The following is a 112,966-nucleotide window of genomic DNA, read 5'->3' as shown; positions in this document are numbered from 1 at the left end:
TCTCGTAGTTGCTTCGAATTCGAAGCGCTTGTCGGAGACGCTAGCACTGCTTCGAACTCGAAGCAACAGGTACGATGGCTGCATGAGCGACGCCCCCACCGCACTGACCCCGACGCAGCTCGGCGCCTACTTCGCGCTGACCGAGGTGAGTGCGCTCCTGCGCCCCGCGGTCGAGAAGCAGCTCCGCGACGTCGGCGGGTTGAGCACCGTGCAGTTCCAGCTCCTGGCGCGGCTGGGGGATGCTCCGGACGGGCACCTGCGTATGACGGACCTGGCCGACGGTGTCGTGTACAGCCGCAGCGGGCTGACCTACCAGGCGCAACTGCTCGAACAGCGCGGGCTCGTCACGAGGTCCCCGTCGCCGGACGACGAACGCAGCACCGTTGTCGCGATCACCGACGCGGGGCGCGAGGTCCTCGCCGACGTGTTCCCCGGCCACATCGGCACCGTGCACGGACTCCTGTTCGCACCGATCACGGACGACGACGCGACCGACCTCGGCCGGATCCTCGGACGCATCAGCGAACACCTGCGAGCGAACCCACCGCGGTCGGCGTCGCGACGATCCGTGAAGGGGGCGTCCGCGTGACCGTCGGAGCGCGCGCTGCTCGGTGGATCATCGTCGGCTCGGTCGTCGTCGGACTGGCGCTGACCGTCTACGCGACGTCCTACTGGCTGTTCCCGACGTCGTTCCAACTCCAGGAGCGGTTGCCCGACGGATCGATCAACCCGCGCGCATGGGCCGACCTGCTCGTCTCGTACGTCCTCGCGCTCGGGTGCTTCGCGGTCGCCGGATGGGTTGGCGTGCAGCGGCTCCGCGCTCGCCGCCGCTGAGGGGTCAGCTGTGCGTGCGTGACCGTCGCCGCGACACGGTGTCGACGACGAGTGTGGCGACCCCGAGCGCGATCCCGATCAGGCCGAGCAGGTAACCGAACAGCATCAGGATGCCGCCGCCGATGTTCGCACCGCCCCCGGTGTCGTTCGCGAGCGACCACCCACCGATCCCGACCGACAGGAAGGCGCCCAACAGGAACACCGTGCACATCACGTGCAGGACCCTCGTGCTCTGGGAGGTCATGGCGGCTCGCTTCCGTGGGTGGACCGGTACCGGATGGTAGCGCGACCTGCGAGGGTGGAGCGATGACCCTCGAGATGCTCTGGGAACGTGCCGATCCCGCCCAGGTGCTGCGGAGCCGCTTCGGGTTCACGGACGTCGCCGCTGCCGAGGACTGGGTCGTCCGGACGCTCGACCGGTGGTGGAACGTGCACGTCGTCGTGTGCGAGCGCATCGTGATGAGTGACCACAACGCGCTCGCCTGGGTGTCGACCGCCGAGGGACGGATGCTCCTGAAGTGGTCCATCGCACCGGAGGGGTTCGAGCGCTTGGCGTTCGCGGCGGACCTCACGACGTGGCTCGCGGAGCGCGGCCTGCCCGTTTCCGCCCCGGTGCCGACGCCCGACGGACGGGTGCAGGTCGAGGACGACGGGGTCTCGATGGGGCTCCAGCGCGTCATCGACGGAACACTGCTGGACGTCCGTGAACCGGCAGAGGTCCGCGCCGCCGGTGCGACGCTCGCCCGCTTCCACGACGCCCTGCGCGACAGCCCCGATCGGGCGCGCGCGGCCGGTGTACGCCCGCCGCCGACCCCGCTCGTGCAGCAGGTCGAGGACTGGCTCGACGGTGCGACGACGCACGTGCCGGACCGTGCCCGGGTGGCGCTGCGACGGTTGCTGACGGCCGCGCCGTCCGACGACCTGCCGGTCCAGATCGTGCACGGGGACTACCGGGCGGCGAACGTCCTGTGCGCTGACGCGGACGTCGTCGCCGTCATCGACTTCGAGGACCTGCGCCGCGACCACCGCATCGTCGAACTGGCGCGGTCGGCCGTCCTGCTCGGGACGCTCTTCCACGAATGGGGGCCGGTCCCCGAAGCCGTCCATCGGCAGCTGCTCGACGGCTACCGCTCGGTGAGCGCGCTCACTGCCGACGAGCTCGTGTGGTGGGACGTCCTGGTGCTCTGGAACACGATGCTGTTCATCCCGCCGGGGGACGACCCCACCGGGTGGGGTGCTGCTGCCGAGGCGCTCGCCGGTTAGCGGCCGAAGCGCTTCGCCGCCCGGGCGACGGCCACGAGCGCTGCGATCCCGAGTGCGATCCCGACGACGCCGACGGCCATGCCGCCCATGTACATGAACCCCGCGGCGAAGTTCACGCCGGTGCCGTCCGGGGTGAGGATCGTCCAGACCGAACCACCGGTGGTGAGCAGGAAGCCCAGACCGAGGAAGACGATCGCGAGGGTGACGATCGGGCGGATGTGGTGCATGGTCCGAACCCACCGAGTGAGCCCGCCGGGGTGACCGACGGCCCGCCGACGTCACGATCCCGTCACGACGGGCGCATTCCCAGCGGACACGGCGGTGTTCCGCGGCGAAGTCCCGGCGACCGCCCGAGATCGGCTGGGACGCTCCCGAACTACCGCACCAGATCGGTGCGGTGATGCACCACGGGGGATCCAGAGCGATGACGATGAGACGTGCAGGGGGAGCCGCGCTCGGCTTCGTGGGCGGCAGTGTGCTCGCCGGGTTGATGGTCGGGGTCGGCGTGACGCCGATGATCGCGGTCGCCGGAGTGAGCACGACGTCGGCGATCGGGGTGTTCGAGTCGCTGCCGGAGCACATCGAGATCGGGGACCTGCCGCAGCGCAACCAGGTCTGGGCGTACCGCGGTGGCGAACCGGTGCACCTGGCGAACGTGTGGGCGCAGGACCGGCAGGAGCTGTCGTTCGACCAGATCAGCGACCAGCTGAAGCACGCTGCGGTCGACGGCGAGGACAAGCGGTTCTACGAGACCGGTGGTGTGGACGCGACATCGATGGTCCGCTCCCTGGTGAGCGTCGCCGCGTCGCAGGGCGAGGGCGGATCGGGTGGCTCGACGCTCACGATGCAGCTCGTGCGCAACATCAAGATCCAGCGGGCGAGCGAGCTGCCGACGCTCGAGGAGCAGCGGGCCGGCTACAAGGAGGCGACGAAGCGGTCGCCCCAGCGGAAGCTCGCCGAGATGAAGCTCGCGATCGGCCTTGCGAAGAAGTACACCAAGGAGCAGATCCTGACGGCGTACCTGAACATCGCCTACTTCGGCGACCAGACCTACGGCGTGCAGTCGGCCGCGCAGCACTACTACGGCAAGTCCGCCACCGACCTGACCCCGGCCGAGGCGGCATCGCTCATCGCGATCGTGCAGTGGCCGGAGCGCCGCGACCTGTCCACGCCGGACCACTACCGCGACAACGCTGCGCGGCGGAACGTGATCCTCCGCTCGATGCACGAGCAGGGGCACCTGACGACCGACGAGTACCGCACGGCACGGTTGTCGCGGCTGGCCGACTACGTCCGGATCACCGCGCCGCAGCAGGGGTGCGAGGCCGTCGAGAACGGGGCGGAGTTCTTCTGCGACTACGCCAAGCGCGTCGCCGCACGTCTGCCGCAGCTCGGCGCGACGAAGCAGCAGCGCGCCGATGCTTGGCGGACGGGTGGGTACCGCATCCAGACGACGCTCGACCTCGACCTGAACGCGAAGCAGAAGGAACTGCTCGACCGGTACGACCCGAAGACCGAGACTCGTCTCGCGCTGGGCGCGACGCTGAACACCGTCGAGGCGGGCACCGGCCGGGTGCTCACGATGGCGCAGAACACCGACTACGACCGGTCGGAGCAGGCGCCACCGACGGCGACGTCGCTGAACTACGCGGTCGACCAGGCCGACGGAGATTCGACGGGCTTCCAGACCGGCTCGACGTACAAGATGTTCACGCTGCTGGCGTGGCTCGAGGCCGGCCGCAGCCCGGACACGGTCGTGAACGGCACCCCGCACCCGCAGAGCACGTGGACGGCGTGCGGCGAGCAGACGACGGCCTTCTGGCAGCCGAAGAACGATTCGCCGGGCCAGAAGGGGCCGTACTCGGTCCGCTCGGCCACGGCCCAGTCCGTGAACGCCGCCTACCAGTCGATGGCCGCGCAGCTCGACCTGTGCGACATCCGCGACGTCGCGAAGCGCCTCGGTGTGCACCTGGCCGCCGGCGGCGAGCTGCCGTGGAACCCCGCGTCGCTGCTCGGTACCGAGAGCATCGCGCCGCTGACGATGGCGGCGGCGTACGCGGGCGTCGCGAACGGTGGTCGGTACTGCGCGCCGGTCGTCATCGACCAGGTGACCGCACCGGACGGCACGGAGCTCGGCGGGCAGCCGCGCACCTGCTCGCAGGCCGTCTCGCCGCAGACTGCGGCGACGGCGTTCGAGGTCATGCAGGGCGCGTTCCGAGGCGGCACGGCGAGCGGCGGCCAGACCCCGGACGGCGCGACGCTCTTCGGCAAGACCGGGACGGCCGACGCCGCCGACCAGGTGTGGTTGGTCGGCGGGAGCTCGCGTGCTGTGACCGCGTACTGGCAGGGCAACACCGACGGCGGGAAGCACAACCTGCGGTACTACTCGAACGGTCAGGGCGGCACCTACGCGGGGTCCCGCGCAGCGGTCTGGCGCGATGCGCAGACCGCTGTGAACGCCGCCTTGCCGGCGGGCTGACGACAGCAGCGGGTCACATGCCCGAGACGCACCATAGGACAGACGGGAGGCCCGTTGCCAGCTGGCAACGGGCCTCCCGTCTGCTTTCTGATTGCGTCCTAGGACAGCTTCTTGCTGTCCTCGAGCCAGCCCGCCAGCTCCGTCATGTAGCCGGCCTGCGAGGCGTAGTCGAGCGCCGGGAACGTGAAGCTGTGCACCTGGCCGGCCTCGAGCGCCGCGTTGTCGGCGAAGGTCGGCTGCTTCTCGAGGTCCGCGACCTGGTAGCCCTGCTGCGACAGCAGCAGGACGTCGGCCTTGATCTGGCCCGCGTTCTCCCACGAGTAGATGCCCCAGTAGAAGCCCTTCGGCTTCGGGTTCACGAAGTCGACGCCGAACGACGAGTACATCTGCAGCAGCGGCTCGTCGGTCGGGCGCGTGACGTAGGCGCCGTCACCGTCGGCGTACATGGAGACGACCGACAGGTCCTGCTCCTTCGCGACCTTCTCGAGCTCGTCGCCGGCGGTGTCGAAGCGCTTCTCGGCGGCCTCGATCGTCGACTCCTTGGCACCGAGGGACTCGCTCAGGTCAGCGATCTTCTCGATGACGTCCTCGCCCTTGCCGCCCCACTTGACCTGGACGACCGGCGCGATGGCCTCGATCTGCTTCTCCTGCTCGTTGTCCTTGAAGCCGTAGCCGGGCTGCGTGTCGTCGAGCGTGCCCTTCTCGTCGGTCGGGTAGACCGAGGTCACGACCAGGTCGGGCTTCAGCGCGGCGAGCTTCTCGAGGTCGATGTCGCCGTACCCGGTGCCGAGCTGCGTGATGCCGTCGGTGTCCAGGTCATCGAAGCGGGCGTCCTTCGCCATGGTCAGCTGGCCGAAGGTGCCGACCGGCTTCAGGCCGTACTCGATGAACGAGATCGCGATGTCGTTCAGCACGACGACGCGCTTCGGCGTGTGGTCGACCTTGACGGTCGTGCCGGTGGCGTCCTCGTAGGACCAGGCCTTCGACGCCGCGGTGTCACCGTCGGAGTCGTTCGAGTCGGTGCTCGAGCAGCCGGCGAGGAGGAGGGCCGAGACGGCCACGGAGGTCAGGAGAGTGGCTCGGAGGGAGCCGCGTCGGGAGAGCTTCACGTTAGGAGAGGCTAACCTAAGTCTGCCGCCGTCGCCAGCGCGATGTCGCGTTCGAGGTGCAGCGACGTGTCGTGCTCGTCGGCCTCGGGCACGATCATCGGGGCGCCGGTCACGGGGTCCGGGAACACGCGCGCGTGCAGCCCGAAGGCGTGCTCGAGCAACGCGGGGGTCAGTACCTCGTGCGGTGCGCCGTCGGCAGCGACCCCGCCGTCGTGCAGCACGACGAGCCGGTCGGAGAACCGGGCCGCGAGCGACAGGTCGTGCAGGACCATCACGATGGTGGAACCCTGCTCGCGGTTGAGTCGGCGCACCAGGCGCAGGACCTCGAGCTGGTGCGCGAGGTCCAGGTAGGTCGTCGGTTCGTCGAGCAGCAACGTGTCGGCCTGCTGCGCCACCACCAGGGCGATCCATGCACGCTGTCGCTGGCCACCCGACAGGCTCGCGACGTCGCGGTGGGCGACGTCGGTCAGGCCGGTCGCCGCGATGGCCTGCTCGGCGACGTCGGCGTCGTCCGCGGTCCACGGCTTCGCCCACGACTGGTGCGGGTTGCGGCCGCGCATCACCAGGTCGAGCACGCTCGTGCCGGCGGGGGCGACGGGGGACTGCGGCAGGATCGCGAGCTTCCGGGCGACCTGGCGGTTCGGTTCCTTGCGGATCGGGGCGCCGTCGAGCAGGACCTCGCCGGACTGCGGCTTCAGCACTCGCCCGAAGGCCTTGAGCAGGGTCGACTTGCCGCAGCCGTTCGCGCCGAGGAACGTCGTCACGGTGCCGCGCTCGACGCGCAGGTCGAGATCGGTCAGCACGGGGTGCCGGTCGTAGCCGACGGACAGGCTGCGGGCTTCGAGGACCGGGGTGGACGGGGGTGTCATCATCGGGACATCTCCTTGCGGTGACGGATGAGGAGCCAGATCAGGTACGGGGCGCCGATCACGGTCGTGATGATGCCGACGGGCACCTGCCACGGGAACGCCGATCGGGACAGCAGGTCCGCCGCGAGGACCAGCGCGGCGCCGAGCAGACCGGCGAGCAGCAGCGGTGGCCGGTTCGTCCCGGCCAGCCGGAGTCCGACCTGCGGCACCACGAACGCGACGAAGCCGACCGGTCCAGCGGCGGCGACGGCGGCGGCGGTGAGCACGACGGCCAGGGCGATCACGAGCAGGCGGTGTCGTTGGACGGCGAGCCCCACCCCGGTCGCGACCTCGTCACCGAGCTGTCCGATGCCGAGCGCCGCACTCGTCGCCAGGGCGATCGGCACCGCGACCGCGGCGACGATCAGCAGTGGCCAGACGCTCGACCACGAGGTGCTCGACAGGCTGCCGACGAGCCACTGCGACGCGGCGGTCGCGATGGTGATCTTGGCGCGGACGAGCAGGTAGCTCGTCACGGCGTCGAGGGTCGCGCTCACACCGATGCCGACCAGGATGAGCCGGTAGCTCTGCACCCCGCCGCGCCAACCGAGCCCGTACACGACGGCGGCGGCGACGAGCGCACCGATCGTCGCGGCCACCGGGATCCCGCCGCTGAGCACGATCGAGGACACCGAGTACGTGCCCCCGCCGAGCACGATGGCCGCCACGGCGCCGACGCTCGCGCCCGACGTCACGCCGATGATGTCCGGGGTGCCGAGGGGGTTCCGCGTGAAGGTCTGGGTCAGTGCGCCGGCGATGCCGAGGGTCAGCCCGACGAGCGCTCCGGTGAGGACACGGGGCAGTCGGAGCGTGGTGATGATGAAGCCGTCCGGGCCGGTCTCGAGCCCGACCAGGGAGCGGAGCACGATGCCCGGGGCGATCCAGGTCGAGCCGATCGCGACACCGAGGACGACGAGCACCAGGACCAGACCGAGCGAGGCGGCCGTGTACCAGAACACGCGCGGGCGCCAGGCGAGGCCGATCGGACCGATGCGGACCCCGGTCCGGCCGGGCGCACGGACCGCTGCGCCCGTCACAGGGACACCAGCGATCGGCGACGGGCGACGGCGACGAAGACGGGGCCGCCGATGACGGCCAGGACGATGCCGACCTCGACCTCCGAGAACCCGCCGATCAGGCGTCCGACGACGTCGGCGAGCAGCACGAGCGCCGCTCCGACGAGCCCGGAGACCGGCAGCGTCCACCGGTGCCCGGTGCCGACGAGGGCCCGGGCGACGTGCGGCACCGTCAGGCCGACGAACCCGATCGGCCCGGCGGCGGCGGTCGCTCCGGCTGCGAGCAACGTGATGGCCCCGAGCCCGACGAGCCGCGCGACGAGCACGTTCTCGCCCAGGCCCTTGGCCAGGTCCGAGCCGACCCCGAGTGCGTCGAGGGCACGGACGTTCAGGATCGCGAGCACCAGCCCGGCGACCAGGAACGGCCACACTGCCCCGAGGATGTCGAGCTGCCGTGCGGCGAGGGAGCCGACGACCCACAGCCGGTACGCGTCGAGCGAGTCCTGGTCGGTCAGGACGACGAACGAGGTCAGCGCGCCCAGCAGGGCCGAGACGGCGGCACCCGCGAGCGCGAGGGGGACCGGGCTGGCCGTCCCGCTGCCCGCGATGGTCACCGAGAACACCACGACGCTCGCGACCAGCGCGCCGCCGAGTGCGAACCAGACCGTCGCGCCGGTGCTCGTGACCCCGAACACGTAGACGCCGAGGACGACGGCGAGCCCGGCGCCCGACGAGACCCCGAACAGTCCGGGGTCGGCGAGCGGGTTGCGCGTGTGCCCCTGCATCAGGAGCCCCGCGATCCCCAGGGCCGCACCGACCGCGGCACCGATGAGCGTGCGCGGGACCCGGGAGCCCCAGACGATCGCCTCATCGGTGGTCGACCCGGTCCGGAACAGGCCGTCGAGCACCCGGTCGACGCCGATCCGGTTGCTGCCGAGGAGCATGCTCGCGACCGCCACCAGGACCAGCACGACGACCAGTCCGGCGATCACCAGGACGCGGCGACGGACGGCGGTGCGGTGGACGCCGAGTGCGGCGGACGCATCGGTGACGCGGGCCTCCGAGACGGAAGCCAGGGCGGGGGAGGGGGCTGGCACGGAGAACATCTTAGGTTAGCCTTGCCTCATGGCGAAGACTCCGCGGCTCCTGCCCGAGAATCCCCGGCTCTTCCGTGCCCGGGTCCTGCGCACCGAGCGCACGACGCCGTCGATGCAGCGTGTCACCGTCACCGGCGACGACCTGCACGAGTTCCCGTTCCTCGGCTTCGACCATTGGTTCCGCCTGTTCACCGGGCGGCCGGACCAGGACGCGTTCCGGATGCCGGACCTCGACGGCAAGAAGTGGTGGCCGACGTTCCTGGCCATCCCCGAGGACGTCCGCCCGCACTGCGCGAACTACACCGTCGCCGCGTTCCGCCCGATGCCCGACGGCACCGCCGAGATGGACATCGACTTCGTCGTGCACACCGACGCCGACGGCGAGCCCGAGGGCCGTGCCGCGATCTGGGCCTGCGGTGCACGCCCCGGCGACCAGCTGGCGATGCTCGACCAGGGCTGCATCTTTGACTGCCCGGACGACACCAGCGAGATCGTGATCGCGGCCGAGGAGACCGGCCTGCCCGGTGTGCTCGGCATCGCCGCGTCGCTGCCCCGGAACGCGGTCGGACGCATCATCCAAGAGGTCCCCACCGCCGGCGACGTCCGCGAGATCGACGCACCGGCCGGGGTCACGGTCACGTGGATCGTCCGCGACGAGGTCGACCACCACGCCGTCCCGGGCCGCGCCGCGCTCGCCGAACTGCAGCGGCACGTGCCCGTCGACGACCGCGGGTACGCCTTCGTGGTCGGCGAGTCGACCCTCGCCACCGAGGGCCGCCGGCACCTGCACCGTGCGGGTCTGCCGAAGGCGCGCATCACGTTCTCCGGCTTCTGGAAGCACGAGGCCAAGGAGTCCGTCTCCGCCTGAGCGGCGCCCGTTTCTTCCCCTGGCGCCTGCGATGCCTGGTACGCCCGAGACGCGACCGACCGACGGACGGGAGGCCCGGTGCCAGCTGGCACCGGGCCTCCCGTCCGTCGTGGGGTGGCGTCAGCCCTTGAGGCCGGAACCCGTCACGCCCTCCACGATCTGCCGCTGGAAGATCAGGTAGAGGATGATCAGCGGCAACGCCGCCAGGATCGCTCCGGCCTGGATGTCCGCGTAGCGCTGACCGAAGCTGCCCTGGACCGTGGCGAGCCCGACCGGGATCGTCATGAGGTCCGGGTTCGACAGCACGAACAGCGGCAGCAGCAGGTTGTTCCAGACACCGACGAAGGTCAGGATCGTCACCGCGGCGATCACCGGACGCGACAGCGGCAGGATGACCGACCAGTAGATCTTCCAGATGTTGGCACCGTCGATGCGTGCCGCTTCCTCCAGCTCCTTCGGGATCCCGTCGAAGAACTGCTTGAAGATGAACACCGCGATCACGGCGGGCACCTGCGGGAAGATGACCGACCAGTAGGTGTTCAGCAGGCCGACGGCGTTGAGCTCCTGGAAGATCGGGATGATCAGGACCTGTGTCGGGATCATGATGCCGAGGATGATGAGCAGGAACGCGATGTTCCGACCGCGGAACACCAGGCGGGACAGCGCGAACGCCGCCATCGAGGCGAACATGACCGTCAGGACGGCCGTGATGACGCTCGTGATGGCGCTGGCGAGGTACCAGTTCCAGATGTCGCCAGCCTGGAACAGCGACGCGTACGAGTGCAGCGTCGGGTTCCAGTTCGACAGGATCGAGTTCGCGCCGAGGGCGGCGACGCCGTTGTCGGACAGCGACGTCTTCAGGGCGAACAGGCTGGGGATGAGCCAGATGATCGCGAAGACGATCAGGATGATCCCGGCGACCAGGTTGAAGCCCTTGCCGGAGACGCCGATCTTGGCGGCGTTCGCGGGGGCGGCGGCCGAGACGCCGGTGCGGAGCTTGGCGCGGCCGGTGGTGATGCTCTCGGTGGCGGTCATGTCAGGCCCCGATCTCTCGCTTGGCGGCAGCGCGCTCGACGAGCTGCCGGATGACCGCGATCGCGACGATCACGATGAACAGGAGCACCGACGCTGCCGAGGCGGCACCGAGTCGGTTGTCGGTGAAGCCGACACCCGTGATGAGCTGCAGCGAGACCTGGGTGGAGATGCCCGGTCCGCCGTTCGTCATCAGGTACACCTGGTCGAAGATCTTCAGGCTCGCGATGATCTGCAACAGGATGACCAGCGTCGTGGTGCGGCCGAGCAGCGGCAGCGTGATCGACTTGATCTGCTGCCAGTTCGACGCACCGTCGACGGCGGCCGCCTCGTACAGTTCGCGCGGGATCTCCTGCAGGCCGGCCAGGTAGAGCACGAAGTTGAAGCCGAGGGTCCACCAGACGGTGGCGATCGCGACACCGATCATCGCGGTGTTCGGGCTGGACAGCATGCCGGAGCCCGGGGTGAGGCCGATGGCCGACTGCATGCTCGCCCACAGGCCGGTCGCCGGCGTGAAGATGAACACCCAGATGAGCGAGATCGTCGCGGACGGCAGGATGAACGGCAGGAAGAACGCCAGTCGGAAGAACCACTGGCCGCGGTTCATCCGGTTCGTCAGCACGGCGAAGACGAACGCCAGGATGACGAGCGGCGGCGTCGTGTACAGCGTGAACTGCAGCGTGTGCCAGAGCGACGACCAGAAGTCGGAGCGTCCGAGCATCTCGGCGTAGTTCGCGAACCCGGCGAAGCTGCCGAGGCCCGTGCGGACGGTCGAGGTGTTGAAGAAGCTCGAGACGATCATCCAGACCGTCGGGCCGAGCAGGAAGGCCGCGTAGAACAGGCCGAACGGGGCGAGGAAGAGCCAGCCACTGCGGCCCTGGCCACGGGTGAGGCTGGTGCCGTAGGTGCGGTTCCGGCGCGGACGCGACGCGGTGGCAGCGTCCGTGGGCCGGTCGAGGACAGGTGCTGTGGTCACGTCATCGTGCCTTTCGCGCGGTGTTCACGGCGTTCACGTGCCGGGCAGGTGCATGCCCGGTGGTCGCGTGCCCGGTCACAGGGGGCTCGGGGTGTTCAGGTAGGTCGCGAGCTGCGACTTGATGGCACTGAGCGCCTGTGCGGGCGACGAGCTGCCCTGCTGCACGAGTGCCAGCTGGGCGCCGACGGTGCCCTCGAAGGTCGAGCCGGAGCCGCCGTACCAGGCGGGGTCGTCGAACACGGCGGTCTCGGCTGCGGCCGCGTAGTTCGACTGGGGCTTGAGCTCCTTGTAGGCGCTGCTGTCGAAGGTCGGGATGTAGGCGGGGACGTGCCCGCCCTCGGCCCAGGTCAGGCTCTGCTCGAGCATCTGCTTGATGAAGAGCATGTGCTGCTTGCGCTGCTCCGGCGTGCGGTCCTTCTTCGGCAGCACGAAGGTGTGCGAGTCCGCCTGCGTCGCGGGCTTGTCGTACAGCTGCGGGATCGGGGCCATGCCGAACTTCAGTCCCTTGATGGACTGCGCCGTGCTGATCTCCCACTCGCCCTGCATGAAGAAGCCGGCCTTGCCGTCGAACATCAGGGACTGCGCCGTGGCGTAGTCGAGCGCCTTGTTCATCCAGCCCTGCTTGACCCACTTCTGGGTGCGGCTGGTGACCTCGTTGTAGGCGTCCTCGTTGACGGTGAGCTTCGCGCCGCCGTCGCTGATGAAGGGGGTCGCGTCGTTGATCTGGTTGTACATCGTCCAGAAGAAGCGCCAGGGGGTGGCGGTCTCCGGCACGACGTTGGCGACGTTGAGCGCGGTGCCGCCGGTGACCTTCGCGACCGCGGCGAGGGCACTCTCGAACGTGTCCATGCCGGACAGGTCCTTGAGGTTGCCGTCGCTGTCGAGCAGGCCCGCCTTCTTGCACACGTCAACGTTGTAGAAGAGCACGAAGGGGTGGGTGTCGAGCGGGATGGCGATGTTGTTGCCGTCGGTCTTCTGCGCCGTCCACGCTTTCTGGTTGAAGTCGGCGGCGCTGAGGCCGACGCTCGCCAGGTCCTCGGACGTGATCGGGTCGAGCAGGTCGCCGTCCCACAGCGGCTTCGCCCGGGTCAGGTGGGCGACCGCGACGTCCGGCGGCTTGTTCCCGACGGTGGCCAGTGTCAGCTTCGAGTAGTACGGGTTGCCCCACGCGAACGTGGTGGCCTGCAGCGAGCTCGATCCGCCGTGCTGCTTCGCGTAGCCGTCCTCCATCGCCTGCATGCGGAGGCCGTCACCGCCGCCGAAGAGGTTCCAGAAGACGAGCGTCTCGGGGTTGAGGGCACTGCCGGCCAGGCCGGCTGCGATCGGGCTCGAGCACGCGGCGAGCGGCAGGACCGTCGCGGCCGCCGCTCCTGCGGCGAGGAAGCCGCGGCGCGAGAGGCGCGACGCGGGTGTTGCTGGGCGGTTCGGCATGGCATCACTCCATCGGGATGGGCCGGGCTCGGGAGCAGGGTCGGTGCTCCCGCCGGAGCATCGCTGCTCCGTTCGCGGAACACTGCTGCTCCGTGCACGAGAGCCGTGGGTCGGTGCTCCGTGAGCGCTCACATTAGCGCTCGCGAAGATCATCCGCCACCCCTTTCGCGTCGCCGTGGAACCCGGTAGCGTTTCGGTCAGGTGAGCGCTCACTTTCGTGACGGTCCGCTTCGCTACCCCTGGCGCCGGACCGAGTACGCGCACCGCACGACCCGCAGTACCCGCTCTCGCACGATCGAAGGAGATCCATGCCCCGCACACACCTCGTCCTCGACGCCGCGTTCACCGTGGGGCCGGTGCGACGTCGCCTGTTCGGCGGGTTCGTCGAGCACCTCGGCCGCCACGTCTACGACGGCATCCACGAGCCCGCGCACGAGACCGCCGACGAGCACGGTTTCCGGAAGGACGTCGTCGAGCTCGTCAAGGAACTCGGCGTCTCCGCCATCCGCTACCCCGGCGGCAACTTCGTCTCCGGCTACAAGTGGGAGGACGGCGTCGGCCCCGTCGAGCAGCGTCCGAAGCGCCTCGACCTGGCCTGGCACTCGACCGAGACGAACGAGGTCGGCCTGCACGAGTTCCAGCACTGGCTCGACCAGGTCGGTTCGGAGCTCATGCTCGCCGTGAACCTCGGCACACGTGGCACCGCCGAGGCGATCGAGCTGCTCGAGTACGCGAACATCGACGCCGGCACCGCACTGTCCGAGTACCGCAAGTCCAACGGGCGCCAGGAGCCCTTCGCCATCAAGATGTGGTGCCTCGGCAACGAGATGGACGGCCCGTGGCAGCTCGGCCACAAGAACGCCGAGGACTACGGCAAGCTCGCCGCGATGACCGCGAAGGCCATGCGCCAGATCCAGCCCGACCTCGAGCTGGTCGCCTGCGGTTCGTCCGGAGCGTCGATGCCGACGTTCGGCGAGTGGGAGCGCACCGTCCTCGAGCACACCTACGACGACGTGGACTACATCTCCGCGCACGCCTACTACGAAGAGGGCGACGACCTGCCGTCGTTCCTCGCCGCCGGCGTCAACATGGACCACTTCATCAAGACGGTCACCACCGCCGCCGACCACGTGCAGGCACAGAAGAAGTCCGACAAGCGCATCGACATCTCGTTCGACGAGTGGAACGTCTGGTCCATCACCAAGTGGAACGAGATGCAGAAGGAGTTCACGCTCCAGGACTGGCCGGTCGCCCCGCGCCTGCTCGAGGACGTCTACACCGTCGCCGACGCCGTCGTCGTGGGTGGACTCCTCATCTCGCTGCTCCGCCACGCGGACCGCGTCGCCTCGGCCTCGCTCGCGCAGCTCGTCAACGTCATCGGCCCGATCATGACCGAGCCCGGCGGCCCGGCCTGGCGCCAGACGACGTTCTTCCCGTTCTCGGTGACGTCGCGCCTGGCGAACGGCACATCGCTGCAGGTCAAGTCCTCGGGTGACACCGTCGACGGCGGCAAGTACGGCGAGGTGCCGGTCGTGGACTCGGCCGCCACCGTGACCGAGGACGGCAAGGCAGCGGTCTTCCTGATCAACCGCCACCCGTCCGAGTCGACCACCGTCACGATCGACCTCGCGGGCCTGGCGGCCTCGGGCGACGTCCGTGCCGAGGGCGTCTGGGACGACGACATCCACGCCGTCAACGACCTCTCGTCCACCGAGCGCGTCGGGCTCCGCACGAACGAGACGGTCAGCCGCGACGGCGACACCATCACGATCGAGCTGCCGCCCGTGTCCTGGACCGCCGTGTCGATCGGCTGAGACGCCTCGGCGTGCGCTGCGGCGGGCGTCGAGTGAGCACAGAGGACGTCGGGCGCTCGCGCCCGACGTCCTCTGCTCGTTCGTGCGCTGGCGCGCGGCGGGGCCGAGTCTCGGCCTGGGCGACACTTCTCGCGCCCGCGGCCGCGAGATCGGTCGCTCACCCCGAGTCTCGGCGTGGCGTGCCCGAGACTCGGCCGTCCGCCGGACGGGAGGCCCGTGGCGAGCTGGCACCGTGCCTCCCGTCCGGTGGGTCCAGGGATTGCGGGCCGAGTCTCGGCCTGGGCGACACTTCTCGCGCCCGCGGTCGCAAGATCGGTCGCTCACCGCGAGTCTCGGGGCGCGGCCAGCGACCCGCGGCCGGGCCGCGTCAGCGCGCGGCGGGCGGGGGCGCAGCGCGTCAGCGCGCGGCGGGCGGGGGCGCGGTGCTCGACCGCTCGACCAGGCGCACGGGCACCAGGTCGGGGGCGGAGGACACGGACTCGCCGCCGATCTGGGCGAGCAGGTTCGCGACGGCTCGGCGCCCGACCTCGTCGAAGGACTGGTGCACGGTGGTGAGCGGCGGCCAGAAGGAGTCGGACTCGGGGGAGTCGTCGAACCCCACCACGCTGAGCGACGACGGCACGGGTCGCCCGAACTCGTGCGCGGCGCGGAGCACCCCGAGCGCGGTCTGGTCGTTGGCGGCGAAGACGGCGGTGATGTCCGGGCGTGCGGCGATGGTGAGGCCGGCACGGTAGCCGGAGTCGGTGCTCCACCCGCCGTGGAACACCGGCGGGACGTGTCGACCGGCGCGCTCGAGGGTGTCCTGCCACGCGGCCAACCGGCGTGCGGCGGAGTACGACGAGGTCGGTCCGGCGACGTGCCAGACCGTCTCGTGGCCGAGGTCGAGCAGGTGCTGGGTGGCCTGGCGCGCGCCGTCGGTCTGGTCGGTGTCGATCGCGGGGTGGTCGGTGCTGCCGGTGGAGTCGATGATGACCATGGGCACACCGTCGGGCAGCACCACCTCGGCCGTGTCGATGATGTGCGACTCGATGATGATCACGACGCCGTCGACGGCCTGTTCGTGCAGGCGGGAGAACGCGGAGCGCACGCCCTCTTCGGTGCGCGAGGCCATCGGCAGCAGGGTGATCGTGAAGTCGGCGGTACCGGCGGCGTCGGCGATCGCCTCGAGCGTGCGCATGTTGCCGAAGGACGCGAGCGTGAACATGATCACGCCGATGGTGCGGAAGCGTCCGGATCGCAGGGCCCGTGCGGCACGGTTGGGCCGGTAGCCCAGGGTGTCCATCGCGCGCTGCACGCGGTCGCGGGTGTCCGGGCTGACGTTGTCGAACCCGCGGGCGACGCGCGAGACGGTCTGCATCGAGACCCCGGCGGCGTCGGCGACGGCGGCCATCGAGGGGGAGCGGCGGGTGCCGGCGGGGGACTCGGTCGTCATCGGCTCGAGCTCCTTCCGTTGCGGGATCACGCAGTCTGCGTTCCCGGACGCTAGCGCATGTTGACGTTGCCATGCTATCGTCCTGACGTTCGATGTTGACGTCAACATCTGCGACCGCCAGAGCGCCCGTCACCGGGCCCGGGCCGCGACCGAGACACCGGACACCCGAACGCAGCAGACGAAGGAGTCACATGAGCACGCTCGCAGCGCGGCCCGGCGAGGCAGCCGCAGCGCAGCCGGCAGCCCCCCGCCCGGCCGGTCGCCGGACCAAGGCGCGGGGGCGCTACACCGGCTGGCTGTTCGTCGGCCCCTTCGTGGTCGTCCTGATCGCCATGCTCATCGTCCCGATCGGCTACGCCCTGTGGCTCAGCCTGTTCCGCGACCAGCTCATCGGCGGCAACCAGTTCGTCTGGTTCGCCAACTACGTCCAGCTCTTCCAGGACGCCAAGTTCTGGTCCGGCTTCGGTCGGGTCGCGATCTTCCTGGTCGTCCAGGTGCCGATCATGCTCGGGCTCGCACTCGTGGCCGCCCTGGCCCTCGACAGTGCACGGCTCTGGGGCACGAGCTTCTTCCGCATCGCGGTGTTCCTGCCCTACGCCGTCCCCGGTGTCGTCGCGGCCCTGATCTGGGGCTTCATCTACGGCAACCAGTTCGGCCTGACCGGTGCGGCGAACGACGCGCTCGGCATCGACCTGCTGCAGCCGTTCAGCCCCAGCTGGGTGCTGACCTCCATCGGCAACGTGGTCACGTGGGAGTTCCTCGGCTACAACATGCTGATCTTCTACGCCGCACTCCGCACGGTCCCCGGTGAGCTGTACGAGGCCGCCGAGCTCGACGGCGCCGGCCCCCTGCGCACGGTCTTCTCGATCAAGCTCCCGGCCCTGCGCGGCCCGATGGTCATCGCCACGATCTTCTCGATCATCGGCAGCTTCCAGCTCTTCAACGAGCCGAACCTGCTGAAGACCCTGGCCCCGAACGTCATCGGCAGCGCCTTCACCCCGAACATGTACGCCTACTCGCTGTCCTTCAGTGGCCAGCAGTTCAACTACTCGGCCACCGTCGCGATCGTGATGGGCGTGATCACCGCGGTGATCGCCTACGTCGTCCAGGTCCGCGGAACCCGCCAGGAGAACCGATGAGCACCATCCAGCACCCCGCGACCGGCGCCGCCGGGCCGGCCACGGTCACCGAGGCGACCACGACGCAGCGCGACCCGCGCACCCGCTCGACCCGGGCCTCCAGGAAGGCCGAACGGAAGGCCGAGCAGCACGTCGACGGACGCAAGCCGAAGCGTTCCGGCCTGCTGACCGCCGTCATGGTCGTCTTCGTCGTCTACTCGTTCGCGCCGCTGTTCTACCTGCTCGTGAACAGCACGAAGACGCAGGCGTCGCTGCTCTCCACGTTCGGGCTCTGGTTCGGCGGGGACTTCAACCTCTGGCAGAACATCGTCGACACCGTCACGTACAACGACGGCATCTTCCTGCAGTGGTTCGGCAACACGCTGCTCTACGTGGTCGTCGGTGCCGGTGGCGCCACGCTGCTCGCGACCGTCGCCGGCTACGGCATGGCGAAGTTCCAGTTCCCCGGACGCCGCGCGGTGTTCGCCATCGTGCTCGGTGCCATCGCGGTCCCCGGCACGGCCCTGGCGGTCCCGACCTTCCTGCTCTTCTCGCAGGTCGGCCTGACCAACACCCCGTGGTCGATCATCCTGCCGTCGCTCATCAGCCCGTTCGGCATGTACCTGATCTGGACCTACGCGGTCGACGCGATCCCTGCCGAGCTCCTCGAGGCCGCCCGCATGGACGGCGCCGGCGAGTTCCGGATCTTCTTCACCATCGCGCTCCGCCTGCTCGCTCCCGGTGTCGTCACCGTCCTGCTCTTCGCGGTCGTCGCCACCTGGAACAACTACTTCCTGCCGCTCATCATGCTGAGCGACCCGAAGTGGTACCCCCTGACGGTCGGCCTGAACCAGTGGAACGCCCAGGCCACCGGGTCCGGCGCGCAGCCGATCTACAACCTCGTCGTCACGGGATCGCTCCTCACGATCATCCCGATCGTGGTCGCGTTCCTCTTCCTCCAGCGCTTCTGGCAGTCCGGCCTCGCGGCCGGGTCCGTCAAGGCCTGATCCGTCGGACGGGAGGCCCGTGGCGAGCCCGCCACGCGCCCTCCGGTCCGGAACACAGCAGCCCTACCCCCTCTCCACGAAGAAGTGAAAGGCACCCCCATGAACAAGCGTCTCCGGCGCGGGCTCAGCGCCCTCGCCATCGGCGTCACCGCCACGATCGCCCTCGCCGCCTGCGCGTCCGGCGGCTCGTCCTCCGGTGGCTCGTCCGACGACATCACCAAGGCGCTGAAGGACGGTGGCACCCTGACCTACTGGTCGTGGACCCCCTCCGCCAAGGCCCAGGTCGCCGCGTTCGAGAAGCAGTACCCCAAGGTGAAGGTCAAGCTCGTCAACGCCGGCACCGGCGCCGACCAGTACACCAAGCTGCAGAACACCGTGAAGGCCGGCTCGGGCGCCCCCGACGTCGCCCAGGTCGAGTACTTCGCCCTGCCGCAGTTCGCCCTGTCCGACTCGCTCCTCGACCTGTCCGGCTACGGCTTCGACTCGCTCGAGGACAAGTTCGCGAAGAGCACCTGGAGCTCGGTGTCGATCGACGACAAGGTCTACGGCCTGCCCCAGGACTCCGGCCCCATGGCGCTGTTCTACAACAAGACGGTCTTCGACAAGCACGACATCGCCGTGCCGAAGACCTGGGACGAGTACGTCGCCGCCGCGAAGAAGCTGCACGAGGCCGACCCGAACGCCTACATCGCGGCCGACTCCGGCGACGCCGGCTTCACCACGAGCATGATCGCCCAGGCCGGTGGCACCCCGTTCACCACCGACGGCGACAAGGTCACGATCAACCTGCAGGACGCCGGCAGCAAGAAGTGGACGAGCACCTGGAACGAGCTCGTCGAGCAGGGCCTGCTGTCGAAGACGGTCGGCTGGACCGACGACTGGTACAAGCAGCTCGGCAACGGTGAGATCGCCACGATGATCACCGGCGCCTGGATGCCCGGCAACCTGGAGTCCGGCGTCGCCCAGGCCTCGGGTGACTGGCGCGTCGCCCCGATGCCGACCTACGACGGCGGCACCGCCCAGACCGCGAACAACGGCGGCAGCGCCGAGGTCGTCATGAAGCAGTCGAAGAACCCGGCCCTCGCCGCGGGCTTCCTGAAGTGGCTGAACTCGTCGAAGGAGTCGACCGGCGTCTTCATGAAGTCCGGTGGGTTCCCCTCGACGACCGCTGACCTCGACTCGTCGGCCTTCCTCGACGAGAAGCCGTCCTACTTCGGTGGGCAGCAGATCAACAAGGTGCTCGTCGACGCGTCGAAGTCCTCGGACAACGACTTCACCTACCTGCCGTACCAGGTGTACGCGAACAGCGTCTACGCCGACACCGTCGGTCAGGCGTACGAGAACGGCACCTCGCTCGACGCCGGCCTCGAAGCCTGGCAGAAGGCCCTCGCCAAGTACGGCAAGGACCAGGGCTTCACGGTCTCGACCAAGTAGCACCGGCACCAACTCCCCGGGGTCGTGCGGACATCGTCCGCACGACCCCGCTGTCTGAAAGAGTCATCTCATGCGATTCGCCATCGGCGACACCGACTTCCTGCTCGACGGCGAGCCGCACCGCGTGCTGTCCGGTGCGATCCACTACTTCCGCGTGCACCCCGACCTGTGGGCCGACCGGATCCGCAAGGCGAAGCTGATGGGCCTCAACACCATCGAGACCTACGTCGCCTGGAACGCGCATGCGCCGTCGCCCGACGTCTTCGACCTGACCGGCGGGCTCGATCTCGGCCGGTTCCTCGACCTGGTCGCCGCCGAGGGCATGCACGCCATCGTCCGACCCGGCCCCTACATCTGCGCGGAGTGGACCAACGGCGGCCTGCCGTACTGGCTCTTCGCCGACGGCACCGTCGGGGTCCGCCGCGACGAGCCGGGGTTCCTCGCAGCAGTTTCCTCGTACTTGCAGGCGTTGGCGCCGGTGCTGGTCCCGCGGCAGATCGACAACGGCGGACCCATCGTGCTCGTGCAGGTCGAGAACGAGTACGGCGCGTACGGCTCCGACCCCGTGTACCTGCAGAAGCTCGAGCAGATGCACCGGGCGATCGGGCTGACCGTTCCCTTCACGAGCGTCGACCAGCCGATGGGCACGATGCTCGAGGACGGTTCGCTGCCGTCGCTGCACAAGACGGGCTCGTTCGGCTCGCGGTCCGCCGCGCGCCTCGAACGCCTGCGGCAGGCCCAGCCCACCGGCCCCCTGATGTGCTCGGAGTTCTGGGACGGCTGGTTCGACAGCTGGGGCGAGCACCACCACACCACACCGGCGTCCGCCAGTGCCGATGACCTCGACGTCCTGCTCGCCGCCGGCGGCTCAGTGAACATCTACATGTTCCACGGCGGCACGAACTTCGGCTTCACCAACGGCGCGAACGACAAGGGCGTGTACCGGCCGATCGCGACGTCGTACGACTACGACGCCCCGCTCGACGAGGCGGGTCGGCCGACGTCGAAGTTCCACGCCTTCCGCGCGGTCATCGAGCGCTACGCGCCCGTGCCGCCGTTGCCGGCGTCGATGGAGCCGGGTGGGTCGGGTCGCCTCGGATCCCACGACCGTTCGGGCGACCGGGAGGCCCGGATCGCCCCCGCCACGGACCTCGCCGTCCGCCTCGACCGCGTCGCGTCGCTCCGCTCCCTGCTGCCCACGCTGACGACGTGGTCGGCGCACGACGAGCCGCCGACGTTCGACGCCCTCTGTGCAGCCAGCGGCTTCGTCCTGTACCGGGCCGAGGTCGACCTGCCCACCGGCGGAGTGCTCACCATCGGGGAAGAGGTCCGCGACCGCGCGATCGTGTCCGTCGACGGTGTCGTCGTCGGCGTCCTGGAGCGCGAGCACCACGACCGCGCCGTCGTCCTGCCGCCGGTGACCGGCACGCTCGAACTGCTCGTCGAGGACCAGGGCCGGGTCGACTACGGCGTCCGCATCGGCGAACCGAAGGGCCTGATCGGCGGGGTCGCCGTCGACGGTGTCCCGCTGTCGCGCTGGACCGCGGCACCGTTGGCGCTCGACCCGATCGCCCCGTCCGCCCTCGATGCGCTGTCCGCCGTGGAACCGGCCGACGGCGAGGTGCTCGCCGGACCGACGTTCGCCACGGGGTCGTTCGACCTCGACGCGGTGGACGACCGCTACCTGTCGCTCGACGGCTTCCGCAAGGGTGTCGCGTGGGTGAACGGGTTCTGCCTCGGTCGGTACTGGTCGCGCGGCCCGCAGCAGACCCTGGCGATCCCCGGCCCGGTCCTGCGCCAGGGCCGGAACGACCTCGTCGTCCTCGAGCTGCACGCGTCGGCATCCCGCACGGCCCACTTGCTCCTCGAGCCGAACTTGGGCCACACCGAGGGCTGACGCAGCCCCCGGCGTACCTGGTCGAATCGGGCGTACCTGGTCGGAACTCCCGATCAGGTATGCCCGACTCCGCTTTCCACCGCGGGCGTCATGGGAGCAATCAGTCGGCGTCGAGCGCGTCCAGGTCGGCGATGGCGCGCTCGGCGTCGGCGATCCGATCGGCCTCAGGGCGCGTCCACCACTCCGGGCCGCGTTCGCCCAGACCGTGCTTCGCGAGCCCGTTCCGGTGCCGAGCCGCGGCCAGCGCAGCGTCGTCGCCGGCGCGCTTCGCGGTCTTCACCGCGTTGCGCCCGCGCCCCAGGTGGGAGCGGAGCGCGGCCGCGAGTTCCTCGGGCAGGGCCGGGTCGGTGCGGCGCCAGCGTCGGCCGTTCACCACGAAGTAATGGTCGTCGGCTTCGGCGGTCATGCCTTCATCGTGCCAGTTACCAGTTACCAGTTACCAGTGGCGGAAGCGAGATGTGCGTGTGAAGATCTACATAAGTGAAATTGACTAGTTGGCCTGGCGAACAAGAGAGAAACGAAGATGCAAGATCTGAGCCAAGTTGTGTACGCTATCGGCCGATCTACTCCATCCGGTGTTCAGATCCTCGGCACGGCTTTCGCGGTCGCATTCAACCGGATAGCGACGGCCTTCCATGTTGTCGGAGGGGACGACAGCAATCTCGTCCTGATTCTGCCTCGCATGAGTAGTTTCGATGATTACCAGGACACCACCGACGGAGTCCTCAAACTTTATCCAGTGACGATCGCTGCGGCAGACCCTCTGCATGACCTCTGCGTGCTGGGACTCGCTGATGGATTTGTTTCGTTCGGCTATTCTCTCGGTGGGGCTGATGACGTGAGGGTGGGCGAGAGTCTTGTTACGCTGGGTTTTCCTCATGCAAATATGGGAAGGCTGGTACTTACGCAGCAGCAAGCCGCCGTCGGAGCTCGTGTTCTGATCGACAATCGTGGCGAGAAAAACAAGCACATTGTTATGAACGTGCAAGCACGCGAGGGTCAGTCCGGCGGTCCCGTTTTCGATTCCGCCATGAAAAAAGTGGTAGCGGTTCTCTTGGGGAGCTATGCTCCGGCGGGAGGCGGCGGAATCTCTCTAGGTGGTGTCGATCCTCATACTCTTCATCAGACAACTCATGCGATTTCCGCTGAGTACCTGAAGGCGATGCTATGAGCGATGTCAACGAACTTCTCTCTGGATCGCCCGATGAGTGGCTACTGGCTCTACCTGGTTACCAGGCTCAGGGGGTTGCCCAGCTGCTCAGGCATCGCAGCCCCGAAGAGGCTGCAATCTCGTGGATGTCGGGAGCTGGTTCCAATGACACCGCGCCGTTTGGCGGCCTGAAAAATGCCGCTAGCTTGCTTTATCGAAATGTTCTAGTTGAGATCCGAAAACTCCTCTGTGGGGATCGGTCTTACCAGGAAGAGCGACAACAAGTGCTATCGCTCGCTGGCGCAGGGAAAACTGCGATCGTTGCTGCGATCTCCGTAGCGATCGGGCCGCATCTTGGCACAGCTGCCGTGTTCATCGCTCCGGTTGTGGCGATTATCCTTTCTATCGTCGCACGCGCGAGTACTTCCACCGTCTGTGAAGCGATGGCGGACCTAATTGATGGCCAAGGAGATAGTTGAAGGCCTCGGGCAGTCTTGGTCCGAGTCTGCACCGTCAGTGGTCCCCGGTAGACAGGAGTCGATGAGCAACGACCGCGCCCGCCCGATGCTCGACGTCCGTCGGATCTACGCCGAGCCCGCTGCCCTCGAACTGCAGCGCGGGCAAGAGGTGATCGGGCGCTGGCCGGACGCCGAGATCGTGCCGGTGGAGTCCCACTGGAACATCCCCGAGGTGCACGGCGATGAGCGCAACGTGCAGCGGTGGGTCCGGATCAAGACCGAGGCGCTGGTGCTCGGCGTGAAGAAGTCGTTGATCACGCGACCGAACGGCCGCTCCGCCGACTTCATCGCGCCCTCGACGGCGAACGGCTGTGCGATGGCGTGTGCGTACTGCTACGTCCCGCGGCGCAAGGGCTACAGCAACCCCGTCACGGTGTTCGCCAACATCGACCAGATCACGAAGCACGTCGCTCGCAACATCGCGAAGCAGGGGCCGAAGACCGAGCCGAACCAGTGCGATCCCGAGTCGTGGGTGTACGACATCGGCGAGAACAGCGACTGCTCGGTCGACGCGATGATCAGCGACAACGTCCGCGACCTGTGCGACCTGTTCCGGATGACCCCGACGGCGAAGGCGTCCTTCGCGACGAAGTACGTCAACCGCGAGTTGCTCGACTGGGACCCGATGGGCCGCACGCGCATCCGGTTCTCGCTCATGCCGCACGACACCGCGAAGGTCACCGACATCCGGACGAGTCCCGTCGCCGATCGGATCGCTGCGGTGAACGAGTTCGTCGACGCCGGCTACGAGGTCCACCTGAACTTCTCGCCCGTCATCGTCACCCCGACGTGGGAGTCCGACTGGACCGAGCTGCTGCGGCAGGTCGACGACGTACTGTCACCGGCCGCCAAGGCGCAGATCGCGGCCGAGGTGATCTTCCTCACGCACAACCAACCCCTGCACGAGGTCAACCTCGGCTGGCACCCGAAGGCCGAGGACCTGCTCTGGCGCCCCGACCTGCAGGAGCAGAAGGTGTCGCAGAACGGCGCGGTGAACGTCCGCTACCGGTCCGGGATGAAGGGGCAGCTCGTCGAGCGCTTCCGCGAGCTCGTCGCCGAGCACCTGCCGTCCTGTCGGATCCGCTACGCCTTCTGACGGCCGGCGGGCTGGTGGCGCTCCGCCAGGGCCCGACGGACCTGGTCGCCGCGCAGGGGGCGTCCGGCCAGCACGCCGCGCGGGACGTCCGCCGCCCGGAACCCGTCGAGCACCAGGTCCACCCAGCGTCGGTACGCCTCGGGTGCGACCCGGCCGAAGGTGCGGATCGTCTCCGCGATCGACAGCTGCAGGAGTGCAACGTCGGCCAGGGTGGCGTCGGCGCGGATGACCGCGGCCGCCTGTCCGGCTGTGAAGAGGGCGTCGATCCCGTCCTGCACGGCGATGCGGAGCCGGAGGAGTTCCGGAGCGTCGCGGTAGTCGGTGGTCATGAGTTCGCTGAACCCGGTGCGGCGCGCCTCGATCGCCGCCGTCTCGCGGACGAAGGTCGCGAAGCCCTCCCACGGGTCCGAGGCGGACAACTCGCGGCAGTGCTCGACGAGGTCGAGCACCTCGTGCATCGGCTCGACCAGCACGGCTTCCCACAGCGCCGCGCGGGTCGGGAAGTGCCGGTACAGGGTCGCGTTGCCGAGTCCCGCTGCGACCGCGATCGGTTCCAGTGCAGCCTGGAGGCCGTGGTCGGTGAACGCGGACCGGGCCGCGTCGACGAGCGCCTGACGGTTCCGGGCGACGTCTCGGCGGGTCATGCACCGAGCCTAGATCGCGTGGCCGGGAATACGGGGAGCAGTCTCCGGTTTGAAACGGGGACAACCATCCGTTTCACCACCTGGAGTTCCCCGTGCACATCGCTGCCGTCGTCCTGTCCCTCGTCCTCGCCGTGGCCCTGCTCGGGTCGGGCGTCATGAAACTCGTCCGCAACCCGAAGATCGTCGCTTCGATGCAGGCCGTCCACGTCACCCCCGCGCAGATGACGGTCCTCGGAGTGCTCGAGGTCGCCGCTGCCGCCGGGCTCGTCATCGGCGTCTGGTGGGTCCCGCTCGCCATTGCCGCGGCCGTCGGCGCGGTGGTCTACTTCGTCGGTGCCGTGGTGGCGCACCTCCGAGCGCACGACCGCGACCTGCAGGGCGCCGTCGTCCTGCTGGTGCTGTCGGTCGCGACGCTCGAGGTGCTCCTGCTCGCGCTGTAGCCCGCTGTTCCGGGCCGACGGCTCAGGGGATGAGTCGATCGGCCCGGTAGTGCGCGAACAGGTCGGCGAACGCGCGTTCGGTCCGGCGGAAGGCCGTGAACCCGGCCTCGCGGCTCTTCCCCATGTCGGTGACGACCTCCATCGCGCGGCCGAGGTCGGCGTCGGTGTGCCACCACGAGGCGAGCCGCGTGATGTCCGCCTCCGCCAGACCGTGTCGCTCGGCGATGCCGGCCCACTCCGACTCGTACGGTGCCATCTGCTGCTCGAGCGGTCGCGGCTCGTCCTGGTACCCGACCACACGCGCCGGGTCGACGCCGAGGTGTGCAGCCAGGCGCGGCCACATCCAGCGCCACCGGAAGACGTCGCCGTTCACGATGTTGAAGGCCTCGTCGGCACCCTCGGGTGCGGTCGCTGCCCAGACCATCTGCTCGGCGAGGATCCCCGCCTCGGTCATGTCGGTCAGGCCGTTCCACTGCGCCTCGCTGCCCGGGAACACGAAGTCCAGGTCGAGCTCCTTCGCGAGGGTCGCCTGCACCGCGATCGTCAGGCCCATGTTCATCGCGTTGCCGACGGCGTGCCCGATCACGGTGTGCGAGCGGTGCACCGACCACGTGAAGCCTTGGCGCTCGGCGGCGGCGAACAGCTCGTCCTCCTGCGCGTAGTAGAAGTTCGGCGTGTCCAGGCGGGGTTCTTCCTCGTGGAAGGGCGTGTCCGGCATCTCGCCGGCGGCGTAGGCCTCGAACGGGCCGAGGTAGTGCTTCAGCCCGGTCACGAGCGCGACGTGCGCCAGCGGAGCATGCGCGAGTGCAGCGAGCAGGTCGCGGACCATGCCGCCGTTCACACGGATGTTCTCGGCTTCGGTCTCCTGCCGCTGCCACGCGGTGAAGAACACGTGCGTGGGGCGTTCGTCTGCCAGCGCGGCGCCGAGGCTGTCAGGATCGCGGAGGTCCGCGGCGACGGTCCGGACGTCCTGCAGGGGGAGCGGTCGGCGGGACAGCGCGGTCACGTCCCAGCCGAGGTCGAGCAGGTGGCCCACCAGGGCGGACCCGGTGATGCCACTCGCTCCCACGACGAGGGCACGAGGCTGGACGGGGGTCGGTTCGGTCGATCCGGTTGCAGTCATCCCCGTCCCCAACCGACGGTGCACGACAGGTGTTCCCTCACCGCGGGCGGCAACCGGGCGGTGTACACGAATCCGCCCCATGTGGACTCAAAATCGGTACACTGCTTCCGGAGGCCAGCATGCAACTCGTGAAACCACTCGCCACACTCCTCGGTGCCACCCAGGCAGACGCACTCCGAGTGCTCGCCCGGACCGATTCCGGCATGACCGGCCGCCAGGTGGCGCGAGTCGCCGGCGCCGCACAGCACACCGGCATCAAGCGGGCACTCGACAAGCTGGAGCAAGCGGGCCTCGTCTGCGTGGAACGTGGCCTGCAGCACTCGGCGTACCGGGTGAACCGCGAGCACCTGCTCTGGCCAGCGGTCGAACTCGGCCTCGATGCTGGTGACGAACTCGAGCGTCGGATCGCAGCGTTCGTCGAGTCTGCAGGTGCGGGGGTGCTCTCGGTGTCGATCTTCGGCTCCGTCGCTCGCGGCACCGCCACCCCCGCATCCGACCTCGATCTGCTCGTCGTGTTCGCTGACACCGTCGACACCGAAGTGGTCGTCCGCCTCGGCGATCTGATTCGGCGATGGACCGGGAACGAGTGTCAGGTCTTCGACGTCACCCGTGCAGACCTCCGCCGATTCGTCGCCGAGGGCGACCCGCTGGTCGGCTCGTGGCGTGACGAGGCCCGGACCGTCTTCGGCGAGGAGATCAGGACGCTCATCTGATGGCCCGTCGAGTGCGGGCAGTTGACCGGCGAGCCGTCGAGATGCGACGAGACGAGGCGGCGTCCTACCTCGAAGTCGCCCAGATGTACGCCGAGTCGGCCAGCCACGCTGACTGGAAAACCGCCGGCGCGAATGCCGTGCTGGGAGGCATCGCAGCATCCGATGCGATCTACGGCGCCGTGCTCGGGTACCACCACATCGGGGACGACCACGCGGCGGCGCGGCGGCTGCTCGACGAAGCCTGCGCCCCGGACACCCGGCCGGGGTTGCACTTCAAGCGTCTGACCGACGAGAAGACCCACTTCCAGTACTCGTCGTCACGAGTGACGCAGGAGAAGACCCGTGCACTCGTCACGGCACTCGAACGGCTCGTTCGGACGCTGCACGAGCGCCTCTGAGGGCCCGCGGCTCACCGCGGTCGACGGATGCGGATCGGACCCTTCGCAGTCGACGGGTCCACGACGGAGCCGCCCTGGGTGATCTCGACCTCGCCGCGCGCCATCATGCGCTGGGCTGCTCGGCGGGCGGGTTCCATGAGCGGGCGCCAGTCGTCCGGTTCGAGCGACCGCGCGACTTCGGACGGGCAGATGCTCGAGGTGCGTGCCCGTGCGGCGAGCAACTCGTCGATGCGCTGTTCGAGTGCCAGGTCCGTCCGGTCCACTCCGTGGCGGCGGCAGGCACGGGAGCACCACTTGGCCTCGTGAGCCGCCGACGACGGCATCCGACGGCCGCACGACGCACAGGTCCGATCGGCCTGTTCCGACTCCGACGCCGCAGCGTCCGCTTCCGTCCTGATCGCACGTCCCATGCCCACATCCTCGTCCCGCCGCCCCTGTCCGTTCCCAGCACCGGCGCACCCGGCTCAGGTCCGGCTGGCAGCATCGGAGCGGTGAGCACCGACACCGCACCGATCCGTCCGCCCGAGCCCGCGTGGGTCCCGCACGTCATGTGGTGGCACGTGTACCCGCTCGGGTTCGTCGGGGCGGACGTCCGCCCGGGGGCGCCGGTCGAGGAGCGTGCCGTCGAGCACCGTCTCGGCCGCATCGAACCCTGGCTCGACCACGTGCTGGACCTCGGCTTGAACGGCCTGGTGCTCGGGCCGGTGTTCGCGAGCTCCACCCATGGCTACGACACGGTGGACCACTTCCGGATCGATCCCCGACTCGGCGACGACGCCGACTTCGACCGCCTGGTGTCGGCGGCGCACGAGCGGGGGGTCCGGGTCCTGCTCGACGGTGTCTTCAACCACGTCGGCCGTGAGCACCCGGCGTTCCGGGCGCTCGAAGAAGCAGGACCGGACGCGGCCACTGCCGGCCTGTTCGCGATCGACTGGTCGGGGTGGACGCCGGGCCAGCCGGTGCCCGTCGGGCTGTTCGAGGGACACGACATCCTCGTGGCGCTGGACCACGGCAGCCGAGCGACCGAGGACCTCGTCGTCCAGATCATGACGCACTGGCTGGAGCGCGGGATCGACGGCTGGCGCCTCGACGCGGCGTACGCGGTGCCACCGGCCTTCTGGTCCAGGGTGCTGCCGCGGGTGCGCGAGCGGTTCCCGGACGCGTGGTTCAGCGGCGAGGTGATCCACGGCGACGCGGCGGCGATCGCGCGGGAGTCGACCATGGACTCGTTGACGCAGTACGAACTGTGGCAGGGCATCTGGCACGGCATCGCGGACGGCAACGGCCACGAACTGGCGCACGCGATCGAGCGGCACGACGCCCTGCTCGCGACGTTCGCCCCGACGACCTTCATCGGCAACCACGACGTCACCCGCATCGCGAGCGCGGTGGGGGAGGAGTTCGCCGGGCACGCGGCAGCGGTGCTGTTCACCGTCGCCGGCACCCCGATCGTCTACGCGGGCGACGAGTACGGCTGGACCGGGGTGAAGGAGGAACGCGAGGGTGGCGACGACGCGGTCCGACCGGAGTTCCCGGACGCACCACCCGCAGCGGGCGATCTGACGCACGCGTACGAGGCCCTGATCGCCCTGCGCCGCCGCAACCCGTGGTTGCACCGGGCGCACACCGACGTGGTGCACCTGACGAACACGGTGGTCGTCCTGCGGACCGCGACGTCGGACGCGGCCGTGGTGACCGCCCTGAACCTGTCGGCCGATCCCGTCGAGGTGCCCGCGGCGGATGCGACGCAGGTGGAGGCGGGCGGCGCGGATCTCGGGGACGGAACCCTGCGCCTCCCGGCCAGGGGGTGGGCGGTCCTGTCCCGCTGACGCAACGAGACTCGGGCTGGGCGACAGTCCTCGCGCCTGGTGACGCGAGTCGTGTCGCTCAGCCCGAGTCTCGGGGGGAGCGGCGGACGCCCTACTTGCGCGCGGCAGCCGCCCGACGCTTGTTGAACACGTCGAACGCGACGGCGGCGAGCAGGACCAAGCCCTTGATGAGCGACTGGTACTCGGTGCCGACGCCGAGGATCGACATGCCGTTGTTGAGCAGACCGATGATGAGACCACCGACGATGGCACCCGGCACGGTGCCGATGCCGCCGGTGACCGCTGCGCCACCGATGAACACCGCGGCGATGGCGTCGAGCTCGAAGCCGTTGCCCGCACCGGGTGCCGCCAGGTTGAGCTGGCCGGTGAAGACCACGCCGGCCAGGGCCGAGATGACACCCATGTTGACGAACAGCATGAACGTGACGCGCTTCGTCTTCACGCCGGACAGCTGCGCGGCCAGGGCGTTGCCGCCGATGGCGTAGACGTGGCGACCGAACACCGCGCTCCGCATGATGACCGAGTAGATCACCACGAGCGCGCCGAGGATGACGAGCACGATCGGGGTGCCGTTGTAGCTCGCGAGCAGCAGGGCCACGTAGACGACCAGCACGACGCCGAAGACGAGCTTCACGATGAACCAGGCGAACGGTTCGCTCTCGAGCTGGTACTTGCGGCGGGTGGCTCGGCCGCGGAACGCCGTGACGGCCATGACGGCCGCGGCGGCGAATCCGAGGATCATCGTGAGCGGCTCGTACCCGGTGGTTCCGAACGACGGCAGGAAGCCGGAGCCGAGGGCACGGAACCCGTCCGGGAACGGCGAGATCTGCTGGTTGTGCAGCACGATCTGCGCCGCACCGCGGAAGGCGAGCATGCCGGCCAGGGTGACGATGAACGCCGGGATCCCGAAGTAGGCGATCCAGAACCCCTGCCAGGCGCCCACGAGCGCACCGACGACCAGGCAGAGCACGACGGCGATCGGCCACGGGATGTGCCACTGCGTGATCATCACGCCGGCCATGGCGCCGGTGAAGGCGACGACCGACCCGACGGACAGGTCGATGTGCCCGGCGATGATGACCATCACCATGCCGATGGCGAGGATGAGGATGTAGCTGTTCTGGACGATCAGGTTCGAGACGTTGATCGGGGCCAGGGTGATGCCGTTGGTCGTCACCTGGAAGAAGACGACGATGACGATCAGCGCGATGAACAGGCCGATCTGTCGGAGCTGCCCGGTGAGGTAGCCGGCGGCGGACTTAAGCGCGTTCATTGACAGGGGTCTCCCGTTCCTGGGTCATGTACTGCATGAGGACCTCTGGGGTGGCCTCGGAGCGGGGCACATCGGCGGTGATGGTGCCCTCGGAGAGTGTGTAGATGCGGTCGCAGATGCCGAGGAGCTCCGGGAGCTCCGAGGAGATCACGATGACCCCCTTGCCCTGGTCCGCGAGGCTGTTGATGATCGTGTAGATCTCGTACTTCGCACCGACGTCGATGCCGCGGGTCGGCTCGTCGAGGATGAGCACGTCCGGGTCGGTGTACATCCACTTCGACAGGACGACCTTCTGCTGGTTGCCGCCGGAGAGCTTGCCCGTGATGACGTCGACGTTCGGTGCCTTGATGTTGAGGTTCTTCAGGAACTGCCCGGCGACCGTGGTCTCCTCCGATGCGTTCACGAAGCCCCAGCTGGCGAGCTTGCCGAGCGCCGACCCGGAGATGTTCCGTTTGATGTCGTCGATCAGGTTCAGGCCGTAGCGCTTGCGGTCCTCGGTGACGTACGCGATGCCGTGGTCGATCGCCTGCGACACCGTGTGGGTCTTGATCGGCTCGCCGCGCTTGTAGACGGTCCCGCTGATGCCGGATCCGTACGACCGGCCGAACACGCTCATCGCGAGTTCGGTCCGCCCGGCGCCCATGAGCCCGGCGATGCCGACGATCTCGCCGGCGCGCACGTTCAGGTCGACCTGGTGGATGATCTCGCGCGACCCGTCGAGCGGGTGGTGGACCGTCCAGTCCTCGATCCGCAGGAGCTCCTCGCCGATCTTCGGCTCGTGCTCGGGGTACCGGTTCGACAGGTCGCGGCCGACCATCCCGCGGATGATGCGGTCCTCGGAGACGTCGTCGGCGTGCATGTCGAGCGTCTCGATGGTCTTGCCGTCGCGGATGATCGTGACCTTGTCGGCGATCGCCTTGATCTCGTTGAGCTTGTGGCTGATGATGATCGCCGTCATGCCCTCGGCCTGCAGCGAGCGGATGAGCTCGAGCAGGTGCGCGGAGTCGTCGTCGTTCAGGGCGGCGGTGGGCTCGTCGAGGATGAGGAGCTTGACCTTCTTCGACAGCGCCTTCGCGATCTCGACGAGCTGCTGCTTGCCGACACCGATGTCCACGATCTTCGTGACCGGGTTGTCCTTGAGGCCGACGCGCTGCAGGAGCTCGGCGGCTGCCAGGTTCGTCTTGTTCCAGTCGATGAAGCCGCCCTTGGACCGCTCGTTGCCGAGGAAGATGTTCTCGGCGATCGACAGGAACGGGCTCAGCGCGAGCTCCTGGTGGATGATGACGACGCCAGCGGCTTCGGAGTCGTTGATGTCCGCGAACGAGACAGGTGCGCCGTCGAGCAGGATCTCGCCCTCGAAGGAGCCGTGCGGGTAGACGCCCGACAACACCTTCATGAGGGTCGACTTGCCGGCGCCGTTCTCGCCGCAGATGGCGTGGACCTGTCCACGCTCGACCTCGATCGAGACGCCCTGCAGGGCCTTCACGCCGGGGAACGTCTTGGTGATGTCACGCATCTCGAGGATCGTGTCCGTCACGTCGACCGCCTTCCGTGGTGCGCGCCGTGGCGCGCGGATGGGGCGGACGGGAGGCACGGGGCGGGGTCGACCCGTGCCTCCTGTCCGACAGGTGGGTTGCGACTACTTCAGGTCGGCTTCGGTGTAGTAGCCGGAGTCGACGAGGACTTCCTTGTAGTTGTCCTTCGTGACGACCGTCGGCTGGAACAGGAAGGTCGGGACGACCTTGACCTTGTTGTCGTAGCTCTTCGTGTCGTTGACCTCGGGCTTGTCACCGGTGAGCAGGTCCTCGGCCATGGTGACCGACTGCTTGGCGAGCTTGCGGGTGTCCTTGTAGATGGTCGAGTACTGCTGACCGGCGATGATCGACTTGACCGAGGCCGCCTCGGCGTCCTGGCCCGTCACGATCGGCAGCGGACGGTCGCTGGTGCCGTAGCCGGCACCCTGCAGCGCCGAGATGATGCCGATCGAGATGCCGTCGTACGGCGAGAGCACGCCGTCGAGCGTGGTGCCACCCGAGTACGACTTCGCGACCAGGTTCTGCATGCGGGCCTTGGCGGTCGCCGGGTCCCACTGCTGCGTGGCGGCCTGCGAGAGCTGGTCCTGACCCGACTGGATCTTCAGCGTGCCGTCCTCGAGGTACGGCTTGAGGGTCTTCATGGCGCCGTTGAAGAAGAAGCTCGCGTTGTTGTCGTCGAGCGAGCCGGCGAAGACCTCGATGTTGAACGGGCCCTTCTCGCCGGTCTTCTCGCCCTTGTCGTCGAGGACGCCGAGGCCGGTGAGCAGGCTCGTCGCCTGGTCGACGCCGACCTTCTCGTTGTCGAACGACACGTAGTAGTCGACGTTCTTGTTGCCCGTCAGCAGACGGTCGTAGGAGATCACCTTGATGCCGGCCTTGGCGGCGGCGTCGAGCTGGTCGGAGAGTGCTCCGCCGTCGATCGACGCGATGATGAGGACCTTCGCACCCTTCGTGATCATGTTGCTGACCTGCTGGGCCTGCTGCTGGACCTTGTTGTCGCCGTACTCGAGGTCGACCTTGTAGCCGGCCTTCTCGAGGTCGCTCTTGACGGCGTCGCCGTCCTTGATCCAGCGTTCCGAGACCTTGGTCGGCATGGCGACGCCGACGAGGGCGCCCTTGTTGTCGTTGCTGCTGCCGCCGCCGTCGGTGGACGCGCGGCCACCGGCCGAGCAGCCGGCGAGTGCGATCGCGATGCCGAGGGCTGCAACGCCCGCGATGATCCTGCGCTTCGTCATCGAAGTACCTCTGTTCCTCTCGCGTCGTCCTCGACGCGCTCAGGTGCCGGGGCTGCTGTGCCCCGAGGGATGTGCTCGTGTGAGCGCTCACATACTGGGGCTTTCGTAACGGGGTGTCAACTCGACCTGACCGTTTCGCGATCTTGCCGCGCGGGCCGGACTGCGCGGTACGGTTGGCCTCGTGACGACCACGACCGCCCCAGGGGGCACGGGCGGCAAACGCCGGAAGGCTCCGACGATCTTCGACGTCGCCGAGCGCGCGGGCGTCTCCCACCAGACCGTCTCGCGCGTGATCAACGGCGACCCGACGGTCCGCGACGCCTTCCGCACGCAGGTCACCGACGCCGTCCACGACCTCGGCTACCGGCCCCGTGCCGCCGCCCGCGCACTCGCCGGGGGGCGGAGCCGCGCGCTCGGCATCATCACCGCCGGCGACGCGCTGTACGGTCCGTCGAGCACCGCGATCGGCTTCGAACGCGCGGCCCGGTCGGCCGGGTACCACGTGCTGCTCTCCACCCTGCCCGAGGACCCGACGCCGTCCGACCTGTCCGGCGCGCTCACGACGCTGCTCGCGCAGGACGTCGCCGCGATCGTCCTCGTCGCCGCCGACAACCGGGTGCTCGACGCCCTCGGGTCGCTCACCGTGCCGGTCACCGTGCCGGTCGTCGTGTCCAACGCCGTGCAGCGCGACGCCGTCCGGACCCCCGCGGCATCGACCGTCGCCGCGGTCGCGATCGACCAGGCCGCCGGGACGTCGCTCGTGATGGAACACCTGTTCGCGCGCGGACACCGGCGGATCGTGCACATCGCCGGCCCGCCCGTCTCGCAGGAGTCCGAGGTTCGTCGCGCCACGTACGTCCGGATCATGCAGGACGCCGGCCTCGAACCCGTCGTGCTCGACGGCGACTGGACCCCGGGGAGCGGGTTCGCGGCCGCACGGCACATCGACGTGACGGCCGTCGACGCGGTGTTCGCCGGCAACGACCAGATGGCGCTCGGGGTGCTCCACGCCTTCGCCGACGAGGGCCTGCGCGTGCCAGATGACATCGCGGTGGTCGGGTTCGACGACGTCCCGGAGGCCGCGCACTTCACACCCCCGCTGACCACCGTGCGGCAGGACTTCCGGGCGATGGGGGAGCGGGTGCTCGACACCGTGCGGGCCCTGGTCGAGGGCGAGCCGCGCGACGAGACGCTGCTGGCCCCCGAGCTCGTGGTGCGCCGCAGCACGTAGCTCGGCGGACCTCGCACGGTGCGAGGGGTGGTGTCGAACGGTGCGAGGTTCCGTGCTCCGTGCGAGCCATCGGGCCTTGCACGGAGTACGGAACCTCGCACCGGAGCGGGCCCTCGCACGGTGCGGGGCAGGCGCGGGCCGCCGGGCCGACCCGACCGTCAGCCCTTCAGCGCACCCGACGACAGGCCCGCGACGTAGAACCGCTGCAGCCCGACGTAGAGCGCGATGCACGGGATCATCGCCACGACCGACCCGGCGACGAGGTTGCCGTACGACACCTGCCCGTACGCCCCGGTCTGCAGGTTGAGCAGCGCCACCGGCAGCGTGTAGAGCGAGTCCTTCGTCAGGAACGTCAGCGCCCCGAGGAACTCGGTCCACGACGCCAGGAACGCGTACAGCGCAGCGGTGGCCGCGCCGGGCAGCAGGAGCGGGCGGAGCACCGACACGACGACCCGGAAGCGGGAGGCCCCGTCGACGAACGCCGAGTCCTCGAGCTCGGTCGGGATCGACTCGAACGCGTTCCGCATCACGAACACCCCGAACGGCAGGTTCACCGTCGTGTAGAACAGCACGAGCCCGAGCAGCGAGTTCGTGAGCTTCATGGCGTTCATCTCGAGGTACAGCGGGGTGAGGATCGCCTGGAACGGCACCATCATCGTCAGCAGCACCAGGCCGAACACGATGCCCGACCCGCGGAACCGGAAGCGGGCGAACCCGTACCCGGCCATCGTCGCGATCACGGCGGTCAGCACCGCCGTGGCGATCGACACGATCAACGAGTTGAACACGCCGGTCAGCAGGTGCGACGAGGAGCTGAAGACGGCCGCGAAGTTCTGCCAGCCGAGCTGGAAGAACGTCGCGGGGTCGGCGGCCTGCGTGATGACGGCCTCGGACTGGAACGCCCGCAGGATCGACCACAGCAGCGGGACGCCGAAGACGAGCACCGACCCGACCCCGGCGATCACGTACAGGGTGCGCTTGACGGCGGTGTCGCGGGGGTGCCGGACGCTGCCCTGGTGGTGGCGTCGACGGCGTCCGTCGCCGGTGGTGGTCAGCGCGCGGGTGGACAGGTCCGGCGCCGCGAGGCCGGCACGGGAGGTCGTGGTGCTCATGGCTCAGTCCTTCTCTCGCAGTGCCCAGAACTGGAACACCGTGACGGCGGCGATGACGACGACCAGGGCGATCGACTCGGCGGTCGCGGCGCCGAGCTGCAGGTTGACGAAGCCACGGTTGTAGATCGCGTTGACGATCGTCGTGGTCTCGGTCCCCGGCCCGCCCTGGGTCAGGATGTAGAACTGGTTGAACGCGAGCAGCGAGCCGATCACCGAGATGATGGCGCTGAGGGCGATGGTCGACCGGATCATCGGCAGGGTGATGAGCCGTTCGGTCTGCCACCAGGACGCGCCCTCGAGCTGCGCCGACTCGTACACCTCGTCGGGGATGCCCTGCATGGCCGACATCAGGAGCACCATCGTCAGGCCGGACACCGCCCAGACCACGAGCACGCAGATGAGCAGCGTGGCGAGCGGGCCGTTGACGAGCCAGGCGGTGCTGCCGTCGGTGATGCCGAGCCAGCGGAGCACCATGTTGACGGCTCCGGAGTTCGGCTGCGCCTCGAGCACGAGCATGAACGACAGCGTGGTCAGGCCGACGACGTACGGCAGGAAGAACACCGTCCGCAGCAGGGTGCTGCCCCGTCGCCGTGCCCGGATGAGCACCGCCAGGAAGTAGCCGAGCACCAGGATCGGCACCGTCACGATCGCGGTGTACAGCAGCGTGTACCCGATGGCGTGCACGAACGTCGGGTCCTGGAACAGCGTCAGGTAGTTCTGCAGCCCGATGAACCGGTACGGACCGATCAGAGGCCAGTTCGTGAACGAGATGTAGAGCGCGAACACGAGCGGGGCGAGGACGAACACCGCGACGAAGACGATCGCCGGGGTGACGAGCACGGCGCCGGCGCGCGGCGGGTGCGTGAGCGACCCGCGGGACGGACCGGGGCGGCCCGAGCGAACCGGGCGGCCGGCGCCGCGGCCGACGGTGGGGCGGCCGGCGCCGGTCCGTCGGTTGGAGATGGTGGTCATGTCTGCACCTCTCTGTGCAACGAGCGAGCGAACGAGCGAGCGAACGAACGAGCGAACAGGCGAGCGAACGACGGTCAGGCCTGGACCTGGTCGAGGATGCGGGTGTAGTCCGCCTGCGCCGTCTTCATCGCGGCAGCGGTGCCCGAGCCGAACACGGCCTCGCGGAACATCGCGAAGTACGGTGACGACGGCTGGTTGACGAGCAGGTTGTACGCCAGGGTCTGCGGCGCGTAGCCTTTGTCGATGGCGTCGAGCGGACCGAACGCCAACGGGAACCGCTTCCGGTACTCGGGCGTCGCGGCGTCGGATCGGGTGGGGAAGTACCCGCCGTCGGGCAGGGCCTGTTGCTGCTGCAGACCGTTCGCGTACTGCATGAACGCCCAGCCGCCGGACGGGTTCGCCGCCCCGTTCGGGATGCACATGTTGTCGCCACCGTCGAAGAACGACCGCTGGCCGTCCCACGACGGGATGAGCACCGTCTGCATCTTCGCCCGCATCGCCTTGGTGGCCGCGGGCACGGTGGCGCCGTACGAGGTCGGGAAGATCCCCACCTTGCCGGCCCGGAAGTCCGCGCCCCAGGTCGTGCCGGCGTCCGAGTACGTCGCCTTCGACAGCGCGCCGTCCTTCCAGAGCTGCCGGTAGAACTCGAGCATCCGTTCCAGCGCCTCGTTGCCGGTGATGTTCGCCGTCTGCTTGCCGACCTCGCCGGACATCATGTCGACGCCGGTCGCCCAGACGTGCGGCTGGGTGACGAAGCCGATGATGCCGGCGGCGTTGCCGGAGATCGACCACCCGTAGACGTCGTCGCCGGTCTTCCGGATGGCCTTCGCCGCCGCCAGCAGGGAGTCGAGGTCCTTCGTGGAGTCCTCGACGTCGAGCCCGGCCCGGTCGAACAGTTCGGTGTTGACGAACAGCTGCGAGTTGTCCGCCAGGTAGGGCAGCCCGTAGTACCGGTCGCGGTACTCGAGCAGCCGCAGGTGCCCCGGCGAGATCGCGTCGAAGTAGTCGAGGCCCGTGACGACGTCGGTCAGGTCGGCGAACGCCTCGCGGAAGATGAACAGCTGCGAGTTGATGTCGTCGATGTCCACGACGTCCGGCGGCTCACCACCGCGGATGGCCGTCGCGAGCTTCGTCACGTACTGCCCGTCCGGCACCGGGGTCAGCTCGACCTGCAGCTTCGGGTTCGCCTTGTTGAACCCGGCCACGGCCGAGGTCAGTCCGGCCTGGGTCGCGGACCGGCACCAGACGTGCACCGTGCCGGTCGCGTCCTTCCCGAAGCTCGCCACCTTCGCGTCGACCTTCGGCAGGGTGCCGGAGCACCCCGCCAGGGCGAGTGCTGCGCCGCCGGCGACACCGCCGACCAGGAACGCTCTGCGGTCCATCACGTCACCGCGCCAGCGGGAGCCACACGCGCATCGGCGCAGCCCCGCGGTTCGCCCAGGCGTAGTAGGGAACCGCGGTCGCGGTGACCGACGGGAGGCCCGTGGTGGCGCCCTGCGAGCCGGCCGCGTCGCCGACGCTGGTCGCGTCGAGAGCGTTCGTCGCGCCTCCCGGCCCGTCCAGCCGCTGGTACGGCCACGATGCCTGCTCGTGTCCGGCAGGGGCGTGTCCGGGCACGCGCAGCGTGACGATGCCGTCGAGCAGGTCGTCGCGACGTTCCTCGGTGATCGGGGCGACCGCGTCGACCGTCAGGTCGTCGACCGTGAAGCCCTGCTGGTCCGCCTGTTCCACGGCGTACACGAGGGGGCCGCGCTCGATGGCGACCTGACCGCGGGCGGCGTCGATGCGGGTGTCGGCCACGTACCGGTGCGGCGTCGTGTCGAAGACGAGCTCGACCGTGTCGCCGGCGGTCCAGTGCCGGTCGACGACGTGCAGCGTGCCCGGCTCCGGGTGCGCCGGACCGTCCGGTCCCTGCACCGTCGTCGTGTCCGACCAGACCGGGATCCGCAGGCCGAGGGCGAGCGGGCCGTCCTCGGTGACGGTGACGACCACGCGGCCGTCGTGCGGGTAGCCGGTCTCGACCGACACCGGGCCGAGGTCCGCGGTCGCGTACTGGTGGATCTGCAGGCCGCCGTCGGTCGCCGTCGCCAGGTAGCCGTCCAGGCTCGCGAACGTGCGCATGATGTTCGGCGGGCAGCAGGCGCAGTCGAACCAGCCCCGGCGCCCGTGGGCGGGGGAGCGGTTCTCGTCCTGGTGCGCGTGGTCCCGCTGCTGCAGGGGGTTCACGTAGAAGTACTCGGTGCCCGCCAGGCTCACGCCGGCCAGGAACGCGTTGTACAGCAGGCGCTCGATCGCGTCGGCGTAGACCGGCTTGCCGGTGGCGAGCAGCAGGCGCCACGCCCACTGGACACCGCCGATGGCCGCGCAGGTCTCGGCGTAGCCACGGTCGGTCGGCAGCTCGTAGGGGTCTCCGAATGCCTCCCAGTCCCAGCGCGCCCCGAGGCCGCCGGTGATGAACGCCTTCGTCGCCATCATGTCCGCGAACTGCGTCTCGCTCGCGGTCAGCAGCTCGGTGTCGCCGGTCTCGATCGCGACGTCGACGGCTCCGGCTGCCAGGTACACGGCGCGGACGGCGTGGCCCTCGACGGTCGTGGCCTGCCGGCTCGGCACCCGGTCGGAGAAGTACGTCGGCTCGCCGCCGGCGCGCTCGATGATGCCCGTGCCGCGGGCGTCGACGAACCAGTGCGCCAGGTCGAGGTAGTCGCGGTTGCCGGTCTCGCGGTACAGCTCGACCAGGCCCATCTCGACGACGGGGTGGCCGTCGACGTCGCGGGTCTTCGGCGTGCCGTCCGGTGCGGTCCCGTCGCCGAACGTGCGGACCAGGTGGTCGGCGTTCTTGATCGCGACCTCGAGCAAGCCGGTGTCGCCCGTCGCGCGGTGCTGCGCCACGGCCGCCTGGTACAGGTGCCCGGCGCAGTACATCTCGTGGCTCCACTTGAGGTCCGTGTACCGCTCGCCCTTCCCACGGATCTGCTGCACGGAGTCGAGGTAGCCGTCGTCGGCCTGCGCCTGGGCGTACAGGGCCGTGACCTCGCGCTGCAGTTCGAGCAGGTCCTCGGACGGGGCGCGGCCGTACTCCCACGCCACCGCCTCGAGCCACTTCGTCACGTCGGAGTCCATGAAGATCGGGCCGGTGGCCTCGCCCTCCTCGAGCCCCGCGGCGATGCGCAGGTTCCGGAAGTTGCCAGCGGTCTCGAGCAGGGCGTACCCGCCGCGCACCGCGTCACGGCCGTTGCGCTCCTGCCGGAGTGCCCAGAAGCCGCCGGTGATCCGGGCGTCGCCCGTCGGCAGGGGCCGGAGCGTGAGGTGCGCGTCGGCGGTCGGGAGGACCGGGGTCGCGGTGTGCGCACGGCTGTCGGTCGCGAGCGTGGTGGTCATGTCGCCTCCTTGCGATGTGACGTGATCCGTTTCGGAAAACGGTTTCTGGCGGGGACGCTACGACATCGATCCGCCGCACGCAAGTGTTGGGATCGGTTTTCTGCGTATGCTCATCGTCACGTCCTGCGATCCGGAAAGGAACTTGCCGTGACCCTCGAGCGCACCGGTGTCGACCGCGGCACGCAGCCCGTCCGGATCACCGACGTCGCCGCGCTCGCCGGGGTGTCGATCGGCACGGCGTCGAAGGCACTCAACGGCACCGGGCAGCTCCGTGACTCCACGCGGGCACGGGTCAAGGACGCCGCCGAGAAGCTGGGGTTCGTCGGTGACGCCCGGGCCCGCGCGTTGTCCTCCGGCCGGACCTACACCGTCGGCATGATCACCACCGACTCCTTCGGTCGGTTCTCGATCCCGGTGCTCCTCGGCGCCGAGGACGCCCTGTCCGCCGGGCAGATGGCGGTCCTGCTCTGCGACACCCGCGACGACCACGTCCGCGAGGCCCACTACCTCCGCTCCCTCGCAGCCCGCGGGGTCGACGGCATCATCGTGACCGGACGGTCCGCCGACCCGCGACCGCCGATCGACGTGGCGATCCCGGTCGTGTACGCGTTCACCCCGTCGACCTCGGCCGACGACGTGTCGATCACCCTCGACGACTCCGCCGGGTCCGCCCTCGTCGCCTCGCACGTGCTGACGCTCGGGCGCTCACAGGTCGCCATCGTGACCGGGCCGGCGCGCCACCAGTCGGCGGTTCGTCGTGTGTCCGGCGCGACGTCGGTGCTCGGTTCGAAGCTGGTGACCCCGCCACTGTTCGGCGAGTGGTCGGAGCGGTGGGGGCGCCAGGCCGTCGACGTGCTCGCGCGGCAGTCGCCCGACGTCGACGCGATCGTGTGCGGCAGCGACCAGATCGCCCGTGGCGTGTGCGATCGGCTCCGGGAGCTCGGGCGATCGGTCCCCGGGGACGTCGCCGTCACCGGGTACGACGACTGGGACGTGATGGCGCTCGCCTCGAGGCCACCGCTGACGACGGTGGACCTGCGGCTCGAGGAGCTCGGGCGCGTGGCCGGGCAGGCGTTGCTCGGCCTGATCGACGGCGGCGCGGCGGCCTCGGCGACGGTCACCCCGGCCCTCGTCGTCCGCGAGAGCACCGCCGGCGCGTAGCCGCCGCGTGCCCGCCCGCCCGCGCCCGCGCCGTCCGCCCCGAGGTTCCGAAATCTCGGCATCTGGGCGGGGATCCGAGCCGTTCGTGGAACCTCGGCGCACTGTCGGCGGCGTGTTGTGGCACCTCGGCGGGAGGGGGCGGGCGCGTCCTCGGCGCGGAGGAGTTCGACGGACCGCGCCGAAGGCCGCCGCCCGGGGTTGCCGCTCGGCGCCCGGGGTTCCGAGATTTCGGAATCTGGGTGAGGGGAGCGAGCCGTTCGTGGAACCGGGGCTCTGCGCGGGCGGCGTGTTGTGGAACCTCGGGGGACGTGAGCGGGGTGTCGTGGTCGGCCTCGAGGTCAGCCGCGCGGGCGAGGGCGAGCGGGCGAGGGTGGCGGCGCCGAGGGATCGGGCCGCGGGGCCGAGCGGGGCGGCGCGCCCGGACGTTGCGAGAGTGAGCGCTCACGTGCCAGGATGTGAGCGCTCACGGAGGACGACGGAGTTCTGGAGGAACGCATGGGCGACGACCCCACCCAGCAGGTCGCGAACGGCCGAACGACACTCGGGATCGAGCTCGGCTCCACCCGCATCAAGGCATGCCTGGTGGACGAGGACCTCGTGCCCATCGCCGCCGGCTCCCACGAGTGGGAGAACGAGTTCGTCGACGGCCGCTGGACCTACTCGCTCGACGCCGTCGAGACCGGCCTCCGGGCCGCGTACGCCGCGCTCGTCGCCGACGTCGAAGCGCAGTTCGGCGTGCGTCCGACCACCTTCCGCGCGGTCGGCGTGAGCGCGATGATGCACGGCTACCTGGCGTTCGACGCAGCAGGCGACCTGCTCGTGCCGTTCCGGACCTGGCGGAACACCTCGACCGGACCCGCAGCCGAACGGCTCAGCGAGGCGCTCTCGTTCAACATCCCGCTCCGCTGGTCGATCGCACACCTGTACCAGGCGGTCCTCGACGAGGAGCCGCACGTAGCCGAGGTCGCGGGCATCACGACGCTCGCGGGCTACGTGCACCGACGACTCACCGGACGGAACGTGCTCGGTGTCGGGGACGCCTCCGGCGTGTTCCCGATCGAGGGCGGCCCCGTCGACAGCGGCCCCGGCGAACCCGGCTCCCGCGACTGGGACGGGCACATGCTCGCCACGACGCAGGGCCTGCTCGGCGAGCACGTCCCCGACCTCCGCGCCGTCCTGCCCGAGGTGCTCGTCGCGGGCGAGGAAGCCGGAGCCCTCACCCCCGAGGGCGCTGCGTGGCTCGACCCCACCGGCACACTCGAACCCGGCGCGCCGCTCTGCCCGCCCGAGGGTGACGCCGGTACCGGCATGGTCGCGACGAACGCCGTCGCACCACGGACCGGCAACGTCAGCGTCGGCACGAGCATCTTCGCGATGGTGGTCCTCGAGCACCCGCTCAGCACGCCGCACGAGGAGCTCGACGTCGTGACCACCCCGGCGGGCGACGCCGTCGCGATGGTGCACTGCAACAACGGGGCGAGCGAGATCGCGAGCTGGGCGAAGGTCTTCGGACGGTTCGCCGAAGCGGCCGGGCAGCCCCTCGACGTCGACACCGTCTACGCGACACTGCTCACCGAATCGATCGCGGACAGCACCGACCCCGACGCCGGCGGCCTGCTCTCGTTCAACTACCTGGCCGGTGAACCCGTCACCCACGTCGAGGACGGCCGGCCCCTGCTGCTCCGCACTCCCGACGCCCGTTTCACCCTGGGCAACCTGGTCCGCTCCGAGGTGCACGGCGCGTTCGCCACCCTGGCGATCGGCATGGACGTGCTGCACGGCGAGCAGGTGCAGGTCGACCGGATGACCGCGCACGGGGGGCTCTTCCGCACGCCCGGTGCCCCACAGCGACTGCTCGCCGCCGCACTGCGGGTGCCGATCGCCCTCGAGGAGACCGCCGGCGAGGGCGGGGCCTGGGGCATCGCCGTCCTGGCCGCCTACCTCGAGCACACCGACCAGCAGCTCGCCGACTTCCTGTCGGACACCGTGTTCGGCGGGGACGCCGTGCACGTGGCCGAGCCCGAGCCGGCCGACGTCGACGGCTTCCAGACCTACCTGGGCCGCTACCGGGCCGCACTGCCCGTGCAGGACGTGGCGGCGGCGGCGACCCGCCCCAGCGTGACCACGCGGCCGACCGAGCAGACCGACGGCGCCGACCCGCGCCTCCAGACAGAGGAAGTGACCCGATGACGGACGCGATCGACGAGACCACGCGCCAGGCGGTGGCGGCGACCCGCGAACGCGTCGCCCGCCTGCACGGCGAACTCGTCCGCTACGGCCTGGTGATCTGGACCGGCGGCAACGTCTCCGAGCGCGTCCCCGGCACCGACCTGTTCGTCATCAAGCCGAGCGGGGTGTCGAGCGACGACCTGACCCCCGAGAACCAGGTCGTCTGCACCCTCGACGGCGAGCCGGCCGACGGCTGGGAGAACAGCCACGGGCCGAGCTCCGACACCGCCGCGCACGCCCACGTGTACCGGAACATGCCCGAGGTCGGCGGTGTCGTGCACACCCACTCGACGTACGCGACGGCGTGGGCCGCACGAGCGGAACCCATCCCGTGCGTGATCACCGCGATGGCGGACGAGTTCGGTGGGCCGATCCCGCTCGGGCCGTTCGCGATCATCGGCGACGACTCCATCGGCCACGGCATCGTCGAGACGCTGACCGGCCACCGATCCCGCGCGGTCCTCATGCAGAACCACGGCGTCTTCACCATCGGCAAGGACGCGAAGGACGCCGTCAAGGCCGCCGTGATGTGCGAGGACGTCGCCCGGACGGTGCACATCGCGAAGCAGGGCGGGGACGTGGTCCCGATCGCCGAAGCAGACATCGATCGACTCTTCGATCGCTACCAGAACGTCTACGGACAGAACCCCGAAGGAGCCATGCGATGACGCAGGACACCCCGACGCACGACACCACGACGCAGGACACCACGACGCCGGACACCACGACGCCGGACACCACCGTCGACCCCCAGGCCACGCTCGACGGCTACGAGGTCTGGTTCCTCACCGGCTCCCAGGGGCTGTACGGCGAGGAGACGCTGCGCCAGGTCGAGGAGCAGAGCAAGGCCGTGCACGCCGAGCTGGCCGGCGCCCTGCCGGTCAAGCTCGTCTGGAAGCCGGTCCTGAAGGACGCCGACGGCATCCGGCGCGCCCTGATCGAGGCCAGCGCCGACGACAAGGTCATCGGCGTCACCACCTGGATGCACACCTTCAGCCCCGCGAAGATGTGGATCGGTGGCCTGCAGGCGCTGACGAAGCCGCTGCTGCACCTGCACACGCAGGCGAACGTCACCCTGCCGTGGGCGGACATCGACTTCGACTTCATGAACCTCAACCAGGCCGCGCACGGCGACCGTGAGTTCGGCTACGCCCTCGCGCGCCTCGGCGTCCGGCACGCGACCGCCGTCGGCCACGTCTCGGACCCCCGCGTCCAGCAGCGGGTGTCGAACTGGACCCGTGCCGCAGCCGGTGCCGCAGCCGTCCGCGAGCTCAAGCTCACCCGCTTCGGCGACAACATGCGCTACGTCGCCGTCACCGAGGGCGACAAGACCGAGGCCGAGATCGAGCTCGGCGTGCAGGTGAACACCTGGGCCGTGAACGAGCTGGCCGCAGCGGTGTCAGCGGCGTCGGACCACGAGATCGACGCGCTCGTGGCGACGTACGAGCGCGACTACGACGTGGACCCGTCACTCCGCAGCGCCGGCGGCGAACGACACGCAGCGCTCCGCGACGGCGCCGCGATCGAGATCGGCCTCCGCACCCTGCTCGCGCAGAACGGGTCCGCCGCCTTCACCACCAACTTCGAGGACCTCGGCTCGCTCAAGCAGCTGCCCGGCCTCGCGGTCCAGCGCCTGATGGCGGACGGCTACGGCTTCGGCGCCGAGGGCGACTGGAAGACGGCCGTCCTGGTCCGCGCGATGAACGTCGCCGGCGCCGGACTGCCCGGTGGCGCGAGCCTGATGGAGGACTACACCTACGACCTCACCCCGGGTGCCGAGAAGATCCTCGGTGCCCACATGCTCGAGGTCTCCCCGACGCTCACCACCACGAAGCCGACGCTGGAGATCCACCCGCTCGGCATCGGCGGCAAGGACGACCCGGTGCGCCTGGTCTTCACCGCCGACTCCGGCGAGGCCGTGGTGGTCGCGCTCTCCGACACCCGCGACGGCTTCCGGCTCACCGCGAACGTCGTCGACGTGGTGCCGCCGACCGAGGCCCTGCCGAAGCTCCCCGTCGGCCGTGCCGTCTGGGAGCCGCGTCCGTCGTTCCCCGTCGCCGCCGAGGCCTGGCTCACCGCGGGCGCCGCCCACCACACCGTGATGACGACGGCCGTCAGTCTGCAGGTCGTCGAGGACCTCGCGACCATGGTCGGCACCGAGTTCCTGGTCATCGACGAGCACACCACCGCCCGCGGCTTCCGCGACGAGCTGCGTCTCCAGCAGACGTGGCACCGTCTCGACCGCGGCTTCTGAGGAGTCAGGACCCCACGATGAGCGACGTGATCGCGACCGAGCGCACCCGGACGAACTGGGCGGGCAACGTCACCTACCGCGCCTCGGCGCTGGCGCACCCGACATCGACGGACGAGCTCCAGCGGCTCGTCGCGTCGACGCCGCGCCTGACGGCGCTCGGCTCGCGACACTCGTTCAACACCATCGCCGACACCGACGCCGTGCAGGTGTCGCTGCAGGACCTGCCGCCGGTGCTCGACATCGACACGTCGCGTCGGGTGGTCCGCGTCGCCGCCGGCATGACACACAGTCAGGTCGCGGCCGGTCTGGAGGCCCGTGGCTGGGCACTCGGGAACCTCGCGTCCCTGCCGCACATCTCCACGGCCGGGGCCGTCGCCACGGGCACGCACGGCTCCGGCGTCCGCAACCCGTCGCTCGCGCAGGCGGTGGTCGGGCTCGACATCGTGCGCGCTTCCGGGGCACTCGAACACGTCGATGCGTCCTCGCCGGACGGTGCCCTCGACGCCCACCGGGTGGCCATCGGTGCGCTCGGGGTCGTCACCACGGTGGAGCTCGCGATCGAGCCGACGTTCCAGGTCGCCACGACGGTGCACCTCGACCTGCCGTGGGACGCGGTGTCCGCCCACTTCGACCAGGTCATGTCCGACGCCTACTCGGTGTCGATGTTCACCTCGTTCGACGACCGCGGTGCCCGGCAGGTCTGGGTGAAGCACCGCGTGGACGAGCCCGCGCCCACCGTCGACCTCGTCGCCCTCGGCGCGCGGCCCGCCACCGGCCCCGTGCACCCGGGGGAGAACGACCCCGCCGGCGTCACCGAGCAGGGCGGCGTCCCCGGGCCGTGGGCCGAGCGGCTCCCGCACTTCCGGTCCACGTTCACCCCGTCGACGGGCGCCGAGATCCAGGCCGAGTACCTGATCCCCGCGGCCTCGGCGGTGTCCGCGCTCGAGGCGCTCCGTCCGCTCGAGTCGGTGTTCGCGCCGATCCTCATCGCCGCCGAGGTCCGCACGATCGCGCCCGACACCGCCTGGCTCGCGCCGTCGTCCGGTCGGCAGTCGGTCGGCATCCACTTCACGTTCCGCCGGGACGCCGCAGCGGTGGCGGCCGCGGTGTCGCGGATCGAGGAAGCGCTCGCACCCGTCGATCCGCGGCCGCACTGGGGCAAGGTGTCCGGCGTGAGCGTCGAGCGCCTGCACGAGGCGTACCCGCGGCTGTCGGACTTCGCCGCGGTCGCGCGCGACGTCGACCCCACGGGCCGATTCCGCAACGCGTACCTGGCGCGCGTCCTGTCCTGACGGGGCGTGCCGCTCGCTTCGTGTGCAGCTCACAGCGGTTTCCCGCCGGATGTGCGGGCGACCCGCCGGTTCGTCGCTGGGAGCGCACATGTGCATCCACAAAGGTCGGGGGATGGCGAACTTCAACCGCATCCTCGGCATGGCCTCGAAGGTCATCGACAAGCAGCTCCAGAAGCGTGGGCAGGGGGACGGTGCGCCCGGCAACGGAGCGCAGCGCGGTGGCGGGACCGACTGGCGTGACGTCGTCCGCGGTGCAGCGGACCGGCTGACGGGCGACGACCGGAGCCAGCAGCAGCAGCGGCCGCAGCAGCAGTACGGACAGCCGCAGCAGTACGGGCAGGCACCCCAGCAGCAGTACGGACAGCCGCAGCAGTACGGACAGCAGCAGTACGGGCAGGCACCCCAGCCGCAGTACGGCCAGCCGCAGCAGCACGGCCCGGCCGACTCCGACAAGGTCGCACTCGCGAAGTACGACTACCTGCTCCGCACCTCGTCGCCGGACCAGCTCGAGCAGGTCCACCACGACGCCTTCGCCCGCCTCACTCCGGCGCAGCGGCAGCAGGTGCGCAACCGCCTGAACTCCGAACTCCCGCCGCACGAGCACCTGCGCGACGACTCGGCGGGCGGCATGGCCCGCGCGATGACCCGCGGTGAGATGTCGCGTCCGGGTCTGATCCGCCGCGTCCTCGGCGGCTCGAGCCACGGCAACGGCCGCGGGCGTGGTGGTGCCTTCGCCGGCGGTGCTGCGGTCGGCGCCGGCGCGATGGCGCTCGGCGGCATCGGTGTCGCGGTCGCCGGGGGAGCGGTGCTGAGCGCCGCCGCCGGGCCCGTGCTCGCCGAGGCCGCGAACCTCGGCGTCGACTTCGAGGGCATCGCCTCGGGCATCGGCGACCTCGGACTTGCCGACCTCGGCGCGGATCTGGGCGGTGGCTTCGAGGGGATCGCGGGCGAGGGCGAGCAGCTCCTCGGCGGCCTCGGCGAGCAGGCGTCGGGCCTCGGCGAGCAGGCATCGAACCTGGGCAACGACTTCCTCGGGGGCCTGTTCGACCGCTGACCCACGCCCCTCGGGTGGACTCGGTGCAGATCCATCGGGAATAGACGGACGTCGCACGGCACTTGGATTGTTTCGTCGTGCGACGTCGGTCGCACGCGGGATTCGGACGGGCGACCGCCGCGGTGTCAGGATGGACGCCGCCCGGCGACCCGGTCCGTGCAACCACAGCGGCTGCAGCACGGTCGCCACCACCCTTGCCACGAGGAGCACCACCGTCATGAGACGCCCGAACCGCCTGACGATCACCGCGGCCGTCGCCGCAGCAGCAGCCCTGGTCCTGACCGGCTGCTCGGGTGGCAGTTCCTCGGACGACGCGACGAGCGGCACGGCCAAGGGCGGCACGCTCAACATCCTGACGCCGCAGACCTCGTTCCACCTCGACCCGGCGACGAGCCAGAGCCTGGGCATCACGTCCCTCGGTCTCGTCGCACGGCGTCTGACCACGTGGGACGTCGAGCCGGGCAAGACCGCGAAGGTCGTCCCGGACCTGGCGACGGACACCGGGAAGTCCAGCGACGGCGGCAAGACGTGGACCTACACGCTCAAGGACGGGCTCGAGTTCCAGGACGGAACGCCCATCACCACGAAGGACATCAAGTGGGGGATCGAGCGCTCGTTCGCCCCCACGCTCTCCGGCGGCCTGAGCTACCACAAGTCGCTCCTGGTCGGCGGTGACAGCTACAAGGGCCCGTTCGACGGCAAGTCCCTCGACAGCATCGAGACCCCGGACGACAAGACCATCGTCTTCAAGTTGAACGACGCCTACGGCGACTGGCCGTGGCTCGCCTCGATGCCCGCGTTCACGCCGGTCCCCGAGGGCGACGGCAAGGACACCGGCGCCTACGACCTGAAGCCGGTCGCGTCCGGCCCCTACCAGGTGCAGTCGAACACGCAGGGCACGCAGGTCACCCTCGTGCGCAACAAGGCCTGGAGCGCCAAGACCGACGAGGTCCGCACCGCCGGTCCCTCGAAGATCGTGTTCAAGGAGAGCCAGGACGCCTCCACGATCACGCAGACGCTCATCGCCGACAACGGCGACGCGAAGGACTCCTTCGGCGCCATCTACCTCGGCGCGGCCGAGCTGAACCAGGTGCGCAGCAACCCCGCAGCGCAGGACCGCCTCGCCACGTCCAAGGCCGGTCCGATCTCGTACATGGCGATCAACACCCAGAAGGGCGCGCTGAAGGACCTCAAGGTCCGCCAGGCGCTCCAGTACGCCGTCGACAAGAAGTCGTTCCGGATCGCGGCCGGTGGCGCGATCGCCGGGTCGTACGCGTCGACGCTGATCACCCCGGGCATCGCCGGGCGCGAAGACTACGACCTGTACAAGACGGGCGCCACGGGCGACGTCGACAAGGCGAAGTCGCTGCTGAAGGACGCCGGTGTCAGCAACCTCAAGCTCACCCTGGTGACGCAGAACGACCCGACCTACCTCGCACAGGCGCAGGCGCTGCAGTCCGGCCTGAAGCGTGCCGGCATCACGGTGACGCTGAAGCCGCTCGACTACGACTCCTTCACCCAGGCCACCACGAACGGGACGGACTTCGACCTGTCGCTCTCGAGCTGGCAGCCGGACTTCCCGAGCGCGAACGCCAACCTGCAGCCGCTGTACGACTCGTCGCAGATCGGTGGCGGCGGCTACAACGTGTCGAAGTACAGCAACCCCGAGGTCGACGCGCTGATCAAGAAGGCCAGCGCGACGGTTGACCAGCAGGACGCTCAGGAGCTCTGGGCCGAGGCCGACCAGAAGATCATGGCCGACTCCCCGTCGGTGCCGCTGATCTACGCGAAGCAGTCGTTCCTCGCCGGCTCGAACGTGCAGAACTTCCAGATCGCGGACTTCCCGGCGTACCCGAACTACCTCAAGGTCTCGCTCGCGAAGTGAGTTCGCCGCTGCTCGAGGTCGAGGGGCTCCGCGTCGCGTTCGGCGACGCGGAGCCCGTCGTCCGTGACGTCTCCTTCACCCTGACCCCCGGTCGTGTGCTCGCCCTCGTGGGGGAGTCCGGCTCCGGCAAGTCCGTCAGCGCCATGAGCGTGCTCGGCCTGCTCCCGCCCGAGGCGCGGGTCTCCGGCAGTGTCCGGTTCCGCGGCGAGGAGCTCGTCGGCGCCTCCGACGACACGCTCCGTGCCGTCCGCGGCGCCGGCATCGGCGTCGTCTTCCAGGAACCGATGAACTCGTTCACGCCGGTGCTGTCCATCGGCACGCAGGTCGCCGAGGCGATCCGGGCGCACCCGACGGACCTCGACCGTGCGGCAGTGTCCGCGCGCATCGACGAGCTGCTGCGTGCCGCCGGCCTCACCGACCCCGAGCGGATCCGCAAGGCCTACCCGCACGAACTGTCCGGCGGACAGCTGCAGCGCGCGATGATCGCGATGGCCCTGGCCGGGGACCCGGTCGCGCTGATCGCCGACGAGCCGACGACCGCGCTGGACGTCACGGTGCAGGCCGGGATCCTCGACCTGCTCCGCCGACTCGGCCGCGAGCGCTCCTTGGCCGTCCTGCTCATCACGCACGACATGGGTGTGGTGGCGGACGTCGCGGACGAGCTCCTGGTGATGCGCCGCGGCGACCCGGTCGAGCACGGGACGGTCGCCGAGGTCTTCGCGCACCCGTCCGCCGACTACACGCGCGAGCTCCTCGCCGCCGTCCCCAGCCTGGGCCCACCCGCGTCCGCCACGCCGGCTGCGGACCCCGAGACTCGGCCCGGACGACAGGACGCGGCCCCCGGGACCCGAACCGTGTCGTCAGACGCGAGTCTCGGACCGGTGGAAGCGAGTCTCGGGGAGGCGAGTCGCGCCTCCCGTCCGCTCGTCGCGCGCCTGCGCGACGTCGCCGTGCGGTACTCGCGCCGCGGCGGACCGACCGTCTCGGGCATCGAACTGGACCTGCGCGCCGGCGAGACCGTCGGCCTGGTCGGGGAGTCCGGGTCGGGCAAGTCGACCATCGGACGCGCCCTGGCGGGACTGGTGCCCGTCGTCGCCGGCTCGGTCGAGGTCGACGGCAGCGACCTGCGGACCGCCAGGGGCCGACGGCTCCGCGAGCTCCGCAGCCGCGTCGGCATCGTCTTCCAGGACCCCGCATCGTCGCTCAACCCGCGGCAGACCATCGGCTGGAGCATCGCCGAGCCGCTGCTCGTGCACGGGACGGCCTCGGCTGCCGACCGTGCGGAACGGGTCCGTGAACTGCTGACCGCCGTGCAGCTCGACCCCTCGTGGGCCGAGCGGTTCCCGCACCAGCTCTCCGGCGGGCAGCGCCAGCGGGTCGCCGTCGCGCGGGCGTTGGCGCTCCGTCCGGCGCTCGTCATCGCCGACGAGCCCACCTCGGCACTCGACGTGACCGTGCAGGCGGCCGTGCTCGACCTGCTCGCACAGCTGCAGGACGAGTTCGGGTTCGGCATGCTCCTCATCAGCCACGACCTCGCCGTCGTCCGGCAGCTCGCCGACGAGGTCGTCGTCCTGCACGACGGTCGCGTGGTCGAGCGGGGCACCACAGACGCCGTGCTCGACGACCCGCAGCAGGACTACACACGCATGCTGCTCGCAGCGGCGCCAGTCGCCGATCCCGTGCGACAGGCGGCCCGCCGTGCAGCCTGGCGCGCCTGGGAAGGAGTGGCCTCGTGACCGCCAACGTCGTCGAGCGCCCCGTGGCCTCGTCCGGTCGCACCACCGGCTTCCGCGCCGTGGTGCGCCGCATCCGGCAGGACCGCTGGGCCGTGACCTCGGCCGTCGTCATCGTCGTGTTCCTCGTGGTCGCCGTCGCGGCGCCGCTCATCGCCGCCGTCACCGGGCAGGACCCCTACGGGTACGACATCGACGCGCTCAACTCGTTCGGGGCGCCGAAGGGCTTCGGCGGGGGGATCAGCGCCGAGCACTGGTTCGGCGTCGAGCCGCTGACGGGTCGCGACCTGTTCGCGATCGTGACCTACGGTGCCCGGACGTCGCTCGGCATCGGGCTCGCGGCGACCTTCCTGTCGATCGTCATCGGGGTGCTCGTCGGCGTCACCACCGGCTTCTTCGGCGGCTGGTACGACCGCGTGCTCTCCCGCGTGGTCGACGTGATCTTCGGCTTCCCGTCGCTGGTCTTCATGATCGCCCTGACCGCGATCGTGCCGACGTCGTTCCCGAAGCCCGTCCTGGTCGTGCTCGTCATCGGCTTCTTCGGCTGGCCGTCCGTCGCCCGCGTGGTCCGCGGCCAGACACTGTCACTCGTCAGCCGGAACTACGTCGTCGCCTCCACCGCGATGGGCGCCGGCCGGTGGCACGTCATCCGCACCCAGCTGCTGCCGAACCTGGCGGCGACGATCACCGTCTACGCGACGATCTCGATCCCGTCGATGATCGGCGCCGAAGCCGCGCTGTCGTTCCTGGCCGTCGGCGTGACCCCGCCGACGCCGTCGTGGGGCCGCAGCATCGGCGACGCCGTCGGCTGGGTGCAGACCGATCCCATGTACCTCGTGTTCCCCGGAGCGGCCCTGTTCCTCATCACCCTCGCGTTCAACGTGCTCGGTGATGCCCTGCGTGACGCCCTCGACCCGAGAGGAGCACGCCGATGAGCACGTTCCGCTTCATCGCGATCCGCGTCCTCGGTGCAGCCGTCGTGCTGCTCGTCGTCGCCGCGATCACCTACGCACTGTTCATGCTGCTGCCGACGAACCCCGCGCGGGCGATCTGCGACAAGCCCTGCACGCCGGACCGGCTGCGCGAGGTGCAGGCGTTCCTGGGCACCGACAAGCCGTGGATCGCCCAGTTCGGCGCCTACCTGGCGGGGATCTTCACCGGCCGCACGTTCGGCAGCGGCGCGTCCGTGATCACCTGCGCTGCACCGTGCTTCGGGTACTCGTTCCAGCTGCACGAGAGCGTCACCGACCTGATCCTGTCCCGCCTGCCCGTCACCGCGTCGATCGCCGTCGGTGCCGCCGTGCTCTGGCTCGTCGCCGGGGTGTTCGGCGGAGCGGTCTCGGCGCTCCGTCGCGGCACGTTCGTCGACCGGGCCGTGATGACCGTCGCGGTCGCCGGGGTCTCGTCGCCGGCGTACCTGATCGGGCTGCTCGGCATCCTGCTGTTCGGGTTCGTGCTCGGCATCCTGCCGACGAGCGGGTACGTCGCGTTCACCGACGACCCGGTCGGCTGGTTCACCCACCTGATCCTGCCGTGGTGCGTGCTCGCGTTCATCAGCGCCGCGATCTACGCCCGCCTCACCCGTGGCGAGATGCTCGAGTCGATGTCGCAGGACTTCGTGCGGACCGCTCGGGCCAAGGGCCTGCGCGAGCGACAGGTCGTCGTGCGGCACGGACTGCGCACCGCGATCCTGCCGGTGGTGACGCTGTTCGGGCTCGACCTCGGGTCGCTGCTCGGCGGTGCGGTCATCACCGAGAAGGTGTTCTCGATGCAGGGCCTCGGCGCGCTGCTCATCGATGCCGTGCACACGCTCGACCTGCAGGTCGTCGTCGGCTTCACGCTGTTCTCGGCGCTGTTGATCGTCACCGCGAACGTGATCGTCGACGTGGTCTACGCGTTCGTCGACCCGCGGGTGCGGCGCCGCGCGTAGGGCCGCGGCGCGCTCCGCTCGTGTGGTGCGAGGTTCCGTGCTCGGTGCGAGCCTGCACGCATCCCACGGAGTGCAGAACCTCGCACCAGAGCGCTCGCCCCTCGCACGGTGCGACGTTGTGCACCCCGCGCGGAACGACCCAGCAGCTTCAGGCCGGGCGGGCGGACGCCATCCGGTAGGCCGAGCCGTCGTCGGTGCGCGTCAGGACGCCGAGGTCCACGGCATCCCGGCGCACGACGGAGACATCGGCCGCGAACATGCCGACGGCCGCGTTCAGGACGGCCTCCGGCACGGCTCGGTCCGGTCCGAGTCGCTCGAACACGAGCTCCACGATCCGGACGGACAGCGCATGTCGTTCGACGTCCTTCACCGGCATCCGCTCGATCCGGTCGAACTCGAGCACCGCGGCTGGCGACTGCAGTCGCTGGAGCTCGCGTGCCGTCCGGCCGAGCACTGATGCGTCGGGGCCGTCGTCGGTGACCCAGTCGAACGAGCCGACCGCCGCCCGGGTGCGGTCGTCGGCCGGGGCTCCGCCGAACACCGCCGCTCGCAGGGTGGGGGACGCCAGGACGGAGACGACCTGACGTGCGCGCCCCACCACGCGGGCGACGTCCATCAGAAGTAGGTGATGCCGTGCGGGGTCCGCGGGGGCAGGAGCATCGCGCGCAGCAGCTCGACCGACGCGGGGTCCGCAGCGCGGACCAGGCCGGCGGCCGCCAGGGTGACGGGCGAGACCGACCCGATGAGCAGCGCACCGAGCTCTGCCACGTCGAGCTGGATGTCGGAACCGGCCACGTCGGCGTCGTCGGCGATGCGCGTGACGCTGCCACGGGCCTCCTGGACGTCCAGCCGGTACGTGCCGGTCGTGTGGCCGAGCGCATCGGTGACCGCGATCGTCAGCGAGCCGTCGACGGCGAACGGCCGCGACTCGAGCACCGCGGCCACGTCGAGGACGCGCAGCCAGACGTGGTCCTCTTCGTGGTCGACGTCGTAGGCACGGTTGTCGCCGAGGGCCGCGACGATCGGGTCGTCGAGCCGCGAGCGGTTGTACTTCACGACGTCGTTCAGGTCGATCGACAGCAGGAACTCCCACAGCGCCGTGTACGCCTGGTCGTTCGCGTAGACCAGGTCGACGATCTCGAGTGCGGTGTCGGAACCCCGGTCCTCCTTGACACGCCAGGTGACGTAGCCGTCGACCTCGTCGGAGCCGTCGGCACGGTGCACCGCCGCACGGACGTCCTTCGCCTTCTGGCCGTCGTTGCCGAGCAGCCCGAAGACGATCGGCCAGGTGCCGGCGTTGCGGACCATCGAGCCGGGCGTGCGGGTGTGGAAGCGCTCGAAGACCGCCTTGCCGGGACCGTCGGCGAGCCACTGCGGCGTGACGACGGACACCGAGCCCGACGTCGGGGCGAGGAGGGGGAGTGCGCGTTCGCGACGCACGCGCACCGCGCGCTCGCGGATCGCGCTGCCGAAGCCGAAGCGGCGGTAGATCGTGCCCTCGGACGCTGTCAGGGACGCCACGGCGTAGCCCTCGGCGACACCGCGCTCGAGCGCGTGCGTCATCATGCGGCGCAGGATGCCGCGGCGACGCTCGGTGGGCCGGACCGTGACCGCGGAGATGGCCTGCGTGTCGACGGACGACCCGTCGCCCCAGCTCAGCGCCTTGCGGAACCACGTGAAGGTCCCGGCGGGCCAGGTCTCGTCGACGGAGCCGGGGAAGGGCTTCTGGACGTAGACGCCCAGGAAGGTCTCCTCGTCGGCGATGAAGTGGGACGCCATGCGCGCTGCACCCTCGGCGTCCGGATCGGCTTCGTGGAAGCCGAGGCCGACGGCCTGCATCCACGCAGCCGTCTCGGCGTTCGGTGCCCCCTCGTCATCCGTCCCGGGCGCGAACTCGCGCAGCTCGTAGCGGTCGTCGAATGCCTCGTTGCTCACGCTCACGACCCTATCGGGACCGGGTGACGTCACGGCGTGGTGCGACGGGCCTCCTGCGCGACGATCTCGTCGAGGTCCGTCAGCGACCGCATCTGCTGCAACGGACGGGCCATCCGGTGGTTGTCGCGGAGTGCCGGTTCGACGCGCGACAGGAACGCCCAGTACCCGGCGGTGAACGGGCACGCGTCGTCGCCGACCCGCTTCGTCGGGTCGAACCGGCAGCCCCCGCAGTGGTCCGACATCCGGTCGATGTAGCGACCGCCCGACGTGTACGGCTTGGTGGCGACCATCCCGCCGTCGGCGTGCTGGGACATGCCGATGATGTTCGCGGGCATCACCCAGTCGGTGCCGTCGACGAACACGTCGGTGAACCACTCGGTCAGGAGCACCGGGTCGTAACCCCGCTGCAGTGCCCAGTTGCCGAGCACCATGAGGCGCTGGATGTGGTGCAGCCAGCCGTGGTCGTGCAGGCCCTCGATCGCGGTCCGCACGCAGACGGCCTCGACCTCGGACGCGTCGAGGTCCTGCCACCAGCCGGGCAGCCGTCCGTGCGCGCCGAGGGCGTTCTCCGATGCGCCGTAGTCGTCGCCGAACCACCAGTAGAGGTGCCAGACGTATTCGCGCCAGCCAGCGACCTGGCGGACGAAGCCCTCGACGCTGGCGAGCGGTGCGGCCTCGCTGCGGTGCGCTTCGAGGGCGGCGTCGATCGCCTGACGTGGATCGAGCACCCCGAGGTTCATCGGCACGCTGAGGAGCGAGTGCGCCATCGTCCAGTCGTTCGTCAACGTGGCGTCCTCGAACGGCCCGAAGTCGCCCAGGCGCACCGCGACGAAGTCGTCGAGCGCACGCTGGGCCTCGTCCGCCGTCACCGCGAAGCGACGGGTGTCGTCGCGGCCGACGAACCGGGCGGTGCCGTCCCGCTCCCACCGGTCCAGGTCGTGCCGGACCTGCTCGTCGATGTCGTCCTCGTCGGGCCACCACGGCTCGGGCAGCCCGAGGGTCGTCGCACCCTTCGGTGGCGGCTCGCGGTTCTGGTCGTCGAGGCTGAACTTCCCGCCGATCGGCTTGCCATGGCGCAGCAACCAGCCCTCGCGGCGCCGGACACGCTCGTAGTGGTCCTCCATGCGGAACCGGCCAGTGCCCTGCGCCGCCCACTCCGCGAACTCGTCCTCGTCGGTCACGAACCCGCGGCTCGGCAGGATCACGGTGCCCCGGCCCCAGTGCCGGACCTGCGCGCGGAGGGTACGGGACGGCGGATCGATCGCCTCGAGGTCGTCGCGGCCCGTCAGCGCGTCGCGGAGGGTGTCGACCTGGACGTGCTCGGCACGGTCACCGAGTTCGTGGACGCGGTGGCGCAGGGCGCTCAGCCAGAGGTGGGCCTTCGCCCGGTGGACGGGGCGGGCGGTGAAGAACTCGCGTGCCTCGACGACCAGGGCCGGGCCGCCGTCGTCGAACACAGGACCGTACTGGCCGGGCAGGACCAGGCGACGACGTTCGGTGGGCATGGGTGGACCGTACCCAAGGGGCGGGGTGGGCTTGTCAGTCAGGGACGCTCGTCGACGAGGGCGATGAACCGGCTACCGATGCCCTCGACCTCTCGTCGGGTGAGCCCCGCGGTCGGTTCCGGCGCCTGGTACGGCTCGTGGTAGTCGCACATCAGGTAGTCCCACTCGGGCCACCACTTCTTCGGCCGCGCTTCTTCGGCGAACGCGCAGACGACGCACTCGAGGCGGACCCAGACCTTCTTGGCACCCGTGCGGTTGGCCCGGGACTGCACGAGCCACGCCGGCGGATCCTGTTCGATCGCCTCGAGTTCGGCTTCGCTGAGACGCGCGGGGATTCCGTGGTGGGTCGCCATCTCGAGGGTGATGTCGAGTCGAACGGCAGCGTCGCGTCGGGAGAGCATCCGACCAGATTAGGTTCTGTCGGGGCGCAGCGCCCGTCGGATCGCTCAGCGCCCGTCGGACCTCGCAGCGCCCGTTGGATTGCTCAGTGCCCGTCGAGGGCGTGGCATCCGCCGTCGAGGACCCACCCTGCGGTCGTGACCTCGGCCGTGCCGTCCCGCTGGACCTCTCCGATCAGGCAACCGGACATCTCGACCTGCGCCTCGAACAGCACCTTCTCACCGCTCTGCGTCGTCACGATCCAGCGGTCCGGCGCCCCGACGCCGTCGAGGATCTGCTCGACCGCCGGCTGCAGGACCGGGGTCGACTGCGCAGCGAGCTCCCGCTCCACCTGAGCACGTGCGACGTCGAGCGCTGCCGCCGACTCCGCGGTCAGCTCGGTGCGGTCGTGGTGCCGTTTGTTGAGCCCGTACTGCGATGGGCTGTCTGCGCCTGGGCCGGCGCCGTCCCCGGATGCGGCGTAGGTGCCCGCGGCACCCGTCGGCTCTCCGGCCGTGGTGCCGGCGTGCGCGCTGCTCGTCGACGGGCCACTGGAGGCCGGGTCGCTCTCGACCGCGCAGCCCGTCAGCACGATCAGCGCGAGCAGCGCCCCGGTCACCGATGCGGTCGTTCTGTGGTCCCCCATGAGCGGCATCCTGACAGAGCGCGGGGGAGAGCACTGGGCTCGACACCGGATCGTGATGCAGGGTGTGGCCGTCGCGTCCTTCCGAACTCCAACCAGGTCAGGTGGGTCTGGTCGGCATCGCAGCCCGACCGTCGCGGCTCATCCCGAGTGGGCCGCGGTCGGCCTCCTGCAGAACGACGCGGGGCACAGGCCGGTGCGATGCGCTGATGCGGCGGTGGCCAGATGGCGGGCGAATGCGACCCGTTCGACAAGCGGCTTGTTCTGAAGCGATTGAGGCACCTTCATCGGGCATTCTTGCGGGACAGGCGTACGGGGATCCGCCGAGCAGCGCGGACATGGCAGCCCATCGGTCGCGTTGCGATGGTCAGGCTGGAGCGGTGAGCGACCGGCTATCGGGGACGGTTGCTTCACCGCGTCAGACCTAACTCATCGGTGCCCAGGCCCCACACGCTCACTTCGGGACGGTTTCGCGCGGTTACGCGAGAACGCTCATTGTCGCACCGGTGACAAGTGCGGCTAAGGCAAGGGCGAGCAGGACTGTCGACCAGATCGTCAAAGCGAACTTCCTGTCAGCGATAGCTGCGTTGATGGCGACCTGGCGGAGAAGGTTTGCGCTCAACTTGCCGCGAGCTTGGGCAGCTGCGAATGCTGCGGCGTAGTCGGTGGGCGCTGGGTAGAGCGAGGCGACTGCCCGATAGAACACCACCTCGTCCGGGTCCGACGCGAGGAAGCGACGTCTCGGTATCAACCCGAGAACCACGCATAGGGCCGCACTGGCAAGCAGTGCTCCGGCAACTGCGGCCGTGGCGAGGATGGAAGGTTGCCCACATGCGTTCTGCGCCACCGCGTACACCCCGCCGCCAGCGATGCCTACCAGTGCGAGCAACGCAGTGAGCTTCGCATCGCTGTGTCGAATCCATCCATTCACCAGCTCGAGCTGCTGCCAGGCGGCGCCTTCGAGCCGTTCTGACTTCTTCTTGCTCATCGGTTGGACAACCCGGTGCGACGGTTCCGCGCTGCGGCCTTCTTGTCGGCCATCACCTTCTCGAGATTGCCAGCGCGTGCCGATCGCATCGACTCGTCGCGCGCCTCCTCAGACTCCGTCCTTGTCGTCTCGCCCTGAAGGATTGCGTCGCAGAATGTCTCGCCACAGCTCGTGCACCACGTTGAGGTCAGCACCCGGCCATAGCGGCTGTCGTCATTCTCCGGAACGTTGTCGATGGTCTTGTTTCGCCACAAAGCGACGGGCTTCGTCCCGGGTTCATGGGCACAAGTCGTAGTCAGGTAGTCGTTGTCTTCGATACTCGCCCAGACGTCGGCCGACACAATCAGTTCCCCAAGGCCAGCAGTCTGAGCTGCCTTCGCCGCGTAGTTCACCGGCTTCCCCGACCAGATGGGCTCTTGCTCGTTTGGGTTCCGAGGGGTGCCGATCCTCTTAGCCAGCACCCGCCCACTTGCGATGCCAACTTTGTAACCGGTTTCTGGTGCGTCAGGCCACCTCTTGCGAATCTTCTCGGACAGGCCGACACTGAAGGTCTTGACTGTGATCCCGGCGCAAAGTGCCTTCTCGTAGCGGTTGTCTCCCCAGAAGAGCCCGAACGCTCCGTCGCCTTGAATCTGAATGAAGTCAGCGCCGAAGTGCTTGAGCACCCCCACAGCGTTGTCGGTAGATGCCTCGTAGATGCTTGCAGTCGAAGACGCATGCTTGCCCGTCCCCAAGCGGGAAGAGCCCTTCAGATCGACCACAACAGCAACCACGTCATCGAGCTGGTGCCACTCGCGCTTCTCAATCGCCAGCTTTTTCACATCAAAGGAGGCAGGGTCCTTCTTGACAACGTCGGGCGTCGTGGCCAATTCTGCTGCGATGTCACTCTGTATCTCATTCAGGAGTTGCGACAAACCGGTGGCTTCCATGGGACACCCTCTCGTCGAGTTCAGAAGTGGGTCGATTCTCATCTCTACCACTGACATTCGCGAAGTCGGGCTCGCCCCTGGCCTCATCCACGACCCGAACGACCCCGTAGGCCGTCTGCTGTTCAACGTCGTCGCGATGGTGGCCGAGTTCGCTGTTATCTCGACACACCTGGTAAGGCGTCGCCTTCTGTCATTCGGTTTCCAGAAGATCGATCGCGCGAGCAGCGAGATTGAGGCGACGCGCCCGTGACCTTCACGATGCGTCGGCGTCAGGGCTGCGTAGTCGTTGCGCTGCACCGCTCAGCCTGCGAGACGTCCGGCGCAGAATTTAACCGCGCCGGATGGGGCGGGAGTGGCATCGGTTAAGCCTCGGAACTCCCCATGGTGACACTCCCGGGACTGCTCACGGTGATCGGTTGCGTCGGGTACATACTCAACGAGAGCCTCACCTCGTACAGCACCTGCGGCGCCCGCACCGTGACCTGCGGTGAAGCCGGCTCTGGTACAGCAGCATGCGCCTCACCTTCGTCGGCGGCTTGGCTGCAGTCATCACTGGGGGTGGGGTCGGCATCCGCCGCCACTACCGGGCCAGTGGCGTCTGGTACCCGCTCGCCGGGCTCGGCGGCGCTCTCCTGCTGACCGCGGCCGCCGTCGTCCTCTTGAAGACTCTCACCCGCACCTAGGGCCTCCGACTTCGCCGTTTCGTAAGCCACGGCTGAATAGCCGCGGTCTCTGTCTCCATGAGCCATCGTTGGTGAAACGAGTCGATGGACTCCCGAGCCGTGTTGGCCGTTCGGTGACGAAGCAGCTGGCGTGGGCCATCAACACCGCAGAGTGCCGCATAGTTGCTGCTGTGGAACAGTGGACATGGGCGACGACCCGCAAGCTCGTCATGAAGAGCTACATCTGGCTTGCTGGAGCTGTCGCGCCGGCCGGTGCAGTCATCGTCTGGCTCGTCATCGCCAGCCGGGATGGCTCTTCGCTCGACGGCCTTCTCAATGCCCTCCTGGTCGTCATCATCTTCATCGTTGTCTTTGCCTTGATCGCTGCCGTCAGCGCTGTGGTGGCACTCCCGTTCACCCAACTCCTCGGTCGCGCTCTCCAGCGCACTCGGAGCCGCTCCGCTCACGTGGCCGCACATGCCGTGCTCGGCGGGATACTCGCAGCGATCGGAATGCAGGGGCTTCTGCTTGCTTTCGAGGACGACCACCTCACGTGGCAGTACCCATTGGCCGTCTCCGTCCCAGCAGGCGTTGCCGCAGCTATCGGCCGTTGGCAACTCGAAAACGCAGAACACCGGACCTCACTCTCGTCTCAGTAGCCGATCGGCTATCGAGCCGCGAGTCTGAGGACGGCGGTATCCCGGGTCATCGATACCACTCCTCGTCGATCGTGGCGAGCTTCGACGGCCGCAGCTCGTCGGTCAGGCCGTAGAAGCGCTGGAAGGCCATGATGAGCGGCCGCCACCGGTCGGGGTCGATGCGGTTCGTCGTCCCCGCTGCGCGGATGTCCTCGTGCACGTGGACGCGGGAGACCGCGGCTTCGAACAGGAAGGTCGCGCCGTCGCCCGACTCCTCGCCCGTGAGGGTGTGCGCGTTGACGACACGCGCCTCGAGGTTCACGGGGCACTCGTCGATCCTCTCGGCACTGACGGTTTCCCCGGGACGTCCGTGCAGTCCGGCTGCGGTGAGCTTGTCCGGGACGTGGCGGTAACCGACCCGCTCCTTGGCGTCCGGCACGGGGTCACGTCCGGTCGTGAGCGCGAGGGCGTCCACCGCGGAAACGAGCTGGGCCGAGGGCAGGTTGATGACGCACTCGCCGGTGGACAACAGGTTCTTCGCGGTCTGGGACCGGCCGCCCATGCCCAGCACGGCCGTGTGTCCGAGCCAGAACACCGACGACATCGGGGCGGTGTTCGTCACGCCGTCCGCGGCGATGGCGCTCAGGAGGACGACGGGCGTGCCGAAGTAGAGGATCGCGGGATCGATGCGGGTGTGCTGCACGGGCTGCTCTCTGTCGAAGCCCGCGTCGGTCGCGAGCACCGCTGAATCTCGCGATCCGCGCACGCGGCGGCTGGCGGGTTCCGGACGTCGCATCCGGGCGCCCCTTCCGGTGGCCGGCCCGTCCCGCCAACCCTGCCACCATGGAGCGGTGCGCATCTTCGTAGCCGGTGGTTCCGGTGCCCTCGCTCGATCGGTCGTCCCGCTGCTCCTCGCAGCGGGACACGAGGTGACCGTGACGTCCCGGTCGGTTGAGAAGGCGCGGCTGCTCCAACGTCCGGGTGTGACCGCCACGGTGCTCGACGCGCTGGACCGTGACGGCACGATCGCCACGGTCGCGCGTGCGCAACCGGACGCCGTCCTGCACCTCATGACGGACCTCGGCACGGGGAACTCGGCCAGCAACGCGCGGCTCCGGTTGACGGGGACCCGGAACCTGGTCGACGCGGCACGAGGCGCCGGCGTCGACCGGATCGTCGCCCAGAGCATCTCGTGGATCTACTCGTCCGGCACGGAACAGGCCACCGAGGCGGACCCGTTGGACCTCGACGCAGTGGAGCCCCGACGGACGACGATCACCGCCGTGCGGGAGCTCGAGGCCGCTGTGCAGGAAGTCGGCGCCGGCGTCGTGCTGCGGTTCGGGCAGCTGTACGGACCCGGCACCTGGTACACGTCAGACGGTCGGTTCGGTGTGGCCGCTCGTGCAGGTCAGCTCCCCGCGACGGAGACGGTGACCTCGTTCCTGCACGTCGACGATGCAGCAGCGGCCGTCGTCGCGGCGCTCGGCTGGCCTGCCGGTGTCCGGAACGTCGTGGACGACGAACCAGCACCCGGAACAGCGTGGGTCCCCATCTTCGCTGCCGCCGTCGGCGGGCCGGTGCCGGGCGCCGAGCAGAGCGGCGACCCCGGGCGCCCGGTGTCGAACCGTCGTGTCCGCGAACTGGGCTTCGCACCGCGGTGGTCGACCTGGCGGACGGGCTTCGCCAGCCTTTGACCGTGTCCGGTGACCCGTCGGTACCCGAGACGCGATCATCCGACAAGCTGTTGCAATGGCAAACATCCGCCGAGCCGCTGTCGGTGATGCTGAAGCGATCGGACTGTTCCAGATGCGTGCATGGGAGCAGACCTACCGCGGCGTCGTCCTGGACGCGTTCCTCGACGCCAGGGCCGCCCAGCCGGGAACCGGACGCTGGGCGGAGCGCATCCGTGCCGGAAGTCGGCACGTGTTCGTGGCCGAGTCGGCCAGCGGCCGGCTCCTCGGCGTCGCCAGTACGACGCACACATCCGAAGCACGGGACGGCCTTCCCGCACTCGAATTGTCGACCCTGTACGTCGATCAGGGCTCACACGGAACAGGGTTGGCGTCGAATCTCCTCCACGCCGCGATCGGCGGAGACGACGCGCACCTGCTCGTGTTCTCGTTCAATCTGCGCGCCCAGCGCTTCTACGCGAAGCACGGATTCGAGCGCATCGGCAGACGGCAGCTCGACCCAGGAACCGGACTCGACGAAGAACGATGGATCCGTCGGCTCCCCGATTCTGGCAAGCCGACTCGTGAGCCGATCCTGTATCGGTACGGGTGACTCGTAGGCTTACCGGGTGATTGCGCGCGTTCTCGGTTCTGGTCGTCCGCTTGTCGCCCTCCACGGGTTCGGTGTGGATCACCGGATCATGCTGCCGCTGGTGGACGCCGTGCAGGATCTGCCTTGGCGGATGGTGTTCCTCGACCTGCCGTGGGCCGAGGCTGCTGCCGGGACCTCGTCTGCAACGAGCGCGGTCGAGGTGGCAGACGAAGTACTCGCTGAGATCGACGACCACCTCCGCGACGAACCGTTCGCCGTCATCGGGAACTCGTTCGGCGGCATGATCGCCCGTCATGTCGCGCACGAACGTCGGGACCGCGTGCTCGGCATCGCGACCCTGGCGAGTGTCGTTCAACCGGTACACGCGGACCGTGCCGTTCCCGAGCGCATCGTGCTGCAGACCGACCCGTCCGTCCTCGAGGCCGCCGGTGACGCGCGAGAGGAGTTCGAGGAAGTCAGCGTCATCCAAGACGCGGCGGCGTTCGCAGCGTTCGAGCGATACGTGCTGCCGGGTCTCCGTGGCGCTGACCTTGCGGTGATGGACCGCATCGCCGCCGACTACGCACTGGACGCCGTGCCGGACGAGCGCCACTCGGATCCGTTCACTGCTCCGGCCCTGCACCTGTTCGGTCGGCAGGACGACGTCGTCGGGTACGAGGACGGGCTCGCACTCCGGGACCACTACCCGCGAGGGAGCTTCGTGGTCCTCGACGGTGCTGGACACAACGTGCACCTCGAGCAACCAGAAGTCACTACCGCCCTGGTCCGCGATTGGCTCGCACGCATCGACCGGTAGCCCATCCTTCACTGGGGCAAGAGCGGGCTGACCCCACGCTTGCGGATCCGGTATGGGGCGATCCTCCGGCCCCGCACCGAGTCACGCTTCTCGGGTCGTTCGAACAGCCAACCCGATGCGCACTTCACCGGGCTCCATCGAGCGATCGGCTACCGGACGGTGGCCACCTCAGTCGAATTCGTCGACCCGGTACAGCGCGGACGCGCCAGCGTAGAAGACGACCTGGGCGCGAGGTCCGACGTCGCCCTGCAGGCGCCCGGCTGTTCGGAGTCCGAGGGCGCGGGTCTCGGCGTCGCCGAACGGGGTCCCGACTCGTTCGGTGAGGGCACGCCAGTGGACGACTGCTTTGGCTGTTCCCTCACGTGCGCCCGCCGCACGCGCCGATCTGACGTCGCGCTTTCCGTCACGCAGGAACTCGACATCGGTGCCCGGTCGTCCGTTCGGCAGCACGACGACCGTCCCCGACTCGGTCACCATGTCGATGCCACTGCCTGCGCCGCACCAGACGTGGACGTCGTCACCGAGCTCGAGCTGGACGCGACTTGCGAGGGTGAAGGACTCGACTCGGTGGGCTTCCAACACCTCGGGGGACGCCAAGGTCGACGGGACTGAGCTCGACTCGTCACGATCGTCGAACACCTCTTGCCTCACCTGCTCGAAGACGTCGTTCCAGGCCTGCAGGTCGTGCCGGAGTGACGCGCTCAGCCCGAGGTCCGTGGCCTCGGCAACCCCGAAGTGCTCTCTGGACCGCGATCCGCGGTACCACAGCGGGGAATCGTCGACCATGTACTCGGCCATCACGAGGATGATCATGCTCACCACCCGCACAGCGTACGACGGCGTCCGGCAGGGCTCTCGGGCGACGAGACCGGTGGTGTCGCGGACGCGACCCGCCGTGCGCCGCCCGTTGACGGGGGAAGCGCACCTGACGACGGACTGGAGGCCGTGCTCACCACGTGAGCACGGCCTCCAGTCCGTCGTGTGGTCGTGTCAGGACCGCTGGCGGCTCCGGCGGACACCGTGCGGACGGCGAATCCGAGCAGGGCGGCGAGCAGCGCGGCGTCGCCGTGACGACGCGCGAGGCGTGCTGGAACGTGACCGTGTCGCCGTGGATCTCGTCCGAGGTGACGCTGCAGTACTCACGGCGCGCGTCCTCCCGTCTGGGGTCAGTCAGTAGTCGGGGTCCTGGCGATCCTGGTCCTGCCAGGGGAGCATCCGGCCGGCGACCAGCGACAGCACGCCCCCGAACATGAAGACGAGCAGCACCGCCCACCAGGGGTTGCGTCGTTCGCGCGGCTGCTGTCCGTCCATGCCGTCACGATAGCGGGTCAGTCGGTCGCGCCTCGGGGCGGTTCGACGAGCAACCCGACGCGATCGGCCAGGTAGTCGGCGAGCGGGACGGCGGAGCCCGCGGCCGGTGACCAGCGGACGAGCGGCAAGTCGTCCTCGACGAAGAGCACCCCGGTCGAGCCGACGAGCGTTCCGTCCAACGCGACCGCCGTGGCGCCGTGGTTGACGGTGTCGCCGGCCGCGAAGTGTCCCTTCGCCGCAGCAGCGCGGTAGGCCCGACGGACCTCGGCGGAGACCGACTGGAACTGCGCCCGGCCCGGATCGGTGACCCGGGTGATCGCCCCGGTGGCCCAGACCCGGCCGCCGGACTCGAGCGACGACCCGATCAGCAGCGCACCGACGCGCCACACGCGACCGAGGGGCCGCATGGTCGCTTCGCGGCGGATGCCGAGGACCGCCTTCGGCTGCACGTACTCGCCGAGCGCTTCGTCCGGCACCCCGGCGGCGCGGAGCCGACGTGCGGCGTCGTCGAGCAGTTCGCGCACTCGCTGCACTCCGTCGGTCACGTCCACCGAGCCTAGACCGGGGCCTGCCCCGAGCCCCGGTGCGATGCGCTGCGGCGCCCGTGACCGGTCGTCGCACGTCGCCCGTGCCCGGCCGTCGACCGTCGGCGGCGCGCAGCGGTCACGGTGCCGATCGCGATCATCACGCCGCCGTACGCCAGCAGGACCCCGGCGACGGTCGGGATGAGCCAGCTCCGCGACACGTTGACGAGCTGGTTGACGACTCCGATCTCGGGGATGCTGTACCAGACGACGCCCCGGATCTGCGCGGCGGAGACGGGGTGCGGGTCGGCCTCCGCGTTGTTGTCGCCCTTGAGGACGAAGGTGCGTTCGCCGTTCGACGCCGAGGACACCGAGACCACGCGGTGGCTGATGACGGCCGGCTGGCCGGAGACGATCTGGTAGGTGACGACGTCGCCCACCTCGATGTCGTCGACGGCGGTGGGACGGACGACGAGCAGGGTGCCCGGCGGCAGCGTCGGCTCCATCGACTGGGTCAAGACCGTCAGCGGCATCGAGCCGGTGGCCTTGGGCACCACGATGAGCACGACGGCGAGGGCCGCGACGAGCAGGAGCAGCCCGGTGCTCACGCCGAGGACGACGGCGTGCACGACGGCGCGCGCGCCGGAGCGCTCGGCACGTTCGGGACGGGCGGTCGCGCGGGTCATGCGCCACACCGGATCGCCGCGCCGTTGTTCTGGGTGAAGAGCGTGACCGGGCCGCTGCCGGCGACGGTCGAGGTCGGGTTGCCGGCGCTGTCGAGGACCTTGACGGTCACGGTGAGCGTCCCGGAGGTGCCGGCGCTCGCCGGGACGTCGTTCGGGGCGATGGTGATGAACGCCGAGTAGTCCTGCGCCTTCTGGCCGACCGCGGTGGTGCCGACGAAGGCGCCGTACCAGGTGTCCTTCGGTCGGTTCGCGGCGTCCCAGCGCACCTCGACGTACCAGCCGTCGTGGTCCGTGCAGACCAGTGCGGGACCGGTGTCCGCGGCCGTCGCCGGGGTGGTCAGGGTGAAGCCACCCTGCACGACGCCCGAGGTCCAGCTGCCGCTCGCCACGGTGAGGTTGACGTTCACGGTGGCCGTGGCGGATGCCGGGGCCGAGGACTTGAGCGTGCTGCGGGTGCACCAGATGGCCGAAGCGCCGGCGGCGAGCTTGGACGTCATGCTCGGCAATGACGCCCAGGTGCCGGTGACCGAGCCGCTGCCGACCGCGGTGTTCGTCGTGCACGCCGCGGTCGCGGCGACGGGCCACGCGACGACGGTGACGGCCTGGGCGAGCGCCGTCGAGCTGCCGGAGACGACGGACACGGTGGTCGTCGCGGTGCCGGCGATCGTGCCCGAGTCGGTGAGCGTGATCGGCTTCGTGACCGACGTCACCGTGGACGAGAAGGTGGTGGTCAGCGCGCTCGTGCCGGCGATCGAGGCGGAGAGCTTGCCGATGGTGACGCTCGAGGCCGTGGTGCCGGACGCGCTCCACAGTGCCCAGGCGGCGCTCGACCCACCGCCGACGAAGACGGCGGTGAGCAGCACGGCGACGACGAGCCGGAGTCGGCGGTTCATGCGGAGACCTGCGTTCCGGTGACGGTGAGGGTGAAGTCGGTGACGGCGCCGGACACGCTCTGCGGCGCGTCGGCGTCGAGGACCAGCTCGACACAGCCGACGGAGCTCGCACCGGGCTGCAGTGTGAAGGAGCTGCTGCCGGTGTCGAAGGCTGCGAGACGGCCGCTCGCACCGGACAGCCCGGCGGTGCAGGCCGCAGCTGATGACACGTTGGTCAACCGGAGCGTCAGTTCGCCGAGCACGGCCGCCGACGACGCGTTCGTCGCGGAGGCGACCTTCGTGGTCGTCGTGGCGACGCGCATGGACAGCGGGATCGAACCGGTGTTCTTCACGGCGAAGGTGCCGGTGACTCCGGTACCCGGTCCGAGGACGGTCGTGTTCATCGTCGACAGGGTGCCGACGGTGATCGTCGCCGTCGCGGACTTGACGGTGGTGGCAGCGGTGCTGGCGGTGCCGTTCCAGAGGGCGTACGTTCCCCCGACGCCGAGGAGCGCCGTGGCGACGGCGATGACCAGGGCGAGCGCGACTGGCAGGATCCAACGGTGACGTCGCACCGCGCGGTGGCGGCCCGTCGTCCTCGGTGTCCCGGTCATGTGCGTCCCCTGGTGCTCGTGAGCCTCTGCTGGTGCGGACCACAAGTGGCCCAGACGGGCCACAAGGGGCCCAGACGGGCCACAAGAGCCCGGGCGGGCCGCGACCGGCGGATCAGGGGCCGGTCGTGGCCCGCGTCAGTGCGATCAGTGGATCAGGAACCGATCGCGGTCTGGGTGAGCGTGAAGGCCAGGGCGCCGACGTTGATCGACCCGTTCTGCCCGGTCGTCGCCGAGGACGGCAGCGTGATCGTGAAGACGACCTTGACCGTCGAGGTCGATGCCGACGGCGAGACGACGAATGTGTTCGCGTTCGACGTGGACTGCACGACGGTGGCGCTCGAGGACGTCACGGCGAGGGTCTTCTGCGTCGCGGCGAGGAGTGCGGAGTCACCGGTGATCGACTGGCTGGCGTAGGTCAGGTTCGCCTTGAGGTCCTGGCCGGTCGCGCCGATGTTCAGCGTCTGCGTGAACTGGAACGTGTTGCCCGGCACCATCAGGGCGGTGCTGGGGTTGATCGCGGTCGAGCGGCCGTTGGTGATGTCCGTCCAGGCGCCGTCGTTGTTCGCGCTGAGGGTCAGCGTGCCGGAGCTCACCGAGGACGCGGCGCTGGAGGCGCTGGCGTTCCAGAGGGCGAAGGTACCTGCTCCACCGAGGAGGAGGGCGATGCCGGCTGCGCCGGCGATGGTGCCGGTGACGATCTTGTGCATGGGGGAGTGGTCCGTTCTGCGCTTCGGGGCGCGCTGAGCACCACCGGCTCGTGATTCGGGTCGTCGTGCCGGTGGGACGGTGTCATCGACCTCGCGGGTGAGGGGTCGCGGCTGACCGGTGCCGAGAGTGGTCGCCGGGCTCCGGAGCGCAGATCTGCTGCTCGGGCGGGCTGGACTCGCTCTGGTGACGACGCTACTCGTCCCCCATAGTGCGGACAAGCCGCAAGATGCTTTTGCATGCACCCAGAACGGGGGTGATTTTTGTCCTCCCTGTGGAGGACATGTTTGTACCCCGATCGTGATCGGAATGCCGTGCGTTCCCGGACCGTTGCACCGACCGGAAACGAGGAGGGACCCATGGGCATCGTGCGCTGGCTGTTCGACGCGCAGATCGTCATCGGCGACCAGACGGTGCTCTGGCGCGAGGTGATCGGCAACGTCTTCGGGCTGCTCAGCGCGCTCGGCGGGATGCGCCGCAAGGTCTGGGCGTGGCCGATCGGGCTGGTCGGCAACGCGCTCCTGTTCACCGTCTTCATGGGTGCACTGTTCGACACCCCGAACCCGGTCAACCTGCTCGGTCAGGCCGGCCGCCAGGTGATGTTCATCATCGTGAGCATCTACGGCTGGTACCGCTGGACGCACCGTCCCGACGACACGTCCTCCGTGATCGAACCGCACTGGGCGTCGTGGCGGACCCGCGTCCTGCTGGTCGTCGGCATGGTCGGTGGGACCGCCTTGCTCACCCCGGTGTTCCGCGCCCTCGGGTCGTACGAGCCGGTGTGGAGTGACGCGTGGATCTTCGTCGGCTCGCTGCTCGCGACCTACGGCATGGCGAAGGGCTGGGTCGAGTTCTGGCTCATCTGGGTCGCGGTCGACCTGGTCGGCGTCCCGCTCCTGTTCTCGGCCGGCTACTACGCGTCGGGTCTCATGTACGTCTTCTACGGCGTCTTCACGCTGACCGGCTTCTTCGTCTGGATGAACCAGCGGGTGAAGCCCCCGGCAGCCCCCGTCACGGTCGGCTGAACGGCCCGCCCACACCGAACTGGTCCACGACGACCCGGCGCGGATGTGACGGCCCCCGGTCTGGGACGAGACAATGGGGTACCGCACACGATGGGATGGTCCGATGGAACCCCTGCACGGCGAACGCGTCGAGGACGATGAGTCCCTCGCCGAGCGCACCGTCCGCGGAGCGATCCGCGCCTACCGGCTGCACTCCTTCGACGCGGTCGACGCCTCGGTCGTGGCCGAGGTCGCGGGCATCCCGCTCGAGACCGTGGAGCGGTTGTTCCCCGCGTGGGAAGCGCTGTTGCTGGTGACCTACGACCGGTGGACGCAGCTGCGGGGCACCCGTCGGAAGACTCCGCCGGCGTGCACGATCGACCACGTCCGGCTGACCCTGGCCGAGGACGTCGCCGACCCGGGCCTCGTCCGGGTCCTGGCGGGCGTGATCACGGTCGCGAGCTCAGAGTCCGGGTTCGCCGAGCTGTTCCGCAAGCGCTTCGACGAGTACGTCGAGCAGCTCAGCAACGGTCTACAGCGTGACTTCGACAACGGTGCCGAGGAATCGGCGATCCCGGCGTACCAGGCGGCGACGCAGCTGCTCGCGGTGTACGAGGGGCTGCAGATCCAGATGCTCGTCCGGCCGCACATCGACGTCATGGTCGAGTTCGACCGCTCGGTCCGGACGCTCCGACAGGGCTGGAAGCAGCACGAGCTGCCGTCGTGGGACCTCGACGCCGACGTCCCCGAGCGCGAGACGCCAGGGCGCCAGCGACCGGCAGCGCAGCAGCAGGAAGCTCGCGAGCCCGAGCGGGAACCCCAGAGCCGTCCCTAACGCGAGACCGACCGCCGCCGCCAGGACACGATCTGCCGCAGCGTCACCTTCGACCCGTACTGCGCGACCGAGTGCCGGAACAGGTACTCGGCGAACCACAGCAGCAGCCCGGCAGCGACGAACACCTCGACGATGCAGACCACCGACTCGGTGACGCTCAGTGAGCCGACGGCGTTCCGCACCATGGCGGTGACGGGCGTGAACGTCGGGAAGTACGTGAAGAACGCGGCGACGGGCGAGGTCGGGGTGGTCATCACGAAGAACGCCGCGTAGAGCGGGATGATCAGGGCGAAGATCGCGGCCGACTGCAGTGCCGAGGCGTCCTTGATCGACGGCACCGCTGCACCGACGGCGACGAACAGCCCGGACGCCAGCAGCACGCCGCCGACGAGCAGCAGCGCACCGACGAGCATCCGCCACGGGTCGATCGTCAGCCCGCCGAGCTGCGAGGCGACGAGTGGCAGGACGGCGAGCATCCCGACCAGCCCCGGGATGACGAACACCCCGACCTGCACGAACCCGACGAGCAGCATCGCGATGACCTTGCCGCGGATCAGGTCGCCGGCGGTGACGGCGGTCAGGATCATCTCGGAGATGCGGTTCTCCTTCTCCTCGACCACGACGGTCACCATGCGTGCTGCGAGCAGGATGACGAGTCCGAAGAAGGCGGCGACGTGCAGGAACGGCGGCACGATCGACAGCCAGCCCGGCGCGACCTGCCCGTCGGCGTAGGTCGTGACGTCGGTGGCCGGTGGCGAGCGCAGGAGTTCGACGGTCTCGGGGTCGTCGACGGTCGCGGCGATGCTCTGCTCGAGCACCCGTTCGGCGAGGGACGAGTAGCCACCGTTCGCGAACAGGCCGCGGTCGGCGGCGTCGACGGTGATCGGCGAGGTCGAGGGGGACGACGGGAACGAGATGAAGGCGTCGAGCTCCCCGGAACGCACGGCGGCGCGGTCCGCGTCGGCGTCGGTGGACGGCGACCCGCCCCACTTCGCCGCGACGGACTCGGACACCAGCCCGGAGTGGTCGACGTAGCGGAACGGGGTCTTCGTGGCCGACGAGCCCGAGACGACCGAGTCGGTGCCGGCTGCCTGTCCGATGCCGACGAGCAGGGACACGATGACGATGACGACCGGCAGCGCGAGCGTGCCGATCCAGAACGCGGGCTTCTTCACCGCGCGGACGAACTCGAACCGGACGACGGTGCCGAGGCGGCTCATGCGGCGACCCCGTCAACCGAAGCCGCGGCGAGTGCGTCGTGGCCGTAGACCTGCACGAAGATCTCGTCGAGCGGGATCCGACGCATCTCGAACGCGGTGACGCGGACACTGTCCGCCACTAGCGCGGCGAGGATGTCGGCACCGTCCGGTGCCGCGGCGGACGTCGGCACGAGGTAGGCGACGTGCCCCTCGTGCCGCGCGAGCTTGTACAGCGGCGAGCGGGGGACCGGGCCGTCGAGGCCGACCCGGGCGACGGCACCGCCGAAGGCGTCCTGCACGTCGGGGATCGACCCGTAGGCGGCAGCGGTGCCGTCCTTGAGCAGCAGGATCCGGTCGCAGAGTCGCTCGACCTCGTCCATGTGGTGGGTCACGAGGATGACGGTCGCACCGTCGGCCTTCCGTTCGTCGACCAGGTCGAGCAGCAGCCGACGGTTGACGGGGTCGAGGCCCTTCGTGGGTTCGTCGAGGATGAGCAGCCGCGGCCGGTCCATGATCGTGATGCCGAGCTGCACCTTCTGCTGCTGCCCGCCGGAGAGCTTGTCGACGCGGAGCTTGGCGCGGTCGGCCAGGCCCACGCGGGCCAGGTAGTCCATGCTCCAGGCCGTCGCCTCGGGGCCGCGCAGCCCGCGGAGCCGTCCGAAGTAGGACATCACGTCGATGACGGATTCCTTGCGGTAGAGCCCGCGCTCTTCGGGCAGGTACCCGATGCCACCGGTGGCGGGCCGGTAGGGCTGGCCGTCGATGGTCAGGGTGCCGGCGGTCGGTGTGGTGATGCCGAGCAGGGCACGGATCGTCGAGGTCTTGCCGGAGCCGTTGCTGCCGAGCAGGCCGAACGTCTCGCCGGCGGCGACGTCGAACGACAGTCCGTCGACCACGTTCCGGTCCCCGAACCGCATGACGAAGTCCTGCACGCTGATCGTCGCCCCGCTCATGCGGCGACCCTACCGGCAGCGGCTGACGTCTCGGATGCCCGTCGCGGCCCGAGATGGTGACGCCACGGCGGACGGGAGGCACGGTGCCTGCCTGCACCGTCCTCCCTCGCAAGCTCGGTCGGCGCGCCCCGCGCAATGCTTCGCATTGCCGCCGAGCGGGGCGCGCCCGTCCGCCACCTGGTCGCGTCCACGACGCCCCGCCGAGCGGGGCGCGCCCGTCCGCCACCTGGTCGCGTCCACGACGCGCACCCTGCGTCAGGAACGCAACCAGGCCGTCCCCACGCCCGTGAGGGCACCGTCTGCCACCGGTGCCGAGGCGAGCAGCAGCTCGCCGGCGGGGAGTTCGTAGGGCCCGTCACCGAACACCGTCACGCTCGTCCACCCGTTCGGGCGTCGGAACGCGAGCACGTCGTCGCGGCCGGTCTCGAGCCACTCCAGGTGCTCCTCGGACTGCAGCTGCCCGCGCAGCCCGAGGGCCTTCCGGTACAGGTTCAGGGTCGAGTCGGGGTCGGTGTCCTCGGCCTCGACGCTGGCGTCCGCGAACCACGCCGGCTGCGGCAGGTGCGCGGTCCCGGAGCCGAAGCCGAACGACGGGCCGGACCGGGTCCACGGGATCGGGACACGGCAGCCGTCGCGGCCGACGTCGACGCCCGGGTTCCGGAAGAACGCGGGGTCCTGGCGGTCGGCGTCGGGGATGTCGCCGACCTCGTGCAGACCGAGCTCCTCGCCCTGGTACAGGTAGGCGGAGCCGGGCAGCGCGAGCTCGAGCAGGGTCGCGGCCTGCGCTCGGCGCAGCCCCAGCGGTCGGTCGAGGGCCTCCTGCGAACCGCCGGCGAGCAGCCACGCGGCGCCCTGCTTGTCGGGGGAGCCGTTCCGCGCCGGCAGCGCGTAGCGGGTCGCGTGCCGGACGACGTCGTGGTTCGAGAACACCCACGTGGTCGACGAGCCGGACTGCTCGGCCAGACCGAGGTTGAACTCGATGATCTCCTTGAACGACCCGGCGTCGAAGTCGGCCTCGAGCAGGTCGAAGTTGAACGCCTGCCCCAGACCGTCGGCGCTGGCGTACCGGGCGCGGCGGTCGGCGGCGACCCAGGCCTCGGCGACCGCGGTACGTGCCGGGGTGTACTCGTTGAACACGGTCCGCCACTCGGCGTAGATCTCGTGCACGTCGTCGCGGTCCCACAGCGGGTGCGAGCCGTCCTTCGGGATCTCTGCGAGCTCCTCCCAGGTCGGCAGGGCCCCGGACGGCAGGTCCTTCGCGAGCCCGTGGGCGACGTCGATGCGGAAGCCGTCGACGCCGCGGTCCGACCAGAAGCGCAGGGTGTGCAGGAAGTCGTCGCGGACCTCGCGGTTCGCCCAGTTGAGGTCGGGCTGCTCCTTGGCGAAGGAGTGCAGGTACCACTGGCCGTCGCCGACCGCGGTCCACGCCGGGCCGCCGAAGATCGAGATCCAGTCGGCCGGAGCCTGTTCGCCGGACGGCCCGGTGCCGTCGCGGAAGACGTAGCGGTCGCGGGCGGGGGAGCCCTTCGGCGCGGCGAGGGCCTCGCGGAACCACTCGTGCCGGTCGCTCGTGTGGTTCGGCACCACGTCGACGATCACCCGGATGCCGGCGGCGTGCAGCGCCTCGACCATCCGGTCGAAGTCGTCGAGCGTGCCGAGCTTCGGGTCGACGTCGCGGTAGTCGTCGACGTCGTAGCCGCCGTCGGCGAGGGCGGACGGGTAGAACGGGCTGAGCCAGACGGCCTCGACACCGAGCGACGCCAGGTACGGCACGCGTTCGGTGATGCCGGGCAGGTCGCCGATGCCGTCGCCGTTCGCGTCCGCGAAGGAGCGGGGGTAGATCTGGTAGACGCTCGCCTGGCGCCACCAGGTCTCGTCGGCGCTGGTGGTGGCGGGCTGGGCGAGGGTGTCGGTCACGACGGGCCTTTCGATGTTCGTGGCGGTGTCGGTCGGTTCGGTCGTACCGGCCGGGTCGGTCGTCTTGCTCACTTGATGGCGCCCTGGGTCACACCGGCCATCACCCATCGCTGGGTGACGAGGTAGACGATGATCGCCGGGGCCATCGCCATCAGGTACGAGGCGAACGACACGTTGTAGTTGTTGCTGAACTGGGTCTGGAACATCTGCTGCAGCACCGGCAGGGTCTGCAACGCCGGGTCCGAGGTGATCAGCGACGGCATCACGAAGTCGTTCCACGACGCCAGGAACGCGAAGATGCCGACGGTCGCGCTCATCGGTGCCAGCAGCGGGAACACGAGCCGCCAGAACACCTGGCCGGTGCTCGCGCCGTCGATGCGAGCGCTCTCCTCGAGCTCGGCCGGGATCGACCGCAGGAACGCGGTGAACAGCAGCACGCTGAACGACAGCTGGAACATGACGTGCAGCAGCGCGACGCCGAACGGGTTGTCCAGGTGTGCGAGGCCGGTGAGCTTCACCTGCGACAGCGCGAGCACCGGGAACGGCAGGAACATGGCGGCGAGCAGGTAGAAGAACGACCAGCGGAACAGCCGACGGTCCCAGTTCCGGGCGATCGCGAACGCCGTGAACGACGCGAGCAGGATCGTGCCGACGACGGTGATCGCGGCGACGAGCACCGAGACGCCGAACGCCCGCGGGAAGTCGGTGAGCTCCCACGCCTGCACGAATCCGTCGACACTGAACGGTGCCGGCAGCGAGAACGCGTTGCCGTCGACGGCCTGGCCGGTCGTCTTGAACGCCATCGTCAGGGTGACGTAGAGCGGCACCAGGATCGAGAGCGCGCAGAGCACGAGGACGACGGTGACGGGCCAGTTGGACCGGCCGCCCCGGCGGCCGGCGGTCCGGTCGGCGTCGACCGATCTGATGCTGCCCGTCTTCGTCGTCCCCGGACGGAGGGGTGTCTGGATGGTCATCAGAGCGCTGCCTTCCCGCGGGTCGCCCGCAGCTGGATCACGGCGATGACGACCGCGATGATGAAGAAGATCGTGGCGTTGGCCATCTGGTAGGCGTAGTCGCCGCCGTTGAAGCCCTTGAAGATCGACATCGCGACGCTCGTGGTCGAGGTGCCGGGGCCACCGTCGGTCAGGCCGACGATGATGTCGTACGAGTTCAGGAAGTTCTTGAACCCGATCACCAGGTTGATCAGGATGTAGCCGGCCGTCAGCGGCGCGGTGATCGAGATCAGCTGACGCCACGCGCTCGCGCCGTCGAGGGCCGCTGCCTCGTAGACCTCGCCGGGGATGGACAGCACCCCGGCGATGTAGATGAGGAGCGTCGACGGGATCGCCTGCCACGCGGTGACGATCACGATGGCGACCCACGCCAGGTCGGGGTTCGCCAGGATGCTCTGCTCGAGCGGACCGAATCCGATGGCACTGGCCAGGGCCGGCAGGCTGTTCGCGAACAGGAACGAGAACACGTACGCGATGACGATGCCCGAGATGACCATCGGCAGCACGAACACCGCGCGGAGGGCGATCTTGCCGCGGATCTTCGAGGTCAGGGCGATGGCGAGCAGGAACGCGACCGCGTTCACGACGATCACGGTGACGAGTGAGAACCCGAGGGTGAACAGGTACGCCTGCAGGATCGCGGGGTCGGAGAACACCGCGACGTAGTTCGTGAGTCCGATGAAGCGGAACTCACCGAAGCCGACGGAGTTCGTGAAGCTGAGCACGATGCCCATCACGGCCGGCAGCGTGATGGCGAGCGTGAAGAGCAGCAGGGTGGGGAGCAAGAAGGCGAGGAAGAGCGGTTCGATCCGCTTCCGCTTGTGGGTGACGGACTGGAGGCCCGGGGCGGCTCCGCCCCGTCGGCGGCGGTCCGCCGTCGTGATGGCTTCGGTGGTCGTGGTTGCCATGGGACGTCTCCTTACGCGGCAGTGCGGAGCGCGAGACGCGCCCAGTCGGCGTCGAGGGTGCGGAGCTGGCGCTGCGGGTCGCCGCCGAAGGCGATCGACTGCGCGTAGTTCGCGACCGGGATCTCGGCGGGGATGAGCTGCGACGCACCGAGGTAGAAGGCGGCGTCGTCGTAGTACGACTGCATGCCGGTCAGCGCCGGGTTCGACGCCGGGGGAGCGTCCTTGCGGACACCGAAGCCGTTGTTGTCGGCGTTGTACTTGTCGTTGACCTTCGACTGCATCAGGAACGTCAGGAACTCGCGGGCGGCCTCCTGCTTGCGGGACGCCTCCGGGATCCAGAGCGCCAGGTCGACGTTCACCCGCACCTTGTTGTCCGCGGCGTCGTCGGTGACGGGCAGCGGGAACGTGCCGAGGTCCATGTCCTTGTTCGTCTTGGCGATCTCGCCGAGCGCCCACGGCCCCTGCAGGTACATCGCGGCCTTGCCCTGTGCGAACGCGAGGTTGCCGTCGCCGTACCCGCGGCTGGCGGCACCGTCCTGGTGCCATGCCCGCAGCTGGGTCATGCGTTCCATCGGTGTCCGCAGGTCCTTCTCGAACGACACCGACGAGTCCTTGCCGACGCTCGTGCCCTCGCGTCGCAGTGCGTCGAACGTCTTCGGGGTGTCGATCGCACCACCGACCGTGTAGTCGAACATGCCCTGCGCGATCGTCCAGTTGTCCTTGAACGTCCCGTAGATCGGGGCGATGCCGGCCTGCTGCAGGCGCCCGCAGAGATCGGCGAACTCGCTCCAGGTCGTCGGCACCTCGAGCCCGTGCTCGGCGAACAGTGCCTTGTTGTAGATCACCGAGGCGGCGGTCACCGAGTACGGCAGCGCGCTCTTGCGACCCGGGTAGTCGGCGGTCTGCTGCATGAGCGGCCACAGGTCCGGGTTGATCGTGTCGGCCTGCGACAGGTCGGAGAGGTCCGTCAGGGCTCCGTGCTCGACGAACGGCACGACCGAGAAGTTGTAGTTCCAGCAGCCGAGGTCCGGCGGCCGGTTCCGGACGAAGTTCGCGGACATGCTCGAGGTCGAGTCGCGGACGACCCGCACCTTCGACTGGCTGTCGTGGAACTGCGCGATGACGCCGTCGAAGTACCCGATGACCTCGGGCTTCGAGACGTAGAACGTGATGGTCTCCGGCTTGGCGCTCGAGGACCCGATCGGGGCGCACCCGGCGAGCGCGAGGCCCGCTCCGATGCCGCCGGCTCCGAGCAGGAACGAGCGTCGGCTCACCGATGCCGCCGTCCTGGTCGTGGCGTGTGGTTGCACGTCGTCTCCGTCCGTCCGGACCCGGCAGCCCTGCCGTTCCGTCCTGCGATCGGCTCCGATGCCGGCCGCGGGACTAAATCTAGCGACAAAATCTAATTACGCAAGGAACTCGCTGCGCGGTAAGGTCACGGCATGCCGCCACCCCGTCGAACGAGCGCCGAGACACTGCTCGCGCACGCGTTCGACGCTGGCGCCTTCACCGCGACCGAGGCCATCGACGCCACCGGCCTGACCCGCTCGACCGTGCTGGCCGCGTGCGAGGAACTCGTCCGGCTCGGCTGGCTCCACGAGCTCGACGACGCCCGTGCCGCCGGGGAGTACCGGATCGGTCGGCCCGCCCGTCGCTACGAACTCGACACCGCCGCAGGCGTCGTCGTCGGCGTGGACGCCGGACAGCACCGGGTCACCGCCATCGTCGCCGACCTGCGCGGCACCGTGCTCGGTCGAGCCGAAGGAGCACTCGGTGAGTCGGGGCTCGAGGTCCCCGTCCGGCTCGCAGTCCTCGCCGACACCGTGGACGACGCGCTCGCCGCCGCGGGTGCCGACCGCTCCCGCGTCCTGGTCACCGTGGTCGGCATCCCCGCGCCGGTCGACGCCGGCGGGGCATCGCCGGACGACGGCGGCTTCTGGGACCGGATGAACCCGGGTTTCGCCGACGCCGTCCCGCACGGCCGCGTCGTGGTCGAGAACGACGCGAACCTCGCCGCGCTCGCCGAGCGGCCGTCATCGGGGGACGCCTCGTTCGCCGCACTGCTCTCCGGCGAGCGGTTCGGCAGCGGCCTCGTGGTCGACGGTGTGCTGCTCCGCGGTGCCCACGGCGGCGCGGGGGAGATGCGTGTGCTCGACATCGTCCAGGGAGTCGGGTCGTCGGACGGCATCGGCGCGACGGCGCGGACGCTGGTCGCCGAGGCCGTCGCTGCGGGCGAGGTGCGGCCGGGCAGCCCGCTCGCGGTGGACGCCGGCGCCTCCGCCGTGTTCCGCGCGGCGCAGGACGGCGACACCGTGGCGCTGGCGATCGTCGACCGCCTCGGCGACCGACTGGCCCGCGTCTGCGTCCTGCTCGCCAGTCTGCTCGACATCGACCGCGTGGTGGTTGCGGGTGCGATCGCCCAGCCTGCGGTCGCCGTCATCGACCGGGCTCGTGCCCTGCTCGACGGCTGGCACTTCGACCCCGTGCCCGACCTGGTGGCGTCGACGCTCGGCGGCGACGTCGTCGTCATCGGGGCCGTCGCCCACGCGGTGGACGCGGTCCGTGCCGACCCACTGTCGTTCCCGCTGGGCGGTGCCGACCGGATCAGTGTCGACGATCGAGCGGCAGTTCCCGCTCCCGATCCCAGTTCTCGGTCCACCCGAGCCGGTCGAACAGCGCATCCAGCAGCATCGCGGTGAACCCCCACACCAGGTGGTCGTCGTGGTCGTCGTCGTCGCCGTGCTCCGCATCGACGGTGAAGCCCGGCCCGCGCCACTCCTGACCACCGCGTCGGATCACCGTGACCCCGCGGTTCGCCGGGTCGAGCAGGTCCGCCACGGGGACCCGGAACACCGCGGCCGACTCGCGCTCGTCGACGACCCGGATCGGAGACGGCTCGCGCCACCACCCCAACACCGGGCGCACCAGGTGGTTCGAGAACGCCAGCGGCACCGCGGGCAGCGTGCCGAGGACCTCGACGCCCGTCGGGTCGAGCCCGGTCTCCTCGTGTGCTTCGCGGAGGGCAGCGGCGACGGGGTCGGCATCGCCCGGGTCGATCCGTCCGCCGGGGAACGCGACCTCGCCCGGGTGCGCGCGCAGGGTCGTGGCACGCGCGAGCAGCAGGACGTCCAGGTCGCGTGGGACGTCGGCGGCGAGGGCAGGGCGGTCGCCGGGGGTGCGGTCGAGCGCGCCGAAGAGCATCAGGACGGCGGCGTGCCGCGGGGTGGCCGTGCCGCCGGGTTCGACGAGCGGCTCGGCGTCGCCCCACCCGGCCGCCGCGACCTCCGCCAGTGCTGCCCGTGCGCGCCCGTCGTCCATCACCCGCCCACCCTAGGCGCGCCGCATCGAGTGAGCAGAAGACGTCGGGTCCCGCGCGGGACCCGACGTCTTCTGCTCACTCGATGAGTGCGGCTGCCCGCTCAGGTGCCTCCCGGGCACCGTCGGCATGGTGGAGGAACCGAGGACCACTCGAACATTCGACGAGGAGACACCGTGGACCGCTTTCGACGACTCCCGCTGCCGGCACTGCTGCCCATCGTGTTCGTCCTGGTCGGTGGACTGTACTTCGCCATCGGTCTGGCGTCGAACCCCGACGGCGGCGGTTTGGCCGCCCGCGCGATCGCGTCGCTCTTCTACGCCGTCCTCATGACGATCTTCTTCGGCTTCCTCATCGCCTACCGCCGGCGTCGAGCTGGCGGAACGGAGACCGCAGCCGCCATCCAACGCGCCGTCCGCACCGGAGAGCTGCCGGACGACGTCGACCACGTCGTGTGGACCCGCGAGCTCGAGTCGACCCGCAAGCGCTACCGGAACAACCGGGTCATCGTCCCGATCATGGTCGTCGTCTTCGCGGCCTTCTCGGTCTGGGCAGCTCTGACGGTCAGTCCGTTCTGGTGGGCGATCCTGGTGTTGTTCATGGGGATGTGCGCGTACTCCGTCTGGGAGACCCGACGGGCACTGCGGAACATCGACCACTTGCTGACCACCCTGCGCGGAACCTGGACCGTGCCGCAGTCCAGCAGCCCGTGACCCAGGACGTCCCGAGTCCGGAGCGGCGCTGGAACCACAACACGCACTTCCACGCCCGGGTGCTCGACGCCGTGCCGGACGGGGCGAGCACCGCTCTGGACGTCGGGACCGGCAACGGTCTGCTCGCCCGTGACCTGTACGACGCGGGGTTCGACGTCACGGCGATCGACCTGGACGCGGACGTTCTGCGCGCCACCCGCACTGCGAACGCCGACACCGGGATCCACTGGCTGCACGGTGACGTGATGAGACACGACTTCGGTCAGCAGTTCGACGTGGTGGCCTCGGTCGCGACGGTGCACCACCTGCCGGACCTGTCAGCCGGGCTTGCGCGGCTCGCAGACCTCACGGCGCCAGGTGGCGCCCTGGTGGTCGTCGGACTCGCGAAGCCCACCCGGCTGCGTGATCACGTGCTCGGGGTGGCGGGTGTCGCCCAGCATCGTTGGTTCTCGTGGCGGCGCGGTTACTGGGAGCACTCCGCGCCGACGTGCTGGCCGCCACCGCATTCGTACGCCCAGGTCCAGCACATCGTGCATGCGGTCCTGATGGGGTCCGAGTACCGCCGACACCCGCTGTGGCGGTACGTGATCACGTGGCGCCGGCCGCGCTGACGCACGGATGACGGGACGGAGTCGGAATCCGCTCGCACCAGGCGCCTCGTCTCCGAGGCGCTGTTCTCGCCGTGAACCCGCACAAAGCGCATCTATCCGGTAAGGGTGCGTGCTGCCCGCAGCACGGCGAGGGTGGCTGCCCGTTCAAGCCGGGCCGGGTCCGTCGGCCTCACTGTAGGTGAGCACGCTGAATGGCACGTTCTTGCGCACGTACTTTCGCCCACCTGGGACTGTTTAGCGGTCAGATGAGCAGCCCGATGGTGAGCGCGACGATCCCGCTTGCCGTGAGTAGTGCTGGTCCCGTGACCCGGCGGGGAGTAGTGCGTTCCGTCGTACGTGCGACGAAGACGGCGACAAGCGTTGACGTTGCACCCGCGTAGATGAGCACGAAGGCTTCGGGGAAGAAGCCGATGATGTGGACCACGAGCCCGGCGAAGACCGTCAATGCCGACGTGAACAGGTGGGCTCTGGAAGCTGCTGGGAGCACAGGCTTTGCTCGTGTTTTGAGGAAAAGACCGATCAGACACCAGATCGAAGCGGTCGCGAAGAGCGCGCCGCTGATCGAGACGATCGCGGCTCCGATCACGTCGAGGTTCACGCTTTACACCGTTCCGGTAGAGCCGTGTTCGGGTGTTCCGAACCAGGCGGAGAGTGCCTCTGTGAGGGAGGCGGGGTCGGTGTGGGACCAGGCGATGAATCCGTCGGGTCGGATCAGCATTGAGGTCTGTTCGTGCGTTGTGGCCAGCGGCACGTAGTCGACGCGGTCGTTCCATGGGGCGACGGTGACTTGGTGTGCGCCGGTCACGTCGAGCAGGATGGGGTGGGCGGTGCGGAGCAGTTCCGGGATTCTGCGGATGGTCCCGTCGGCGAGTTCGACCTGTGTTGACGGCGCAAACCATCCGGTGGGGCCGTCGGGGTTCGCGGGGCCCATGTCGTAGCGGACGTCCGAGCCGGCGAGGAGATCTGCGACGCGCTGCACGGTGGTCGTGTCGGCGAGCATCTCGGCGAAGAGGTCGCGGAGGGCTGTGACATCCGAGCCGGGCGCCATGAGCGCGGTCTGCGCTTGGGTCTGCATGAAGACGCGTTGTCCGAGCGGGCGGCGCTCTGTCTCGTAGGTATCGAGCAAGCCCGCGGGGGCCCAGCCGTGGAGGCTGGCGGCGAGTTTCCAGGCGAGGTTCGCCGCGTCTTGAAGCGCGAGGTTCAGGCCGGGTCCGCCTGCGGCGGAGTGCACGTGTGCGGCATCGCCGAGGAGGAAGATCCGCCGGTCGCGGTAGCGGTCCGCGACGCGGGTGTTCCGACCGGTCAGACGGCGCAGCAACGTCGGCTCACCGTCGGCCGGCGCGTGGAGGTCGAGGCGGACGCCGAGGACGCGCTCAAGGCTGTCCTCCATCTCGGTCAATGTCATGGCTGCTCCCTCACCGGGGAAGCTGCGGTCAGGCTGGTCCTCCCATTCCGCGGTGTAGACCAGCGGGTGCTCCGGGTCACGGAGGGCGATGGTGACGACGCCGGTTTCAGTGCGGTGGAAGCTCTCCGCGATCTCTCCCAGACCCGCAACATGCACTTTCCCGGGGCCGGCGGGCGTCAGCTGCTCAGTTGGTGCGATCAGGGCTGTGCGGTCCACGATGTGGTGGTCGGTGTTGCCGGGGAAGCCGATACCGGAGAGCTTCCGCACAGTGCTCCGCGCCCCGTCACTACCCACTAGGTACTGCGCCGACACGGTGCTCTCAGCTCCGGTCGCGACGTCGACAACGTCGACGGTGACGGAGTCGTCGTGTTGGGTGAAGGAGCGCATCTCGACGCCGCGACGGATCTCAACGCCGAGTTCTGCTGCGCGGTCGTTGAGTACGCGCTCGAGGTCGCGCTGGTTGATGTGGAGCAGGTACATCGGGTTGCGGTCGCCGAGCATATGTAGCGGCAATGGCAGTGCTCCGAAGAAGAAGCCCGGAGCAGGCTCCGGGACCGCCGTCCCAGCACACCGCTCGAACAAGCCGCGGTGGTCCAGTAGTCGGACGACCTGCCCGGTCAAGCCGTGCGCCTTGTCCCACTGGTTGATTCCGGGGAGGCGTTCGAGGACAAGGGGGTTCGCACCCGCGAGCTTCAGCTCGCAGGCGGCAAAGATGCCCACGGGTCCGCCTCCGACGATAACGACGTCGTACATGATGATCTTCCTTCTAACGAAATGTGTGGGATCAGTGGTCAGCGGAGGTGGTCGAAACCGTCGCCGAGGAGTTGGAACGCAGCTCGGAGGAACGGCTGCAGGGGTTGCGGCTCCGCGCGCGCCGCCCAGGACTCCAGCGTTGTCAACAAGGTCGAAAGCGCCGCGGCGGACACCAGACCAGGCATGGGATCTTCCGGTGCTGCGTCAGAGCGCGCCGCGACGGCGGCCGCGAATACTGCGTTCGCTGCGCGAGCACCTCGATCGACGGCTGACTGTATGCCCGGCGTCGACAGCACTGCAAGCAGCCCGCTCTGCTCCTCTTGCGAGGGGACCGTCGTCTCTTCTGCCTCGTACGGAGCGAGCAGCGCCTCCGTGATGGCAGTCCACAACGGCTCCTCGCGTGGCCGCTGCAGCAAATCGTCGGCCGCCGTGCGGACGCGTTGCACGTGGCGGTCTGCGATCGCGTCTTCCTTGCTCGAGAAGTAGTTCCCGAACGTCCGCCTCGACACCCCAACCCGGCCGACGATGTCCTCAACGCGGATGTTGTCGAGCCCACGCTCCCGGGCGAGCAGCACGGTGGTCACGCTCAACGCGTCACGGATCGCTGCCTTCTTCTGCTCACGGAACGAGACCTCGTCTGTCATGACACCAAACTAGAACATATTTGCCCAGTGGGCAAGTTTACTCAATGGGCAACTAGCGACCTCGGGAGCATCTGTTCACAGACGGTCGTTCACGAGCCGCACGCTGGCCTTGGCGCGGGATCGGCGCGCCGCTGTCTCGTGATCCGTGTCCGTGATCTATGTACCGAACCCGGCGTTCGCGTTACAGTTCCCGCATGGCATCGGTCGGATACGCGCGAGTCTCGACGCGAGAGCAGCATGCCGAGGGGCAAACCGACGTCCTCGACGCCGCCGGCTGCGAGAAGGTGTTCGTCGACCACGCCTCCGGCACGCTCGCGACGAGGCCGGCGCTGACCGAAGCACTCGGCTACCTCCGCCGAGGGGACACGCTCGTGGTGACGAAGCTCGACCGCCTGGGACGGTCGGTGAAGAACCTGAAGCAGATCGCCGACGAGCTCCACGACCGCGGGGTCGGTCTCCGCGCGCTCTCGCAGGGCATCGACACCACCACCCCAGGCGGGCGGTTGTTCTTCCACATGCTCGCTGCGATCGCGGAGTTCGAGCACGACCTCATCGTGGAGCGCACCCACGACGGCCTCGCTGCCGCCCGCGCCCGTGGACGCTCGGGGGGCCCGAAGTTCAAAATGACTGCGAACAAGATTCGGCAAGCCCGAGCGATGTACGACGCCGGCGGCCACACCGTCCAGGAGATCGCCGACACGTTCGGCGTTTCCCGCCCCACGATCTACCGTCATCTGCAGGGCGACGCCGCGGGAGCGACGTCACCGATGTAACCGGCTGGTCATGGACGCGGAAGCGCGGTGGCGGATCCTTCGACTACATGTCGAGGACCAGATCCCGCTAACTGCCCTCGCGGGGGAGAGCGGTGTCCCTCTCCGGACCCTTGCGGGTTGGCTGGCCCGCTACCGGAAAGCCGGAGCCGCCGGACTCGACACCTCCCGTCGCTCTGACAGCGGACAACGGCACACGCCTCCCGAACTGATCCGACTCGTCGAGGGGTTAGCGCTGTCGCGGCCGCGACCATCCGTCGCGACGCTGCATCGGCTCGTGGCCGAACGTGCAGCCAGCGCGGGAACGACCGCACCGTCGTACTCAACGGTGCGACGAATCATCCGAAGTCTCGACCCCGCGATGATCACGCTCGCCCTCGACGGGCCGACGTCGTACCGCGATAAACACGAACTGGTACTTCGGCGCCGGGCGAACCGTCCAAACCACGTTTGGCAAGCGGACCACACCATGCTCGACATCCTCATCAAAGGTGCCGATGACAAGCCCGACCGGCCGTGGCTCACTGTCATCCTCGATGACTACTCGCGTGCCATCTGCGGGTACATGGTCTTCTCCGGCGCGCCGTCGGCGATGAACACCGCGCTCGCGCTCCGGCAAGCGATCTGGCCCAAGCCTGATCCGGCCTGGGCGATGTGCGGCGTCCCCGACGTGCTGCACGTCGACCACGGCAGCGACTTCATCAGCCACCACCTCGAGCACGCCACCCGTGACCTGCACGTCCGGATCATCCACTCCACAGTCGGCCGCCCGCAGGGCCGAGGGAAAGTCGAACGCTTCTTCGGCACCATCAACACGGAACTGCTCCCCACCCTGCCCGGACATCTCACGGCCGGCGCCGAGTCGGTCCCGGCGCTGCGGCTACCGGAACTCGACCAGGCCATCCGAACATTCATCGGCAGCTACAACGCCCGCGCTCACCGTGAGCTCAAGACCAGCCCACACGACGCGTGGATCGGTGACGGCTGGTTACCCCGTTTACCGGACTCGCTCGAAGCCCTCGACGGTCTGCTTCTCACCGTGCCGACCAGCCGGATCGTGCAACGCGACGGCGTGCACTTCCTCGGCCAGCGCTACCTCGCACCCACGCTCGCCAGCTTCGTCGGCCACCCCGTCACCGTGCGCTACGACCCCCGCGACGTCTCCGAGATCCGCGTCTTCGACCACGACACGTTCATCTGCGTCGCCGTCGACGAGGATCACCCCAACCTGCGCCCCTCCCTGCACGACATCGACACCGCGCGCAGAGCACGACGCCGACAACTCCGCGCCGGCATCAACGAGCGCATCCCGCGTGCCCTACCCGCGCGTGAACCCGAACAACCCAACTCATCCACACCACGACTGAAACCGAAGCTCCGGACCTACGAAGAGGACCTCCCATGACCGGCAAGTTCATCATCACGAAGGAACACCGCCGCTTCACCGAGTTCGCCAACGTCGTGCGCAAAGAACACACCATCGGGATCTGCTACGGCGACGCCGGCGTCGGCAAGACCATGTCCGGCCGCCGCTACGCGAACTGGGACACTATCGAACCTCACCTTGGCGGGCACTTCGGCCCACGCAACATCAACGACAAGGTCGTCTCCGCAGCAGGCCGGGCCCGGAGCGTGTTCTACACCCCACCCGTCACCACCGGCACCCGCAACCTCACCAGCGAGCTCAAACGCCTCGACGACGACATAGACCTGCTCATCACCCAGCATCTCGACGACTGGAAGACCCTCAAACCGACCAGCCCCAGCCGCGTCGAGCTGATCATCATCGACGAGTCCGAGCGGCTCTCCGCTACCGCGCTAGAGATGCTGCGCGACCTCCACGACCGCACCCGCGTCGCCGTCGTCCTCATCGGCATGCCAGGTCTCGACCAACGCTTCCGTCACTACCCGCAACTCTTCAGCCGGCTCGGCTTCGCGCACAACTACCAGCCCCTCACCACCGAGGAACTCATGTTCGTTCTCGACCGGCAGTGGAAACGCCTCGGACGCGAACTCGACGCAGACGACTTCACCGATCACCAAGCCGTCGCAGCCATCGCCCGCATCACCCGCGGCAACTTCCGTCTCCTTGAGCGTCTCTTCCCACAGATCGCCAGAGTCCTCAAAATCAACGAGCTCGACACCATCACCGACGACGTCATCGAAGCCGCCGCGAGCACCCTCGTCACCGGATGATGCAAAACAACATGATCAGAATCACGCATCACAGCGCGAACAGTCACAGCCTCACTTCGCTGCGGGAGATGTCGGAAGTCATCAGTCGTCCGGTCAGCCAACCGTCATCGGAAGATCGTGCGCACCTCACACTGACGGCGCCGGGACTCACCAGACGTCGCGGTACGAGATCTCCATGTGCTCGGTCGACACGGGTGTCAGTTCGAGATCGAGCCCAGCGGCTCCCACCTGGCGCAAAACCTCCGTCGGCACAACGAAGGCGTTCTCCTTGTGGTCGGTGATGAGGGACACCGACAGGCTGACCACGTAGCCCTCCTCGCGCAGACGCGCGAAAAGGTCCGCCGCGTTCTCTGGCAACAGCTGCAGGACCCACTGCACACGCCCCCAAGGGTCCTGCCCGTGGTCGGCGCGGATCTCGTCGACGTGAACGACGCTGAACACGTTCCAAATCGATACGTCGAACACGCGGGGCCCCTCACCCTTGAGGTCGCCGATCTCGTACTGCTCGTCGGGCCTGACACCCAGGAGTTGTGTCACGTGCTCCGAAGAGCCCCGCTGGCCATGGATGTTCAGCTCCACCTGGATGTTCTTGATCACTCCGGCAGTGTCCCACTCAGGCTGCGCCGAGATCGCGTCGAGGGCGAGTGCGTCTGGTGGGGCGATGAGGACGGGTGGGGTCCGCGCTCACGACGTCACGCCGGTCGAGTCCCTTCCGCATTGTCGCGGCGGGCTCTCCGCCGTGGATGCGCCGAACTTCCACCAGCCGTGATGTGCGCTGAGGATCGGCCAACGGACAGCGCGCACCTACACTCTCCATCGTGAGTAGACGGAGCCCGGGGCCACGCTTCTTCCGACGCCCGAAGCCCTTCGCCGGCGGGGAGGTCTGGATCGTCCAGCACGACGAGTCACCGGACAACACGGTCCTGGGCGTCTTCGCCACAGACGACGAGGCGTACGCCTTCATGGACACGGTCAAGGACGACTACGAGAACGGCGTGATTTGCTCGAGCTTCTCGATCCCGTACCGGTCCACCGATGGCGCCGTTCGGTATCAGGCCATGGACTGACGTCGACCTCGGTCGGCCTGTCGGCCACCCTGCGCGCGAGGCGCGAGTGAGCAGAAGACGTCGGGTCCCTGGTGGGAACCCGACGTCTTCTGCTCACTCTGTGGGCCGGACGCTCACTCCGTGGTGGAGACCCAGTCGATGAGCAGGTTGCCCTGGTCGCCCCAGTTGCCGACCTGGAACATGAAGCGGTGCGGGGTCGTCGGCACGTCGTGGGTGATCGTGTCGAGGACCTTGCCGTCGACGCTGTAGGTGACCGACTCTCCGGGCACCCAGTCCACCGTGTAGGTGTGCCAGTCGCGCCACGAGACGCCGGTACCGATCTGCACGCGGTCGGCTTCCTTGCCCGGGGTCATCGAGTGGTGGAAGGCCGAGGGGCTGTCCTCGAAGTTGCCCTCGGGGAAGTCGATCTCGCCGTCGGACCAGGTGCCCGACGTCGGCCACAGCATGAACGCCGCGCCGTTGCCGTCGCCACCGGTCGCCTTGGCGCGGACGGAGAACGAGCCGCCGACGTGGTCCCAGGCTCCGGCGGAGGAGCCGAACGTGCCGGCCGCCCCCGCTCCGGTGCCGAGGGCGACGTCCATCACGCCGTCGTGCACCGAGACGGTCTTGCTCGGCGCGTAGATGCCGGAGGTGCCGTCGGGGTAGGGCTGCCACGACTGCGGGTAGAGCCGCGAGACGAGGCCGGTGACGGCGTCGGTGGTGAAGTCCTCGACGAACGAGGCGGCCGGCGCGGCGGAGGTGTCGGCGACCTCGTCCTGCGGTTCGGCTGCGTCCTCGGCTTCCGGCTCCGCGGCTTCGGCGTCGTCGGTGGGGGCAGCCGCCTCGGGTTCTGCGGTCGGGGTGGTGTCCTCGATCGGCGCGGCCTCGGCGGTCGGCGCGGGCGTCGCCGTCGGCGTCGTGTCCGACTCGTCGTCGTCCGACGGGGCCGGGGTCGCAGTGTCCGAGGGGGTGGGAGTGGGGGTCACCGGGGCGTGCTGCCCGTGGCGGTGTCCGCCCCAACCCCACCAGCTGTCAGCGGAGGCGGCGGAGGCGGTGGGGACTCCGAGTGCCAGGCAACCGGCGGTCGCTGCCGCCAGGATCGCGCGACGGCGGCTCATCGGGTGTGCCGTTCGGTGGTGGGCGTGGTGGTCGCGGGGGTCGTGCCGCGCATGGGCGTGCACGTGCTTCGGGTCGAGATGTCGGGCTCCTCGTGGTGCTCGGGCGCAGGATGCGGGGAGGGGACGGCGCGCCAGGGGGCAGGATGCCGAGGGGTTCGGTGACGCGTCCACGGACATCTTGCATCATTTGTGCCCCGTTCGGGGGTAATCGCCCGAATCGGCACTCGAACGCGCGGTGAACGGCGGGCACACGAGACTCGGGGTGGGCGACCGGACTCGCGGCCGAAGCCGCGGGAACCGTCGCCCACCCCGAGTCTCGGGCCGGCCCGCCGCCTCAGCCGCGCGGCACCGGCTGCAACCGCTGCAGCTGCGTCACGTGCCCGGGCTCGAGCTCGTCGAGCGACGTGACCCCGAGCAGCCGCATCGTGCGCTCGATCTGCTCCGACAGGATCTGGATCATCCGGTCGACGCCGGCCTCGCCGCCCGCCATCAGCCCGTACAGGTAGGCCCGGCCGACCATGGTGAACTTCGCACCGAGCGCCACGGCGGCGACGATGTCCGCGCCGGACATGATGCCGGTGTCGAGGTGCACCTCGGTGTCCATGCCGACCTCCTTGACCACGGAGGGCAGCAGGTGGAACGGCACGGAGGCGCGGTCGAGCTGGCGCCCGCCGTGGTTCGACAGCGTGATCCCGTCGACACCCATCTCCGCCAGACGGCGCGCGTCCGCCAGGGACTGCACGCCCTTGACGACGACCTTGCCCTTCCACTGGTCGCGGATCCAGGCGAGGTCCTCGTAGGTGACGGTCGGGTCGAACATGTGGTCGAGGAGCTCCCCGACGGTGCCGGACCATCGGTCGAGCGACGCGAACGCCAGCGGCTCGGTGGTCAGGAAGTCGAACCACCACCACGGTCGCGGGATGGCGTTCAGCACGGTCCGGGCGCTCAGCTGCGGCGGGATCGAGAACCCGTTCCGCTTGTCCCGCAGGCGCGCACCGGCGACGGGCACGTCCACGGTGACGAGCAGTGTGTCGAACCCGGCCTTCTCGGCGCGGGAGACGAGCGCCATCGACTTCTCGCGGTCCTTCCACATGTACAGCTGGAACCAGTTGCGGCCGTTCGGGTTGGCGTCACGGACGTCCTCGATCGCGGTGGTGCCCATGGTGGAGAGCGAGAACGGGATGCCAGCGCGTCCGGCTGCCCGGGCACCGGCACGTTCGCCCTCGGTCTGCATCATGCGCGTGAAGCCGGTGGGGGCGATGCCGAACGGGTACGCGACGGGCGCACCGAGCACCGATCGGGACGTGTCGACCTTCGAGACGTCGCGCAGGATCGCGGGGGTGAACTCGATGTCCTCGAACGCCTGGCGGGCACGGGCGAGGGAGATCTCGGCCTCAGCGGCGCCCTCGGTGTAGTCGAACGCGGCCTTCGGCGTGCGCCGAGCGGCGATGTCGCGCAGGTCCCAGATCGTCAGTGCCGACTCGAGCCGCTGTCGCCGACCCGGCAGTGAGGGCTTCTTGAACTGCATGAGCGGCGCGAGGTCACGCACCGTCGGTAGCTGCCGCTTGATCGGTGTCCGCCGGGTCGACGGTGTACCCGGGGTAGCGGCCGGTGCGCCCGTGGCGGGGTCGACGCGGTGCTGGTCGTCGGTCGAGGTCATACAGACATCCTACGTCTCGAGGTGGTTTGGCGGAGGGAAGTGTCGGAGGAACGCGGGGTGTACCGCACGGGTTCGACGGTACGGGCGACGGTCGCGCGGAGGCCCTCGAGCGATGCGCCGCCCAGTCCGCCGAGGCGAGCGGCCCGCGCCTGCACCAGGATGTTGCCGAGCGCCGTCGCCTCGACGGGCCCGGCCAGGACGGGCAGCCCGGTGCGGTCGGCCGTCAGCTGGCAGAGCAGCCGGTTCTGCGATCCGCCGCCGACGATGTGCACCTGTCGGACGTCTTTGCCCGTGATGGTGCTGATCGTCGCGAGTGTCTCCGCGTACGCGGCGGCCAGCGACTCGAGGATCGACCGCACGAACTCGGCCCGCGACGCGGGCGCGCTCAGCCCGTGGTCGCCGCACCAGGCGGCGATGCGAGCGGGCATGTCGCCGGGCGCCGTGAACGACTCGTCGGCGGGGTCGAAGACGGGGACCGGGGCCGTGACGGCCGCGGCGGAGGCGAGCAGGGCCTCCAGGTCGAGCGAAGCGCCGTCACGCTCCCAGGTGCGGACGCTCTCGGACAGCAACCACAGTCCGGACACGTTCTTCAGGAACCGGACGCGGCCGTCGACCCCGCCCTCGTTGGTGCAGTTCGCGTCGCGCGCCGCGTCCGACAGGACGGGTGCGTCGAGCTCGACGCCGACGAGTGACCAGGTGCCGGAGGAGATGTACGCGAAGTCCGGTTCGGTCGCGGGGACCGCGACGACGGCGGAGGCCGTGTCGTGCGAGCCGACGAGCGTGACGGGCGCCTGCCCGCCGACGGCGTCGGCGACGGACAGCAGCAGCGGCCCGAGTCGGTCGCCCGGGTCACGCAGGGTGGGCAGGAGGCCGGCCGGGAGGCCCGCAGCAGCCCGCAACGCCGGGTCCCACCCGCGGGTCGTCGCGTTCAGGACCCCGGTCGTCGACGCGTTCGTGCGCTCGGCCGCCTCGACACCGGTGAGCCAGTAGCCGAGCAGGTCGGGGACGAGCAGCGCCCGCTGCGCGAGCTGCAGCGACGGGTCGGCGGCGAACTGGAACACCGTGTTGAAGGGCAGGTGCTGCAGACCGTTCCGGGCGTACAGCTCGGCAGCGTCCATCCGTCGGTGCACGCGGTCGACGCCGCCCTCGTGCCGTTCGTCGCGGTAGTGGTACGGCAGCCCGAGCAGCCGACCGTCGCGCAGCAGGCCGTAGTCGACCGCCCACGAGTCGATGCCGATGCTGACGATCGCCGGGTGCGTGGCGAACGCCTGACGGAGGCCGTCGGTCACCTGCCGGTGGAGCTCGACGACGTCCCAGTGCAGGGCCTCGCGGTCCTGCTCGTGCAGGGTCACAGGGCCGTTCGGGAACCGGGCGACGTGCTCCATCCGGACGCCGTCGGTGTCGACGTGCCCGAGGATCACCCGGCCGCTTGTGGCCCCGAGGTCGACGGCGGCGACGGTGCCGCTGGTGGACATGCTCTTACCTCTTGTCGTGCATCAGCTTGTCGTTCATCAGCGCAGGAACGCGGCGGCGACACCCGCGTCGACGGGCACGTGCAACCCGGTCGTGTGCGAGAAGTCGTCGGTGCAGATGGCGTAGACGGCATTGGCGACGTTCTCGGGCACGACCTCGCGCTTGAGGATCGTGCGCTGGGCGTAGAACGCGCCGAGGTCCTGTTCCTCGATGCCGTAGGTCTTCGCGCGGTTCGCACCCCAGCCGCTCGCGAAGATCCCCGAGCCGCGGACGACGCCGTCGGGGTTGATCCCGTTGACGCGGACGCCGTGCTCACCGAGCTCCGCCGCCAACAACCGGACCTGGTGTGCCTGGTCGGCCTTGGTCGCCGAGTAGGCGATGTTGTTCGGACCGGCGAACACCGAGTTCTTCGACGAGATGTACACGATGTCGCCGCCGAGGCCCTGCTCGATGAGGACCTTCGCCGCCGCCTTGGACACCAGGAACGATCCCTTCGCCATGACGTCGTGCTGCAGGTCCCAGTCCTGTTCGGTGGTCTCGAGCAGGCTCTTGCTGAGGGAGAGTCCGGCGTTGTTCACGACGAGGTCGAGGCCGCCGAAGTGCAGGAGGGTCTGCTGGATCGCCTGCTCGATGTCCGCTGCCGAGGTCACGTTCGCCGCGACGCCGATGGCCCTGTCCGTGTTCCCGATCTCCGCGGCAGCGTCTTGCGCCTTCGCCAGGTCGAGGTCGGCGATGACGACCGCGGCACCCTCGGCGGCCAGGCGCTTCGCGATCGCCTTGCCGATGCCGCTCGCGGCTCCGGTGACCAGGGCGATGCGGGTGGCGAGCTTCTTGGGGGCCGGCATCCGCTGCAGCTTCGCCTCTTCGAGGGCCCAGTACTCGATGCGGAACTTCTCGGCCTCGTCGATGGGGTCGTAGGTGCTCAACGACTCGGCGCCGCGCATGACGTTGATCGCGTTGACGTAGAACTCCCCGGCGACGCGGGCGGTCTGGGCGTCCTTGCCGTACGAGAACATCCCGACGCCGGGCACCAGCACGATGAGCGGGTCGGCGCCGCGGATCGCGGGGGAGCCCGGGTTCGCGTGGCGGTCGTAGTAGGCCTGGTAGTCCGCGCGGTACTGCTCGTGGAGTTCGTGCAGGCGGGCGGTCTGCTCGTCGACGCTCGCGGTTGCGGGTAGGTCGAGGATGAGGGGCTTGACCTTGGTGCGCAGGAAGTGGTCGGGGCAGCTCGTGCCGAGCGCGGCGAGCTCCTCGGCGCGCGACGACGCCAGGAAGTCGAGCACGACGTCGCTGTCGGTGAAGTGCCCCACCACCGGCTTGTCGTGCCCGGCGATGCCGCGGATCGTCGGGGCGAGGGCGGCGGCGCGTGCGTGGCGTTCGTCGGTCGGCAGCGCCTCGAAGCCTGCCCGGGACCCGCCGAACGGGTCGGCCTTCCCGTGCTCCGCGATGTACTGCTCGGCGGTGTCGATGATCCAGCGCGAGTTCGCCTCGGCCTCCTCGCTCGTCTCGCCCCACGCCGTGATGCCGTGGCCGCCGAGGATCGTGCCGATCGCCTGGGGGTTGTCCCGCTTGATCGCGGCGATGTCGAGCCCGAGCTGGAACCCGGGTCGGCGCCACGGCACCCACACCACCGTGTCGCCGAAGATCGTCGACGTCAGGGCCGGTCCGTCCGCCGCCGTGGCGATGGCGATGCCGGCGTCCGGGTGCAGGTGGTCGACGTGCGCGGCGTCGACCAGGGCGTGCATCGCCGTGTCGATGGACGGGGCGGCACCGCCCTTGCCGTGCAGCGTGTAGTCGAACGCGGCGACCATCTCGTCCTCGCGCTCCACCCCCGGGTAGACGTCCTGGAGTGCACGGACGCGGTCGACGCGCAGGACTGCGAGGCCCGCCGGCGTGAGGGTGCCGAGGTCGCCCCCGGAGCCCTTCACCCAGAGCAGCTCCACCGGCTCGCCCGTGACCGGGTCGGTGTCGGTGCCCTTCGCCGAGGTGTTCCCGCCGGCGTAGTTCGTGATCCGCGGATCCGAGCCGAGCGCGTTCGAGCGCGCGATGAGCGCACTGATCGTGGTGTCTGCGTCGGTGCCGTGCGTTGCGGGGTCCACCCGAGCCTCCAGTGTGTGTGCCATGTGTCTACGCGCCCCAACCGGCCTGGACGCCGCCGACGCGGTCCTCGGCGATCGACTGCTGGTACCCGGAGTCCAGGTACGCGCGCATCGGGTTCGCCGGCAGGCCGCGGGATTCGCGCCACGCGGCGAGGTCCGCCCGGACGTCGGTCTGGTACGCGTCCATGAAGACCTCGTTCGCGCCGAGGACGTCGTGGGCCTCCTGCGCTGCGGTCAGGGCCACGCGGTCGAGGAGCAGTGCCCGGGCCGTCATCTCCTGCACGTTGAGCACGGAGCGGATCTGACCGGGGATCTTGTCCTCGATGTTGTGGCACTGGTCGAGCATGAACGCGACGTCGTGGTTGTCGTAGCCGCCGCCGCGGATGACCTCGACCAGGATGCGGAACAGCTGGAACGGGTCCGCTGCGCCCACGATCAGGTCGTCGTCGGCGTAGAACCGCGAGTTGAAGTCGAAGCTGCCGAGCTTGCCGAGGCGCAGGAGCTGCATCACGATGAACTCGATGTTCGTGCCGGGGGCGTGGTGGCCGGTGTCGAGGCAGACCATCGCCTTGTCGCCGAGTGCCGCCGTCTGCACGTAGCTCGTGCCCCAGTCCGGAACGTCGGTGTGGTAGAACGACGGCTCGAAGAACTTGTACTCGAGCACCAGGCGCTGGTCGGCACCGAGGCGGTCGTAGATCGTGCTGAGCGACTCGTGCAGGCGGTCCTGGCGTTCGCGCATGTCGGCCTGGCCGGGGTAGTTCGAGCCCTCGGCGAGCCAGATCTTCAGGTCACGGCTGCCGGTGGCGTCCATCACGTCGATGCAGCGCAGGTGGTGGTCGATCGCCTTCTGCCGGATGCTCGCGTCGGTGTGGGTGAGGGCACCGAACTTGTAGTCGTCGTCCTGGAACGTGTTCGAGTTGATCGTCCCGAGCGCGACCCCGTGCTCTTCGGCGTGCCGCTTGAGGTCGCTGAAGTCGTCGACGAGGTCCCACGGGATGTGCAGTGCCACGGTCGGCGCGAGGCCGGTGTACTCGTGCACCTGCGCGGCGTCGGCGATCTTCTCGTACGGGTCGCGCGGGGTGCCGGGCGTGCTGAACACCTTGAAGCGGGTGCCGGAGTTGCCGAAGGCCCAGCTGGGCAGCTCGATCTGCTGTCGTGCGAGCTGGTCGGCGATGCCGGTGAAGGTCGGGGTCGATGTCATCGTGTCACTTCCTCGTGTGCGATTGAATCGTTTCATACAGTACGGGTCGCGGCGGGCTGCCGCAACCGTGTGGGGTGTGTGGCGTCGCGCACCCCGGTGCGCGCATCGCGCCCCGGAGAGTCGGGGCGCGATGCGCGCACGGGGGCGCGATGCGGGACGGGCGCGGGCGCGATGCGGAACGGGCGGGCGCGGGACGAGCGGGTTGCTCGCGGAGCGAGGGGGCGGACTTCGGTTGCGGGCTGCGCGCCCCGTTGCGGCCGTCGCGCCCCGAAGAGTCGGGGCGCGAAGACCGCCCGGGGGCGCGACACCGGGCGAGCGCCGTCAGACGTCCCGCGCACCACCCTGACCAGCCCACCGTCCGCTCCCCGCGCTACGCGGCCGGCACCGCAGCCGGCGCGCGTAGCTCGTGCGAGCCGGCGCCGAGCCGCTGCTCCGCAACACCCGGCAGGCGCACCACCGCGGTGACCCCCTCGGGCACCTGTGCACGGACGAGCAGCTCGCCGTCGACGAGCTCCCACCGCACCGCGATGTGCCCGTGCACGGAGTCGAGCGACGTCGACGCCCACGTCAGGCCGCCGCCCGGCTGCGGCGCGATGAGCACGGAGGCGTACCCCGGTTCGAGCGCCGACAGACCGCCGACCACCCGGTGCATCCAGTCCGCCACGGCACCGAGTGCGTAGTGGTTGAACGAGGTCATCTCACCCGGGTTGATGGTGCCGTCCGGCAGCATCGAGTCCCAACGCTCCCAGACCGTCGTCGCACCCATCGTCACCGGGTACAGCCACGACGGGCACTCCGTCTGCAGCAGCAGCCGGTACGCGTCGTCGAGGTGGCCGGTCTGCGTCAGCGCGTCGGTGATGAACGGCGTGCCCGCGAAGCCCGTCGAGATCCGGTACCCGGACTGCTCGGCCAGCTCCGCCAGGCGGTCGCCCGCACGGCGCTCGTCGTCCTCGTCGAGGATGCCGAACACGATCGCGAGCGCGTAGACGGTGGTGCAGTCGCTCCGGATGCGGCCGTCGGTCACGTAGTGCTGACGGAACGCGGCCTGGAGGCCCGTGGCGAGCTCCTCGGCTTCCGTCGCCTCCGCCTCGTGGCCCGTCAACCGCGCCGCCTGCGCCACCAGGGTCGCGCTGCGGTACGCGCACGCCGTCGCCACGACGCCCGGGTCGGCCTTCGCCTTGGCGGCGTCCTCCGGCGGGGCGTCCGGGTCGAGCCAGTCGCCGAACTGGAAGACGGTGTCCCACAGGCCCTCGGGTGACAGATGGCCCTTGATGCGGCGGAGGTGCGCCGTCATCGAGTCGAGCTGCTCCTCGAGCACCGCGGTGTCGCCGTACGCCTGGTACAGGGTCCACGGCACCCAGACGCCGGCGTCCGACCAGATGGCTGTGGCGTCGGGGGTGCCGAAGTCCTCGGCGGGGGAGTACTTGAGCACGTCCGGCACCACGAACGGGATGACACCGTCGGCGTGCTGCTGCTCGAGCCACACGTCGCGGAGCCAGTCGCCCAGGAAGGCGCGGGTGTCGAACAGGTAGGACGCCGTCGGCGCGAACGCCGCGATGTCGCCCGTCCACCCGAGGCGCTCGTCGCGCTGCGGGCAGTCGGTCGGGACGCTCAGGAAGTTGCCCTGCATGCCCCGGATGACGTTGTCGTGGAACGTGTTGAGCAGCTCGTGGCTGGACTCGAACGTGCCCGTCCGGGTCAGGTCGGAGCCGACCTGCACCGCGGTGACGGCCGATCGGAGTTCGTCGAGCGTGCCGGTCCACCCGTCGACCTGGGCGTAACGGAAGCCGTGGAAGGTGAAGCGGGGCTCGAAGCGGTCCTCGCCGCCGCTCAGGGTGAAGTGGTCCGTCGCCTTCGCGGTACGCAGTGGGCGGGTGCCGAGCTCGTCGTGTTCGAGCACCTCGGCGTGCTTCAGGGTCAGGACGGTGCCGGCCGGTCCGCTCGCGGTCAGGCGGAGCCAGCCGACCAGGTTCACGCCGAAGTCGATCAGCGTCGCGCCGGACGGGCTCGTCCAGACCTCGATGGGGGCGATCTCGGCGAGGGGTCGGACCGGCGGCACGGTGTCGGCGACGAGTTCGCGCTCGCCGATGTCGACGGTGCGCACGGCGCTGGTGCGTCCCTCGTGGCCGTCGACGCTCGGCGTGGTGACCTCGCCGGGCGTCAGGAAGGAGCCGTCGCGGAGCCGGGCGTCGATGTCCTCGCCGTCGTACAGCTGGTCGGCGGTGATCGCGCTGGACAGGGCCTGCCAGTCCGTGTCGGTGGCGACGAGCTGTTCGTGGCCGTCGGCGAACGTGATGCGGAGCTCGGCGAACCCAGCGGGCTCGTCGGCGTACCAGCCGCCGCCACCACCCCACGCGAGGCGCCCGGCGGCCCAGCCCTTGCCGAGGACGAGTGCGAGGACTGCCGCCTCGCCCGAGCCGGTGCCGGTCAGGTGCGCCGTGACGTCGTGCGAGACGACGCGGATGCGCCACTCGTAGCTCGTCCACCCCGGTTCGAGCAGGTGGTCGGAGACGCGTTCGCCACCGAGCCACGCCTCGACGACGCCGAGGGCGCTGACGTCGAGGGTCGCTCCGGTGACGGCGCCGTGGCCGTCGTCGAGGGCGAACTCACGGCGCAGGATCGGTGCGCTCCCGAGGTCGGCGTCGCTCGTGATGAACGGTGCGGTCCAGGCGGTCATGTGGTGTGTCCTTTCACGCGACCGGTCGTCGTCGACCGGTGCGGGGGTCGTGGGGTCAGCCCTTGACGGCGCCGCTGGTCATGCCGGCGACGATCTGGCGGTTGAAGAAGACGTAGAGGATCAGCGGCGGGATCGTGATGAGCAGGACGTCGGTGAACAGCAGGTTGAGCTGGCTGACCGACTGGCTCTGGAACGAGTAGAGCGTCTGCTGCACCGTGGCGTTCTCGGACCCCGGCAGGAAGTACAGCGGGTTCGTGAAGTCGTTGAACACCGTGACGGACTGCACGAGCACGACCGTGATGATGACCGGCTTGAGCAGCGGCAGCACGACGCCGAAGAACAGACGGATCGGTCCGGCGCCGTCGAGGACGGCTGCCTCGTCGAGCTCCTTCGGGATCGTCGCCACGAACGCCCGGAAGAGCAGGATGCAGAACGACAGGCCGAAGGTCGCCTCGATGAGGATCATCCCGCCCATGGTCTTGAACAGGTTGAGCCCCTGGAGCACCCAGATCGTCGGGACGATCGCGGGCGGGACGATGAGGCCCGCCAGGACGAAGAAGTTGATCACGCCGTTCCACTTGCTCGGACGACGCTGCAGCACGTACCCGACCATCGCGGAGAACACGACCATCACGATCACGCTGCCCACGGTCAGGACCGCACTGTTCAGGAACGCGCGGACGATCACGCCGTCACCGGATCCGAACACGGCCTGCAGGTTCTGCCAGAGCTGCCACTCGGTCGGCAGGCTGAAGCCGAGCTGGTTCGCCTCGGCCGGGTTCTTCATGGCCTGCAGCAGGACGAAGACGAACGGCACCAGGAACACCACGAAGCTGACGACGATGGCGATCGAGCCGATGACCCACCGGCGGGTCCGGCCCGGGTGGCGTCCGCGGGGAGCGGCCGGGGTCAGCCGCTGGTCGACGATGGCGGTCACAGGTCCGCCTCCTTGCGGTTCAGGAGCCACGAGATCGGGACCATGATCGCTGTCACGACCACGAACAGGACCACGTTGCCGGCGGTCGACAGGCCGTAGAACCCGGCCTGGTACTGCTTGTAGATGACGCTCGCGATGACGTCACTGGTGAACCCTGGCCCACCGCCGGTCATCGCCCAGATCAGGTCGAAGGACCGCAGCCCGCCGATCAGCGACAGGATGATGACGGTGCCCATCGCGGGACGCGACAGTGGCAGGGTGATGTTCCGGAAGATCGACCACGCGCTCGCGCCGTCGACCCGTGCGGCCTCGAAGTACTCCTGCGGGATCGCCACGATGCCGGCGATGAAGATGAGCGTCGCGATGCCGACGCCCTTCCAGACGTCCACCGCGGCGACGCTCCAGAGGGCGAGGGCCGGGTCGGTCAGCCACCCCGGAGTCGGGAGGCCGACCGAGCCGAGGACGCCGTTGATGATCCCGTGGAACGGGTCCATCAGCGCCTTGAACGTGATGCCGATGCCGATCGTCGACACGAGCACCGGGAAGAACACGACCGCCCGCAGGTAGCCGCGCCCCAGCACGGGCGACGTGAGGAGCAGGGCGAGGGCGAGTCCGATGACCACCTTCGCCGCGCTCGTCACGAAGCCGTACTGGAACGTGTGCACGAACCCGGAGACGAGCTGCGGGTCCTGGAAGAACCGGACGAAGTTGTCGAAACCGATGAAGGTCTGGTCGAACAGCGTCCAGCGGGTGAGGGAGAAGTAGAACCCGGCGAAGGTGGGGACCGCGAAGAACACGACGTACAGCGCGATCGCGGGGATGAAGAACCAGGCGGGGTAGAACGAGCGCATCCGCTTGCGCGCGGGACCGGTCCCGCCGGAGCCCGCTCGGGTCTTCGCCGGCTCGAGTGCCGTCGTGAGTGTCGCGGTCACCGTGTCACCAGCCCTTGATGCCGAGCTGCTGTGCCTGCTGGACGACGTCGTCGTCGTACTGGTCAGCACCCTTGGCCGCGTTGGTGATGCCGGAGCCGACCTGCACGCAGATCTTCTCGAGGTTCGGGCCCTTGATCGGGGACAGGAACTCGAGCGCCGGGCTCGCCTTGCCGTCGTCCAGGTACTTCTGCAGGTCGTCGATCATCGGGGGCACGTCGTCGGGCAGCGAGCAGGTCGAGATGACGTACGGGCCACCGGGGGTTCCGGTGTCGTTCTGCACCTTGCAGCCGTCGGCCGAGTTCGCGAAGGCGATGAACTTCTTCGCGGCGGCGAGCTCGTCACCCTCGGTGGTCTTCGGGATGTACAGGCCGTTCGGCTCCCAGATGGTCAGGTTCGTGTCGTCGGCGTCCTCGGCCGGCAGCGCGAACGCTCCGATGTCCTCGACCGCGTCGGGGCTGTCCTGCTGCAGCGTCGAGATCGCGTTCGTCAGCATCGGGTACTGCGCCCCGGTGCCGTCGGCGAGCATCTTCAGGCCGTTCGCCTGCGTGGCCGAGGCGTAGTCCTCGTTGTAGAGGTCCTTGTCCTTGCCCTCGGCGAGGTGGTCGAAGCCGGCGAGTGCGGGGTCCTTGGCGTAGGACTCCTTGTTCGCGGTGTAGTTGTCCGCCCAGTCCTTGTCCTGCGCCGTGATGTTGGCGAAGTCGCCGAGCACGAACAGCTGGCTGGTCCAGGTGTCGCCGTACGTCTGGATGATCGGGGCGACCTTGCCGGCGTCCTTGATCTTCTCGCTGTTGCTGATGAACTCGTCCCACGTGGTGGGGACGCTGAGCCCGAGGTCCGCGTAGACCTTCTTGTTGTACATGACGCCGCCGCCGAAGCTCGTGCCGAAGGGAGCGCCGTAGACGCCCTTGTCGGTGCTGACGACCTTGGTGAACTGCTCGTCGACGTCCTTCGTCCAGCTCTCGTCGGACAGGTCCACCAGGGTGTTGTCCGGGTTGAGGGCCTGCATGAGCGAACCGGAGTTGTAGTTGAAGACGTCGGCCATCTCGCCGGTCGACAGCTGGGTCTTCACCAGGTTGTCGCCGTCGGTGCCCTGCGGGCGGGTGTCGAACTTGACCGTGATGTCGGGGTTTGCCTTCTCGAACGCCTCGATGAGCGGCTTCGCGGTGGCTGCGGTCGCGGGCGAGTTGTCGGCCTGGTAGGTGATCTGCACCTTGCCGCCGCCTTCGTCGGCGGAACCGCCGGACGAACACGCTGCGAGCCCGCCGATCAGGACCGTGGCGCCGCCGATGGCGACGAGTCGTTTGACGACGGCGCGCGTGGTGAGCGTCCTCGTGGTCAGGGAACGAGCTGACATTCCTTACCTCCTCGTAAGGCCCGGGGCGGGGTACCCCGGGTGAAACGGACCCGGATCCCGCGTCGTCGTGGGCTCCGGTTGCTGCTGTTTAGAACGTTTCAATCAGGATGGAACCACGTGGATTGAAGCGTGTCAATCGCTGTGCCGATTTCGTTACGGGAACGCGCATGCCTGGTGCGCGCGGTCCCGAGTCTCGGGGTGAGCGACAGTCCTCGCGCCCCGCAGCCCGCGAACTGTCGCTCACCCCGAGACTCGGCGCCCCCGCCCCGAGACTCGGGCGCTCAGGCCTCGGTGCGGCGCGGGTCGCTCGGCGCCGTTGCCCGCGCGGCCGCTGCACCGGCGCGGCCGAGCGTGCTCTCGCGGGGCACGAGCTCGCTGCCGAGCACGATGGTGCGGTGGACGTGCATCGGGTCGGAGAGCTCCTCGAGCAGCAGGGCCACGGCAGCCGCGCCCATCTCCGCACCGTGCATGGTCACCGAGGTCAGCGGCACCGCGCCGCCCCACGCCACCGAGTTGTGGTCGCAGCCCGACACCGGGATGTCCTCCGGCACGCGGATGCCGGCAGCTCGGAGCTCCGAGACGACCGCCATCGCGAGCAGGTCCGTGACGCCCAGGACGCCGTCGGGCCGTTCGTCCGCGGGCATCGCCGCGATCCGGGACCCGGCGTGCGTGCCGCCGGGTGGGTCGATGTCACCGGCGTCGATGTCGACGAGTTCCACCCCGGGGTGGCCCGCGATCGCCCGGAGTACGCCGGCGCGGCGGAGTGCGACCGGCTGCAGCTCGGCGCGGGCGCTCACGAAGCCGATGCGTCGGCACCCGCGGGCGATCAGGTGCTCGGCGGCGAGGAACCCCGCCTGTTCGTTGTCGACGACGACGGAGCAAGCATCGACCGTCGTCGGCGCGAAGTTGACGTAGACGACCGGGCGACCGTGCCGACGGGTGAGTTCGACCTGGTCGCGCGACTCGGTCATCGAGGCGAGCAGGATGCCGGACACCCGAGCGCTCTCGAGGTACGCGAGGTGTTCGCCCTGCGCCTGCAGGTCGTCCTCGCTGCTCGCGATCAGGAGCGTGAACCCCCGCTTCCGCGCCGCGAGCTGCGCGCCGTTGACCATGTCGCTGAACAGCGAGTTCCGGAGCGACATCACGACGAGCCCGATCGAACGGCTGCTGCCGGATGCGAGCACCCGGGCGTTGCGGTTCGGCGTGTACCCGAGTTCGGCGATCGCGTCGTGCACGCGAGCGGCGGTGGAGTCGGCCACCCGCTCGGGGTGGTTCAGGACGTTCGAGACCGTCGCGAGCGAGACGCCCGCGCGAGCGGCGACGTGGTGCACGCTCGGTGGGCCGTCACGCCTGGGGACATGCACCATGCTCTGATCGTAGGCCGCAGCGGCGGTCGCTCCGCGCTGGGGCCCGGCTACGCGTCGGCGACGGAGGACTGCCGGACCACGAGCTCCGGCGTGAACTCGACGTGCTCGAGGTCGATGCCCTGTCCGAGCTCGACCTGCTTCGTCAACAGCTCGATCGCCTGGCGCCCGAGGTCGTGCGCAGGCTGGCGCACCGAGGTCAACGGGACGACGGCTGCCTCGGCGAAGGCGATGTCGTCGTAGCCCACGATCGCGATCTCGTCCGGCACTGCGATCGTGCCGCGCATGATGAACGCCTGTTCGAGGCCGACCGCGAGCAGGTCGTTCGCCGCGAACACTGCGTCCGGCCGTTCGGCGCGGGGGCGTGCCTGGAGTTCTTCGCCGATGCGACGCCCTTCGAGCACCGACAGTGACGCGGTCGGCAGGACCTCGAGCTCGATGCCAGCTGCCCGAGCCGCCGACAGTGCCCCGGCGTGCCGGTCGGCCACCTGGCGGATGCTGGACGGGCCACCGACGAACGCGATGCGCGTCCGCCCGATGGCCGCGAGGTGCTCGACCGCGATGCGACCGCCCGCGACGTCGTCCACCGACACCGAGGCGAAGTGCTCGTCGTCGGCGCGGCGGTCGACGAGCACGACGGCGGTGCCCTGGTCGCGCAGGCGGGCGAGGCGGGACAGGTCGTCTCCGGCGGGGGAGATGAGCAGGCCGGCGACCCGGCGTTCCTCGAACAGGTCGACGTAGGTGCGCTCGCGGTCGGTGGACTCGTCGGAGTTGCCGATCAGGACGGCCAGGCCCTTGTCCATCGCGGCGTCTTCGGCACCGCGGGCGACGTCGGTGAAGAACGGGTTGCCGCCGTCGAGCACGATCAGGCCGACGGTGGAGCTGCGGCCGGCCCGGAGCTGGCGTGCGGAGTCGTTGCGGACGAACCCGAGCGCGGCGATGGCGGACTGCACCCGATCGACCGTGGTCGGAGCCACCTTGTCGGGTCGGTTCAGGACGTTGGACACCGTCCCCAAGGACACGCCGGCGAGCGCTGCCACCTCTCGCACACTGACCGCCATGTGGCCATCCTGGCATCGCACCTGCGCTTCCGGGCGGTGCGCGCCGTGATCTGTGGAAAACGGCGGACGGGAGGCGCGGTGCGGGCTGGACCCGGGCCTCCCGTCCGTGGGGTGGTCGCGTCCACCGCCCGCGCACGGTGCGAGGCGTGCGGCTGGTGCGAGGTTGCGCACTCGGTGCGGGGCGGGAGTGCTCGCACGGAGTGTGCAACCTCGCACCGGGCGAGCGACCCCTCGCACGGTGCGAGGACCAGCCCGGCGAACCCGCTCTTGCCAGCGCGCACACCGGAGCGCTATCGTCTCGCTGTCCCGTTGAAACGATTCACTGACGAACACGCGAACGGAGGACCGATGGCGGTCCGAATCGGAGCCCGGAGCACCACGGGCTGGAAGGCGACCGTCTCGGTCGCCATGTCGAACTACATCGAGTCGGGGTCGATCATCGCGATCGCCACGAGCCTCAGCCTGTGGCAGGCGCAGTTCCACGTCGGCGACCTCGAGGTCGGTCTGCTGGCGAGCCTGTCCGCCAACGCGTTCGGCGCCGCCGCCGGCGCCATCATCGGCGGACCGCTGTGCGACCGCTACGGCCGGAAGTTCATCTACACCTACGACCTGCTGCTCTACATGCTCGGCATCCTGCTCGCGGTCTTCGCCGGCAGCTACGGCATGCTCCTGGTCGGCTTCATCCTGACCGGCATCGCGGTCGGCGCCGGGGTGCCGGCGAGCTGGACCTACATCGCCGAGCAGGCACCAGCGGACAAGCGCGCCGCCCACGTCGGCACCGCGCAGCTCGCCTGGTCGATCGGCCCGATGGTCGGCTTCGCGTTGGCCATCGCCGCCGCACCCCTCGGACTGCTCGGCAGCCGGCTCATCTTCGCGCACCTGTTCGTCGTCGCCGCCGTGGTCTGGTGGCTCCGCCGCGGGCTGCCGGAGTCGGCGATCTGGAAGGACGAGCGCGCCGCGACCGGCACCGCGAACTTCTTCCACGGGATCACCCAGCTGTTCAGCCGGCGCCGGAACCTGACCGCGATGCTGTTCCTGTTCGGCGTCTACGCGCTCTGGAACACCGTCGCCGGGCAGGCCGGCATCTTCCAGCCGCGGGTGTACTCGGCCACCGGGGTCACGAGCGTCACCGAGCAGTACGGCCTGCAGATCCTGGTGTGGGGCTGCACCGTCGCCGCGACCTACTTCGGCTTCATGCGCTACGGCGACCGGGTCAGTCGACGGTTGCTCTTCGCCCTCGGCGCGGTGCTCGCGATCGTCGCCTGGGCCGTCCTGATCTACGCACCGGCGAACCTCGGCACGCTGCTGTTCTTCGCCGTGGCGTGGGGCATCTCGTCGGGCATCGGCGCGCAGGCGTTCTACGGCCTCTGGACGAGCGAGCTCTTCGCCACCCGGTACCGGGCCAGTGCCCAGGGCGTGTTGTTCCTCGCCGCGCGGGTCATGGTCGGTCTGCTGAGCATCTGGTTCCCGCTGCTGCTGTCCGACATCGGACTCCGTGCACTCGGTGGGCTCATCCTGGGGCTCCTCGCGATGTCGTTCCTGGTCGGCACCATCTGGGCCCCACGCACACAGGGCAAGACGCTCGAGGCGATCGAGGCCGAGCGGTACGGCACCGTGACCACCGTCACCGGTACCGTGCGCACCGCCGACGAGCGTGCCGTGCAGGACGCCGAACAGCGTCGCCGCGCCGAGGCCGACCGGTGATCCGCGTCTGCTTCCGACTGCAGGTGCAGGCCGAGCACCTGGACGCCTACCGCGAGCGGCACGCCGCGGTCTGGCCGGCGATGCTCCGGGCGATCGCCACGGCGGGGCGGCGGAACTACTCCCTGTTCCTCGACGACGACGGCCTGCTGATCGGCTACTACGAGACCGACTCGGTGGCCGATGCCGACGCGTCGCTCGCGGCGTCCGAGGTCGCGACCGCATGGGAGGCGCACATGCAGGACCTGTTCGACGGTGCCACGGGCCGTGCGGACCAGACCGCGCGGGTGCTGCCCGAGGTGTTCAACCTGGAGGACCAGCTGGCCGCCGCCGCCGAGTGAGGAACGGGGGCGGGTAGCGTCCGGTCCATGGCCGACGTGACCCACGCCGCGGACCTCGGGATCGACCTGTCCGACGGCAAGCCCCAACAGCTCTACCGGTGGTTCCTCGCCAGCATGCTCTTCGGCCGGCCCATCCGGCAGGAGCAGGCGGCGGAGACCTACCGCGTCCTCATCGACCACGGGTTCACCAGCCCGGGGAAGTTCGCGGGCGCCGGACGCGAGCAGCTGCGGAGGGTCCTGGACGAGGGCGGCTACGCGCGGTTCGACTACCAGATGACCGACGCCCTGCACGAGACGATGCACACGCTGGACGCCGACGAGGGGTCCGTGTCGCACCTGGTGAAGACCGCGGCGTCGCGGAAGGACCTGCGCGACCGACTCGGTGCGCTCAAGGGGGTCGGCCCGAAGACGATCGAGATTTTCCTGCGGGACATCCCGGACGTGGTGCTGCCGGACTGAGCACGGGTGCTCACGAACCGCTCCCGACCCGCCCAGCCCACCCATCGCCCCCGTGGCTACCGTGGACCCCATGCAGCCGCCCGCAGCAGGAACCCTCCGCGTCCTCCACCTCTCCGACACCCACCTGACCGGCGACGGCGCCCTGCACCAGGGGTCCGTCGACACCACCGCAGCGCTGGACGCCGTGCTCGCCCGGGTCGACGGGGTGCCCGGCATCGGCCTCGTCGTCATCTCCGGCGACGTCTCCGAGGACGGCAGCCCCGAGTCGTACGCCGCCGTCCTCGAGCGGGTCGGCGGATGGGCCGAGCGCCACGGAGCCGCCCTCATCGCCGTCCCCGGCAACCACGACCTGCGCGAGGGCTTCCGCCAGGTGCTGTCCAACGGCCACGTCCTCGGCGAGGGCGGCCGCCCCGTCATGCACACGATGGAGTACCACCCGCCGACCGTGCCGGTGTGGGGGCAGTCGCTCGTCGCCGGCCGGAGGATCGTCACGGTCGACACGAGCGTGCCGGGTGCCGGCTACGGCGAGCTGAGCGACGCCAGCCTCGAACGGCTCCGCACCGCGCTCGCCGGGGACCACGCCCCGCACGGCACGGTCGTCGTCCTGCACCACCCGCCCCTGCCGGCCCCGACCGAGCTGCACGAGGCGCTCCGGCTGCAGAACCCCGAGGCACTCGCCGACGTGATCCGGGGTTCCGACGTTCGCGTGGTCCTGGGCGGGCACTACCACCACCACTTCGCCGGCTCGCTGGCCGGGGTCCCGGTCCTCGTCGCCCCCGGGGTCGCGAACGACACGGACGTCACCGGCGCCTACGACGAGGAATCGGCGACCGTCGACAGCGGCGCCCTCGTCGTCGACGTCGCCGAGGACGGCTCCGTCTGGTCGACGCCGCTGCGCGTCCCACGCCCCGACGCCGACCCACTCGCGTTCCACCTCGACGCCGAGACCGTCGCGTCCGTCATCGCGGCCGCCGGCAAGCACTGAGCAGCCGGCAAGCACTGAGCAGCCGGAAAACACTGAGCGGCCGGCGTGCACTGAGCGCGCGACGCGCACCGAGCGCGCGAGGCGCACTGGACGTGCGCGACGAACGGACGGGAGGCCCGTGGCCGTGTCCGCCACGGGCCTCCCGTCCGCTCGTCGGTACCGCCCACGGCCGGTACCCCGCCTGCTCGGGCTGCACGCGGGGAAACCGAGTAGGCCGGAGGCACACGCCAGCGAAGGAGCACCCATGCGGAACGGCAAGGCAGTCCAGTACGACCGGTACGGCGACTTCAGCGTCGTCGAGCTCGTCCCGCAGGAGAAGCCGACGGCCGGCCCCGGCGAGATCGTCGTCGAGATCGTCGCCGCCGGGTTGAACCACATCGAGCGCTTCCTGCGCGAGGGGAAGCTCCGGGACCACATCGAGCTCGAGTTCCCGGCACGGCAGGGCGTCGACTTCGCCGGCATCGTCCGGGCGCGGGGCGACGGCGTGAAGGACCTGCGGGTGGGTGACGAGGTCATGGGGCACGCGCCCCAGGGCGGCTCGCACGCGAACTGGATCGCGGTGCCGCGTGGTGCCGTCATCAAGAAGCCCGAGTACGTCGGGTGGGAGGTCGCCGGTGGCCTGTACCTGGCCGGGTGCACGGCGGTGTCGGTGGTGCGATCGCTCCGCCTCGGGCCGGACGACACGGTCGTCATCACCGCTGCAGCGGGCGGTGTCGGCCACATCGAGAGCCAGCTGGCGCACGACGCCGGTGCGACCGTGATCACCCTCGGCAGCGCGCGCAACCACGACTACCTGCGGCAGATCGGCACGCTACCGGTCGTCTACGGCGAGGGCGAGGAAGACCGCATCCGAGCGATCGCGGACGGCCGGCCGATCACCGCCTTCATCGACAACCACGGGGAGAGCAACGCCGAGCTCTTGGCCGAACGCCTCGGGGTCAGGGACGAACGCTTCGTGTCCTCGGAGGAACGGCGCGACATCGAGCTGCGGTTCCTGCGCGCCCCGGCAGAGGACGAGGAGACCCGGGAACTCCTGACCACGTTGGCGAAGGCCCTGCAGGAGCGTCGCTTCCAGGTGCTCATCTCGGGCTTCTACCCGTTCGAGTACATCGTCGAGGCGTACGAGGACCTCGCCGAGATGAAGTCACGCGGCAAGGTCGTCATCGGGATGCAGACGGTCGAGACCGGAGCGCGGCTCGACTGGTACCGCTCCGAGAAGGCCCGCGACCTGCGGGACCGCTACGCGGATGCGCGCGGCTCGGAGGCGGAGACGATGGCGGGCGGCGCAGCGACCCCGGCGAGCTGACGGCGATCGGGCCCGGCGGTCGGGCTCGGCGGTCGGGCTCAGCTCAGGATGTCCTTCGAGGCGAACCGGCTGTACGCCAGTGCGCCGAACACGACGACGTAGCCGAGCTGCAGCAGCGCGTTCGACCCGAACGAGTCGAACGAGATCGGGTCGCGGAGCAGGTCGCCGAACCCCAGCCACTGGTGCGAGAACAGGTACGGGTGCAGCCAGTCGAGCTGGGGGAGCTGGTCGAGGACCTGGGAGGCCCCGGCCAGCACCACCGTCGCGGCCATCGCCCCGACCGGCACGTTCGTCAGCGTCGACGCGAACATGCCGATCGCCACGAGTCCGAGCATCGACATCGCCACGGAGAGGGCGAGGAGCAGTGCCCGGCCGGCGTACGACGCTCCGCCGACCTGGGTGCCGGACAGCAGGGTGACCGGACCGATCGGGAACAGCACGGCACCGATCGCCGCACCGACGAGCACCACGAGCAGCGTGGCCGCCAGGCAGAACGCGACCGCGCCGGCGAACTTGACCAGGATGAACCGCACCCGGCCGGTCGGTGCGACGAGCAGGTAGCGGATGGTGCCGTGGCTGGCCTCGCCCGCGACGGTGTCGCCCGCGACGACGCCGACCGTGAGCGGCAGGAACAGCGGGATCGACACCGTCAACGCGGTGAACGCCACGAACAGGCCGTTGTTGGTGATGTCGCCGAGGAACGCCGGGCCGCCGTCGTCGCCGTCGGTCGTCAGCTTCACGGCGACCGCGATCAGGACGGGGACGAGCGCGAGGGCCCCGAGCATCGCCCAGGTGCGGCGACGTCGGAACACGAGCGCGAGTTCGGAGCCGAGCAGCGCGAAGGGACGCTGGCGGCGCGGCGCCTCGGCGTCGGCGTCGGGCAGTGCACGGGCAGTGTCAGGCAGCGACATCGAAGCCCTCTCCGGTGAGCGCGACGAACAGGTCCTCGAGCGTACCGCCGCCGACCGTCAGCCCACGGACGCGGACGTCGGCGCGGACGAGTTCGGCGGTGATGGTCTCGGGCAGCAGCTCGTGCGGCAGGTCGGCGACCAGGACGTCGGCGCCGCCGTCGTGCCGGGGGACGAGCCCGAGCCGGCTCAGCACGCTGCCGGCCTGCCCGATGTCGGGCGTGCGGACGGTCACGGTGCGCGCCCCGGCGGACCGCAGTTCGTCGAGTTCGCCCTGTGCCACGAGCTTGCCGGTGCGCATCACCGCGGCGTGGGTGCAGACCTGCTCGATCTCGGCGAGCAGGTGGCTCGACACGAACACCGTCGTGCCGTCGTCCGCCAGGGACCGGATGAGGTTGCGGACCTCGCGCGTCCCCTGCGGGTCGAGGCCGTTCGTCGGTTCGTCGAGCACCAGCAGGTCCCGCGGGGAGAGCAGGGCGTTCGCCAGGCCCAGCCGCTGCTTCATGCCGAGCGAGTACGCATGCGCCTTCTTGTCGGCGGCGTGGGTCAGGCCGACGCGGTCGAGGGCGTGTGCGACGCGGTCCTTCCGGGTGCGCGGGTCCGACGTGGGGTCCGCCGCGTCGAAGCGCTGCAGGTTCGCCCGTCCGGACAGGTACGGGTAGAAGGCCGGTCCCTCGACCAGGGCGCCGACGCGCGGCAGTACCTGGTGCAGCGCCTTCGGCATCGACTGGCCGAGCACCTCGATCGTGCCACCCGTCGCGCTCGACAGTCCGAGGAGCATCCGGATCGTCGTCGTCTTGCCGGAGCCGTTCGGTCCGAGGAACCCGAACACCGCGCCGCGCGGCACCGACAGGTCGATGCCGTCGACGGCGCGCTGCTTGCGGAAGACCTTCTGGAGGCCCGTGGTGCGGATGGCGAGGTCGGTGTCCGTGGTCGTGCGGGTCGCGTCCACGGCGGCCGGTTCCGTCGTGTGCGCGGGTTCCGGTGCGCTCACTTCGCGGCGGCGACCAGCGACGACACCGGCACGGCGCCGGCGAGGACCCGGCCGTCGTCGGTCAGGTAGACCGACACGAGCGAGGTCTGGACGGCACGGCCGCCGTCGACGGCCTTCGTGAGCTGGCCGAGCAGGCCCGCGGCCTCGTCGCCGAGGGACGACTGGTCCACGGTGCCGGCGGGGAGCTCGGCGATCGTGCCCCAGCCCTCGCCCGTGAAGGTCGGCTCGTCACCGTCGTGCGCGCCGCGAGCGTGGTCGCCCTCCGCGTGGGCGTCGTGCTCGGCGTCGGACAGGTCCTTCTCGGTGACCTTCGCGTTCGACGGCGGCGTGAAGTCGAAGAGCCGCGCGGCCGGGGCGCCGTAGTCGAGGCTGGTGAACCCGACCTGCACCGCGGGGTCGTCCTGCCCGGCGGCCCGGATCGTCGCACGGAGCGGGAGCCCGGTCTGCTGGTCGACCGCCAGTCGGACGGTGCCGACCAAGGTGTCGGAGGACTTCGGCGTCAGGGTGATCTGCCAGGCGTCGTGCCCTGCGACACTGACCTCGGTCGGCTTCGAGACCGTGGTGGTCGGGGTGATGGCGTCGACGGCCTGCTCCGCGATGTCGGTCGGCGTGGTGGTGGCGTCCTGCGGGGCCTTCGCCGAGTCGGAGGGGAGCGTCACGTGCGTGGCGGTGCGCTCCTTCGAGTCCCAGGTCCAGACCTCGGACCCGTTGCGGACCAGGTCCTGCTCGGCGAGCTGCTGCGTCAGCTGGATCCGCTGCTTGCTGTCACCGTCGACGTACACACGGGCGGTGTGCGACGAGGTGAGCAGGCCGAGCACCTCCGAGGCGTCGCCCTCGAGCGAGGATCCGCCGGAGCCGGTCGGCAGCTCGGGGAGTCCGAGGTCGCTCGACTGCGTGAGCTTGCCGGAGTACTGCGCGTCCGACGACTTCGCGATGCTGGCGATGACGTCCGCCGCGGTCGGGTTCGTCCCCGCGATCGGGTCGTTCGCGGCGTTCGCGATCATCGGAGCGGCGACGGCGCCGGCGACGACCACCGGCGCGATAACTGCTGGCAGCCAGGCTGACTTCTTCATCGGGTTCCCCTCGTGGTGCATCGGAGTCGTGAGTACGGTACGTCCGGCCCCCGACAGGCAGCTGGGCGTCGACGGATCATGATCGTTCGTAGACTCGGGACGCGACCGACGGCGGTCGTGTGGCGGCGAAGGAGGCGGCATGCGGGCGGTGCTCGGTCTGGACATCGGGACGTCGAGCACGAAGGCGCTGCTGGCCCGGTTCGACGGCACCGTGATCGCCGAGGTGGGTCGCAAGCACGACGTCGACCGCCCTGCCCAGGGGCTGGTCGAGATGGACGCGGCCGTGTGGTGGGACGAGTTCACGACGCTGACGCACGAGCTCCTCGCGCTCGTCCCCGATGCCGATGTGCAGGCGGTCGGGGTGAGCGGCATCGGCCCGTGCGTGCTGCTCACCGACGCGGTCGGCGAGCCGTTGCGCCCGGCGGTCCTGTACGGCGTCGACACCCGGACTGCCGACCTGTTGGACGAGCTGACCGCGGAACTCGGTGGCGAGGACGCGATCCGCGCCCGGTGTGGTTCCGGGCTGAGCACCCAGGCCGCCGGGGCGAAGCTCGCGTGGGTCGCCCGGCGAGAGCCCGAGGTGTGGGCGCGTGCCGTCCGCTTCACGATGCCGGCGTCACGCGTGGTGGAGCTGCTGACGGGGGAGTACGTCCTCGACCACCACTCGGCCA

General features: G+C 69.7%; 110 protein-coding genes (1 of these 110 running past the window's edge). 49 read left to right on the top strand and 61 right to left on the bottom strand.

Going from position 1 to position 112,966, the window contains the following annotated elements; translation table 11 throughout:
• Positions 1-82: 82 nt before the first annotated feature.
• Positions 83-589 carry a MarR family winged helix-turn-helix transcriptional regulator gene (locus DEJ14_RS14275; protein WP_111086233.1) on the top strand — a complete coding sequence of 169 codons (507 nt, stop codon included), beginning with the start codon at positions 83-85 and terminating at the stop codon, positions 587-589.
• The gene (locus DEJ14_RS14270; RefSeq protein WP_111086234.1) at positions 586-834 is read left to right on the top strand and encodes a hypothetical protein; all 249 of its coding nucleotides are present in this window, start codon (positions 586-588) and stop codon (positions 832-834) included. The genes DEJ14_RS14275 and DEJ14_RS14270 overlap by 4 nt, the downstream gene beginning before the upstream one ends.
• Positions 835-838: 4 nt before the next feature.
• Here the strand turns inward: DEJ14_RS14270 and DEJ14_RS14265 are convergent, their stop codons facing one another.
• The gene (locus DEJ14_RS14265; protein ID WP_111086235.1) at positions 839-1,078 is read right to left on the bottom strand and encodes a hypothetical protein; all 240 of its coding nucleotides are present in this window, start codon (positions 1,076-1,078) and stop codon (positions 839-841) included.
• A 62-nt stretch (positions 1,079-1,140) separates the two neighbouring features.
• Between DEJ14_RS14265 and DEJ14_RS14260 the strand changes: the two genes are divergently transcribed.
• A complete protein-coding gene (locus DEJ14_RS14260; RefSeq protein WP_111086236.1) occupies positions 1,141-2,097 on the top strand; it encodes a phosphotransferase in 957 nt (318 codons plus the stop codon).
• Here the strand turns inward: DEJ14_RS14260 and DEJ14_RS14255 are convergent.
• Positions 2,094-2,324, bottom strand: a complete 231-nt coding sequence (locus tag DEJ14_RS14255) for a hypothetical protein (protein ID WP_111086237.1) — start codon at positions 2,322-2,324, stop codon at positions 2,094-2,096. The two genes, DEJ14_RS14260 and DEJ14_RS14255, sit on opposite strands and share 4 nt — an antisense overlap.
• Positions 2,325-2,521: 197 nt before the next feature.
• Here DEJ14_RS14255 and DEJ14_RS14250 point away from each other — a divergent pair, with 197 nt between their 5' ends.
• Complete coding sequence (locus tag DEJ14_RS14250) at positions 2,522-4,576, top strand: transglycosylase domain-containing protein (RefSeq protein WP_258373336.1); 2,055 nt, start codon at positions 2,522-2,524, stop codon at positions 4,574-4,576.
• Between the two features lie 98 nt (positions 4,577-4,674).
• On the opposite strand, the gene DEJ14_RS14245 is transcribed toward DEJ14_RS14250, so the two are convergent.
• The 4 genes from DEJ14_RS14245 to DEJ14_RS14230 are packed head-to-tail and all read right to left on the bottom strand — an operon-like array spanning position 4,675 to position 8,706.
• The gene (locus DEJ14_RS14245) at positions 4,675-5,685 is read right to left on the bottom strand and encodes an ABC transporter substrate-binding protein (protein ID WP_146249810.1); all 1,011 of its coding nucleotides are present in this window, start codon (positions 5,683-5,685) and stop codon (positions 4,675-4,677) included.
• A gap of 11 nt (positions 5,686-5,696) precedes the next feature.
• Complete coding sequence (locus DEJ14_RS14240; protein ID WP_349775257.1) at positions 5,697-6,557, bottom strand: ABC transporter ATP-binding protein; 861 nt, start codon at positions 6,555-6,557, stop codon at positions 5,697-5,699.
• Positions 6,554-7,630: a FecCD family ABC transporter permease gene (locus DEJ14_RS14235; protein WP_235035879.1), complete on the bottom strand. Its 1,077-nt coding sequence runs from the start codon at positions 7,628-7,630 to the stop codon at positions 6,554-6,556. The genes DEJ14_RS14240 and DEJ14_RS14235 overlap by 4 nt, the downstream gene beginning before the upstream one ends.
• Positions 7,627-8,706, bottom strand: coding sequence for a FecCD family ABC transporter permease (locus DEJ14_RS14230; RefSeq protein WP_258373337.1), 1,080 nt, complete (start codon positions 8,704-8,706; stop codon positions 7,627-7,629). Before DEJ14_RS14230 ends, DEJ14_RS14235 begins: the two co-directional genes overlap by 4 nt.
• Positions 8,707-8,734: 28 nt before the next feature.
• On the opposite strand from DEJ14_RS14230, the gene DEJ14_RS14225 reads away from it, so the two are divergent.
• Positions 8,735-9,574, top strand: a complete 840-nt coding sequence (locus DEJ14_RS14225; protein ID WP_111086242.1) for a siderophore-interacting protein — start codon at positions 8,735-8,737, stop codon at positions 9,572-9,574.
• 120 nt (positions 9,575-9,694) lie between these two features.
• On the opposite strand, the gene DEJ14_RS14220 is transcribed toward DEJ14_RS14225, so the two are convergent.
• The 3 genes from DEJ14_RS14220 to DEJ14_RS14210 all read right to left on the bottom strand — a co-directional run bounded on the left by DEJ14_RS14220 (position 9,695) and on the right by DEJ14_RS14210 (position 13,013).
• Complete coding sequence (locus DEJ14_RS14220; RefSeq protein ID WP_111086243.1) at positions 9,695-10,609, bottom strand: carbohydrate ABC transporter permease; 915 nt, start codon at positions 10,607-10,609, stop codon at positions 9,695-9,697.
• A 1-nt stretch (position 10,610) separates the two neighbouring features.
• Positions 10,611-11,582 (bottom strand): carbohydrate ABC transporter permease, encoded by a 972-nt coding sequence (locus tag DEJ14_RS14215; RefSeq protein ID WP_111086244.1) that lies wholly within the window; start codon positions 11,580-11,582, stop codon positions 10,611-10,613.
• A 75-nt stretch (positions 11,583-11,657) separates the two neighbouring features.
• Positions 11,658-13,013 (bottom strand): extracellular solute-binding protein, encoded by a 1,356-nt coding sequence (locus tag DEJ14_RS14210; protein WP_111086245.1) that lies wholly within the window; start codon positions 13,011-13,013, stop codon positions 11,658-11,660.
• Between the two features lie 308 nt (positions 13,014-13,321).
• Between DEJ14_RS14210 and arfA the strand changes: the two genes are divergently transcribed.
• Positions 13,322-14,827: an arabinosylfuranosidase ArfA gene (gene arfA / locus DEJ14_RS14205; protein ID WP_111086246.1), complete on the top strand. Its 1,506-nt coding sequence runs from the start codon at positions 13,322-13,324 to the stop codon at positions 14,825-14,827.
• A gap of 397 nt (positions 14,828-15,224) precedes the next feature.
• On the opposite strand, the gene DEJ14_RS14200 is transcribed toward arfA, so the two are convergent.
• A complete protein-coding gene (locus tag DEJ14_RS14200) occupies positions 15,225-16,259 on the bottom strand; it encodes a LacI family DNA-binding transcriptional regulator (RefSeq protein WP_111086271.1) in 1,035 nt (344 codons plus the stop codon).
• A gap of 191 nt (positions 16,260-16,450) precedes the next feature.
• Between DEJ14_RS14200 and DEJ14_RS14195 the strand changes: the two genes are divergently transcribed.
• The 4 genes from DEJ14_RS14195 to DEJ14_RS14180 all read left to right on the top strand — a co-directional run bounded on the left by DEJ14_RS14195 (position 16,451) and on the right by DEJ14_RS14180 (position 21,715).
• Positions 16,451-17,398, top strand: coding sequence for a carbohydrate ABC transporter permease (locus tag DEJ14_RS14195; protein ID WP_111086247.1), 948 nt, complete (start codon positions 16,451-16,453; stop codon positions 17,396-17,398).
• Positions 17,395-18,384 (top strand): carbohydrate ABC transporter permease, encoded by a 990-nt coding sequence (locus DEJ14_RS14190; protein WP_207906668.1) that lies wholly within the window; start codon positions 17,395-17,397, stop codon positions 18,382-18,384. The genes DEJ14_RS14195 and DEJ14_RS14190 overlap by 4 nt, the downstream gene beginning before the upstream one ends.
• Positions 18,385-18,483: 99 nt before the next feature.
• A complete protein-coding gene (locus DEJ14_RS14185) occupies positions 18,484-19,818 on the top strand; it encodes an ABC transporter substrate-binding protein (protein WP_181437615.1) in 1,335 nt (444 codons plus the stop codon).
• A gap of 70 nt (positions 19,819-19,888) precedes the next feature.
• Positions 19,889-21,715: a glycoside hydrolase family 35 protein gene (locus DEJ14_RS14180; RefSeq protein WP_111086249.1), complete on the top strand. Its 1,827-nt coding sequence runs from the start codon at positions 19,889-19,891 to the stop codon at positions 21,713-21,715.
• A gap of 100 nt (positions 21,716-21,815) precedes the next feature.
• Here DEJ14_RS14180 and DEJ14_RS14175 read toward each other — a convergent pair whose 3' ends face one another.
• Positions 21,816-22,121, bottom strand: coding sequence for a biopolymer transporter Tol (locus DEJ14_RS14175; RefSeq protein ID WP_111086250.1), 306 nt, complete (start codon positions 22,119-22,121; stop codon positions 21,816-21,818).
• A 117-nt stretch (positions 22,122-22,238) separates the two neighbouring features.
• Between DEJ14_RS14175 and DEJ14_RS14170 the strand changes: the two genes are divergently transcribed.
• The 3 genes from DEJ14_RS14170 (at position 22,239) to DEJ14_RS14160 (ending at position 24,479) form a co-directional block, all read left to right on the top strand.
• The gene (locus tag DEJ14_RS14170) at positions 22,239-22,886 is read left to right on the top strand and encodes a S1 family peptidase (protein ID WP_111086251.1); all 648 of its coding nucleotides are present in this window, start codon (positions 22,239-22,241) and stop codon (positions 22,884-22,886) included.
• Complete coding sequence (locus DEJ14_RS14165) at positions 22,883-23,344, top strand: hypothetical protein (RefSeq protein WP_146249811.1); 462 nt, start codon at positions 22,883-22,885, stop codon at positions 23,342-23,344. Before DEJ14_RS14170 ends, DEJ14_RS14165 begins: the two co-directional genes overlap by 4 nt.
• A 61-nt stretch (positions 23,345-23,405) precedes the next feature.
• Positions 23,406-24,479, top strand: coding sequence for a spore photoproduct lyase family protein (locus tag DEJ14_RS14160; RefSeq protein WP_111086252.1), 1,074 nt, complete (start codon positions 23,406-23,408; stop codon positions 24,477-24,479).
• Here DEJ14_RS14160 and DEJ14_RS14155 read toward each other — a convergent pair.
• Positions 24,467-25,123: a TetR/AcrR family transcriptional regulator gene (locus tag DEJ14_RS14155; protein ID WP_111086253.1), complete on the bottom strand. Its 657-nt coding sequence runs from the start codon at positions 25,121-25,123 to the stop codon at positions 24,467-24,469. The two genes, DEJ14_RS14160 and DEJ14_RS14155, sit on opposite strands and share 13 nt — an antisense overlap.
• A gap of 92 nt (positions 25,124-25,215) precedes the next feature.
• On the opposite strand from DEJ14_RS14155, the gene DEJ14_RS14150 reads away from it, so the two are divergent.
• On the top strand, positions 25,216-25,563 hold the full coding sequence (locus tag DEJ14_RS14150; protein ID WP_111086254.1) for a DoxX family protein: 348 nt from the start codon (positions 25,216-25,218) through the stop codon (positions 25,561-25,563).
• Positions 25,564-25,585: 22 nt separating this feature from the next.
• On the opposite strand, the gene DEJ14_RS14145 is transcribed toward DEJ14_RS14150, so the two are convergent.
• Complete coding sequence (locus tag DEJ14_RS14145; protein ID WP_111086255.1) at positions 25,586-26,686, bottom strand: SDR family oxidoreductase; 1,101 nt, start codon at positions 26,684-26,686, stop codon at positions 25,586-25,588.
• A 128-nt stretch (positions 26,687-26,814) separates the two neighbouring features.
• Between DEJ14_RS14145 and DEJ14_RS14140 the strand changes: the two genes are divergently transcribed.
• Entirely contained in the window at positions 26,815-27,399 is a 585-nt protein-coding gene (locus tag DEJ14_RS14140) for a nucleotidyltransferase domain-containing protein (protein ID WP_181437616.1), read from the top strand.
• Positions 27,399-27,797: a hypothetical protein gene (locus tag DEJ14_RS14135; protein WP_146249812.1), complete on the top strand. Its 399-nt coding sequence runs from the start codon at positions 27,399-27,401 to the stop codon at positions 27,795-27,797. Before DEJ14_RS14140 ends, DEJ14_RS14135 begins: the two co-directional genes overlap by 1 nt.
• Positions 27,798-27,808: 11 nt before the next feature.
• Here DEJ14_RS14135 and DEJ14_RS14130 read toward each other — a convergent pair whose 3' ends face one another.
• Positions 27,809-28,207, bottom strand: coding sequence for a DUF3253 domain-containing protein (locus DEJ14_RS14130; protein WP_111086258.1), 399 nt, complete (start codon positions 28,205-28,207; stop codon positions 27,809-27,811).
• 81 nt (positions 28,208-28,288) lie between these two features.
• On the opposite strand from DEJ14_RS14130, the gene DEJ14_RS14125 reads away from it, so the two are divergent.
• Positions 28,289-29,626 (top strand): alpha-amylase family glycosyl hydrolase, encoded by a 1,338-nt coding sequence (locus tag DEJ14_RS14125; RefSeq protein ID WP_258373338.1) that lies wholly within the window; start codon positions 28,289-28,291, stop codon positions 29,624-29,626.
• Positions 29,627-29,717: 91 nt separating this feature from the next.
• Here DEJ14_RS14125 and mmsB read toward each other — a convergent pair whose 3' ends face one another.
• From mmsB to chvE, 3 genes are all read right to left on the bottom strand, one after another.
• The gene (mmsB, locus tag DEJ14_RS14120; RefSeq protein WP_111086259.1) at positions 29,718-30,899 is read right to left on the bottom strand and encodes a multiple monosaccharide ABC transporter permease; all 1,182 of its coding nucleotides are present in this window, start codon (positions 30,897-30,899) and stop codon (positions 29,718-29,720) included.
• Entirely contained in the window at positions 30,886-32,436 is a 1,551-nt protein-coding gene (gene mmsA, locus DEJ14_RS14115; RefSeq protein ID WP_111086260.1) for a multiple monosaccharide ABC transporter ATP-binding protein, read from the bottom strand. Before mmsA ends, mmsB begins: the two co-directional genes overlap by 14 nt.
• 102 nt (positions 32,437-32,538) lie before the next feature.
• On the bottom strand, positions 32,539-33,669 hold the full coding sequence (gene chvE / locus DEJ14_RS14110; RefSeq protein WP_111086261.1) for a multiple monosaccharide ABC transporter substrate-binding protein: 1,131 nt from the start codon (positions 33,667-33,669) through the stop codon (positions 32,539-32,541).
• A gap of 181 nt (positions 33,670-33,850) precedes the next feature.
• Between chvE and DEJ14_RS14105 the strand changes: the two genes are divergently transcribed.
• Complete coding sequence (locus DEJ14_RS14105; protein WP_111086262.1) at positions 33,851-34,900, top strand: LacI family DNA-binding transcriptional regulator; 1,050 nt, start codon at positions 33,851-33,853, stop codon at positions 34,898-34,900.
• A gap of 158 nt (positions 34,901-35,058) precedes the next feature.
• On the opposite strand, the gene DEJ14_RS14100 is transcribed toward DEJ14_RS14105, so the two are convergent.
• The 4 genes from DEJ14_RS14100 to DEJ14_RS14085 all read right to left on the bottom strand — a co-directional run bounded on the left by DEJ14_RS14100 (position 35,059) and on the right by DEJ14_RS14085 (position 40,362).
• The gene (locus tag DEJ14_RS14100) at positions 35,059-36,012 is read right to left on the bottom strand and encodes a carbohydrate ABC transporter permease (protein ID WP_111086263.1); all 954 of its coding nucleotides are present in this window, start codon (positions 36,010-36,012) and stop codon (positions 35,059-35,061) included.
• Positions 36,013-36,015: 3 nt separating this feature from the next.
• Complete coding sequence (locus tag DEJ14_RS14095; RefSeq protein WP_111086264.1) at positions 36,016-36,984, bottom strand: carbohydrate ABC transporter permease; 969 nt, start codon at positions 36,982-36,984, stop codon at positions 36,016-36,018.
• 74 nt (positions 36,985-37,058) lie between these two features.
• Entirely contained in the window at positions 37,059-38,366 is a 1,308-nt protein-coding gene (locus tag DEJ14_RS14090) for an ABC transporter substrate-binding protein (protein WP_111086274.1), read from the bottom strand.
• Positions 38,367-38,370: 4 nt separating this feature from the next.
• Positions 38,371-40,362: a glycoside hydrolase family 127 protein gene (locus DEJ14_RS14085; protein WP_111086265.1), complete on the bottom strand. Its 1,992-nt coding sequence runs from the start codon at positions 40,360-40,362 to the stop codon at positions 38,371-38,373.
• A 147-nt stretch (positions 40,363-40,509) separates the two neighbouring features.
• Between DEJ14_RS14085 and DEJ14_RS14080 the strand changes: the two genes are divergently transcribed.
• From DEJ14_RS14080 to DEJ14_RS14035, 10 genes are all read left to right on the top strand, one after another.
• Positions 40,510-41,523: a LacI family DNA-binding transcriptional regulator gene (locus tag DEJ14_RS14080; RefSeq protein ID WP_111086266.1), complete on the top strand. Its 1,014-nt coding sequence runs from the start codon at positions 40,510-40,512 to the stop codon at positions 41,521-41,523.
• Positions 41,524-42,018: 495 nt separating this feature from the next.
• The gene (locus DEJ14_RS14075; protein ID WP_111084462.1) at positions 42,019-43,713 is read left to right on the top strand and encodes a xylulokinase; all 1,695 of its coding nucleotides are present in this window, start codon (positions 42,019-42,021) and stop codon (positions 43,711-43,713) included.
• Positions 43,710-44,420 (top strand): L-ribulose-5-phosphate 4-epimerase, encoded by a 711-nt coding sequence (locus tag DEJ14_RS14070; RefSeq protein WP_111084461.1) that lies wholly within the window; start codon positions 43,710-43,712, stop codon positions 44,418-44,420. The genes DEJ14_RS14075 and DEJ14_RS14070 overlap by 4 nt, the downstream gene beginning before the upstream one ends.
• Positions 44,417-46,006 carry an L-arabinose isomerase gene (gene araA, locus DEJ14_RS14065; protein ID WP_258373192.1) on the top strand — a complete coding sequence of 530 codons (1,590 nt, stop codon included), beginning with the start codon at positions 44,417-44,419 and terminating at the stop codon, positions 46,004-46,006. Before DEJ14_RS14070 ends, araA begins: the two co-directional genes overlap by 4 nt.
• A 17-nt stretch (positions 46,007-46,023) precedes the next feature.
• A complete protein-coding gene (locus DEJ14_RS14060; protein ID WP_111084460.1) occupies positions 46,024-47,298 on the top strand; it encodes a D-arabinono-1,4-lactone oxidase in 1,275 nt (424 codons plus the stop codon).
• 112 nt (positions 47,299-47,410) lie between these two features.
• The gene (locus DEJ14_RS14055; RefSeq protein WP_181437436.1) at positions 47,411-48,352 is read left to right on the top strand and encodes a cation-transporting ATPase; all 942 of its coding nucleotides are present in this window, start codon (positions 47,411-47,413) and stop codon (positions 48,350-48,352) included.
• 217 nt (positions 48,353-48,569) lie between these two features.
• Entirely contained in the window at positions 48,570-50,237 is a 1,668-nt protein-coding gene (locus tag DEJ14_RS14050; RefSeq protein ID WP_111084459.1) for an ABC transporter substrate-binding protein, read from the top strand.
• Complete coding sequence (locus DEJ14_RS14045) at positions 50,234-51,973, top strand: dipeptide ABC transporter ATP-binding protein (RefSeq protein WP_111084458.1); 1,740 nt, start codon at positions 50,234-50,236, stop codon at positions 51,971-51,973. Before DEJ14_RS14050 ends, DEJ14_RS14045 begins: the two co-directional genes overlap by 4 nt.
• A complete protein-coding gene (locus DEJ14_RS14040; protein WP_111084457.1) occupies positions 51,970-52,905 on the top strand; it encodes an ABC transporter permease in 936 nt (311 codons plus the stop codon). Before DEJ14_RS14045 ends, DEJ14_RS14040 begins: the two co-directional genes overlap by 4 nt.
• Positions 52,902-53,900, top strand: a complete 999-nt coding sequence (locus DEJ14_RS14035) for an ABC transporter permease (RefSeq protein WP_111084456.1) — start codon at positions 52,902-52,904, stop codon at positions 53,898-53,900. The genes DEJ14_RS14040 and DEJ14_RS14035 overlap by 4 nt, the downstream gene beginning before the upstream one ends.
• 148 nt (positions 53,901-54,048) lie before the next feature.
• Here DEJ14_RS14035 and DEJ14_RS14030 read toward each other — a convergent pair whose 3' ends face one another.
• The 7 genes from DEJ14_RS14030 to DEJ14_RS14000 form a co-directional block, all read right to left on the bottom strand.
• On the bottom strand, positions 54,049-54,516 hold the full coding sequence (locus DEJ14_RS14030) for a DUF2087 domain-containing protein (RefSeq protein ID WP_111084455.1): 468 nt from the start codon (positions 54,514-54,516) through the stop codon (positions 54,049-54,051).
• Positions 54,516-55,835 carry a GNAT family N-acetyltransferase gene (locus DEJ14_RS14025; protein WP_146249696.1) on the bottom strand — a complete coding sequence of 440 codons (1,320 nt, stop codon included), beginning with the start codon at positions 55,833-55,835 and terminating at the stop codon, positions 54,516-54,518. The genes DEJ14_RS14030 and DEJ14_RS14025 overlap by 1 nt, the downstream gene beginning before the upstream one ends.
• Positions 55,836-55,864: 29 nt before the next feature.
• Complete coding sequence (locus tag DEJ14_RS14020) at positions 55,865-57,340, bottom strand: cryptochrome/photolyase family protein (RefSeq protein WP_111084453.1); 1,476 nt, start codon at positions 57,338-57,340, stop codon at positions 55,865-55,867.
• 38 nt (positions 57,341-57,378) lie between these two features.
• Positions 57,379-57,741: a hypothetical protein gene (locus DEJ14_RS14015; RefSeq protein ID WP_111084452.1), complete on the bottom strand. Its 363-nt coding sequence runs from the start codon at positions 57,739-57,741 to the stop codon at positions 57,379-57,381.
• Positions 57,742-57,824: 83 nt separating this feature from the next.
• Positions 57,825-58,364, bottom strand: coding sequence for a hypothetical protein (locus DEJ14_RS14010; RefSeq protein ID WP_146249695.1), 540 nt, complete (start codon positions 58,362-58,364; stop codon positions 57,825-57,827).
• A gap of 475 nt (positions 58,365-58,839) precedes the next feature.
• A complete protein-coding gene (locus DEJ14_RS14005; RefSeq protein WP_111084450.1) occupies positions 58,840-59,349 on the bottom strand; it encodes a Pycsar system effector family protein in 510 nt (169 codons plus the stop codon).
• Entirely contained in the window at positions 59,346-60,278 is a 933-nt protein-coding gene (locus DEJ14_RS14000; protein WP_111084449.1) for a nucleotidyl cyclase domain-containing protein, read from the bottom strand. Before DEJ14_RS14000 ends, DEJ14_RS14005 begins: the two co-directional genes overlap by 4 nt.
• Here DEJ14_RS14000 and DEJ14_RS19520 point away from each other — a divergent pair.
• The 3 genes from DEJ14_RS19520 to DEJ14_RS13985 all read left to right on the top strand — a co-directional run bounded on the left by DEJ14_RS19520 (position 60,277) and on the right by DEJ14_RS13985 (position 61,599).
• Positions 60,277-60,528: a hypothetical protein gene (locus DEJ14_RS19520; protein WP_111084448.1), complete on the top strand. Its 252-nt coding sequence runs from the start codon at positions 60,277-60,279 to the stop codon at positions 60,526-60,528. The genes DEJ14_RS14000 and DEJ14_RS19520 overlap by 2 nt on opposite strands.
• A gap of 286 nt (positions 60,529-60,814) precedes the next feature.
• Positions 60,815-60,961, top strand: a complete 147-nt coding sequence (locus DEJ14_RS13990; RefSeq protein WP_181437435.1) for a hypothetical protein — start codon at positions 60,815-60,817, stop codon at positions 60,959-60,961.
• Positions 60,962-61,074: 113 nt separating this feature from the next.
• Positions 61,075-61,599 carry a hypothetical protein gene (locus DEJ14_RS13985; RefSeq protein ID WP_111084447.1) on the top strand — a complete coding sequence of 175 codons (525 nt, stop codon included), beginning with the start codon at positions 61,075-61,077 and terminating at the stop codon, positions 61,597-61,599.
• 46 nt (positions 61,600-61,645) lie between these two features.
• On the opposite strand, the gene DEJ14_RS13980 is transcribed toward DEJ14_RS13985, so the two are convergent.
• Complete coding sequence (locus DEJ14_RS13980) at positions 61,646-62,281, bottom strand: flavin reductase family protein (RefSeq protein ID WP_258373191.1); 636 nt, start codon at positions 62,279-62,281, stop codon at positions 61,646-61,648.
• Positions 62,282-62,429: 148 nt separating this feature from the next.
• On the opposite strand from DEJ14_RS13980, the gene DEJ14_RS13975 reads away from it, so the two are divergent.
• Genes DEJ14_RS13975 through DEJ14_RS13965 form a run of 3 tightly spaced genes read left to right on the top strand, consistent with a single transcriptional unit; the run spans position 62,430 to position 64,657 of the window.
• Positions 62,430-63,272 (top strand): NAD-dependent epimerase/dehydratase family protein, encoded by an 843-nt coding sequence (locus tag DEJ14_RS13975; RefSeq protein WP_220036389.1) that lies wholly within the window; start codon positions 62,430-62,432, stop codon positions 63,270-63,272.
• A gap of 55 nt (positions 63,273-63,327) precedes the next feature.
• Positions 63,328-63,861: a GNAT family N-acetyltransferase gene (locus DEJ14_RS13970; RefSeq protein WP_111084445.1), complete on the top strand. Its 534-nt coding sequence runs from the start codon at positions 63,328-63,330 to the stop codon at positions 63,859-63,861.
• A gap of 16 nt (positions 63,862-63,877) precedes the next feature.
• Positions 63,878-64,657: an alpha/beta fold hydrolase gene (locus DEJ14_RS13965; protein ID WP_111084444.1), complete on the top strand. Its 780-nt coding sequence runs from the start codon at positions 63,878-63,880 to the stop codon at positions 64,655-64,657.
• A 168-nt stretch (positions 64,658-64,825) separates the two neighbouring features.
• Here DEJ14_RS13965 and DEJ14_RS13960 read toward each other — a convergent pair whose 3' ends face one another.
• The 7 genes from DEJ14_RS13960 to DEJ14_RS13930 all read right to left on the bottom strand — a co-directional run bounded on the left by DEJ14_RS13960 (position 64,826) and on the right by DEJ14_RS13930 (position 69,371).
• Positions 64,826-65,470, bottom strand: a complete 645-nt coding sequence (locus tag DEJ14_RS13960; RefSeq protein WP_502868833.1) for an immunity protein CdiI family protein — start codon at positions 65,468-65,470, stop codon at positions 64,826-64,828.
• A 357-nt stretch (positions 65,471-65,827) separates the two neighbouring features.
• Entirely contained in the window at positions 65,828-65,968 is a 141-nt protein-coding gene (locus DEJ14_RS13955; protein WP_165901085.1) for a hypothetical protein, read from the bottom strand.
• Between the two features lie 17 nt (positions 65,969-65,985).
• Entirely contained in the window at positions 65,986-66,513 is a 528-nt protein-coding gene (locus DEJ14_RS13950) for a hypothetical protein (RefSeq protein WP_146249693.1), read from the bottom strand.
• Positions 66,514-66,524: 11 nt separating this feature from the next.
• A complete protein-coding gene (locus DEJ14_RS13945) occupies positions 66,525-67,178 on the bottom strand; it encodes a signal peptidase I (protein ID WP_111084441.1) in 654 nt (217 codons plus the stop codon).
• Positions 67,175-68,071 carry a hypothetical protein gene (locus DEJ14_RS13940; protein WP_111084440.1) on the bottom strand — a complete coding sequence of 299 codons (897 nt, stop codon included), beginning with the start codon at positions 68,069-68,071 and terminating at the stop codon, positions 67,175-67,177. The genes DEJ14_RS13945 and DEJ14_RS13940 overlap by 4 nt, the downstream gene beginning before the upstream one ends.
• On the bottom strand, positions 68,068-68,664 hold the full coding sequence (locus tag DEJ14_RS13935; protein ID WP_111084439.1) for a TasA family protein: 597 nt from the start codon (positions 68,662-68,664) through the stop codon (positions 68,068-68,070). The genes DEJ14_RS13940 and DEJ14_RS13935 overlap by 4 nt, the downstream gene beginning before the upstream one ends.
• Before the next feature lie 152 nt (positions 68,665-68,816).
• A complete protein-coding gene (locus DEJ14_RS13930) occupies positions 68,817-69,371 on the bottom strand; it encodes an alternate-type signal peptide domain-containing protein (protein ID WP_111084438.1) in 555 nt (184 codons plus the stop codon).
• A gap of 357 nt (positions 69,372-69,728) precedes the next feature.
• Between DEJ14_RS13930 and pnuC the strand changes: the two genes are divergently transcribed.
• On the top strand, positions 69,729-70,394 hold the full coding sequence (gene pnuC / locus DEJ14_RS13925) for a nicotinamide riboside transporter PnuC (protein WP_111084437.1): 666 nt from the start codon (positions 69,729-69,731) through the stop codon (positions 70,392-70,394).
• A 103-nt stretch (positions 70,395-70,497) separates the two neighbouring features.
• Entirely contained in the window at positions 70,498-71,208 is a 711-nt protein-coding gene (locus tag DEJ14_RS13920; protein ID WP_111084436.1) for a TetR/AcrR family transcriptional regulator, read from the top strand.
• Here DEJ14_RS13920 and DEJ14_RS13915 read toward each other — a convergent pair.
• The 6 genes from DEJ14_RS13915 to DEJ14_RS13890 all read right to left on the bottom strand — a co-directional run bounded on the left by DEJ14_RS13915 (position 71,205) and on the right by DEJ14_RS13890 (position 78,508).
• Positions 71,205-72,428, bottom strand: coding sequence for an ABC transporter permease (locus tag DEJ14_RS13915; protein ID WP_111084435.1), 1,224 nt, complete (start codon positions 72,426-72,428; stop codon positions 71,205-71,207). The genes DEJ14_RS13920 and DEJ14_RS13915 overlap by 4 nt on opposite strands.
• Positions 72,425-73,360, bottom strand: coding sequence for an ABC transporter ATP-binding protein (locus DEJ14_RS13910; RefSeq protein ID WP_111084434.1), 936 nt, complete (start codon positions 73,358-73,360; stop codon positions 72,425-72,427). The genes DEJ14_RS13915 and DEJ14_RS13910 overlap by 4 nt, the downstream gene beginning before the upstream one ends.
• Positions 73,361-73,615: 255 nt before the next feature.
• Positions 73,616-75,277 carry a glycoside hydrolase family 13 protein gene (locus tag DEJ14_RS13905; RefSeq protein ID WP_111084499.1) on the bottom strand — a complete coding sequence of 554 codons (1,662 nt, stop codon included), beginning with the start codon at positions 75,275-75,277 and terminating at the stop codon, positions 73,616-73,618.
• A 68-nt stretch (positions 75,278-75,345) separates the two neighbouring features.
• The gene (locus DEJ14_RS13900; protein ID WP_111084433.1) at positions 75,346-76,251 is read right to left on the bottom strand and encodes a carbohydrate ABC transporter permease; all 906 of its coding nucleotides are present in this window, start codon (positions 76,249-76,251) and stop codon (positions 75,346-75,348) included.
• Entirely contained in the window at positions 76,251-77,198 is a 948-nt protein-coding gene (locus tag DEJ14_RS13895) for a carbohydrate ABC transporter permease (RefSeq protein WP_111084432.1), read from the bottom strand. The genes DEJ14_RS13900 and DEJ14_RS13895 overlap by 1 nt, the downstream gene beginning before the upstream one ends.
• Positions 77,199-77,209: 11 nt before the next feature.
• A complete protein-coding gene (locus tag DEJ14_RS13890; protein ID WP_111084431.1) occupies positions 77,210-78,508 on the bottom strand; it encodes an ABC transporter substrate-binding protein in 1,299 nt (432 codons plus the stop codon).
• Positions 78,509-78,640: 132 nt separating this feature from the next.
• Here DEJ14_RS13890 and DEJ14_RS13885 point away from each other — a divergent pair, with 132 nt between their 5' ends.
• The gene (locus DEJ14_RS13885; RefSeq protein ID WP_111084430.1) at positions 78,641-79,897 is read left to right on the top strand and encodes an ROK family protein; all 1,257 of its coding nucleotides are present in this window, start codon (positions 78,641-78,643) and stop codon (positions 79,895-79,897) included.
• Here DEJ14_RS13885 and DEJ14_RS13880 read toward each other — a convergent pair.
• Positions 79,803-80,516: an NUDIX hydrolase gene (locus DEJ14_RS13880; RefSeq protein ID WP_111084429.1), complete on the bottom strand. Its 714-nt coding sequence runs from the start codon at positions 80,514-80,516 to the stop codon at positions 79,803-79,805. The genes DEJ14_RS13885 and DEJ14_RS13880 overlap by 95 nt on opposite strands.
• A 174-nt stretch (positions 80,517-80,690) precedes the next feature.
• Here DEJ14_RS13880 and DEJ14_RS13875 point away from each other — a divergent pair, with 174 nt between their 5' ends.
• Together DEJ14_RS13875 and DEJ14_RS13870 are read left to right on the top strand one after the other, a co-directional pair.
• Complete coding sequence (locus tag DEJ14_RS13875) at positions 80,691-81,227, top strand: hypothetical protein (protein ID WP_111084428.1); 537 nt, start codon at positions 80,691-80,693, stop codon at positions 81,225-81,227.
• Positions 81,224-81,838: a class I SAM-dependent methyltransferase gene (locus tag DEJ14_RS13870; protein WP_111084427.1), complete on the top strand. Its 615-nt coding sequence runs from the start codon at positions 81,224-81,226 to the stop codon at positions 81,836-81,838. The genes DEJ14_RS13875 and DEJ14_RS13870 overlap by 4 nt, the downstream gene beginning before the upstream one ends.
• Positions 81,839-82,079: 241 nt before the next feature.
• On the opposite strand, the gene DEJ14_RS13865 is transcribed toward DEJ14_RS13870, so the two are convergent.
• The 3 genes from DEJ14_RS13865 to DEJ14_RS13855 are packed head-to-tail and all read right to left on the bottom strand — an operon-like array spanning position 82,080 to position 84,640.
• The gene (locus DEJ14_RS13865) at positions 82,080-82,436 is read right to left on the bottom strand and encodes a hypothetical protein (protein ID WP_111084426.1); all 357 of its coding nucleotides are present in this window, start codon (positions 82,434-82,436) and stop codon (positions 82,080-82,082) included.
• Positions 82,437-82,439: 3 nt separating this feature from the next.
• Positions 82,440-83,996 (bottom strand): FAD-dependent monooxygenase, encoded by a 1,557-nt coding sequence (locus tag DEJ14_RS13860; protein WP_111084425.1) that lies wholly within the window; start codon positions 83,994-83,996, stop codon positions 82,440-82,442.
• Positions 83,997-84,034: 38 nt separating this feature from the next.
• Entirely contained in the window at positions 84,035-84,640 is a 606-nt protein-coding gene (locus DEJ14_RS13855) for a TetR/AcrR family transcriptional regulator (protein ID WP_111084424.1), read from the bottom strand.
• Between the two features lie 194 nt (positions 84,641-84,834).
• On the opposite strand from DEJ14_RS13855, the gene DEJ14_RS13850 reads away from it, so the two are divergent.
• The 3 genes from DEJ14_RS13850 to DEJ14_RS13840 are packed head-to-tail and all read left to right on the top strand — an operon-like array spanning position 84,835 to position 87,606.
• Positions 84,835-85,413 carry a recombinase family protein gene (locus DEJ14_RS13850; protein WP_111084423.1) on the top strand — a complete coding sequence of 193 codons (579 nt, stop codon included), beginning with the start codon at positions 84,835-84,837 and terminating at the stop codon, positions 85,411-85,413.
• Between the two features lie 10 nt (positions 85,414-85,423).
• Positions 85,424-86,815 carry a TnsB C-terminal domain-containing protein gene (locus tag DEJ14_RS13845; RefSeq protein WP_111084422.1) on the top strand — a complete coding sequence of 464 codons (1,392 nt, stop codon included), beginning with the start codon at positions 85,424-85,426 and terminating at the stop codon, positions 86,813-86,815.
• On the top strand, positions 86,812-87,606 hold the full coding sequence (locus DEJ14_RS13840; RefSeq protein ID WP_111084421.1) for an AAA family ATPase: 795 nt from the start codon (positions 86,812-86,814) through the stop codon (positions 87,604-87,606). Before DEJ14_RS13845 ends, DEJ14_RS13840 begins: the two co-directional genes overlap by 4 nt.
• Positions 87,607-87,753: 147 nt before the next feature.
• On the opposite strand, the gene DEJ14_RS13835 is transcribed toward DEJ14_RS13840, so the two are convergent.
• Positions 87,754-88,203: a DUF4279 domain-containing protein gene (locus DEJ14_RS13835; RefSeq protein WP_181437433.1), complete on the bottom strand. Its 450-nt coding sequence runs from the start codon at positions 88,201-88,203 to the stop codon at positions 87,754-87,756.
• Between the two features lie 221 nt (positions 88,204-88,424).
• Between DEJ14_RS13835 and DEJ14_RS13830 the strand changes: the two genes are divergently transcribed.
• A complete protein-coding gene (locus DEJ14_RS13830) occupies positions 88,425-88,673 on the top strand; it encodes a hypothetical protein (protein ID WP_235035885.1) in 249 nt (82 codons plus the stop codon).
• A gap of 113 nt (positions 88,674-88,786) precedes the next feature.
• Here DEJ14_RS13830 and DEJ14_RS13825 read toward each other — a convergent pair whose 3' ends face one another.
• The 11 genes from DEJ14_RS13825 to DEJ14_RS13775 form a co-directional block, all read right to left on the bottom strand.
• Positions 88,787-89,770, bottom strand: coding sequence for a glycoside hydrolase family 16 protein (locus tag DEJ14_RS13825; protein WP_220036388.1), 984 nt, complete (start codon positions 89,768-89,770; stop codon positions 88,787-88,789).
• A gap of 334 nt (positions 89,771-90,104) precedes the next feature.
• The gene (locus tag DEJ14_RS13820; RefSeq protein ID WP_111084497.1) at positions 90,105-91,298 is read right to left on the bottom strand and encodes an alpha-hydroxy acid oxidase; all 1,194 of its coding nucleotides are present in this window, start codon (positions 91,296-91,298) and stop codon (positions 90,105-90,107) included.
• 128 nt (positions 91,299-91,426) lie between these two features.
• A complete protein-coding gene (locus DEJ14_RS13815; protein WP_111084419.1) occupies positions 91,427-92,905 on the bottom strand; it encodes a rhamnulokinase in 1,479 nt (492 codons plus the stop codon).
• Positions 92,906-92,941: 36 nt separating this feature from the next.
• On the bottom strand, positions 92,942-95,026 hold the full coding sequence (locus DEJ14_RS13810) for a bifunctional aldolase/short-chain dehydrogenase (protein ID WP_111084418.1): 2,085 nt from the start codon (positions 95,024-95,026) through the stop codon (positions 92,942-92,944).
• Positions 95,027-95,030: 4 nt separating this feature from the next.
• On the bottom strand, positions 95,031-96,203 hold the full coding sequence (rhaI, locus tag DEJ14_RS13805) for an L-rhamnose isomerase (RefSeq protein WP_111084417.1): 1,173 nt from the start codon (positions 96,201-96,203) through the stop codon (positions 95,031-95,033).
• A gap of 370 nt (positions 96,204-96,573) precedes the next feature.
• Positions 96,574-98,880 carry an alpha-L-rhamnosidase gene (locus DEJ14_RS13800; protein WP_111084416.1) on the bottom strand — a complete coding sequence of 769 codons (2,307 nt, stop codon included), beginning with the start codon at positions 98,878-98,880 and terminating at the stop codon, positions 96,574-96,576.
• Between the two features lie 55 nt (positions 98,881-98,935).
• A complete protein-coding gene (locus tag DEJ14_RS13795) occupies positions 98,936-99,808 on the bottom strand; it encodes a carbohydrate ABC transporter permease (protein WP_243692442.1) in 873 nt (290 codons plus the stop codon).
• 5 nt (positions 99,809-99,813) lie between these two features.
• The gene (locus tag DEJ14_RS13790) at positions 99,814-100,749 is read right to left on the bottom strand and encodes a carbohydrate ABC transporter permease (RefSeq protein ID WP_243649937.1); all 936 of its coding nucleotides are present in this window, start codon (positions 100,747-100,749) and stop codon (positions 99,814-99,816) included.
• A 4-nt stretch (positions 100,750-100,753) separates the two neighbouring features.
• Positions 100,754-102,103 carry an ABC transporter substrate-binding protein gene (locus DEJ14_RS13785; protein WP_111084415.1) on the bottom strand — a complete coding sequence of 450 codons (1,350 nt, stop codon included), beginning with the start codon at positions 102,101-102,103 and terminating at the stop codon, positions 100,754-100,756.
• Between the two features lie 281 nt (positions 102,104-102,384).
• Positions 102,385-103,470, bottom strand: a complete 1,086-nt coding sequence (locus DEJ14_RS13780) for a LacI family DNA-binding transcriptional regulator (protein ID WP_111084414.1) — start codon at positions 103,468-103,470, stop codon at positions 102,385-102,387.
• A gap of 47 nt (positions 103,471-103,517) precedes the next feature.
• The gene (locus tag DEJ14_RS13775) at positions 103,518-104,528 is read right to left on the bottom strand and encodes a LacI family DNA-binding transcriptional regulator (RefSeq protein ID WP_111084413.1); all 1,011 of its coding nucleotides are present in this window, start codon (positions 104,526-104,528) and stop codon (positions 103,518-103,520) included.
• A gap of 348 nt (positions 104,529-104,876) precedes the next feature.
• On the opposite strand from DEJ14_RS13775, the gene DEJ14_RS13770 reads away from it, so the two are divergent.
• From DEJ14_RS13770 to DEJ14_RS13750, 5 genes are all read left to right on the top strand, one after another.
• Positions 104,877-106,232: an MFS transporter gene (locus DEJ14_RS13770; protein ID WP_220036387.1), complete on the top strand. Its 1,356-nt coding sequence runs from the start codon at positions 104,877-104,879 to the stop codon at positions 106,230-106,232.
• Complete coding sequence (locus DEJ14_RS13765; RefSeq protein WP_502868832.1) at positions 106,232-106,570, top strand: L-rhamnose mutarotase; 339 nt, start codon at positions 106,232-106,234, stop codon at positions 106,568-106,570. Before DEJ14_RS13770 ends, DEJ14_RS13765 begins: the two co-directional genes overlap by 1 nt.
• Before the next feature lie 27 nt (positions 106,571-106,597).
• Positions 106,598-107,029, top strand: coding sequence for a DNA glycosylase family protein (locus tag DEJ14_RS13760; RefSeq protein WP_111084411.1), 432 nt, complete (start codon positions 106,598-106,600; stop codon positions 107,027-107,029).
• A gap of 70 nt (positions 107,030-107,099) precedes the next feature.
• A complete protein-coding gene (locus tag DEJ14_RS13755; RefSeq protein ID WP_111084410.1) occupies positions 107,100-108,014 on the top strand; it encodes a metallophosphoesterase in 915 nt (304 codons plus the stop codon).
• Positions 108,015-108,258: 244 nt separating this feature from the next.
• Positions 108,259-109,320 carry an NADP-dependent oxidoreductase gene (locus tag DEJ14_RS13750; protein ID WP_111084409.1) on the top strand — a complete coding sequence of 354 codons (1,062 nt, stop codon included), beginning with the start codon at positions 108,259-108,261 and terminating at the stop codon, positions 109,318-109,320.
• Between the two features lie 38 nt (positions 109,321-109,358).
• Here DEJ14_RS13750 and DEJ14_RS13745 read toward each other — a convergent pair whose 3' ends face one another.
• From DEJ14_RS13745 to DEJ14_RS13735, 3 genes are read right to left on the bottom strand one after another with little or no spacing between them, the layout of a single operon-like run.
• Entirely contained in the window at positions 109,359-110,231 is an 873-nt protein-coding gene (locus DEJ14_RS13745; RefSeq protein ID WP_181437431.1) for an ABC transporter permease, read from the bottom strand.
• Positions 110,218-111,180 carry an ABC transporter ATP-binding protein gene (locus tag DEJ14_RS13740; protein WP_111084493.1) on the bottom strand — a complete coding sequence of 321 codons (963 nt, stop codon included), beginning with the start codon at positions 111,178-111,180 and terminating at the stop codon, positions 110,218-110,220. Before DEJ14_RS13740 ends, DEJ14_RS13745 begins: the two co-directional genes overlap by 14 nt.
• A gap of 38 nt (positions 111,181-111,218) precedes the next feature.
• A complete protein-coding gene (locus tag DEJ14_RS13735) occupies positions 111,219-112,295 on the bottom strand; it encodes a LolA family protein (RefSeq protein WP_146249692.1) in 1,077 nt (358 codons plus the stop codon).
• Between the two features lie 139 nt (positions 112,296-112,434).
• Between DEJ14_RS13735 and DEJ14_RS13730 the strand changes: the two genes are divergently transcribed.
• Positions 112,435-112,966: the start of an FGGY-family carbohydrate kinase gene (locus DEJ14_RS13730; protein WP_111084407.1), read on the top strand. It continues 938 nt past the right edge of the window; 532 of the gene's 1,470 nt are visible here — the first part of the coding sequence; it begins with the start codon at positions 112,435-112,437; its stop codon lies beyond the right edge, outside the window.

The sequence above is a fragment of the Curtobacterium sp. MCJR17_020 genome (assembly GCF_003234365.2).
GTDB lineage: Bacteria > Actinomycetota > Actinomycetes > Actinomycetales > Microbacteriaceae > Curtobacterium.
The sequence above is the reverse complement of the archived record's forward strand: the minus strand, read 5'-3'. Positions and strand labels throughout refer to the sequence as shown.

Coding starts and splice junctions, on each gene's coding strand:
- DEJ14_RS14240 (WP_349775257.1), bottom strand. CDS start 6,557: ATGATGACACCCCCGTCCACCCCGGTCCTCGAAGCCCGCAGCCTGTCC.
- DEJ14_RS14010 (WP_146249695.1), bottom strand. CDS start 58,364: ATGGGGGACCACAGAACGACCGCATCGGTGACCGGGGCGCTGCTCGCG.
- DEJ14_RS14250 (WP_258373336.1), top strand. CDS start 2,522: ATGACGATGAGACGTGCAGGGGGAGCCGCGCTCGGCTTCGTGGGCGGC.
- DEJ14_RS13910 (WP_111084434.1), bottom strand. CDS start 73,360: ATGAGCGGGGCGACGATCAGCGTGCAGGACTTCGTCATGCGGTTCGGG.
- DEJ14_RS13970 (WP_111084445.1), top strand. CDS start 63,328: ATGGCAAACATCCGCCGAGCCGCTGTCGGTGATGCTGAAGCGATCGGA.
- DEJ14_RS13930 (WP_111084438.1), bottom strand. CDS start 69,371: ATGCACAAGATCGTCACCGGCACCATCGCCGGCGCAGCCGGCATCGCC.
- DEJ14_RS14075 (WP_111084462.1), top strand. CDS start 42,019: ATGGGCGACGACCCCACCCAGCAGGTCGCGAACGGCCGAACGACACTC.
- DEJ14_RS14165 (WP_146249811.1), top strand. CDS start 22,883: ATGAGCGATGTCAACGAACTTCTCTCTGGATCGCCCGATGAGTGGCTA.
- DEJ14_RS13940 (WP_111084440.1), bottom strand. CDS start 68,071: ATGAACCGCCGACTCCGGCTCGTCGTCGCCGTGCTGCTCACCGCCGTC.
- DEJ14_RS14255 (WP_111086237.1), bottom strand. CDS start 2,324: ATGCACCACATCCGCCCGATCGTCACCCTCGCGATCGTCTTCCTCGGT.
- DEJ14_RS14170 (WP_111086251.1), top strand. CDS start 22,239: ATGCAAGATCTGAGCCAAGTTGTGTACGCTATCGGCCGATCTACTCCA.
- DEJ14_RS14060 (WP_111084460.1), top strand. CDS start 46,024: ATGAGCGACGTGATCGCGACCGAGCGCACCCGGACGAACTGGGCGGGC.
- DEJ14_RS14095 (WP_111086264.1), bottom strand. CDS start 36,984: ATGACCACCATCTCCAACCGACGGACCGGCGCCGGCCGCCCCACCGTC.
- DEJ14_RS13840 (WP_111084421.1), top strand. CDS start 86,812: ATGACCGGCAAGTTCATCATCACGAAGGAACACCGCCGCTTCACCGAG.
- pnuC (WP_111084437.1), top strand. CDS start 69,729: ATGGGCATCGTGCGCTGGCTGTTCGACGCGCAGATCGTCATCGGCGAC.
- DEJ14_RS14175 (WP_111086250.1), bottom strand. CDS start 22,121: ATGACCGCCGAAGCCGACGACCATTACTTCGTGGTGAACGGCCGACGC.
- DEJ14_RS19520 (WP_111084448.1), top strand. CDS start 60,277: ATGGGACACCCTCTCGTCGAGTTCAGAAGTGGGTCGATTCTCATCTCT.
- DEJ14_RS13780 (WP_111084414.1), bottom strand. CDS start 103,470: ATGGTGCATGTCCCCAGGCGTGACGGCCCACCGAGCGTGCACCACGTC.
- DEJ14_RS14100 (WP_111086263.1), bottom strand. CDS start 36,012: ATGAGCACCACGACCTCCCGTGCCGGCCTCGCGGCGCCGGACCTGTCC.
- DEJ14_RS14145 (WP_111086255.1), bottom strand. CDS start 26,686: ATGACTGCAACCGGATCGACCGAACCGACCCCCGTCCAGCCTCGTGCC.
- DEJ14_RS13760 (WP_111084411.1), top strand. CDS start 106,598: ATGGCCGACGTGACCCACGCCGCGGACCTCGGGATCGACCTGTCCGAC.
- DEJ14_RS13935 (WP_111084439.1), bottom strand. CDS start 68,664: ATGACCGGGACACCGAGGACGACGGGCCGCCACCGCGCGGTGCGACGT.
- DEJ14_RS13825 (WP_220036388.1), bottom strand. CDS start 89,770: ATGAGCCGCCGTCGCGCGATCCTGGCGGCAGCGACCGCCGGTTGCCTG.
- DEJ14_RS14155 (WP_111086253.1), bottom strand. CDS start 25,123: ATGACCCGCCGAGACGTCGCCCGGAACCGTCAGGCGCTCGTCGACGCG.
- DEJ14_RS13775 (WP_111084413.1), bottom strand. CDS start 104,528: ATGGCGGTCAGTGTGCGAGAGGTGGCAGCGCTCGCCGGCGTGTCCTTG.
- DEJ14_RS14090 (WP_111086274.1), bottom strand. CDS start 38,366: ATGGACCGCAGAGCGTTCCTGGTCGGCGGTGTCGCCGGCGGCGCAGCA.
- DEJ14_RS14030 (WP_111084455.1), bottom strand. CDS start 54,516: ATGGACGTCGCCCGCGTGGTGGGGCGCGCACGTCAGGTCGTCTCCGTC.
- DEJ14_RS13885 (WP_111084430.1), top strand. CDS start 78,641: ATGCCGCCACCCCGTCGAACGAGCGCCGAGACACTGCTCGCGCACGCG.
- mmsB (WP_111086259.1), bottom strand. CDS start 30,899: ATGAACGCGCTTAAGTCCGCCGCCGGCTACCTCACCGGGCAGCTCCGA.
- DEJ14_RS14035 (WP_111084456.1), top strand. CDS start 52,902: ATGAGCACGTTCCGCTTCATCGCGATCCGCGTCCTCGGTGCAGCCGTC.
- DEJ14_RS14260 (WP_111086236.1), top strand. CDS start 1,141: ATGACCCTCGAGATGCTCTGGGAACGTGCCGATCCCGCCCAGGTGCTG.
- chvE (WP_111086261.1), bottom strand. CDS start 33,669: ATGACGAAGCGCAGGATCATCGCGGGCGTTGCAGCCCTCGGCATCGCG.
- DEJ14_RS14220 (WP_111086243.1), bottom strand. CDS start 10,609: ATGACCGCCACCGAGAGCATCACCACCGGCCGCGCCAAGCTCCGCACC.
- DEJ14_RS14015 (WP_111084452.1), bottom strand. CDS start 57,741: ATGCTCTCCCGACGCGACGCTGCCGTTCGACTCGACATCACCCTCGAG.
- DEJ14_RS14085 (WP_111086265.1), bottom strand. CDS start 40,362: ATGACCACCACGCTCGCGACCGACAGCCGTGCGCACACCGCGACCCCG.
- DEJ14_RS13880 (WP_111084429.1), bottom strand. CDS start 80,516: ATGGACGACGGGCGCGCACGGGCAGCACTGGCGGAGGTCGCGGCGGCC.
- DEJ14_RS14135 (WP_146249812.1), top strand. CDS start 27,399: ATGGCCCGTCGAGTGCGGGCAGTTGACCGGCGAGCCGTCGAGATGCGA.
- DEJ14_RS14195 (WP_111086247.1), top strand. CDS start 16,451: ATGAGCACGCTCGCAGCGCGGCCCGGCGAGGCAGCCGCAGCGCAGCCG.
- DEJ14_RS14200 (WP_111086271.1), bottom strand. CDS start 16,259: ATGACGACCGAGTCCCCCGCCGGCACCCGCCGCTCCCCCTCGATGGCC.
- DEJ14_RS13800 (WP_111084416.1), bottom strand. CDS start 98,880: ATGACCGCCTGGACCGCACCGTTCATCACGAGCGACGCCGACCTCGGG.
- DEJ14_RS14005 (WP_111084450.1), bottom strand. CDS start 59,349: ATGAGCAAGAAGAAGTCAGAACGGCTCGAAGGCGCCGCCTGGCAGCAG.
- DEJ14_RS13855 (WP_111084424.1), bottom strand. CDS start 84,640: ATGACAGACGAGGTCTCGTTCCGTGAGCAGAAGAAGGCAGCGATCCGT.
- DEJ14_RS13770 (WP_220036387.1), top strand. CDS start 104,877: ATGGCGGTCCGAATCGGAGCCCGGAGCACCACGGGCTGGAAGGCGACC.
- DEJ14_RS14050 (WP_111084459.1), top strand. CDS start 48,570: ATGAGACGCCCGAACCGCCTGACGATCACCGCGGCCGTCGCCGCAGCA.
- DEJ14_RS13810 (WP_111084418.1), bottom strand. CDS start 95,026: ATGGCACACACACTGGAGGCTCGGGTGGACCCCGCAACGCACGGCACC.
- DEJ14_RS13845 (WP_111084422.1), top strand. CDS start 85,424: ATGGACGCGGAAGCGCGGTGGCGGATCCTTCGACTACATGTCGAGGAC.
- DEJ14_RS13815 (WP_111084419.1), bottom strand. CDS start 92,905: ATGTCCACCAGCGGCACCGTCGCCGCCGTCGACCTCGGGGCCACAAGC.
- DEJ14_RS14180 (WP_111086249.1), top strand. CDS start 19,889: ATGCGATTCGCCATCGGCGACACCGACTTCCTGCTCGACGGCGAGCCG.
- DEJ14_RS14225 (WP_111086242.1), top strand. CDS start 8,735: ATGGCGAAGACTCCGCGGCTCCTGCCCGAGAATCCCCGGCTCTTCCGT.
- DEJ14_RS13900 (WP_111084433.1), bottom strand. CDS start 76,251: ATGACCATCCAGACACCCCTCCGTCCGGGGACGACGAAGACGGGCAGC.
- DEJ14_RS13850 (WP_111084423.1), top strand. CDS start 84,835: ATGGCATCGGTCGGATACGCGCGAGTCTCGACGCGAGAGCAGCATGCC.
- DEJ14_RS13745 (WP_181437431.1), bottom strand. CDS start 110,231: ATGTCGCTGCCTGACACTGCCCGTGCACTGCCCGACGCCGACGCCGAG.
- DEJ14_RS13955 (WP_165901085.1), bottom strand. CDS start 65,968: ATGGACGGACAGCAGCCGCGCGAACGACGCAACCCCTGGTGGGCGGTG.
- DEJ14_RS14275 (WP_111086233.1), top strand. CDS start 83: ATGAGCGACGCCCCCACCGCACTGACCCCGACGCAGCTCGGCGCCTAC.
- rhaI (WP_111084417.1), bottom strand. CDS start 96,203: ATGACATCGACCCCGACCTTCACCGGCATCGCCGACCAGCTCGCACGA.
- DEJ14_RS13785 (WP_111084415.1), bottom strand. CDS start 102,103: ATGTCAGCTCGTTCCCTGACCACGAGGACGCTCACCACGCGCGCCGTC.
- DEJ14_RS14210 (WP_111086245.1), bottom strand. CDS start 13,013: ATGCCGAACCGCCCAGCAACACCCGCGTCGCGCCTCTCGCGCCGCGGC.
- DEJ14_RS14265 (WP_111086235.1), bottom strand. CDS start 1,078: ATGACCTCCCAGAGCACGAGGGTCCTGCACGTGATGTGCACGGTGTTC.
- DEJ14_RS14130 (WP_111086258.1), bottom strand. CDS start 28,207: ATGGGACGTGCGATCAGGACGGAAGCGGACGCTGCGGCGTCGGAGTCG.
- DEJ14_RS13920 (WP_111084436.1), top strand. CDS start 70,498: ATGGAACCCCTGCACGGCGAACGCGTCGAGGACGATGAGTCCCTCGCC.
- DEJ14_RS13895 (WP_111084432.1), bottom strand. CDS start 77,198: ATGGCAACCACGACCACCGAAGCCATCACGACGGCGGACCGCCGCCGA.
- DEJ14_RS13915 (WP_111084435.1), bottom strand. CDS start 72,428: ATGAGCCGCCTCGGCACCGTCGTCCGGTTCGAGTTCGTCCGCGCGGTG.
- DEJ14_RS13755 (WP_111084410.1), top strand. CDS start 107,100: ATGCAGCCGCCCGCAGCAGGAACCCTCCGCGTCCTCCACCTCTCCGAC.
- DEJ14_RS13820 (WP_111084497.1), bottom strand. CDS start 91,298: ATGCAGTTCAAGAAGCCCTCACTGCCGGGTCGGCGACAGCGGCTCGAG.
- DEJ14_RS13960 (WP_502868833.1), bottom strand. CDS start 65,470: ATGATCATCCTCGTGATGGCCGAGTACATGGTCGACGATTCCCCGCTG.
- DEJ14_RS14020 (WP_111084453.1), bottom strand. CDS start 57,340: ATGCCCACCGAACGTCGTCGCCTGGTCCTGCCCGGCCAGTACGGTCCT.
- DEJ14_RS13735 (WP_146249692.1), bottom strand. CDS start 112,295: ATGAAGAAGTCAGCCTGGCTGCCAGCAGTTATCGCGCCGGTGGTCGTC.
- DEJ14_RS14160 (WP_111086252.1), top strand. CDS start 23,406: ATGAGCAACGACCGCGCCCGCCCGATGCTCGACGTCCGTCGGATCTAC.
- DEJ14_RS14000 (WP_111084449.1), bottom strand. CDS start 60,278: ATGGAAGCCACCGGTTTGTCGCAACTCCTGAATGAGATACAGAGTGAC.
- DEJ14_RS13750 (WP_111084409.1), top strand. CDS start 108,259: ATGCGGAACGGCAAGGCAGTCCAGTACGACCGGTACGGCGACTTCAGC.
- DEJ14_RS14190 (WP_207906668.1), top strand. CDS start 17,395: ATGAGCACCATCCAGCACCCCGCGACCGGCGCCGCCGGGCCGGCCACG.
- arfA (WP_111086246.1), top strand. CDS start 13,322: ATGCCCCGCACACACCTCGTCCTCGACGCCGCGTTCACCGTGGGGCCG.
- DEJ14_RS14185 (WP_181437615.1), top strand. CDS start 18,484: ATGAACAAGCGTCTCCGGCGCGGGCTCAGCGCCCTCGCCATCGGCGTC.
- DEJ14_RS13945 (WP_111084441.1), bottom strand. CDS start 67,178: ATGACCCGCGCGACCGCCCGTCCCGAACGTGCCGAGCGCTCCGGCGCG.
- DEJ14_RS14070 (WP_111084461.1), top strand. CDS start 43,710: ATGACGGACGCGATCGACGAGACCACGCGCCAGGCGGTGGCGGCGACC.
- DEJ14_RS13860 (WP_111084425.1), bottom strand. CDS start 83,996: ATGTACGACGTCGTTATCGTCGGAGGCGGACCCGTGGGCATCTTTGCC.
- araA (WP_258373192.1), top strand. CDS start 44,417: ATGACGCAGGACACCCCGACGCACGACACCACGACGCAGGACACCACG.
- DEJ14_RS14055 (WP_181437436.1), top strand. CDS start 47,411: ATGGCGAACTTCAACCGCATCCTCGGCATGGCCTCGAAGGTCATCGAC.